112 protein-coding genes, 1 tRNA gene, 1 other RNA gene and 2 pseudogenes (1 of these 116 running past the window's edge) are annotated in these 111,146 nt (G+C 64.5%); 53 read left to right on the top strand and 63 right to left on the bottom strand.

Annotated features, from left to right (window positions below):
* The 5 genes from LB516_RS25460 to LB516_RS25480 all read left to right on the top strand — a co-directional run.
* The coding region (locus tag LB516_RS25460; protein ID WP_224720572.1) for a cobaltochelatase subunit CobN at positions 1-1,976 on the top strand (1,976 nt) is incomplete at its 5' end.
* A complete protein-coding gene (gene cobG / locus LB516_RS25465; protein ID WP_224720573.1) occupies positions 1,973-3,463 on the top strand; it encodes a precorrin-3B synthase in 1,491 nt (496 codons plus the stop codon). The genes LB516_RS25460 and cobG, both read left to right, overlap by 4 nt.
* A gap of 2 nt (positions 3,464-3,465) precedes the next feature.
* Positions 3,466-4,098 (top strand): precorrin-8X methylmutase, encoded by a 633-nt coding sequence (locus LB516_RS25470; RefSeq protein WP_224720574.1) that lies wholly within the window; start codon positions 3,466-3,468, stop codon positions 4,096-4,098.
* Entirely contained in the window at positions 4,095-4,853 is a 759-nt protein-coding gene (locus tag LB516_RS25475; protein ID WP_140822119.1) for a precorrin-2 C(20)-methyltransferase, read from the top strand. The genes LB516_RS25470 and LB516_RS25475 overlap by 4 nt, the downstream gene beginning before the upstream one ends.
* The gene (locus tag LB516_RS25480; protein WP_140822121.1) at positions 4,850-5,614 is read left to right on the top strand and encodes a precorrin-3B C(17)-methyltransferase; all 765 of its coding nucleotides are present in this window, start codon (positions 4,850-4,852) and stop codon (positions 5,612-5,614) included. Before LB516_RS25475 ends, LB516_RS25480 begins: the two co-directional genes overlap by 4 nt.
* Here LB516_RS25480 and LB516_RS25485 read toward each other — a convergent pair.
* A complete protein-coding gene (locus tag LB516_RS25485; RefSeq protein ID WP_224720575.1) occupies positions 5,578-6,345 on the bottom strand; it encodes a cobalt-precorrin-6A reductase in 768 nt (255 codons plus the stop codon). The two genes, LB516_RS25480 and LB516_RS25485, sit on opposite strands and share 37 nt — an antisense overlap.
* Before the next feature lies 1 nt (position 6,346).
* On the opposite strand from LB516_RS25485, the gene cbiE reads away from it, so the two are divergent.
* From cbiE to LB516_RS25525, 8 genes are all read left to right on the top strand, one after another.
* Complete coding sequence (gene cbiE, locus LB516_RS25490) at positions 6,347-7,588, top strand: precorrin-6y C5,15-methyltransferase (decarboxylating) subunit CbiE (protein WP_224720576.1); 1,242 nt, start codon at positions 6,347-6,349, stop codon at positions 7,586-7,588.
* On the top strand, positions 7,585-7,971 hold the full coding sequence (locus LB516_RS25495) for a cobalamin biosynthesis protein (protein WP_224720577.1): 387 nt from the start codon (positions 7,585-7,587) through the stop codon (positions 7,969-7,971). The genes cbiE and LB516_RS25495 overlap by 4 nt, the downstream gene beginning before the upstream one ends.
* Positions 7,968-8,732, top strand: coding sequence for a precorrin-4 C(11)-methyltransferase (gene cobM, locus LB516_RS25500; RefSeq protein WP_224720578.1), 765 nt, complete (start codon positions 7,968-7,970; stop codon positions 8,730-8,732). The genes LB516_RS25495 and cobM overlap by 4 nt, the downstream gene beginning before the upstream one ends.
* Positions 8,729-9,547, top strand: coding sequence for a uroporphyrinogen-III C-methyltransferase (gene cobA / locus LB516_RS25505; protein ID WP_140873428.1), 819 nt, complete (start codon positions 8,729-8,731; stop codon positions 9,545-9,547). Before cobM ends, cobA begins: the two co-directional genes overlap by 4 nt.
* Positions 9,544-10,857, top strand: a complete 1,314-nt coding sequence (locus LB516_RS25510; protein ID WP_224523245.1) for a cobyrinate a,c-diamide synthase — start codon at positions 9,544-9,546, stop codon at positions 10,855-10,857. The genes cobA and LB516_RS25510 overlap by 4 nt, the downstream gene beginning before the upstream one ends.
* A 4-nt stretch (positions 10,858-10,861) precedes the next feature.
* The gene (cobS, locus tag LB516_RS25515; RefSeq protein WP_140724064.1) at positions 10,862-11,638 is read left to right on the top strand and encodes an adenosylcobinamide-GDP ribazoletransferase; all 777 of its coding nucleotides are present in this window, start codon (positions 10,862-10,864) and stop codon (positions 11,636-11,638) included.
* Between the two features lie 38 nt (positions 11,639-11,676).
* The gene (cobT, locus tag LB516_RS25520) at positions 11,677-12,687 is read left to right on the top strand and encodes a nicotinate-nucleotide--dimethylbenzimidazole phosphoribosyltransferase (RefSeq protein WP_224623073.1); all 1,011 of its coding nucleotides are present in this window, start codon (positions 11,677-11,679) and stop codon (positions 12,685-12,687) included.
* A gap of 90 nt (positions 12,688-12,777) precedes the next feature.
* Positions 12,778-13,176, top strand: coding sequence for a hypothetical protein (locus LB516_RS25525; RefSeq protein WP_224720579.1), 399 nt, complete (start codon positions 12,778-12,780; stop codon positions 13,174-13,176).
* Positions 13,177-13,248: 72 nt separating this feature from the next.
* On the opposite strand, the gene LB516_RS25530 is transcribed toward LB516_RS25525, so the two are convergent.
* Positions 13,249-13,324 (bottom strand) — tRNA-Lys (locus LB516_RS25530).
* Positions 13,325-13,430: 106 nt separating this feature from the next.
* Positions 13,431-14,339, bottom strand: coding sequence for a PhzF family phenazine biosynthesis protein (locus tag LB516_RS25535; RefSeq protein ID WP_224720580.1), 909 nt, complete (start codon positions 14,337-14,339; stop codon positions 13,431-13,433).
* A 101-nt stretch (positions 14,340-14,440) separates the two neighbouring features.
* On the opposite strand from LB516_RS25535, the gene LB516_RS25540 reads away from it, so the two are divergent.
* From LB516_RS25540 to LB516_RS25550, 3 genes are read left to right on the top strand one after another with little or no spacing between them, the layout of a single operon-like run.
* Entirely contained in the window at positions 14,441-15,727 is a 1,287-nt protein-coding gene (locus LB516_RS25540) for an efflux RND transporter periplasmic adaptor subunit (protein ID WP_224720581.1), read from the top strand.
* A 4-nt stretch (positions 15,728-15,731) separates the two neighbouring features.
* Complete coding sequence (locus tag LB516_RS25545) at positions 15,732-16,439, top strand: ABC transporter ATP-binding protein (protein WP_015317319.1); 708 nt, start codon at positions 15,732-15,734, stop codon at positions 16,437-16,439.
* On the top strand, positions 16,436-17,653 hold the full coding sequence (locus LB516_RS25550; RefSeq protein WP_224720582.1) for an ABC transporter permease: 1,218 nt from the start codon (positions 16,436-16,438) through the stop codon (positions 17,651-17,653). The genes LB516_RS25545 and LB516_RS25550 overlap by 4 nt, the downstream gene beginning before the upstream one ends.
* Before the next feature lie 130 nt (positions 17,654-17,783).
* On the opposite strand, the gene LB516_RS25555 is transcribed toward LB516_RS25550, so the two are convergent.
* On the bottom strand, positions 17,784-18,500 hold the full coding sequence (locus LB516_RS25555; protein ID WP_224720583.1) for a hypothetical protein: 717 nt from the start codon (positions 18,498-18,500) through the stop codon (positions 17,784-17,786).
* Between the two features lie 6 nt (positions 18,501-18,506).
* Positions 18,507-19,619: an endonuclease/exonuclease/phosphatase family protein gene (locus tag LB516_RS25560; protein ID WP_015317313.1), complete on the bottom strand. Its 1,113-nt coding sequence runs from the start codon at positions 19,617-19,619 to the stop codon at positions 18,507-18,509.
* A gap of 189 nt (positions 19,620-19,808) precedes the next feature.
* On the opposite strand from LB516_RS25560, the gene LB516_RS25565 reads away from it, so the two are divergent.
* Positions 19,809-20,390, top strand: coding sequence for a BA14K family protein (locus LB516_RS25565; protein ID WP_224720584.1), 582 nt, complete (start codon positions 19,809-19,811; stop codon positions 20,388-20,390).
* A 73-nt stretch (positions 20,391-20,463) separates the two neighbouring features.
* Here the strand turns inward: LB516_RS25565 and ilvC are convergent, their stop codons facing one another.
* The 3 genes from ilvC to LB516_RS25580 all read right to left on the bottom strand — a co-directional run bounded on the left by ilvC (position 20,464) and on the right by LB516_RS25580 (position 22,770).
* Positions 20,464-21,483, bottom strand: a complete 1,020-nt coding sequence (ilvC, locus tag LB516_RS25570) for a ketol-acid reductoisomerase (RefSeq protein WP_140788742.1) — start codon at positions 21,481-21,483, stop codon at positions 20,464-20,466.
* 26 nt (positions 21,484-21,509) lie between these two features.
* Complete coding sequence (locus LB516_RS25575; protein WP_015317311.1) at positions 21,510-22,163, bottom strand: TetR/AcrR family transcriptional regulator; 654 nt, start codon at positions 22,161-22,163, stop codon at positions 21,510-21,512.
* 148 nt (positions 22,164-22,311) lie between these two features.
* The gene (locus tag LB516_RS25580; protein ID WP_224720585.1) at positions 22,312-22,770 is read right to left on the bottom strand and encodes a MarR family winged helix-turn-helix transcriptional regulator; all 459 of its coding nucleotides are present in this window, start codon (positions 22,768-22,770) and stop codon (positions 22,312-22,314) included.
* A gap of 100 nt (positions 22,771-22,870) precedes the next feature.
* Between LB516_RS25580 and LB516_RS25585 the strand changes: the two genes are divergently transcribed.
* Complete coding sequence (locus tag LB516_RS25585) at positions 22,871-23,605, top strand: glutathione S-transferase family protein (RefSeq protein WP_015317309.1); 735 nt, start codon at positions 22,871-22,873, stop codon at positions 23,603-23,605.
* On the opposite strand, the gene LB516_RS25590 is transcribed toward LB516_RS25585, so the two are convergent.
* The gene (locus LB516_RS25590) at positions 23,553-24,818 is read right to left on the bottom strand and encodes an FAD-dependent oxidoreductase (protein ID WP_015317308.1); all 1,266 of its coding nucleotides are present in this window, start codon (positions 24,816-24,818) and stop codon (positions 23,553-23,555) included. The genes LB516_RS25585 and LB516_RS25590 overlap by 53 nt on opposite strands.
* Before the next feature lie 53 nt (positions 24,819-24,871).
* Positions 24,872-25,282 carry a winged helix-turn-helix transcriptional regulator gene (locus LB516_RS25595; RefSeq protein ID WP_224720586.1) on the bottom strand — a complete coding sequence of 137 codons (411 nt, stop codon included), beginning with the start codon at positions 25,280-25,282 and terminating at the stop codon, positions 24,872-24,874.
* Positions 25,283-25,417: 135 nt separating this feature from the next.
* Between LB516_RS25595 and LB516_RS25600 the strand changes: the two genes are divergently transcribed.
* Positions 25,418-26,308, top strand: a complete 891-nt coding sequence (locus LB516_RS25600) for an SDR family oxidoreductase (protein WP_224720587.1) — start codon at positions 25,418-25,420, stop codon at positions 26,306-26,308.
* A 35-nt stretch (positions 26,309-26,343) separates the two neighbouring features.
* On the opposite strand, the gene LB516_RS25605 is transcribed toward LB516_RS25600, so the two are convergent.
* The 4 genes from LB516_RS25605 to LB516_RS25620 all read right to left on the bottom strand — a co-directional run bounded on the left by LB516_RS25605 (position 26,344) and on the right by LB516_RS25620 (position 32,282).
* Positions 26,344-27,384, bottom strand: a complete 1,041-nt coding sequence (locus tag LB516_RS25605) for an SDR family oxidoreductase (protein WP_140724100.1) — start codon at positions 27,382-27,384, stop codon at positions 26,344-26,346.
* A gap of 36 nt (positions 27,385-27,420) precedes the next feature.
* A complete protein-coding gene (locus LB516_RS25610; RefSeq protein WP_015317304.1) occupies positions 27,421-29,340 on the bottom strand; it encodes a potassium transporter Kup in 1,920 nt (639 codons plus the stop codon).
* A gap of 191 nt (positions 29,341-29,531) precedes the next feature.
* The gene (locus LB516_RS25615) at positions 29,532-31,445 is read right to left on the bottom strand and encodes a potassium transporter Kup (RefSeq protein ID WP_015317303.1); all 1,914 of its coding nucleotides are present in this window, start codon (positions 31,443-31,445) and stop codon (positions 29,532-29,534) included.
* Positions 31,446-31,541: 96 nt separating this feature from the next.
* A complete protein-coding gene (locus LB516_RS25620; RefSeq protein WP_140874422.1) occupies positions 31,542-32,282 on the bottom strand; it encodes a pyridoxine 5'-phosphate synthase in 741 nt (246 codons plus the stop codon).
* A gap of 160 nt (positions 32,283-32,442) precedes the next feature.
* Here LB516_RS25620 and LB516_RS25625 point away from each other — a divergent pair, with 160 nt between their 5' ends.
* Positions 32,443-32,871 carry an STAS/SEC14 domain-containing protein gene (locus LB516_RS25625; protein WP_015317301.1) on the top strand — a complete coding sequence of 143 codons (429 nt, stop codon included), beginning with the start codon at positions 32,443-32,445 and terminating at the stop codon, positions 32,869-32,871.
* Between the two features lie 30 nt (positions 32,872-32,901).
* Here the strand turns inward: LB516_RS25625 and LB516_RS25630 are convergent, their stop codons facing one another.
* The 9 genes from LB516_RS25630 to LB516_RS25670 all read right to left on the bottom strand — a co-directional run bounded on the left by LB516_RS25630 (position 32,902) and on the right by LB516_RS25670 (position 43,974).
* Positions 32,902-34,029 carry an ATP-dependent RecD-like DNA helicase gene (locus LB516_RS25630; RefSeq protein WP_224720588.1) on the bottom strand — a complete coding sequence of 376 codons (1,128 nt, stop codon included), beginning with the start codon at positions 34,027-34,029 and terminating at the stop codon, positions 32,902-32,904.
* A gap of 126 nt (positions 34,030-34,155) precedes the next feature.
* On the bottom strand, positions 34,156-34,521 hold the full coding sequence (locus LB516_RS25635) for a nitrile hydratase accessory protein (RefSeq protein WP_015317299.1): 366 nt from the start codon (positions 34,519-34,521) through the stop codon (positions 34,156-34,158).
* A complete protein-coding gene (gene nthB, locus LB516_RS25640) occupies positions 34,508-35,167 on the bottom strand; it encodes a nitrile hydratase subunit beta (protein WP_224720589.1) in 660 nt (219 codons plus the stop codon). The genes LB516_RS25635 and nthB overlap by 14 nt, the downstream gene beginning before the upstream one ends.
* Positions 35,164-35,769: a nitrile hydratase subunit alpha gene (nthA, locus tag LB516_RS25645; RefSeq protein ID WP_224720590.1), complete on the bottom strand. Its 606-nt coding sequence runs from the start codon at positions 35,767-35,769 to the stop codon at positions 35,164-35,166. The genes nthB and nthA overlap by 4 nt, the downstream gene beginning before the upstream one ends.
* 78 nt (positions 35,770-35,847) lie before the next feature.
* Positions 35,848-39,009, bottom strand: coding sequence for an efflux RND transporter permease subunit (locus LB516_RS25650; RefSeq protein WP_140660968.1), 3,162 nt, complete (start codon positions 39,007-39,009; stop codon positions 35,848-35,850).
* Positions 39,006-40,268: an efflux RND transporter periplasmic adaptor subunit gene (locus LB516_RS25655; RefSeq protein ID WP_140615751.1), complete on the bottom strand. Its 1,263-nt coding sequence runs from the start codon at positions 40,266-40,268 to the stop codon at positions 39,006-39,008. Before LB516_RS25655 ends, LB516_RS25650 begins: the two co-directional genes overlap by 4 nt.
* Before the next feature lie 235 nt (positions 40,269-40,503).
* The gene (locus LB516_RS25660) at positions 40,504-41,100 is read right to left on the bottom strand and encodes a LysE family translocator (protein ID WP_140615749.1); all 597 of its coding nucleotides are present in this window, start codon (positions 41,098-41,100) and stop codon (positions 40,504-40,506) included.
* Between the two features lie 424 nt (positions 41,101-41,524).
* On the bottom strand, positions 41,525-42,100 hold the full coding sequence (ilvN, locus tag LB516_RS25665) for an acetolactate synthase small subunit (protein WP_013894763.1): 576 nt from the start codon (positions 42,098-42,100) through the stop codon (positions 41,525-41,527).
* A gap of 77 nt (positions 42,101-42,177) precedes the next feature.
* The gene (locus LB516_RS25670) at positions 42,178-43,974 is read right to left on the bottom strand and encodes an acetolactate synthase 3 large subunit (protein ID WP_140615748.1); all 1,797 of its coding nucleotides are present in this window, start codon (positions 43,972-43,974) and stop codon (positions 42,178-42,180) included.
* Between the two features lie 444 nt (positions 43,975-44,418).
* Here LB516_RS25670 and LB516_RS25675 point away from each other — a divergent pair, with 444 nt between their 5' ends.
* Positions 44,419-46,227 (top strand): NAD(P)/FAD-dependent oxidoreductase, encoded by a 1,809-nt coding sequence (locus tag LB516_RS25675; protein ID WP_140615746.1) that lies wholly within the window; start codon positions 44,419-44,421, stop codon positions 46,225-46,227.
* On the opposite strand, the gene LB516_RS25680 is transcribed toward LB516_RS25675, so the two are convergent.
* Genes LB516_RS25680 through LB516_RS25690 form a run of 3 tightly spaced genes read right to left on the bottom strand, consistent with a single transcriptional unit; the run spans position 46,215 to position 48,170 of the window.
* Complete coding sequence (locus LB516_RS25680) at positions 46,215-46,409, bottom strand: hypothetical protein (RefSeq protein WP_140724120.1); 195 nt, start codon at positions 46,407-46,409, stop codon at positions 46,215-46,217. The genes LB516_RS25675 and LB516_RS25680 overlap by 13 nt on opposite strands.
* A 28-nt stretch (positions 46,410-46,437) precedes the next feature.
* Positions 46,438-47,022, bottom strand: a complete 585-nt coding sequence (locus LB516_RS25685) for an HD domain-containing protein (protein ID WP_015317289.1) — start codon at positions 47,020-47,022, stop codon at positions 46,438-46,440.
* Positions 47,019-48,170 (bottom strand): gamma-butyrobetaine dioxygenase, encoded by a 1,152-nt coding sequence (locus LB516_RS25690; protein WP_224720591.1) that lies wholly within the window; start codon positions 48,168-48,170, stop codon positions 47,019-47,021. Before LB516_RS25690 ends, LB516_RS25685 begins: the two co-directional genes overlap by 4 nt.
* Before the next feature lie 118 nt (positions 48,171-48,288).
* Between LB516_RS25690 and LB516_RS25695 the strand changes: the two genes are divergently transcribed.
* Positions 48,289-49,170, top strand: a complete 882-nt coding sequence (locus tag LB516_RS25695) for a LysR family transcriptional regulator (protein WP_224583584.1) — start codon at positions 48,289-48,291, stop codon at positions 49,168-49,170.
* A 10-nt stretch (positions 49,171-49,180) separates the two neighbouring features.
* Here the strand turns inward: LB516_RS25695 and LB516_RS25700 are convergent, their stop codons facing one another.
* Genes LB516_RS25700 through LB516_RS25710 form a run of 3 tightly spaced genes read right to left on the bottom strand, consistent with a single transcriptional unit; the run spans position 49,181 to position 50,630 of the window.
* On the bottom strand, positions 49,181-49,711 hold the full coding sequence (locus LB516_RS25700) for a GNAT family N-acetyltransferase (RefSeq protein ID WP_140822181.1): 531 nt from the start codon (positions 49,709-49,711) through the stop codon (positions 49,181-49,183).
* 42 nt (positions 49,712-49,753) lie between these two features.
* Positions 49,754-50,062, bottom strand: coding sequence for a hypothetical protein (locus LB516_RS25705; RefSeq protein WP_015317285.1), 309 nt, complete (start codon positions 50,060-50,062; stop codon positions 49,754-49,756).
* A gap of 4 nt (positions 50,063-50,066) precedes the next feature.
* Positions 50,067-50,630, bottom strand: a complete 564-nt coding sequence (locus LB516_RS25710) for a helix-turn-helix domain-containing protein (RefSeq protein ID WP_224643542.1) — start codon at positions 50,628-50,630, stop codon at positions 50,067-50,069.
* 154 nt (positions 50,631-50,784) lie between these two features.
* Between LB516_RS25710 and LB516_RS25715 the strand changes: the two genes are divergently transcribed.
* Entirely contained in the window at positions 50,785-52,617 is a 1,833-nt protein-coding gene (locus tag LB516_RS25715) for an ATP-binding protein (RefSeq protein ID WP_224720592.1), read from the top strand.
* Positions 52,618-52,870: 253 nt separating this feature from the next.
* Here the strand turns inward: LB516_RS25715 and LB516_RS25720 are convergent, their stop codons facing one another.
* Together LB516_RS25720 and miaA are read right to left on the bottom strand one after the other, a co-directional pair.
* Positions 52,871-53,665, bottom strand: a complete 795-nt coding sequence (locus tag LB516_RS25720; RefSeq protein WP_140660958.1) for a GGDEF domain-containing protein — start codon at positions 53,663-53,665, stop codon at positions 52,871-52,873.
* Positions 53,666-53,770: 105 nt separating this feature from the next.
* A complete protein-coding gene (gene miaA, locus LB516_RS25725; RefSeq protein ID WP_224720593.1) occupies positions 53,771-54,736 on the bottom strand; it encodes a tRNA (adenosine(37)-N6)-dimethylallyltransferase MiaA in 966 nt (321 codons plus the stop codon).
* On the opposite strand from miaA, the gene serB reads away from it, so the two are divergent.
* Both serB and LB516_RS25735 read left to right on the top strand, forming a co-directional pair.
* A complete protein-coding gene (gene serB, locus LB516_RS25730; protein WP_224720594.1) occupies positions 54,726-55,613 on the top strand; it encodes a phosphoserine phosphatase SerB in 888 nt (295 codons plus the stop codon). The genes miaA and serB overlap by 11 nt on opposite strands.
* Positions 55,610-56,182, top strand: a complete 573-nt coding sequence (locus LB516_RS25735; RefSeq protein ID WP_224720595.1) for a GNAT family N-acetyltransferase — start codon at positions 55,610-55,612, stop codon at positions 56,180-56,182. The genes serB and LB516_RS25735 overlap by 4 nt, the downstream gene beginning before the upstream one ends.
* Positions 56,183-56,223: 41 nt before the next feature.
* Here the strand turns inward: LB516_RS25735 and LB516_RS25740 are convergent, their stop codons facing one another.
* From LB516_RS25740 to LB516_RS25765, 6 genes are all read right to left on the bottom strand, one after another.
* Positions 56,224-57,741 (bottom strand): DegQ family serine endoprotease, encoded by a 1,518-nt coding sequence (locus LB516_RS25740; RefSeq protein ID WP_140724138.1) that lies wholly within the window; start codon positions 57,739-57,741, stop codon positions 56,224-56,226.
* A gap of 144 nt (positions 57,742-57,885) precedes the next feature.
* Positions 57,886-58,074, bottom strand: a complete 189-nt coding sequence (locus tag LB516_RS25745; protein ID WP_015317277.1) for a DUF2065 domain-containing protein — start codon at positions 58,072-58,074, stop codon at positions 57,886-57,888.
* Between the two features lie 6 nt (positions 58,075-58,080).
* On the bottom strand, positions 58,081-59,034 hold the full coding sequence (hflC, locus tag LB516_RS25750; RefSeq protein WP_140615721.1) for a protease modulator HflC: 954 nt from the start codon (positions 59,032-59,034) through the stop codon (positions 58,081-58,083).
* Positions 59,034-60,149 (bottom strand): FtsH protease activity modulator HflK, encoded by a 1,116-nt coding sequence (gene hflK, locus LB516_RS25755; RefSeq protein ID WP_140660953.1) that lies wholly within the window; start codon positions 60,147-60,149, stop codon positions 59,034-59,036. Before hflK ends, hflC begins: the two co-directional genes overlap by 1 nt.
* Positions 60,150-60,304: 155 nt before the next feature.
* A complete protein-coding gene (locus tag LB516_RS25760; protein ID WP_224523272.1) occupies positions 60,305-60,823 on the bottom strand; it encodes a dihydrofolate reductase in 519 nt (172 codons plus the stop codon).
* Entirely contained in the window at positions 60,823-61,836 is a 1,014-nt protein-coding gene (locus LB516_RS25765; protein ID WP_224720596.1) for a DUF4424 domain-containing protein, read from the bottom strand. Before LB516_RS25765 ends, LB516_RS25760 begins: the two co-directional genes overlap by 1 nt.
* A gap of 181 nt (positions 61,837-62,017) precedes the next feature.
* Between LB516_RS25765 and cobF the strand changes: the two genes are divergently transcribed.
* Positions 62,018-62,779: a precorrin-6A synthase (deacetylating) gene (cobF, locus tag LB516_RS25770; protein WP_224523274.1), complete on the top strand. Its 762-nt coding sequence runs from the start codon at positions 62,018-62,020 to the stop codon at positions 62,777-62,779.
* Positions 62,780-62,868: 89 nt separating this feature from the next.
* On the opposite strand, the gene LB516_RS25775 is transcribed toward cobF, so the two are convergent.
* From LB516_RS25775 to modA, 4 genes are all read right to left on the bottom strand, one after another.
* On the bottom strand, positions 62,869-63,210 hold the full coding sequence (locus tag LB516_RS25775) for a winged helix-turn-helix domain-containing protein (RefSeq protein ID WP_015317271.1): 342 nt from the start codon (positions 63,208-63,210) through the stop codon (positions 62,869-62,871).
* Between the two features lie 74 nt (positions 63,211-63,284).
* Entirely contained in the window at positions 63,285-64,397 is a 1,113-nt protein-coding gene (gene modC / locus LB516_RS25780) for a molybdenum ABC transporter ATP-binding protein (RefSeq protein ID WP_224720597.1), read from the bottom strand.
* Positions 64,394-65,098, bottom strand: a complete 705-nt coding sequence (gene modB, locus LB516_RS25785) for a molybdate ABC transporter permease subunit (protein WP_224720598.1) — start codon at positions 65,096-65,098, stop codon at positions 64,394-64,396. Before modB ends, modC begins: the two co-directional genes overlap by 4 nt.
* A 41-nt stretch (positions 65,099-65,139) precedes the next feature.
* On the bottom strand, positions 65,140-65,934 hold the full coding sequence (modA, locus tag LB516_RS25790) for a molybdate ABC transporter substrate-binding protein (RefSeq protein WP_224720599.1): 795 nt from the start codon (positions 65,932-65,934) through the stop codon (positions 65,140-65,142).
* A gap of 153 nt (positions 65,935-66,087) precedes the next feature.
* On the opposite strand from modA, the gene LB516_RS25795 reads away from it, so the two are divergent.
* Positions 66,088-66,297 (top strand): molybdopterin-binding protein, encoded by a 210-nt coding sequence (locus tag LB516_RS25795; RefSeq protein WP_224523279.1) that lies wholly within the window; start codon positions 66,088-66,090, stop codon positions 66,295-66,297.
* Positions 66,298-66,308: 11 nt separating this feature from the next.
* On the opposite strand, the gene LB516_RS25800 is transcribed toward LB516_RS25795, so the two are convergent.
* Complete coding sequence (locus LB516_RS25800; protein WP_224720647.1) at positions 66,309-67,103, bottom strand: thymidylate synthase; 795 nt, start codon at positions 67,101-67,103, stop codon at positions 66,309-66,311.
* A 173-nt stretch (positions 67,104-67,276) separates the two neighbouring features.
* Entirely contained in the window at positions 67,277-67,588 is a 312-nt protein-coding gene (locus tag LB516_RS25805; protein WP_015317265.1) for a DUF2853 family protein, read from the bottom strand.
* Positions 67,589-67,756: 168 nt separating this feature from the next.
* Between LB516_RS25805 and ssrA the strand changes: the two genes are divergently transcribed.
* From ssrA to LB516_RS25820, 3 genes are all read left to right on the top strand, one after another.
* Positions 67,757-68,117: a transfer-messenger RNA gene (ssrA, locus tag LB516_RS25810) on the top strand.
* A 106-nt stretch (positions 68,118-68,223) separates the two neighbouring features.
* Positions 68,224-68,790, top strand: coding sequence for an AAA family ATPase (locus LB516_RS25815; protein ID WP_224720600.1), 567 nt, complete (start codon positions 68,224-68,226; stop codon positions 68,788-68,790).
* An 88-nt stretch (positions 68,791-68,878) separates the two neighbouring features.
* Complete coding sequence (locus LB516_RS25820) at positions 68,879-69,316, top strand: VOC family protein (RefSeq protein ID WP_140822202.1); 438 nt, start codon at positions 68,879-68,881, stop codon at positions 69,314-69,316.
* Between the two features lie 102 nt (positions 69,317-69,418).
* Here LB516_RS25820 and LB516_RS25825 read toward each other — a convergent pair whose 3' ends face one another.
* On the bottom strand, positions 69,419-70,624 hold the full coding sequence (locus LB516_RS25825; RefSeq protein WP_224720601.1) for a multidrug effflux MFS transporter: 1,206 nt from the start codon (positions 70,622-70,624) through the stop codon (positions 69,419-69,421).
* A 183-nt stretch (positions 70,625-70,807) separates the two neighbouring features.
* Between LB516_RS25825 and LB516_RS25830 the strand changes: the two genes are divergently transcribed.
* The 4 genes from LB516_RS25830 (at position 70,808) to LB516_RS25845 (ending at position 72,610) form a co-directional block, all read left to right on the top strand.
* Positions 70,808-71,497 carry a TetR/AcrR family transcriptional regulator gene (locus tag LB516_RS25830; RefSeq protein ID WP_224720602.1) on the top strand — a complete coding sequence of 230 codons (690 nt, stop codon included), beginning with the start codon at positions 70,808-70,810 and terminating at the stop codon, positions 71,495-71,497.
* A gap of 146 nt (positions 71,498-71,643) precedes the next feature.
* The gene (locus tag LB516_RS25835) at positions 71,644-72,180 is read left to right on the top strand and encodes an SspB family protein (RefSeq protein ID WP_140615701.1); all 537 of its coding nucleotides are present in this window, start codon (positions 71,644-71,646) and stop codon (positions 72,178-72,180) included.
* Positions 72,181-72,191: 11 nt separating this feature from the next.
* On the top strand, positions 72,192-72,389 hold the full coding sequence (locus LB516_RS25840; RefSeq protein WP_224720603.1) for a DUF4169 family protein: 198 nt from the start codon (positions 72,192-72,194) through the stop codon (positions 72,387-72,389).
* Entirely contained in the window at positions 72,386-72,610 is a 225-nt protein-coding gene (locus tag LB516_RS25845) for a ribbon-helix-helix domain-containing protein (protein ID WP_224720604.1), read from the top strand. The genes LB516_RS25840 and LB516_RS25845 overlap by 4 nt, the downstream gene beginning before the upstream one ends.
* Before the next feature lie 2 nt (positions 72,611-72,612).
* Here the strand turns inward: LB516_RS25845 and LB516_RS25850 are convergent, their stop codons facing one another.
* On the bottom strand, positions 72,613-74,409 hold the full coding sequence (locus LB516_RS25850) for a chloride channel protein (protein WP_224583551.1): 1,797 nt from the start codon (positions 74,407-74,409) through the stop codon (positions 72,613-72,615).
* Between the two features lie 165 nt (positions 74,410-74,574).
* On the opposite strand from LB516_RS25850, the gene LB516_RS25855 reads away from it, so the two are divergent.
* From LB516_RS25855 to LB516_RS25865, 3 genes are all read left to right on the top strand, one after another.
* Entirely contained in the window at positions 74,575-75,003 is a 429-nt protein-coding gene (locus LB516_RS25855; protein ID WP_224720605.1) for a MarR family winged helix-turn-helix transcriptional regulator, read from the top strand.
* Positions 75,004-75,120: 117 nt separating this feature from the next.
* Positions 75,121-75,426, top strand: coding sequence for a hypothetical protein (locus LB516_RS25860; RefSeq protein ID WP_140660943.1), 306 nt, complete (start codon positions 75,121-75,123; stop codon positions 75,424-75,426).
* 33 nt (positions 75,427-75,459) lie between these two features.
* A complete protein-coding gene (locus LB516_RS25865) occupies positions 75,460-76,377 on the top strand; it encodes a sigma-70 family RNA polymerase sigma factor (RefSeq protein ID WP_224720606.1) in 918 nt (305 codons plus the stop codon).
* Positions 76,378-76,386: 9 nt separating this feature from the next.
* Here LB516_RS25865 and LB516_RS25870 read toward each other — a convergent pair whose 3' ends face one another.
* Positions 76,387-80,433: an AsmA family protein gene (locus LB516_RS25870; RefSeq protein ID WP_224720607.1), complete on the bottom strand. Its 4,047-nt coding sequence runs from the start codon at positions 80,431-80,433 to the stop codon at positions 76,387-76,389.
* 132 nt (positions 80,434-80,565) lie between these two features.
* Between LB516_RS25870 and LB516_RS25875 the strand changes: the two genes are divergently transcribed.
* Positions 80,566-81,552, top strand: a complete 987-nt coding sequence (locus LB516_RS25875; RefSeq protein ID WP_224720608.1) for a Dyp-type peroxidase — start codon at positions 80,566-80,568, stop codon at positions 81,550-81,552.
* Positions 81,553-81,581: 29 nt separating this feature from the next.
* On the opposite strand, the pseudogene LB516_RS25880 reads toward LB516_RS25875, so the two are convergent.
* Both LB516_RS25880 and LB516_RS25885 read right to left on the bottom strand, forming a co-directional pair.
* Positions 81,582-81,851: pseudogene (locus tag LB516_RS25880) on the bottom strand (hypothetical protein); the annotation flags it as partial.
* 47 nt (positions 81,852-81,898) lie between these two features.
* Positions 81,899-83,314, bottom strand: coding sequence for an FAD-binding oxidoreductase (locus tag LB516_RS25885; protein ID WP_224720609.1), 1,416 nt, complete (start codon positions 83,312-83,314; stop codon positions 81,899-81,901).
* Positions 83,315-83,474: 160 nt separating this feature from the next.
* Between LB516_RS25885 and LB516_RS25890 the strand changes: the two genes are divergently transcribed.
* Positions 83,475-83,954, top strand: a complete 480-nt coding sequence (locus LB516_RS25890; RefSeq protein ID WP_015317250.1) for a thioesterase family protein — start codon at positions 83,475-83,477, stop codon at positions 83,952-83,954.
* Between the two features lie 237 nt (positions 83,955-84,191).
* Positions 84,192-84,389 carry a hypothetical protein gene (locus tag LB516_RS25895; protein ID WP_015317249.1) on the top strand — a complete coding sequence of 66 codons (198 nt, stop codon included), beginning with the start codon at positions 84,192-84,194 and terminating at the stop codon, positions 84,387-84,389.
* On the opposite strand, the gene LB516_RS25900 is transcribed toward LB516_RS25895, so the two are convergent.
* Entirely contained in the window at positions 84,386-84,865 is a 480-nt protein-coding gene (locus tag LB516_RS25900) for an Lrp/AsnC family transcriptional regulator (RefSeq protein ID WP_140615683.1), read from the bottom strand. The genes LB516_RS25895 and LB516_RS25900 overlap by 4 nt on opposite strands.
* Before the next feature lie 89 nt (positions 84,866-84,954).
* On the opposite strand from LB516_RS25900, the gene LB516_RS25905 reads away from it, so the two are divergent.
* From LB516_RS25905 to LB516_RS25915, 3 genes are all read left to right on the top strand, one after another.
* Entirely contained in the window at positions 84,955-85,878 is a 924-nt protein-coding gene (locus tag LB516_RS25905) for an EamA family transporter (protein ID WP_224720610.1), read from the top strand.
* A 185-nt stretch (positions 85,879-86,063) separates the two neighbouring features.
* A complete protein-coding gene (locus tag LB516_RS25910) occupies positions 86,064-87,170 on the top strand; it encodes a sensor histidine kinase (protein WP_167331122.1) in 1,107 nt (368 codons plus the stop codon).
* Positions 87,167-87,613 carry a response regulator gene (locus LB516_RS25915; protein WP_015317245.1) on the top strand — a complete coding sequence of 149 codons (447 nt, stop codon included), beginning with the start codon at positions 87,167-87,169 and terminating at the stop codon, positions 87,611-87,613. Before LB516_RS25910 ends, LB516_RS25915 begins: the two co-directional genes overlap by 4 nt.
* Before the next feature lie 9 nt (positions 87,614-87,622).
* Here LB516_RS25915 and LB516_RS25920 read toward each other — a convergent pair whose 3' ends face one another.
* Positions 87,623-88,510 carry a dienelactone hydrolase family protein gene (locus tag LB516_RS25920; protein ID WP_224720611.1) on the bottom strand — a complete coding sequence of 296 codons (888 nt, stop codon included), beginning with the start codon at positions 88,508-88,510 and terminating at the stop codon, positions 87,623-87,625.
* 253 nt (positions 88,511-88,763) lie between these two features.
* On the opposite strand from LB516_RS25920, the gene LB516_RS25925 reads away from it, so the two are divergent.
* Both LB516_RS25925 and LB516_RS25930 read left to right on the top strand, forming a co-directional pair.
* Positions 88,764-88,910 (top strand): hypothetical protein, encoded by a 147-nt coding sequence (locus tag LB516_RS25925; protein ID WP_224720612.1) that lies wholly within the window; start codon positions 88,764-88,766, stop codon positions 88,908-88,910.
* Between the two features lie 9 nt (positions 88,911-88,919).
* Positions 88,920-89,354, top strand: a complete 435-nt coding sequence (locus LB516_RS25930) for a hypothetical protein (RefSeq protein WP_224720613.1) — start codon at positions 88,920-88,922, stop codon at positions 89,352-89,354.
* Positions 89,355-89,388: 34 nt separating this feature from the next.
* Here LB516_RS25930 and LB516_RS25935 read toward each other — a convergent pair whose 3' ends face one another.
* Positions 89,389-91,704, bottom strand: a complete 2,316-nt coding sequence (locus LB516_RS25935; protein ID WP_140789237.1) for a glucose/quinate/shikimate family membrane-bound PQQ-dependent dehydrogenase — start codon at positions 91,702-91,704, stop codon at positions 89,389-89,391.
* 257 nt (positions 91,705-91,961) lie between these two features.
* On the opposite strand from LB516_RS25935, the gene LB516_RS25940 reads away from it, so the two are divergent.
* Positions 91,962-94,730: an ATP-dependent helicase gene (locus LB516_RS25940; RefSeq protein ID WP_224720615.1), complete on the top strand. Its 2,769-nt coding sequence runs from the start codon at positions 91,962-91,964 to the stop codon at positions 94,728-94,730.
* 31 nt (positions 94,731-94,761) lie between these two features.
* Here LB516_RS25940 and LB516_RS25945 read toward each other — a convergent pair whose 3' ends face one another.
* The 3 genes from LB516_RS25945 to LB516_RS25955 form a co-directional block, all read right to left on the bottom strand.
* A complete protein-coding gene (locus tag LB516_RS25945; protein ID WP_140661187.1) occupies positions 94,762-95,076 on the bottom strand; it encodes a hypothetical protein in 315 nt (104 codons plus the stop codon).
* Between the two features lie 123 nt (positions 95,077-95,199).
* Complete coding sequence (locus LB516_RS25950; protein WP_224720616.1) at positions 95,200-96,753, bottom strand: trimethylamine methyltransferase family protein; 1,554 nt, start codon at positions 96,751-96,753, stop codon at positions 95,200-95,202.
* Positions 96,754-96,766: 13 nt separating this feature from the next.
* The gene (locus LB516_RS25955; protein WP_224720648.1) at positions 96,767-97,000 is read right to left on the bottom strand and encodes a glycine cleavage T C-terminal barrel domain-containing protein; all 234 of its coding nucleotides are present in this window, start codon (positions 96,998-97,000) and stop codon (positions 96,767-96,769) included.
* Between the two features lie 265 nt (positions 97,001-97,265).
* Between LB516_RS25955 and LB516_RS25960 the strand changes: the two genes are divergently transcribed.
* Complete coding sequence (locus LB516_RS25960; protein ID WP_224720617.1) at positions 97,266-98,735, top strand: esterase-like activity of phytase family protein; 1,470 nt, start codon at positions 97,266-97,268, stop codon at positions 98,733-98,735.
* A 175-nt stretch (positions 98,736-98,910) separates the two neighbouring features.
* On the opposite strand, the pseudogene LB516_RS29190 reads toward LB516_RS25960, so the two are convergent.
* Positions 98,911-98,990: pseudogene (locus LB516_RS29190) on the bottom strand (L,D-transpeptidase); the annotation flags it as partial.
* 98 nt (positions 98,991-99,088) lie between these two features.
* Here LB516_RS29190 and LB516_RS25965 point away from each other — a divergent pair.
* Positions 99,089-100,561: an MATE family efflux transporter gene (locus LB516_RS25965; RefSeq protein ID WP_411969435.1), complete on the top strand. Its 1,473-nt coding sequence runs from the start codon at positions 99,089-99,091 to the stop codon at positions 100,559-100,561.
* A gap of 60 nt (positions 100,562-100,621) precedes the next feature.
* Here the strand turns inward: LB516_RS25965 and LB516_RS25970 are convergent, their stop codons facing one another.
* Positions 100,622-101,830, bottom strand: coding sequence for an MFS transporter (locus LB516_RS25970; RefSeq protein WP_224720619.1), 1,209 nt, complete (start codon positions 101,828-101,830; stop codon positions 100,622-100,624).
* A 215-nt stretch (positions 101,831-102,045) separates the two neighbouring features.
* Positions 102,046-102,453, bottom strand: coding sequence for an SH3 domain-containing protein (locus tag LB516_RS25975; RefSeq protein ID WP_140873360.1), 408 nt, complete (start codon positions 102,451-102,453; stop codon positions 102,046-102,048).
* 238 nt (positions 102,454-102,691) lie between these two features.
* On the opposite strand from LB516_RS25975, the gene LB516_RS25980 reads away from it, so the two are divergent.
* Complete coding sequence (locus LB516_RS25980; protein ID WP_140615661.1) at positions 102,692-103,267, top strand: TMEM175 family protein; 576 nt, start codon at positions 102,692-102,694, stop codon at positions 103,265-103,267.
* 57 nt (positions 103,268-103,324) lie between these two features.
* Here the strand turns inward: LB516_RS25980 and LB516_RS25985 are convergent, their stop codons facing one another.
* On the bottom strand, positions 103,325-103,606 hold the full coding sequence (locus LB516_RS25985) for a hypothetical protein (protein ID WP_140615659.1): 282 nt from the start codon (positions 103,604-103,606) through the stop codon (positions 103,325-103,327).
* A 134-nt stretch (positions 103,607-103,740) separates the two neighbouring features.
* Here LB516_RS25985 and LB516_RS25990 point away from each other — a divergent pair, with 134 nt between their 5' ends.
* Positions 103,741-104,607 (top strand): SDR family NAD(P)-dependent oxidoreductase, encoded by an 867-nt coding sequence (locus LB516_RS25990; RefSeq protein WP_224720620.1) that lies wholly within the window; start codon positions 103,741-103,743, stop codon positions 104,605-104,607.
* A 76-nt stretch (positions 104,608-104,683) separates the two neighbouring features.
* Here LB516_RS25990 and LB516_RS25995 read toward each other — a convergent pair whose 3' ends face one another.
* From LB516_RS25995 to LB516_RS26005, 3 genes are all read right to left on the bottom strand, one after another.
* Positions 104,684-105,127, bottom strand: a complete 444-nt coding sequence (locus LB516_RS25995) for a low affinity iron permease family protein (RefSeq protein WP_181166289.1) — start codon at positions 105,125-105,127, stop codon at positions 104,684-104,686.
* Between the two features lie 258 nt (positions 105,128-105,385).
* The gene (locus LB516_RS26000) at positions 105,386-106,027 is read right to left on the bottom strand and encodes a DapH/DapD/GlmU-related protein (protein WP_224720621.1); all 642 of its coding nucleotides are present in this window, start codon (positions 106,025-106,027) and stop codon (positions 105,386-105,388) included.
* A gap of 84 nt (positions 106,028-106,111) precedes the next feature.
* Positions 106,112-106,606, bottom strand: coding sequence for a CreA family protein (locus tag LB516_RS26005; protein WP_015317228.1), 495 nt, complete (start codon positions 106,604-106,606; stop codon positions 106,112-106,114).
* Positions 106,607-106,861: 255 nt separating this feature from the next.
* On the opposite strand from LB516_RS26005, the gene LB516_RS26010 reads away from it, so the two are divergent.
* The 3 genes from LB516_RS26010 (at position 106,862) to LB516_RS26020 (ending at position 110,385) form a co-directional block, all read left to right on the top strand.
* Positions 106,862-107,440, top strand: a complete 579-nt coding sequence (locus LB516_RS26010; protein WP_140615653.1) for an SCO family protein — start codon at positions 106,862-106,864, stop codon at positions 107,438-107,440.
* A gap of 11 nt (positions 107,441-107,451) precedes the next feature.
* The gene (locus tag LB516_RS26015; RefSeq protein WP_140822244.1) at positions 107,452-108,324 is read left to right on the top strand and encodes a 50S ribosomal protein L11 methyltransferase; all 873 of its coding nucleotides are present in this window, start codon (positions 107,452-107,454) and stop codon (positions 108,322-108,324) included.
* 216 nt (positions 108,325-108,540) lie between these two features.
* The gene (locus LB516_RS26020; RefSeq protein ID WP_224720622.1) at positions 108,541-110,385 is read left to right on the top strand and encodes an aminopeptidase P family protein; all 1,845 of its coding nucleotides are present in this window, start codon (positions 108,541-108,543) and stop codon (positions 110,383-110,385) included.
* Between the two features lie 135 nt (positions 110,386-110,520).
* On the opposite strand, the gene LB516_RS26025 is transcribed toward LB516_RS26020, so the two are convergent.
* Both LB516_RS26025 and LB516_RS26030 read right to left on the bottom strand, forming a co-directional pair.
* Positions 110,521-110,817: an AzlD family protein gene (locus LB516_RS26025; RefSeq protein ID WP_023769676.1), complete on the bottom strand. Its 297-nt coding sequence runs from the start codon at positions 110,815-110,817 to the stop codon at positions 110,521-110,523.
* Positions 110,814-111,146, bottom strand: the 3' portion of a protein-coding gene (locus LB516_RS26030; protein ID WP_140726132.1) for an AzlC family ABC transporter permease. It continues 396 nt past the right edge of the window; the window shows 333 of its 729 coding nt (coding positions 397-729); the start codon falls outside the window, past its right edge; its stop codon occupies positions 110,814-110,816. Before LB516_RS26030 ends, LB516_RS26025 begins: the two co-directional genes overlap by 4 nt.

The following is a 111,146-nucleotide window of genomic DNA, read 5'->3' on the forward strand; positions in this document are numbered from 1 at the left end:
CAGAGGGGGGCGTGACAGAACGCCAGCCTCGCCATGCTATCGAAAAGAATTTCCCCTTCCGCGCCGCGCATTTCGGCAATATCACCGTGGCACTCGCCCCCGACCGGGGCCGCTCGGCCGACCGTCGCGCCGACTACCACGATCCGACCCTCCCGCCGCGCCATGCCCTGATCGCCTTTGGCCTGTGGCTGCGCAAATCGCTCGGCGTCGACGCTCTCGTCCATGTCGGCGCCCACGGCACGCTGGAATGGTTGCCCGGCAAGACCGTCGCGCTGTCGCAAACCTGCTTTCCCGAGATCGTCACCGGCGCATTACCAGTCATTTATCCCTTCATCGTCTCCAACCCAGGCGAAGCAGCGCAGGCCAAACGGCGCATCGCCGCCGTCACGCTTGGCCATTTGCCGCCGCCGCTGGCGGGCGCCGGACTGGACGAGGACCAGCACGAGCTCGAACGGCTGGTCGACGAATACGCCCAGGCCGACGGGCTCGACCGCCGTCGCCGCGACCGGCTCGCCAGGCTGATTGTCGAAACCGCGCAAAAGACCGGCCTTGCCTCGGAAGCCGGCGTCGCCCAGACCGACGCGCCCGACGAAGCGCTGCGCCGCATCGATGCCTGGCTCTGCGACCTCAAGGATTTCGCCATCAAGGATGGGCTGCACATCTACGGCCGCGTCCCCAACGACGAACCGGACTCCATGCGCCGGCAAAGCGCGGACGCCGAGAAAGCCTCCCTGCTCGCCGCGCTCGATGGCCGTCACGTCAAGGCGGGCCCGGCCGGCGCGCCCGCGCGCGGGCGCTCCGATGTTTTGCCCACCGGCCGCAACCTGTTCACCTCGGATCCGCGCACCATGCCGACGCCGACCGCCTATGATCTTGGCAAAGCCGCGGCGGAAGAAGTGGTGCGCGGCTACATGCAGTCGCATGGCGACTGGCCGCGTTCGCTGGTGATCGATCTCTGGGGCTCGGCTTCGCTGCGCACCGGCGGCGAGGAGATCGCGCAGGGCCTGGCCTTGATGGGCTGCCGGCCGCAATGGGACACTGCCACCGGCCGCGTCACCGGCATCGAGGTGCTGCCCCCGGCGGCGCTCGGCGGCCCGCGTGTCGACGTCACCTGGCGTATATCAGGTCTGTTCCGCGACATGTTCCCGACCCAGATCGCGCTGATCGACGCCGCCGCCAAGGCCGTTGCCGCGCGCGACGAGGACGATTCGGAAAACCCGCTCGCCGCCAAAACCCGCGCCGACGGCAAGGTCAGCCCACGGATCTTCGGCACTTCGCCCGGCACGTACGGCGCCGGCGTCGAAGACATGCTGTCGAGTGGCGACTGGACGGCGCGCGAAGAGATCGGCCGCGCCTATCTCGACGCGACCTCGCATGCCTATGGCGGTGCCGGCGGCGAAGGCGTCTCGGCACCTGGAGCGTTTGAAGACCGCATCGCCGAGGCCGATCTTCTCGTCCACACCGGCGACGACCCCGGCCGCGACATTCTCGAAGGCTCCGCCGACGTCGCCTTCATCGGCGGCTTCTCGGCCGCCTTGGCCACACTTGGCAGGAACGCCGACATCATCGTGCTCGACACCACGGATCCGCAGAGGCCAAAACCGCGATCGGTCGCCGAGGCGGTCTCGCGCGTGGTGCGCGCCCGTGCGGTCAATTCACGTTTCATATCGGGCCAGATGCGCCACGGCCCGCGCGGCGCCTCCGAATTCGCCGAAACCGTCGACCGGCTGGTCGGCTTCGCCGAGACCACCCATGCGATTTCAGGCGCGCTGATCCAGGCCGTGCACGATGCCTATCTTGGCGACGCCGACGTCCGCGCCTTTATCCTGCGCGAAAATCCCGCTGCCGCCAAAGTCATTGCCGAGCGCTTCCTGTCGGCGCGGCGGCGCGGCCTCTGGCATCCCTTGCGCAATTCCATCGACGACGATCTCGCCGCGCTGATCGCCGAGGCCAACGCGCTCGGGGTCGCGGCATGAACGCCTTCTCGCGCCGTGGCGCCTGCCCTGCTCTGTCCGCACCGATGCAGACAGGCGACGGCCTGCTGGTGCGGCTCAACCCGGTCGCTGGAGGCCCATCTTCCGGAGGGTTGTCCCCGAAGCTCTTGATCGCCCTGGCTGAGTCCGCCTCGCGGCACGGCAACGGCATCATGGAAGTGACGGCCCGCGGCAGCCTGCAGATCCGCGGCCTGACAACGGAAAGTGCCGCGTTGCTGGCGGCGGAGGTCGATGCGCTGGGCATCGCGGTGCGCACCGGCGTACCGGTCGAGACCGGCCCGCTGGCGGGTATCGACCCACACGAGATTGCGGATCCCCGGGCGATGGCTGAGCGGATCATGGCGGCGATCGAAGATGCCGGACTGGCACCAAGGCTGGGGCCGAAGGTTTCGGTGGTCGTCGACGGCGGCGGGCAGCTGACCCTGGATGCGGTGACGGCCGATGTCAGGCTGAAGGCGGTACGGAGTGGTGTCGGAGTTCAGTGGCAGGTGTCTGTTGCGGGTGATGGGCAGAGCGCAAGACTGCTGGTCGTGGCGGAAGAAGACACTGCGCGCGATATTGCGGTTGCGGTGCTCAGGATGGTTACCGAGAAGGGGCGGGAGTCTCATGCGCGGGATTTGTCGGAGCGGCAGTTGGTGTCTCTGGCGGGTTGGCTATGCTTGATGAGTTTGCGCGAGGCGCCCCCCTCTGTCCTGCCGGACATCTCCCCCTCAAGGGAGGAGATTACGATGTCACCGACGGTTTCGCCAATCTCCGGTGTTGTTAAGGAAAAGCCGGAGTCGAAGCTGCCGATCTCCCCCCCTGATGGGGAGATGTCCGGCAGGACAGAGGGGGGCGCCTCGCGCAAGCCTATCGGCTTTTTCTCCTTAGCCGGCGACATTTTCGCCTTCGGCATCGGCCTCCCCTACGGCAGCATGCCGGCGGACAAGATCATCGGCCTCGCGCAAAAAGCTCTTGCTCTCGGCACGTCAGAGATCCGCCTCGCCCCTGGCCGCGCCTTGCTTTTCCTCGGCCAGCCGACGGAAGCCAATCAATCCCTTCACCACACCGCCGCCACCCTCGGCTTCGTCACCTCTCCCACCGACCCGCGCACGCGCATCGCGGCCTGCCCCGGCGCCCCGGCCTGCGCTTCCGGCCGGATCGCGACCCGCGACATCGCCGAGGCGATCGCCACCGAAAACGCCGACATCCTCGATTTCACGCTGCACGTGTCGGGCTGCGCCAAGGGCTGCGCCAATCCCGGCCCGGCAGCGCTCACAATAGTCGGCGGCGAAAATGGAGCCGGACTTGTCGTGAACGCGACGGCAAAGGCTCTTCCTGCCGGCTACAGGCCGGGCTATGACGCCCCGCGCGGCTTCAGCCGCGTCGCGGCGATGATCCGCGGCGCACGATATCAGGGCGAAACCGCCGCCGCTTGCCTGACAAGGCTTGGCACGGCAGCAATCGCCGAAATGTACCAACAGGAATGAGCATGGCCGCCTACGACTATATCCACGACGGCACGGCGATCTACGAGCGCTCCTTCGCCATCATCCGCGCCGAGGCCGATCTCTCGCGCTTTTCCGAGGCCGAGGCCGATGTCGCCATCCGCATGATCCATGCCTGCGGCCAGGTCGAGGCGGCAAGTCATTTCGTTTTCTCCCCCGATTTCGTCAGCGCCGCGCGCAAAGCCCTTGCCGCCGGCGCGCCGATCTTCTGCGACGCCGAAATGGTCTCGCATGGCGTCACCCGCGCCCGGCTGCCGGCCGGCAATGAGGTGATCTGCACCTTGCGCGACCCGCGCACGCACGACATCGCGAGGCAGATCGGCAATACCCGCTCGGCGGCCGCCATCGACCTCTGGGGCGAGCGCATCGCCGGTTCGGTGGTCGCCATCGGCAACGCGCCGACCGCGCTCTTTTATCTCATGGAGAAGTTGCGCGATGGCGCGCCCAAGCCGGCAGCCATCATAGGCATGCCGGTCGGCTTCGTCGGCGCTGCCGAATCCAAGGACGCACTGGCCGAGAATTCCTATGGCGTGCCCCATGCCATCGTGCGCGGCAGGCTTGGCGGCAGCGCCATGACCGCCGCCGCGCTCAATTCACTGGCGAGGCCGGGCCTGTGAACGCGCTCCCCAAAGGCCGTCTCGTCGGTGTCGGCACAGGTCCCGGCGACCCAGAATTGTTGACGCTGAAGGCCGCGCGGGTGCTGGCCGAGGCCGATGTCGTGGCGTATTTCGCCAAGCGTGGCAACAACAGCAATGCGCGCGCCATCGTCGAGGCGCGCTTCCGGCCCGACATGCTGGAACTGCCGCTGCTCTATCCCGTGACCACCGAGATCGACAAGGACCACGACGATTACCGGTCGCAGATCACGGGTTTCTACGAGGAGTCGGCGGAACAGGTCGCCGAGCACCTCGACGCCGGCAGGGTGGTTGCCGTGCTGTCCGAAGGCGATCCCCTGTTCTACGGGTCCTACATGCATCTGCATGTCCGCCTTGCCCATCGTTTCCCCACCGAGGTCATTCCCGGCATCACCGCAATGTCCGGCTGCTGGTCGCAGACCGGTGTGCCGATCGTCCAGGGCGACGACGTGCTGACCGTGCTGCCCGGCACGATGAGCGAGTTCGAGCTGACGCGCCGCCTCGCCGACACCGACGCCGCCGTCATCATGAAGGTCGGCCGCAACCTGCCCAAGATCAGGCGCGCGCTTGAGGCGACCGGCAGGCTGACGCGCGCCGTCTATGTCGAGCGCGGCACGATGGCCGGGAGCGTCTCGATGAAACTTGCCGACAAGCCGGACGACAAGGCGCCCTACTTCGCCATCGTGCTGGTTGCCGGCTGGTCCGGTCGACCGGGCGCGGCTGGAGCCCAGATATGAGCGGCCGTCTCACCGTCATCGGCCTTGGGCCCGGCAATGCCGACCAGGTCACGCCGCAAGCCAGCCGCGCTATCGTCGAGGCAAAATTCTTCTACGGCTACAAGCCATATCTCGACCGGCTCGACCTGCGCCCGGACCAGACCCGTGTCGCTTCAGACAACCGCGAGGAACTCGCCCGCTCCAAGGATGCCTTGACCAAGGCCGCCGAGGGTCACGACGTCGCCGTGGTGTCGGGCGGCGATCCCGGCGTCTTCGCCATGGCCGCAGCGGTCTGCGAGGCCATCGAGGCCGGTCCGGCCGAATGGCGCGCGGTCGATGTCGCTGTCGTGCCCGGCGTCACCGCCATGCTCGCGGTCGCCGCCCGCATCGGCGCGCCGCTTGGCCACGACTTCTGCGCTATCTCGCTGTCCGACAATCTGAAGCCTTGGGATCTGATCGAACTGCGTCTTCTGGCGGCGGCCGGCGCCGGCTTCGTCATTGCGCTCTACAATCCGATCAGCAAGGCGCGTCCCTGGCAGCTTGGCCGCGCCTTCGAATGCCTGGCCGCCATCCTGCCCGGCACGACGCCGGTGATCTTCGGCCGCGCCGCCGGCCGGCCCGACGAGCGCATCGAGGTCTATCTGCTGGCCGATGTCGACGCAGAAAAGGCCGACATGGCGACCTGCATCATCATCGGCTCGCCGGAGACCCGGATCATCAAGCGCGGCGAAAAGCCGGCGCTGGTCTACACGCCGCGCTCGGCGTCGGGCTCGACGAAATGACGGACCATCGCGGCCAGCGCTTCGACTGTTTCAGCCGAGGGCACATCCGGCAGGACGGGCCTGCGCACCATGATCACCTCGATGCCGAGCGTTCGCGCCGCGGCAATCTTCCCGTATGTCGCCGTGCCGCCGCTGTTCTTCGACACCACGACATCGATGCGATGCTTTTCGAGCAGCACGCGCTCGTCGGTCTCGCCAAACGGCCCGCGCGCCAGCAGATAGTCGGCATCGGGCACAACCAGCTTCGGCTCGACCGGATCGACACTGCGGATGAGGTAGTGGTGTTGGGGTGCGGCCTCGAAGTCGGTGACCTCCTGCCGGCCCAGCGCCAGAAACACGCGGCGCGGCACATCGCCAAGCGCCCGCGCCGCCCCGGCAACGCTGTCGACCTCAAGCCAGCGGTCGCCCTGGACGACATCCCAGCCCGGACGCCGCAAGGCAAGGATCGGCACGCCAATGGCGCGTGCCGCTTGCGCGGCATTGACGGAGATACGCGCCGCGTAGGGATGCGTGGCATCGATCAGCAGACCAGTGCCTTTCTCCCTGAGGTAAGCGGCCAAACCGTCGGCACCCCCGAACCCTCCACTTCGCACGGGTACGCCCTGCGCGACGGGGTTTTCCGTACGGCCGGCCAGCGACAGCGTGACCGAGCAATCGGCGCGCGCCGCCAGTTTTCCGGCCAGTTGCCGGGCTTCGGTGGTGCCGCCGAGGATCAGAATGCGGTGGGTCATCATGCCTGCTGAGGGTCCCCGCGCCGCCAAGCCCAACCCGAGATGGCTCACAATCGTCGGCATCGGTGAGGACGGTTTAGCGGGTCTCGGCGACGAGGCCAAGCGGCGGATCGCCGAGGCGGAGTTCATCTTCGGCGGCAAGCGGCACTTGGCGCTCGTCGCTTCCTTCGCCAAGGGCAAGCCGCGTCCCTGGCCGGTTCCTTTCGATGCCGGGATGGCCGACGTCCTGGCGCTTGCCGGTAGGAACGTCTGCGTGCTCGCCTCCGGCGACCCGTTCTTCCACGGGGTCGGCGCCACCCTCGCCCGCAAGGTCAAGCCGCGCGAGATGCACGTCATACCAGCGCCGTCGGCGTTGTCGCTGGCCGCGGCGCGGCTTGGCTGGGCGCTACAGGATATCGAGACCGTCTCACTGCACGGCCACCCGATCGACCTGATCCGCCCACTGCTGCAGCCCAACGCCCGCATCCTGGCGTTGACATCCGATGGCTTCGCTCCGGCGGCGGTTGCCCGCCTGCTCGCCGAACTCGACTTCGGCACTTCGCGGCTGACGGTGCTGGAAGCGTTGGGCGGGCCGAAGGAGACATTGCGCTCGGTTCGCGCCGATGCCTTCGACCTCGAAAACATCAATCCGCTCAATGTCCTGGCCATCGAAATTGATTCGGCCCCGCAGGCGCGCGTGCTGTCGCTCACGGCAGGCCTCGCCGACCATCTGTTTGAGCATGACGGCCAGATCACCAAGCGCGAAATCCGCGCTATCACCCTGTCGGCGCTGGCGCCGAGGCGCGGCGAATTGCTGTGGGATGTCGGCGCCGGCTCGGGCTCGATCGGCATCGAATGGATGCTCGCCCACCCTTCGCTGAGCGCCATCGCCATCGAGGTCGACCCGTCCCGCGCCGCTCGCATCGCCCACAACGCCGTCGCTTGCGGCGTTCCCGGCCTCCTCATTGTGGAAGGCAGCGCGCCCAAGGCCCTGGCCAGACTGGAGACACCTGATGCCATCTTCATCGGCGGCGGCGGCAGCGACGCCGGCGTTATGAATGCCGCCATCAGAGCCTTGCGCGCCGGCGGCCGTCTTGTCGCCAACGCGGTGACGTTGGAAATGGAAGCCCTGCTCCTCGCCCAGCACACAAAGCGCGGCGGCGACCTCACCCGCATCGGCATCTCCCGCGCTTCGCCGGTCGGCTCCATGCAGGCATGGCGGCCGGCCATGCCCGTCACGCAATGGAGCTGGGTGAAGCCATGATGGTCGCGGGCATCGGCAGCCGAAGGGGCGTCACCGTCGAGGACGTGCTCGCGGCCGTAGAAACCGCACTCGAAACGCATGGCCTGGCGATGACAGCTCTTTCGGCACTGGCCACCGCGGCGCTCAAGAAGGATGAAGACGCCATCGCCGCCGCCGGTCGCAAGCTGAACCTTCCCGTCATTATCGTCGACGACGCAGCCCTTCAGGCCGCCTCGCCGGGTACGCTCAGCAGCTCCAGCCTCTCGCGGAAGCTGGTGGGCACGCCATCGGTCTCGGAAGTCTCCGCCCTTGCCGTCGCCGGCAAAGGCGCGACGCTGCTCGGTCCCCGCACGGTGCTCGGTCCGGTCACCTGCGCCATCGCCATCAGCGGAGACGCGCCATGACCGTCCATTTCATCGGCGCCGGCCCAGGTGCGGCCGACCTCATCACGCTGCGTGGCGCAAGGCTCCTGGCGAGTTGCCCGGTCTGCCTCCACGCCGGCTCCATCGTCGCGCCGGAACTGCTGCAGCATTGCGCGCCGGGAACGAAGCTGATCGATACCGCGCCGATGTCGCTCGACGAGATCGAGGCTGAATATGTGGCCGCCCACATGGCCGGCTATGATGTTGCCCGCCTGCATTCCGGCGACCTGTCGATGTGGAGTGCCGTCGCCGAGCAGATCCGCCGGTTGGAAAAGCATGACATCCCCTACACGCTGACGCCGGGTGTCCCTTCCTTCGCGGCCGCCGCCGCCGCACTTCGCCGCGAGCTGACCATCCCCGAAGTCGGGCAAAGCCTGGTGCTGACCCGCGTTTCCGGACGTGCGTCGAAAATGCCGCCCGGCGAAACGCTGGCCGGCTTCGGCCGCACCGGCGCCACGCTGGCCATCCACCTTGCCATCCACGCCATCGACCGCGTCGTCGCCGAGCTGACGCCGCACTATGGCGGCGATTGCCCGGTGGCGATCGTCTTCCGCGCCTCGTGGCCGGACGAACGCGTGCTGACCGGCACGCTGGAATCCATCGAGGCACAACTGGCGGCCGATCCGATGGAGCGCACAGCCATCATCTTCGTCGGCCGCTCGCTGGCGGCACAAGATTTCGGCGAGAGTTCATTGTACGACGCCCATTACCAGCGGCGTTTTCGCGGACGGGACGGATTGTGAGCGCCAGCACTGGAAATAACCGCGAAAACGCCACACTCGAACAGGCGCTCGCGCGGCTGAACTTCAAGCCGCGTTCGCTTGAGCCGGGGCATGTCTGGCTGGCCGGCGCCGGTCCCGGCGATCCCGGCTGCCTGACGCTGGAGGTGCTGGCGGCATTGGCCGAGGCGGATGCGCTGGTCTACGACGCGCTGGTATCGCCCGATGTGGTTGCTGTTGCCGGAAGTGCCGAGCTTTTCTTTGCGGGAAAACGCGGCGGCAAGCCCTCGATGAAGCAGGACGACATCACAGCCCTGCTGGTTCGACTGGCGCGCGAAGGCCGCCGCGTCATCAGGCTGAAGGGCGGCGACCCCTATATTTTCGGCCGTGGCGGCGAAGAGGCGCTGGCGCTGGCGCGTGAGAACATCCCGTTCCGCGTCCTGCCAGGCCTCACCTCGGGTCTCAGCGCGCTCGCCGCCACCGGCATTCCCGCCACCATGCGCGGCATCAACAAGGCTGTCATTCTGGCGACCGGCCACGCCGCCGGTACCGATGACGATCTCGACTGGGCGGCAATCGCCCGCACCGGCCAGCCGGTCGTCGTCTATATGGGCATGGCCAATCTGCCTCTCATAGCAGCCGCCCTGCTCGACGGCGGACTGGCGCCATCGACACCGGCGGCCGTGATCGTCGCCGCGACGACGCCGCAGGAAAGGACCGTCGTCGCCACGCTCGCCACCATTGCCGAGGCAGCGGCGGCGGCCGGGCTCGCCTCGCCGGCATTGATCGTCGTCGGCGGCATCGTCGCCATGCGCGCGGCATTGGCGGGCGGGGCATGACAGCCCGGGCGATCATCATCGGCGCGCCGCGCTCTGGTTCGGGCAAGACCAGCGTCACCATCGGCATCCTGCGCGCACTCACCCGGCGTGGCCTGAAAGTGCGCGGCGCCAAGTCCGGCCCCGACTATATCGACCCCGGCTTCCACACCGCCGCCACCGGCCTGTCCGGCGTCAATCTCGACAGCTGGGCGATGTCACCGTCGCTGCTCAATGCGCTCGCCGCGCAAGCGGCCGACGACACCGATTTCGTCATCCTCGAAAGCGCCATGGGCCTGTTCGACGGCATCCCGGCCTCGCCTGGCCGCACCGGTTCGGCTGCCGATCTGGCCCGGCTCTACGGTCTGCCGGTGCTGCTGGTGCTCGACGTGTCAGGCCAGTCGACGACGGCGGCGGCCGTCGCCAAGGGTTTTGCCACGTACGACCCGGATGTGCGCATGGCCGGCGTCGTGCTCAACCGGCTGGGCAGCGAGCGCCATCGGAAGCTGTCCGGCGACGCCATCGAGGCGATCGGCCTGCCCGTCGTCGGCGCTATTTTGCGCGACCCCTCGCTCAATTTGCCCGAGCGCCATCTCGGCCTCGTCCAGGCCGGCGAATATGACGACCTGATGGCGCATCTCGACCGGCTCGCCGACACGGCGGAGAAGTCGCTCGACCTCGACGCGGTCATGGCCCTGGCAACGCCCTTCGCCCCGGCAGCAGGTTCCTTCGCCGACGCGCTGCGGCCGCCCGGTCAACGCATCGCGCTTGCCGAGGATGCCGCCTTCACCTTCCTCTACCCGCATGTCGCCGCTTATTGGCGCAAGGCCGGCGCGGAAATCGTCCCGTTCTCGCCGCTCGCCGACGAAGCGCCGGACGAGGATTGCGATGTTTGCTGGCTGCCCGGCGGCTATCCCGAGCTTCATGCCGGCAAACTCACGGCCGCCGCGAATTTCCATGCGGGGATGGCACGTTTCGCCACGACAAAGCCGATCCATGGCGAATGCGGTGGCTTCATGGTGCTTGGTGAAGCGATGGAGGATGCATCAGGCGAAACGCATCGCATGCTCGGCCTGCTCGGCCATTCCACCAGCTTCGCCAGGCGCAAGATGAATCTTGGCTACCGCGAGGCTCGGCTGCGTGCCGATTGCCCGCTGGGTTCGCAGGGCGCGCTGATCCGGGGTCACGAATTCCACTATGCGCAGATGACGGCCACCGGCAATGACGAGCCGCTGGCTGACCTTGCCGATGGCCAGGGCAATCCGCTCGGCGCCTCAGGCTACCGGCGCGGCCATGTCAGCGGCACCTTCTTTCATGCGATTGCGAGGAGCTAGGGCCATGAAGCTCCCGAAAATCACCCTGTCGCCCCGGCAAGTCCTCGACGACATCGCGCTTTGCCTGGTCTTCTTCACCCGCCTGCCGCTGCCCGTGTTTGATTTTCGCGGCCGCAACCTCGCCGCCGCGATCTGGGCCGCCCCCATTGCCGGCCTTGTCGTCGGCCTGATCGGCGCCATCGTTTTTGCCACGGCGGAACGCTTTGGCCTTGCCATTGGGCCGGCGGCTGCCCTTGCCCTTGTTGCAACCGTGGCTACCACGGGCTGCCTGCACGAGGATGGATTGTCGGACGTTGCCGACGGCTTCGGTGGCGGCAAGTCGCGCGGCCGCAAGCTCGAGATCATGCGCGACAGCCGCATCGGCGCTTATGGCGCCATGGCGCTGGCGCTGGCGCTGCTGATCCGCTGGAGCGCGCTGTCGCAAGTGGTGGAACCCACACAGGCTCTGTTTGCGCTCGTGGCGGCGCACGCAGCCTCGCGTGGCGTGCTCGGCGCTTTCATGCATCTCTTGCCACCGGCGCGGTCCGACGGCCTGTCGGCTGGCGCCGGCACCGTTTCGCTCGAAACGGCAATAGCCGGAGCCGTGCTCGGCGCGATACCACTGCTCCTGCTCGGGCTTGGCGGCGCCATTGCCGCGCTCATCCTGCTCGGCCTGTTCTTTGCCGCCTTCCACGCCCTTTGCCTCAACCAGATCGAGGGCCAGACCGGCGACACGGTTGGCGCCTTGCAGCAGTTGAGCGAAATCGCGGTGCTTCTCGTCGCTTCCGTCGCCCTTTCCTGACCCCCTTGACCTGATTCCCTTCCGGAGACATTGCCCCCATGCCCTTCAAATCCCTCGCTGAACTGCGCGCCGCCTGCCTCGACCTGCCTGCCGGCAGCGAGGTGGCCGCCAGTGCCGTCGCTCGCCGCCAGGACACGCTGACCAAGCCGCAAGGCAGCCTCGGCAAACTCGAAGCGATCGCCGCCTGGCTGGCGCGCTGGCAAGGCCGCGACATGCCTAGGCTCGACCGCGTGAAAGTCTTCGTCTTCGCCGGCAACCATGGCGTCACCGCGCAGGGCGTGTCGGCCTATCCTTCCGAAGTCACCGTGCAGATGGTGGCGAATTTTGCCGGCGGCGGTGCCGCCATCAACCAGCTCGCCCGCATCGCCGGCGCGGAACTCGACGTCATCCCGCTTGATCTAGACCATCCCACCGGTGACTTCACGCAAGTGCCGGCAATGGATGAGAAGGCCTTCCTCGCCGCTGTTTCGGCCGGCTATGACGCCGTGACGAAAGACCTCGACCTGGTCTGCTTTGGCGAAATGGGCATCGGCAACACGACGCCCGCCGCCGCCATTTCGGCTGCCTTGTTCGGCGGCGGCGCCGAAAAATGGACCGGGCGCGGCACCGGCATCGACGATGCCGGCCTGAAGCGCAAGGTGGTCGCCATCGAAGCCGGCCTGAAGCGCCATGCCGCCGCCCTCGCAGACCCGTTGGGGGTCGCAGCCACGCTCGGGGGGCGCGAACTCGCCGCCATCTTCGGCGCCACGGTAGCCGCCCGTCATCTCGGCATACCCGTGCTGCTCGACGGCTTCGTCTGCACCGCCGCCGCCGCGCCGCTGGCGAAGCTGCACCCGACCGGCCTTGCCCATACGATCGCCGCCCATGTCTCAGCCGAATCGGGTCACCGCGGCCTGCTCGAAGCGCTCGCCCTGCCGCCGCTGCTCGATCTCGGCATGCGGCTCGGCGAAGGCTCCGGCGCGTGCCTCGCCGTCAACATCGTCCGCTCGGCGCTGGAGTGCCATGCGAGAATGGCAAGCTTTGCCGAGGCTGGGGTTTCGGAGAAATAATCCGTCAAACTTTTAACGTGATTGAGCCAAAATAATAACGTCGTTTTGATTGTTACGTGAGATCAGTAGATCTCATGTGGAGATCAGGCGATGTATTTGAAGGCGATAATTGTCATTGCACTGCTTTTCGGCACTGCTGCGCCAGCTTTTTCGCAGTATGTCGATGAGAACGGCCGCTTCCGGCACGCGGGCGACGACGGGCTGGCCAAGGTCCAGTCCAGCCTGACCATGACCCTTCCGGTCAAGGACGAAGAGGATGTCGCCACACAGCAGCAAGCCGCGCTGCGTTCGTTCTACAAGGTCGCTGCCGCCAGTTGCGCCATGGTGCTCGATACCGTCGCCGACACGTGCGAGGTAACCAGCGTGACCACGAACGTCAACGCCAGGGATCGCAGCATGGGAGGCGCTGCGGGATCGCAGATGACGGTGACCGGGCAGATCGCCATGAAGGTCAAGTTCAAGGCCAGTATTGGCAAACCGGCGCAGTGAACGGCCATTGCGGTACGAGACGCGCCAAACGCGTCTCGTCTCTAGGTCTTTCCACCAAGTCTTCTAGGAATTTGGTGGGTGCGCACAGGATTGAACTGTGGACCCGCTGATTAAGAGTCAGCTGCTCTACCAACTGAGCTACGCACCCACTCGGCCGGCAAAAACCGGCGTTGGCGGGCATATAGCCGCCGATACCGGTCCTGTCCAGCCCTGCTGGAATCATTTCCCGACAAATCGACCGGGGCTCTCTCCAATCAGGCGAAAAGCTTGCCTTCCGCCACCTTGATCGCATGCCCGCCAATGCGCGCGGACGCCAGTTTTCCGCCTTGCACGGTCAGTTCGAGGCGGATGCGCGACGGCCGGCCCATCTCCAGTCCCTGTTCGATCCATAGCTGCGAAACCCCGTCCGTCGGACCGTCGAAATGCATGATGGCGCCGGCGAAGGCCGCCGCTGCCGAACCGGTCGCCGGGTCCTCATAGGAAGGCGTGCCGGGAACGATCATGCGGACATGGAAAGCGCTTTCGTGATTCACCGTCTCGCGGCAATAGACGTACGGGCTGGCGAAGGCCCATTCGCTCTTGCGCGGCGCCAGTTCCGACCATGCCTGGTTGTCCAGCCGGATGCGGTCCGCCGCTTCGAGATTGGCGACAGGAATGGTCACATAGGGCACGCCGGCCGACCAGAAGGCGATGCGGTGATTCTCGAAGCCGATCTCGTGCGGCGCCAGGCCAAGGGCAGCGCCGATCGCCTCTGGATCGGCCTCCAGCTTCAGCGGCTCCGGCAATTTCGCCAGGTCGAACTCGGCGAAGGTGGCGCCATCATGCGTGCTGACCGCGCAACGCACCGGGCCGATGTTTTCTTCAAGCACGAAGATGCCGGCGCCGCCCTCGCCCGCCAGTTCGGCCAACGCGATGGCCGAGCCCACCGTCGGATGGCCGGCGAATGGCATTTCATAGTCGGGCGTGAAGATACGGATGCGGTTGCGGTGCTTGGGATTGTCCGGCGGCAACACGAAAACCGATTCGGACAGGTTGAACTCGCGCGCGATGGCCTGCATCGCTGCCGTGTCCAGACCTTTGCAATCCAACACCACCGCCAGCGGGTTGCCGGCCAGTCGCTCGGTCGTAAACACATCGTAAAGTAAGTAATTCCGGGTTTGCATCCCTGCCTCAATCCCAACATGGGCGAAATTTAATTTGATATTCGAACCGGTAAGCCTGATCTGTGCACAGACAGGGACATTACGCATCATAGGGGTCCGACGTGGACCAGATTGTCAATCTGCCAAAGACGGAATCGGATTCCGCCATCGAGACGGCGCTTGGGCTCGACCAGACCGGTCGACGCAGGACGCGCCGGCGTGGCTGGCTCTATGCGTTGCTGACCCTCATCGTGCTTGCCGCCGGCCTTGGCCTCTATCAATGGTATGCGGGCACGCCGGCCAGGATTGACTACACCACGGTGCCGGCCGCCAAGGCCGACCTCACCGTCCAGGTATCGGCGACAGGCACGCTGCAGCCGCTCACCCAGGTCGACATATCAAGCCAGCTCTCAGGCATCATACGCTCGGTCGCGGTCAACGAGAACCAGCAGGTGAAGAAGGGCGACGTGCTGGCGGCCCTCGACACCGCCAAGCTGCAGGTCCAGATCGAACGCGCCGAAGCGTCCGCTAAGGGAGCGGCCGCCAATGTGGAGGACGCCAGGGTGACGCTCGCCGAGAACGAGAGTGCGCTTGTCCGCGCCGCGGCCCTGACCAAGCGTGGCATGGCAACCGACCAGTCGCTCGAGGCGGCGACGGCGACGCGCGACCGTTCCAAGGCGGCACTCGATAGCGCCGAGGCCAATCTCGCCATCGCCAATGCCGATCTCAAGTCGCAGCAGACCGACCTTGCCAACAGCACCATCTACGCGCCGATCGACGGCATCGTGCTGACGCGTTCGGTCGACCCCGGCCAGACGGTCGCTTCCTCGCTGCAGGCGCCGGTGCTGTTCATCATCGCCGCCGATTTGAGGAACATGGAACTGGTGGCAGCGGTCGACGAAGCCGATATCGGCGCGGTCAAGTCGGGCCAGCATGCCCGTTTCACCGTCGACGCTTTCCCGGAGCGGCCGTTCGATGCCAAAATCCGCGACATCTCCTATGCCTCGGTCACGACGGACGGCGTCGTCACCTACAATGCGCGGCTCGAAGTCGACAACAACGAGTTGCTGCTGCGGCCCGGCATGACCGCCACCGTTTCTGTGGTCACGAGGGAAGCCAAGGGCGTGCTCACCGTGCCCTCGTCCGCTTTCCGCTATCGCCCGGCGCAGCAAGCGGCGCGCGGCTGGAGCCTGAGCGACCTGTTCACCGGCCGCATGGGCCGCGGCAATCGCCAGCGCCCGGTGGCGAAGGCCCCGACCGATGGTTCCCGCACGCTCTATGTGCTGGAGAACGGCCGCCCGCATCCGGTCAACGTCAAGATCGGTTCGACCGATGGCGAGCTGACCGAGATCACCTCCGGCCTGGAGGAAGGCGCGCAGATCATCACCGCTTCGCAGTCGCGGAGCTGAGGCAGTGGCCGCGGGCGCCCCCCTCATCACCTTTGACAAGGTCTGGAAGAGCTACGGCCAGGGCGAAGCCAAGGTGCATGCGCTGGCCGGAGTCGATCTTGCCATCCGGCGCGGTGAATTCGTCGCCATCATGGGCCCATCGGGCTCCGGCAAGTCGACGGCGATGAACATCATCGGTTGCCTCGACACGCCTACGGCCGGAACCTATTCCTTCATGGGCGTCGATGCCGGCCGGCTCGACCGCAACCGCCGCGCCATGCTGCGCAACCTCTATGTCGGCTTCGTCTTCCAGGGCTACAATCTCTTGGCCCGCACCACCGCGGCCGAAAATGTGGAACTGCCGCTGATCTATCGTGGTGTCGCCGCCCGCGAGCGCCGCGACCTTGCCATGCAGGCGCTGGCCGAGGTCGGCCTTGTCGGCCGCGAGCATCACACGCCGGCCGAACTCTCCGGCGGCCAGCAGCAGCGCGTGGCGATCGCACGCGCCATCGTCACCAGGCCGACGCTGCTCGTCGCCGACGAGCCGACCGGCAATCTCGACACCGCACGCACGCATGAGATCATGGAGCTGCTGACGCGGCTGAACAAAGAGCTTGGCCTGACCGTCACCATGGTCACCCACGAAGCCGATGTCGCCGAATATGCCGAGCGCACCATCCGCTTCCTCGACGGCCATGTCGCCTCCGACACCATGAATATGGAGATGGCATGATCTGGGAAACCGTCCGCCTCTCGATGCGCTCGATCCGCCGCAACGTGCTACGCTCGTTCCTGACCTTGCTCGGCATCGTCATCGGCGTCGCCGCCGTCATTGCCATGCTGACCATCGGCTCCGGCACCACGCAAAAGGTCAAGTCCGACATTTCCAAGCTCGGCAGCAATCTTCTGGTCGTCCGAGCCGGGCGCCCGGCCGGCCCCGGCGGTCCGGGCGGGCTCGACCAGGCGGTGCGGCCGCTGGCGGAAAAGGATCTGGCGGCGCTGGTTGCGCATCTCACCGGTGCGCGCGCCATCTCGCCGGCGGCGCAGAAGCAGGTGCGCGTCATCTTCGGCACCGAGAGCCTGACCTCTGGCGTCACCGGCACCGACAGCGCCTATCTCGACGCACGCGACTGGAAACTGGTGTCCGGCCGCCCGTTCAGCGATTCCGAAACCCGCTCCGGCACCGGTGTGTGCCTGATCGGCGAGACGGTGCGCCAGCAATTCTTCGGCGCCGGCGATCCCGAGGGCGAGATCATCCGCGTCAACCGCACCTCCTGCAGGATCGTCGGACTGCTCGAGCCGAAAGGCTACACCGGCTTCGGCCAGGACCAGGACAATGTCGTGCTGATGCCCCTCGCCGCCTATCAGCGCCGCATCGCCGGCAATCGCGACATCGACAACATCTACATCGCCGCCGACGACCGCACGCCGACCACCGAATTGCAGCCGCGCGTCGAGGACATCTTGCGCGATGCGCGCCGCATCACGCCCGATCGCGAGAGCGATTTCGGCATCCGCGACATGACCCAGATCGCCGACGCCATGGCCAGCGCCACCACGACGATGACCGGCATGCTGGGCGCGGTCGCCGGTGTCAGCCTGCTGGTCGGCGGCATCGGCATCATGAACATCATGCTGGTGTCGGTCACCGAACGCACGCGCGAGATCGGCATCAGGCTCGCCATCGGCGCGCATGAAAAGCACATCCTCATCCAGTTCCTGGTCGAGGCGACGGTGCTGTCGCTGCTTGGCGGCATCATCGGCATCCTGATTGGGCTGGCGCTGGCCGGCCTTGCCTCGGTGACGCTGACCATACCTTTCGCGCCAAGCCCGGCCGTCATTCTGCTTGCCGTCGGCTTCTCCGCGCTGATCGGCATGGTGTTCGGCTTCTTCCCGGCGCTGCGCGGCGCCAGGCTCGATCCGATCGACGCGTTGCGTCACGAGTAAAGGAGCAAGCTGCGAAGGCAGCCCGGCACTCCGGGCCGGTGTTACACAACCTTCTGCTCAAGAGGGTCATGGAGGATCGTGCGACGCTTGCCGGCAGGCATCGCCGCGATACAACCAGTACGCACCGATATTAGTCTGCGCGCGCGAAATGCCACTCGATCAGCGGCTTCATGTGCGGCGACAGGCCGTCCGGCAGGTCGCCGGCATGGCGGATGATCACCGGCCCCTCGATCTCCGGGTCGGCTTCGGTGGCGACGAAGGCCGAGATTCGGCGCGCGATCTCGTCGGCCGACGCGTCGACGTGATAGCGGCGGAAAATGACGGTGCCGCTTGCCGTCGACAGGGCGTGCCAGCGCACACCACGCCTGGCGTTCGACAGGTCGATGCCGGTCTCCTCGCGCACCTCGCGCATCATGTTGAAATCGACATCGACGAGACCGTCGCGGAAATCGATCGGCTCGAACGAACCGGCGGCGAAATAGACCCGGCCGGCACTGACGGTTCGCGGTCCCATGCGGATCGCCACCAGAGCGTTGTCCCCGGCCACCAGCACGGCATGGGCATAGGCGTGTTCGGCGCCGGAATTCTCGCGCCGCTTCCGCCACAGCATGAAGGTCGAGTAATTGACCGCATGGCAGCGGCCGATAAGGCTGCGGTCGCGATAGGCAAGCTCGGAAAGCAGCACCACAATGCCGTCGAACAGCGCCGGATTGGCCTCGATCTCGCCCCGCCAGTTCTCGGCAATCGCCGCGGCATTCTCCACCGCGAAGGGATGCGGGCCGGGATCGAGACGGACATCGATGGCATCGACCGGCAGGATGACGTTGCGCGGAAGATCAAAATTCATGTCGGCTCAGGCCATGTCCAGCGTGATCGCCACCGGGCAATGGTCCGAGGCCTTTGGCCGGTCCCAGCCGGCGCGCGGGAAGCGTTCGACTTCCTGGCCCGCGGGAAAGATCGTGCGCCAGGGTTGGCCATTGCGGATGATGTCGGGAACTGCGGTGGCGTTCTTCGCCGCCAGCCCCTTCGACAGCAGGATATAGTCGAGCTGGCACAGATGCCGCTCTTGCGGCCCGCGTGTGTGATAGAAGGTCCAGCGGTTCATTTCCGGCCGCCGCTCGACCACATTTTCACAGAAGCCGCCCGCCGTCAGCACATTGATGCAGGACAGGTTCTCGTCGACCACCTCGAAACGGTAGCCGTCGACCTCATCGCCGGCGATCTTCACCCGCTGGCGGTAATCGTTCATGTCGCCGCAGATCGCCCAGCGCTTGTCGGCCGCGTGCTCCGCCCCGAAACGCTCCTCGATGATGCGCCGCACGGCCTGCGCCTCCGCGATGCGCACCGGCATTGTCGCCTCGCGTCCGTCGAGCCCGTTGCGGGGAGAGCCCATGGACTTGAAGTGCACGAGATAGAGCGTCATCGGCGCGCCGCCCACCTTGATGTCGACCTCCAGGCAGTCGCGCCGGAAGATGCGTTCATTGGGCTGGTTGCCGAGGGCCGCCAGCTCGGGCGTATGCAACCCGAACTGCTCGTAGGTGACATAGGCGTGGCTGGTCATGCGCACGAATTCGATCGGCTGTCCCTGCGCGGTCTCGTTGCGCATCATCACCGCGACATCGATGCCGCGCGAATCATTGCCCGACGTGGTGTATTTCTGGCGGTAGCCCTGCCCCACCATCTTGAACAGATAGCCGTACTCGAAGGCCTTCAAGGCCTCGATGTTGTCGACCTCCTGCATGCAGATGATGTCGGCACGGGCGGCGGCAATCGCCAACGCCGTCAGCTGGCGCGTGTCGTCGGATTGCGCGATGGCGCGCGCCTGTTCCAGCATCTTGTATTCGGCCTCGCTCTGGATATCGAAGAGCGCCAACGTGCGATCCTCGTTGAGCTGGTTGCGAAAGCCGGAAAAATCGAACCTGTTCATCAGGTTCTCGACATTGAAGGTGGCAAGGCGCAGCGACATGCGCTGACCTTTGCCTGCAAGAGCGGCGGAAAACAAGATCGCAGGACCACAAGCAGGGACCCCTTGGTCCTGGTGGCCTTCGCGCCATGGTTGACGGAACCTTTCCGTTCATCCGCCGTTCAGACGCAAAGGTCCACGGTAAGCCCATTCCCAGGGTAGGCGTGGGGCCTGTTCTCTTGGAGAAGTGCAATGAACGCGCTCTTTTCTTCCACTGTCAAATCCGGGCTGATAGCGCTCGGTATTGTCTCCGGCATCACGGCGCCATCCGCTGCCGCGCCGATTCTGCAGCCGGATGTGTCGATCCCGGCCAGCACCGCCGCGCCGACGGTCATCCCGGTCCGCGAGGGCTGGGCTGGCGGCAACAACGGCGGCGATTGGAGATGGCGCCGGTCAGGCAATTGGAACGGCCGCCATTGGAATGGCGGAGGCAACTGGAGCGGCCACCACTGGAATGGTGGTGGCAACTGGAACCGCGGCGACAACTGGCGCTGGCGCCATGGCCGCCATCATTATCGTGGCGGACGCTACTACGATGATGGCGCTGCGGCGGTCCTCGGTCTCGGCCTGGGGCTCGGCCTCGGCAGCATGTACAACAACTACAACAACTACGATTACTATGCGCCGGCGCCGCGCCGCTATTATCGCGCCGGCCGGTTGTCGAACGCGCATGTGCAATGGTGCTATAACCGCTACCGCTCGTATCGCGCCTACGACAACACGTTCCAACCCTATAACGGCCCGCGCCAGCAGTGCTGGTCGCCCTATAGTTGAGTTGCCTGAGACTAGAAATGAAAACGGCGCCACGTGGCGCCGTTTTCATGATTGATAGTGGAGCGTGGTTCGCTCAGTTCTTGGCCTTGTCGACCAGCTTGTTCTTGGAAATCCATGGCATCATGGCGCGCAGCTTGGCGCCGACTTCCTCGATCTGGTGGCCGTCGTTGTTGCGGCGGATGCCCTTGAAGCGGGACATGCCGGCGCGGTATTCCTGCATCCATTCCGAGGTGAACTTTCCAGTCTGGATGTCCTTCAGCACGCGCTTCATCTCGGCCTTGGTCTCGGCGGTGATGATGCGCGGACCCGAGACATATTCGCCCCACTCGGCGGTGTTCGAGATCGAGTAGTTCATGTTGGCGATGCCGCCTTCATAGATCAGGTCGACGATCAGCTTGACCTCGTGAAGGCACTCGAAATAGGCCATTTCCGGCGCATAGCCGGCTTCCACCAGCGTCTCGAAGCCGGCGCGGATCAGTTCGACCAGGCCGCCGCACAGCACGACCTGCTCGCCGAACAGGTCGGTCTCGCATTCCTCGCGGAAATTGGTCTCGATGATGCCCGAACGGCCGCCGCCAACGCCGCAGGCGTAGGAAAGCGCGAGATCGAGCGCGTTGCCCGAGGCGTCCTGGTTGACGGCGACCAGGCACGGCACGCCGCCGCCCTTCTGGTATTCGCCGCGCACCGTGTGGCCCGGGCCCTTTGGCGCGATCATGACGACGTCGACGGTCGACTTCGGCTCGATGAGGCCGAAATGCACGTTGAGACCGTGCGCGAAGGCGATCGCGGCACCGTCGCGGATGTTCGGCGCGATTTCGTTCTTGTAGATGTCGGCCTGCAATTCGTCGGGCGTCGCCATCATCATCAGATCGGCCCATTTGGCGGCGTCGGCGACGCTCATCACCTTGAGCCCGTCGGCCTCGACCTTCTTGGCGGTCGCCGAGCCGGCCTTGAGACCGATGGCGATCTCCTTGGCGCCGGAATCCTTGAGGTTGAGCGCATGCGCCCTGCCCTGGCTGCCATAGCCGATGATGGCGACCTTCTTGCCCTTGATCAGGTTGAGATCGGCATCACGATCGTAATAGACACGCATTTTGTCTTCCTTCCCGTTTTTGAAGATCAGAGGCCTTGCGGCCCGGTTTTTGCTCCGAAAAGAGCGAGAAACTGCTGCGTCGCGCGGACGGCATCGCCGCCGATCGTCGCTTCAGTCAATTCCAGCCGGTCGCCGAGCAGCAGGCGGATCTGCACGTCCCGGCCAACCAGCCCGAAAAAGGTACGGAAGGCCATCTCGGCATCCCCGAATTCAAGGAGCCCGGCCTGCCGACCGGCTTCCAGCACGGGCTTCAGCCGCTTGGCCAGCGCAAAGCGCCCATTCTCCAGCACGACGGCGCCGAGATTGTCCTTCCCCGAACCGGCATGGCCGACCGCCACCCTATTGAGGGCGATCGACGTATCGCTGGAGATCACCTTCAACCAGTCGGAGCCAAAGCGCTCCAGGCTCGCCGTGAGCGAGGCAAGATCAAGCCCCTTGCCGCCGACCGAAGCCACCCGCACTTTCGAGGCCTGCCACTGCACGGTCGCCGTCAAGAGCCCGTCGCGATCGCCGAACCATTTGTAGAGTGTTTCCTTCGAGCAGCTCGCGCGACGCGCCACGGCGGTCATGGTCAGGTGATCGCCCTCCTCGACCAGCAGCCGCAAAGCCGCGTCCAGAACGGCCTGCTGCCGCTCCGTCAGCGCCTCGCTGTTGTCGATGTCGGGTACGCTGTGCAACACGCTCTTCCCTCGGAAGGACAAGGCAGGGCGTGAATTCGACCTGCCGTACCGTACGTTACGGTTCGGCATATTGCGCAATCCGGTGAGCGGCGCAAGGGCAAAGAAGAAAAAATCCGCTGATGTCCGCGCAGCCGCGCAGTCCGCATGCTCAGTCCCCGGTAGGCGGATGACGCAGGCGGCCCAGCAGTGCCGAGACCGTGCTCAGCTCATCCGACGACAGCTTCGCGCCAACCAACTCCTCGATCGTCCTGCCGTAGATTGCCCACATGCGGCGGCGCGTCTCCCGTCCCTTGGCCGTGACGCGGATGGTCTGGCCGCGGCCATCGTCGGCCACCGGCAGTTTCTCGACCAGCCCGTCGGCCTCGAGCCGGGCCAATAGACGCGAGATGTTGTACTGCGCGAACAGGGTGCGTTCGGTCAATTGAAACGGCCGCAAACCGCCCTCGCCCGCCTCGGCAAGCTCGTGCAGCACATCGTACCAGGCGAGCGGCGGCAGGCCGCCCTCCTTCAGCGCGTCTTCGGCCCGTTCCAGCAGTTGGCGCGAAACCCGCATCAGGCGGGCCCAGGCCTTGATGGCTTCAGGCGAAGGCTTGTCTTTTTCGGTCATGGCCCACCCTAGGCGATAGATGCAGATGCATCAAGCTTGACGCTCAATGCACATGCATCTACATAAATGCAATTGCATCGATATCGAAAGGCACATTCCTATGAAACCCGCCGACACCCTTGTTCTCGTCAGCCATCCGCTCTGCCCCTATGTCCAGCGCGCCGCGATTTCGCTGGCCGAGAAAGGCGCGCCGTTCGAGCGGATCGACATCGACCTTGCCGACAAACCGGACTGGTTCAAGGCCATCTCGCCGCTCGGCAAGGTGCCATTGCTGCGCGTACGGCAAAATGGCGACGAGACGATAATCTTCGAATCCGCGGTCATCCTCGAATTCCTCGAGGAAACGCAGGCCAATCCCCTCCACCCCGCCGACCCCTATGCACGCGCCCGGCACCGTGCCTGGATCGAGTATGGCTCAGCCATCCTCAACACCATCGGCCGGTTCTATTCAGCGCCGAGCGAGGCCGGCTTCCTCGCCGAAGCCAGCGCACTGTCGGCGATGTTCGACCGTGTTGAGGCTGAACTGCCGGGCGCCGTGCGGAGCGGGCCATGGTTCGCTGGCAGTCGCTTTTCCCTCGTCGATGCCGTTTACGGTCCGGTCTTCCGCTACCTCGACGCCTTCGATCGGATCGGCGATTTCGGTATTCTTGACGGCAAGCCGCTTGTCCAGGCTTGGCGCAGTGCGTCGAGTGACCGTCCGTCGATCAGGCAGGCCGTGGCGCCGGACTATCCGCAGCGCCTGCATGCCTTCCTGCGGGCGAAGGGATCATTTCTATCGAGCCTCATTCGGCAAGGCGATCCGGCCATAGCGCTTCGGCAAGCCCAGCCCGCCTGAACGGATCGGTCACCGTGCCGGCGACCATGGAGGCCAGCAACCGCGGCGCCGGCGGGATCTTGGCGATCGTCGCCACCAGCCTGTCGCGGATGAAGGGCAGTGCCACCGAATCCGACTGGTAGAAGGGCGTGAATGCCAGCGACAGTGCCTGAAAGACCCTGACATGCCGGCGCCGCGCTCGCGCATAGGCTTCCAGCGCTGTCTCCACGCCGTCCGTTCGCGCCAGCGCATAGCTAAGTGCCGCGGCGTCGAGCAGCGCCATGTTGGCGCCCTGGCCAAGCTGCGGGCTGGTCGAATGGGCGGCATCGCCGATCACGGCCAGCCGCCGGCCAACCGGAAACTTCATTGTGTGATGGCCGTAGCGGGCCAGCGAAAGCTGGTCGAAACTGTCGATCTGGCTGGTGAACGCCTCGGCCCGTGGCCACAGCCGCACCACCCGCTCCTTCCAGGTGTCGAGACCGCTGGCACGCACCGCGTCGGCATCGGCCGGCTTCAGGCTCCAGAAGAAGGCCGCCATCCTTTCGGCGCCCGGCTCGGGCCGCCCGATCGGCAGCACGCCGATCATCACGCTGGCCTTGTCGTAGCGCTGCAGAAGCGCGTGCTCGTCAAAGCCCTCGCCGCGCCAGCCGAGCGATGCCCAGAACGCGCCATAGGTGAGTGGCCGTGGCGCTTCGGCACTACCGGCGCACCGCCGCAGCTTCGAGCGCGCGCCGCTGGCGTCGACAATTAGATCGAACGGCCCTTCCCTTCGGCCGTTGCCCCGGATCAGCGTCGCCCGCTCGCCGGTCTCCAGGGCCTCGATTTCGACGCCGGTCTCAATGGGGATCGCCTCGCGCCGGGCAGCGCGAAAGAGTACGCCGAACAGGGCGGCCCTGTGTACCGCCAGGCCGAAACGGTTGCCGCGCTGGGCATCGTAGCGGACATCGAGCACGGTGCGGCCGCTCGACGCATCGACGCCATGCAGCCGGTCGATCCTGCTGCCCAGCGCCATGATGTCGTCGAGCAGGCCGAGATCGGCGAGCACCGTCAGCCCAGTCGGCTGCAGGATCAGCCCGGAGCCGACCGGCCTCGGTTCCTCGAAGCGCTCGAAGATGGTTACGCGGTGGCCGGCGCGCTTGAGATAGAGCGCCGCGGCGAGCCCGGCCGGACCAGCGCCGGCGATTGCGATACCGTAGGAAATGCCGCTGCCCCCAAGCCGAACTGGCCGGGACAATCCTTCAGCCGCCGGACGAAATCAAGTCGCGACGCCGAGCGCTAGCCTGCTGGTCAAGCCTGCGTCGAATCGAAGGCAGTCCGCGCGCCGCGCACTGCGTCATGGTTGTTTTCGGCCCACTGCAGCAGATACTGCAAAGCGTCGAACATCGATCGCCCAAGGTCGGTCAGGCTGTATTCGACACTGGGCGGCTTGGTCGGAAACACCTCGCGGCGCACATAGCCGTCGCGCTGCAGATCGTAGAGCGTCTGGGTCAACATGCGCTGCGAGATATCGGGAACCAGCCGCCGCAGCTCGCCGAAGCGATAAGACTGCTCGGCCAGCGCCGCCGTCAGCAGCGAACTCCATTTGCCATTGAGGCCCTGGATGACGTCGCGGACCGGGCAATCGGCAATGTTTCCGCCGTCGGTCATCGCTTTGTAGACTTCGAGTTTGGATTTCAGATTGACGGTCCGGCTGTCCATGGCTGGTTCCCTGCGTGTGCCTACCTCCCCAAAAACTGCCTTCTTTACGGCACCGGGTCAATTCCTATTTTAGTGCTGGTCTCTTTTTGAGACCACCACCCGAACCGCCCTTCCGGCGCAATGTCAGGATCCCCCATGACCGCAACTCTTCTCGTCACCGGCGCGTCCGGCCAGCTCGGCCGCAGCGTCATCAACCATCTGCTGGACACGTTCGAGGTGCCGGCGGCCCGCATCATCGCCACGACCCGCACGCCCGCCAATCTTGCCGACCTGTCGGCGCGCGGCGTCACCGTTCGCGAGGCTGATTTCGACGATCGGGCCTCGCTTGCCCAAGCCTTCGCAGGCGCCGACCGGGCGCTCATCATTTCGACCAACGAGCTGGCGATCCAGGGAAAGCGGCGCGAGCAGCAGCTTGCCGCCGTCGCGGCGGCCAGGCAGGCTGGCGTCGGCCACCTGCTCTACACCTCGTTGCCCAACACCGAACCCGGTTCCGCCGTGCTCTTTGCCCCCGATCACTACGACACCGAACAGGCGATCAAGGCCAGCGGCATTCCCTACACGATCTTCCGCAACGGCTGGTACGACGAGAACCTGTTCATGGCGATGCCGCAAATCCTCGCATCGGGCCAATGGTATACGTCGGCGGCCGACGGCGCGATTTCCTATGGCGCGCGTGACGACCTCGCCGCGGCCATAGCCGCGGGGCTGGCTTCGGATAACACCGAAAGCACGACTTACACGCTGACTGGCCCCGAGGCCTACACATCAGCCGAAGTCGCCGTGCTCGTCACCGAAGTCACAGGCAAGCCGATCCAGGTCGTCCAGCTCTCCGATGAAGCGCTGACCGAAGGCATGAAGGCAGCCGGGCTGCCCGAGCCGATCGCCAGGCTCCTGGTGTCCTTCGACGCCGCCACGCGCGCCGGCGACCTTGGCATGGTAACGGATTCGGTCGAGACACTTTCCGGTCGGAAATCGGTACCGCTGAAGCAGTTCCTCGAGGCCAACAAGGCCGCACTGGCGGGTTGATGTCAGCGCGGCGGGAAGTTCTTTCTCCCGCCGCGCTATTTCGGGGTCTTGACCAGCCCGAGCCGGACCAGGCTTTCGGCGGTGGCGGCCAGCGCGTCCTCGCGCGAGCGCGGCGCCCAGCCGAGCATGCGCACCGCCTTGGCGTTGGTGGCGTTCTTGACCTTGCCGAGTTCCGTCACGAGTTGCGCGGCTTCCGCGTTGAACAGCCCCACCACCCGCACCAACCAATCGGGAAGCTCCCGGGTCGTGACCCGCGAGGCGGCCGCGCCGAGCCGCGTTTTCACCGTCTGGGCGATCTCCCGCACGGTCATGAAATCGCCGGCAACGGCCAGGAAGCGCTCGCCACTGGCGGCGGGATTGGTCATTGCGCGCACATGCAGGTCCGCCACGTCGCGCGCGTCGACCACGCCGAACGACAGGCGCGGCAACCCAGGCATCGCACCGTTCATCATGCGCTGAACAAATTCGGTGGAGGTCGAATGGTCGGACCCGAGCACCGGTCCGAAAATGCCGACCGGATTGACGACGGCCAACTCCAGCTTGCCACCCTCGGCGGCGATGAAATCCCAAGCCGCGCGCTCGGCGAGCGTCTTCGATTTCACATAGGCGCTGACCTTGGCCGTCGGATCGGTCCAACTCTCCTCGGTGAAAGGCCGGCCGCCGGGCGGCATCTTGCCATAGCCGATGGCGGCGAAGGACGAGGTCAGCACGACGCGTTTGACGCCAGCGTCTCGCGCCGCCCTGAGCACGCGCAACGCGCCTTCGCGAGCCGGGATGATCAGGTCGTCCTCATGCTTCGGCGCGCCGGGCGGAAATGGTGACGCGACATGCAGGACATAGTCGCAGCCGGCGACAGCGTCGGGCCAGCCGGCATCGCTCATGAGGTCGGCGATGGCAAAGGAAAGCCTGTCGCCCGGCTCGCCGCCGCCGGCCTCGAGCATGGCGATAACGTCGGCTTCACGCCTGGCGGAGCGCACCGTCGTGCGCACGCGATAGCCCGCCTTCAACAGGGCAAGAATACAGTGCGCGCCGAGGAAACCCGATCCGCCGGTGACAAGCACCAATTCGCCGCCCATGGCCACCTCCCCGTCAGGCCGAGGCGATCGACCTCGTCAGATCGCCACCTGCGTGCCGATTTCTACCACACGCCCGGTCGGGATCTGGAAATATTCGGTCGCGTCGGCCGCCGTGCGCGCCAGGCCGATGAACAGCCTGTCCTGCCACACCGGCATGCCTGAATTGGGCGAGGCTTTCAGCGACCGCCGCGACAGGAAGAACGACGTCGTCATGATGTCGAATTTCCAGCCCTGCTTGCGGCAGATCGCCAGCGCGCGCGGGATGTTGGGCTGTTCCATGTAGCCGAAGGTCAGCGTCACCCGCATGAACAACTCGTTGACCGTCTCCATCTTGACGCGTTCGCTGTCGGGCACGACCGGCTGCGGCGCGGTCACCACCGAAAGGATGACGTTCTGCTCGTGCAGCACCTTGTAGTGCTTGAGGCTGTGCATCAGGGCGGTCGGCGCGCTCAAGGGATCGCTGGTCAGGAACACCGCGGTGCCGGACACCAGCTGCGGCTTCTTCTTCAGCAGATTGCCGGCGAGGAAATCGAGCGGGATTTCGTTGCGGCGGGTCTTGTCGAAGAGATAGCGGCTGCCACGCACCCAGGTCCACATGCCCAGCACGATGGTGAAGGCCACCACCAGCGACGCCCAGCCGCCTTCGAACACCTTGACGATGTTGGAGGCGAAGAAGCCGATATCGATGAAAGCGAACAGCACGGTCAGCGGGACCGCCACCGACAGCTTCCACTTCCAGATACGGGTCATAACCACATAAAGCAGCACCGTCGTCACCAGCATGTTGCCGGTCACCGAGATGCCGTAGGCGGAGGCCAGCTTGCTGGACTCGCCGAAGCCGACCACCAGCATCATCACCACCAGCGCCAGCAGCAGGTTGACGCGCGGCATGTAGATCTGGCCGGACTGCTTTTCCGACGTGTGCAGGATTTGGAGCCTGGGCAGCATGTTGAGCTGCACCGCCTGGCGGGTCAGCGAAAAAGCCCCTGAAATGACCGCCTGGCTGGCGATGACGGTCGCCGCCGTCGCCAGCACCACCATCGGGATCAGTGCCCAACCCTCGTTCATTTCGAAGAACGGATGGCCGACCACGCCGTTCTTCGCCAGCACGAAGGCGCCCTGCCCGGCATAATTCAACAGCAGGCAGGGGAACACGATCGAGAGCCAGGCGAGCACGATGGGTTTGCGGCCGAAATGGCCGAGATCGGCGTAAAGCGCTTCCGCGCCGGTGACGGCAAGGAAGATGGCGCCGATGGTGACGAAAGCCACATCGGGCGAATGGATCAGGAAAGCGACGATATAGTGCGGGCTGACCGCCCACAGGATCTCCGGATCGGCGATGATGTGCTTGAGACCGGAAAGGCCGATGGCCAGGAACCAGATCGCGGTGACCGGGCCGAAGACCAGCCCAACGCCACCGGTGCCGAAACGCTGAACCGCGAACACCATGGCGAGGATGACCAGCGTCAGTGGCACGACGTAAGGTTGGAAGGTGGGGGTGACGACATTCATGCCCTCGACCGCCGACAGCACCGAAATCGCCGGCGTGATGACGGCGTCGCCGAAAAACAGCGAGGCGCCGACGATGCCGATGCCGAGCATCAGCGCCGAACGCTTTGGAAAACTGCCGCGCGCCAGCGCCATCAGCGACAGCACGCCGCCCTCGCCGCGATTGTCGGCACGCAGCACGAACATGATGTATTTGATGGTGACGATGATCGTCAGCGACCAGATGATCAGCGACAAAACGCCAAGAATGTCGCCACGGTCGGCAACTTGCCCGCCCGACGACGCGACCAGCGCCTCGCGAAACGCATAGATCGGGCTGGTGCCGATATCGCCATAGACCACGCCGAGCGCGCCCAGCATCAACACCTTGGTGCTGTGCTGTTCGATTTCGGGATGGCTCGATTGGTCGACGGGTTCTGCCTCATTACCAGCACTGGCAAGGGCCATGTACGACACTCCGATAAACGCGCGGTGCTCTACGCTTGCTGCACTGCAATATCAAGTGCCGTAACGTTATGGCACTCATGTTGGCAGCGCGCGGCTTCTTGTGGGCGACTTCGAGCGAAGCCGGTCAATGCGACATTCGCGGCCTCATGTCCGGACCCATGGCAAAACCTGCGGGCCGGCGAGCACGTCTGTTAAATGGCGACCTGCGTGCCGATTTCAACGACGCGGCCGGTCGGGATCTGGAAATACTCCGTCGCGTCGGCCGCCGAGCGCGCCAGTCCGATGAACAGCCGGTCCTGCCACACCGGCATGCCTGAATTGGGCGAGGCTTTCAGCGACCGCCGCGACAGGAAGAACGACGTCGTCATGATGTCGAACTTCCAGCCCTGCTTGCGGCAGATCGCCAGCGCGCGCGGAATGTTGGGCTGTTCCATGTAGCCGAAGGTCAGCGTCACCCGCATGAACAACTCGTTGACCGTCTCCATCTTGACACGCTCGCTGTCGGGCACGACGGGCTGCGGCGCGGTCACCACCGAAAGGATGACGTTCTGCTCGTGCAGCACCTTGTAGTGCTTGAGGCTGTGCATCAGGGCGGTCGGCGCGCTCAAGGGATCGCTGGTCAGGAACACCGCGGTGCCGGACACCAGCTGCGGCTTCTTCTTCAGCAGATTGCCGGCGAGGAAATCGAGCGGGATTTCGTTGCGGCGGGTCTTGTCGAAGAGATAGCGGGTGCCGCGTATCCACGTCCACATGATCAGTCCCATCAGGCAGGCAACGGTGATCGAGACCCAGCCGCCTTCCACGATCTTCACGACATTGGCCAGGAAGAAGCCGCTGTCGATGACGCCGAACAGCAAGGTCAGCGCCAGGGCGAGCGCCAGCTTCCATTTCCACATCTTGCGCATCACCACGAACAGCAGGATCGTCGTCATCAGCATTTCGCCGGTCACCGAGATGCCGTAGGCGGACGCCAGCGAACTCGAACTGCCGAAACCGACCACCAGCAGCATCACACCCATTGCTATGAGCAGGTTGACGCGCGGCATGTAGATCTGCCCGGACTGCATTTCCGAGGTGTGCTGCACCTCGATGCGCGGCAGAAGATTGAGCTGCACCGCCTGGCGGGTCAGCGAAAAAGCTCCTGAAATGACCGCCTGGCTGGCAATGACAGTCGCGGCCGTTGCAAGTCCCACCATCGGCATCAGTGCCCAGTCAGGCAGCATCTGGAAGAACGGATTGGTCGGTTTTCCGTCATTGGCGAGCACAAAGGCGCCCTGCCCGAAATAGTTGAGCAGCAGGCAGGGGAAAACCACGGAAAACCATGCCAGCACGATCGGCTTGCGTCCGAAATGGCCGAGATCGACATAAAGCGCCTCGGCCCCGGTTACCGCCAGGAACACGGCGCCGACGGTGACAAAGGCGGCGGTCGGTGTGCTGGCCAGATAAATGACCGCGTAATAGGGATTGATGGCAAGCAGGATCGATGGATCGTCCATCAAGTGATAGATGCCGGCAACGCCGATGGCCAGGAACCACAGTGCCGTCACCGGCCCGAACACCGCCGCCACCTTTCCCGTGCCGAAGCGTTGCACGGAGAACAGGATGGCAAGGATGACCAGCGTGATCGGCACGACATAGGCGTCGAGCGTTGGGGTCACCACGGTGAGGCCTTCGACCGCCGACAGCACCGAGATGGCCGGCGTTATGATCGAATCGCCGAAAAACAGCGCCGCGCCGCAAAGACCGATCACCAGAATCAGTCGAGCGCCTTTGGGATAGGCGCTGCGTGCCAATGACATCAGCGACAGCGTGCCGCCTTCGCCCTTGTTGTCGGCACGAAGCACGAAGGCAACGTATTTGACGGTCACGATGATCGTCAGCGCCCAGACGATCAGCGACAGCACGCCAAGCACGTGAACGCGCGTATCGATGCCGGGCGAAGCGTGAAGCGCCTCGCGAAAGGCGTAGATCGGACTTGTGCCTATGTCGCCATAGACAACGCCGAGTGCGCCCAGCATGAGAACCTTGGTGCTGTGCTGCTCGACCCCGGCATGGCTCGATTGCTCGACGGTTTCAGCTTCGCTCCCGCTATTGGCAAGGGCCATCGACCACTCTCCGATAAGCGCGCGGTGCTTTATGCATGCTGCGATACGATATCAAATGCACGCGATGGCTGCCATACCAATACGAAGCACTACCCCCTACCAGCCGCAGGCCCTGAGGAAGCGACCCACCGTTCCGGCCATGCCATACTCCAACGCGTCGGCTGTCAACCCATGTCCGATCGACACTTCGGCCAGTGCCGGAATGCGCCTGGCCAGCGCGGGCAGATTGGCCACCGTCAGATCGTGCCCGGCATTGACCTGGAGACCGGCGGCAAATGCCGCGTCAGCGGTTTTGCCCAATCTTTCCAGTTCTTTGGCCGCCTTACCCGAATCGGAATGGTAGCTGCCATAAGGACCGGTATAGAGTTCGATACGATCGGCGCCCGTGTCGCGCGCGGCCGCCATGCCGGCGGGATCGGCATCGGAAAACAGCGAGACCCTGAAACCACCCTTCTTCAGGCGTCTGACGATCGGCGTCAGCAACGCCGCATCGGTGACGAAGTTCCAGCCATGGTCGGAGGTTGCCTGGGAGGGATCGTCGGGCACAAGCGTCACCTGTTCGGGCTGATGCTTCTCCACCAGCGCCAGGAAATCCTCGCTCGGGTAGCCCTCTATGTTGAATTCCGCCCGCGGGAACTCGTCGTCGATCAGCGCCCTGATCTCGGGCAGGTCGGAATGCCTTGTGTGACGTTCGTCGGGGCGCGGATGCACGGTCAGCCCATGCGCTCCGGCGGCAAGGGCGAGGCGTCCGACAGCGATCACATTGGGCCACGGCAGGTCGCGCCGGTTGCGCAGCATGGCGATGGCGTTGAGGTTGACGGAAAGCTTGGCTGGCATGGTTTGGCGTCCGTGAAACAGGCGATCGAGGCGCGCCACCCTCATTCGTTCCGGCACGGCGCATTTGAGACGGCGCATCTATAGCGTCTTTGACGGGAACAGATAGGGCCTTTCCGGTGTTCCAGAAGACCAACATACTCCACGAAAGGGAGGCACCATCTTGAATTTCCTCCAATCCGTGCCGGCGATCCGACGCATCGAGACCAGCCGCGACGACCTCTTTGCCATCGATGTGGTCGGCCATGTCTCGGCCGCCGATGCCGAAAACCTGTTCGGCCTGCTGGAGGCGGCCTATTTGCTCCATCAGAAAATCGACGTGGCCGTGCGCATAGTCGATCACGAGGGCGTCGACTGGGCCGACATCTCGGACGAGACCATCAAGAAGGGTGCCGTCCATGCATTGGAACATATTGGCCGTTGCGCAGCGATCGGCGCCCCTGACTGGACGCCGAACGCACGACACGCCTTGCCGGCTTCCTCGCCCGTCGAATTCAGGCATTTCAAGATCGAGGACGAAGCCGCTGCCTGGGAATGGCTCGGCGCGCGGCCGACGAGTGAGGAGGCGACCGCCGCTCCAGAAAGAGGATGAAACGGTTCTCCCGGCTACCCGCCGAGCTTTCTACCTGACGATGGTCAGGCGTTCGGCGGCCCGGGTGATAGCTGTGTAAAGCCAGCGCTGGCGCGTTTCCTTGAAGGCCCAGCTCTCGTCGAACAGCACGATCTCGTTCCACTGCGAGCCCTGCGCCTTGTGCACCGTCAGCGCATAGCCATAGTCGAAATCGTCGAAGCGCTTCTTCTGCTGCCAAGGGATTTCGGCGTCAGGATCCTCGAACGCCGCCTTCAGCAACTTGATTTTCGCGACGCCGCGATCCGGATCGTCCTCCTCGGGCGAAACCAGAAGATTGATCCCGGGCTTGACCGTCTCGCGCGACGAGGTCATCACCTTCCACAGCGAGCCGTTGAGCAAGCCCTTGGCGGGATCGTTGCGCAGGCACACCAGCTTGTCGCCGGCTTGCGGATAATCGGCATTGAAGCCCTTGAGCTCGCGCAGGCGCTGGTTGTAGCGCCGCCGCGTGCGGTTGGTGCCGACCAGCACCTGGTCCGCCCTCAGCACCAGTTCCTGATTGACGTCTTCCTTGCCGATCACCTTCGCGGTGCCGTAGTCGCCGCGCATGAATTCGCGGCCCTCGCGCACATCGAGCGCCAGCCGCAGGATCGGATTGTCGCGCGCCTGCCGGTGGATCTCGGTCAGCAGGAAGTCTGGCTTATGGTCGGTGAAGAAGCCGCCACCCGAGATCGGCGGCAACTGGCCGGGGTCGCCCAGCACCAGGATCGGCGTGCCGAAACTCATCAGGTCACGGCCAAGCTGCTCGTCGACCATCGAGCACTCGTCGATGACGACCAGTTTGGCGCGCGAGATCGGGCTCTGCCGGTTGAGTGAGAAGGTTGGCGACATCGAGGTCTTGCCGGTGACCTCGTCGGCCACCGATTCCTCGCCCTTGGGCCGGTAGATCAGCGAATGGATGGTGCGGGCGTTGACCGCGCCCTTGGAGCGCAGCACCTGGGCGGCCTTGCCGGTGAAGGCTGCGAACTGCACCTGGCCGTCGACATGTTCGGCGAAATAGCGCGCCAGCGTCGTCTTGCCGGTGCCGGCATAGCCAAACAGCCGGAACAGCTGCGGCGTGCCGGTCTTCAGCCAGCGGGCGACCGCTTGCAGCGCCTCATCTTGTTGGGGTGAAAATTCCATCTGATCGTGTGACCGGATTCGCGAGGCAAACACAAGATCGCCGCCACCACCATCGACACGCCGGTGGCGAACTTCCCTGCTGTTCAGGCTATCAGCCGCAAGCAAGAACGTAAAGGGAACGAAAATTCAGTTGGCAGCGTGCGGATCGTTCTCCAGCAGGATCGGCTTGCCGTGTGGCGTGGCGTGCGCGGCGCGCTCCCAGGCCCGCGCCATCGCATCGACGTCCGGCTTGGCAGCCAGCCCCTTGGAGGCGAGCAGCCCTTCCAGCGCCGCCAGCCAATGCTCGTAATAGTCATGGCCGTCCGCCGCGGCATCCGGCTTCTTCACCTCGGCTGACAGGGCATCAGCCCATTCGTTCCACGAAAACAGGCCCTTGTCGTGCAGCGCCACAGTCATGGCGAAGGCTTCGGCCTGCCATGGCTCGGCGAACACCGGTGCGTCGAAGCCGGCGGGCAAACTGGCGGCGGATCCCTTCGCTTCAGGCCGGCTCAAGATAGCTCTCCCAGGCGTCGATCGAGACGGTTAGTGTCGGGTCGGCGCCCTCGCCCCAGATTTCCGTGCCATCGAAAACCACGGTATAGACCCATTGCGGATTCTCGCCCTGCCCATGCGCGTTGCTGTCGGGAAAGACGAAGCCGTCGCGCACCGCCTCGATGGTGCCCTGCTTGTCGCGCGCATAGCGCGGCAGCCTGGTATGGCCGGTCGGGTTGAAGTTTTTCGTCCGCACCGAATCTCCGGCCTTGAATCGTGGCGCTGTCTCCACCGGCCGATCGCAAGGACCGCCCTTGGCCAGCACAGCGGGAACGTTTTCCGCCTTCAGCACTCTTTTGGGTGTCGCCGCCGGATCAATCGCCTCGCCCGCCCCGAGGTCGCGCTCGCTGACGAAACCATGCCGCTTGAGCAAGATCTCAAGCGCCTTGATCCATATCTGATAGTAGCTGGAGCCATAATAATCGGCCGGATGCAGCGATTCCCGTGCGTGCCGGCTCTCGTCGATGTTCCAGGCGCCTATGCCGCCGGCGCAGAGCGTCAAGCCGAGCGCCCGCCTCTCCCAGTCGGCATGGAAATACGGCTCGTCTCGTTCGGGCGCGACCGGCCCGAAACCCATCTGTCCGCCGAGATCCTGCGGCCCGTTCATGCCGGGTGAATCGCCAGAGCCGTGCCGATCATGGCATCGCGGCTCACCAGCTCGGCCAGCCGCTCCTCGCTCCAGCCTTCGGTTCCCTCCGGTCGCATCGGCACGACGAGATAGCGCAGTTCCGCCGTCGAATCCCAGACGCGTATCTTCGTCCCGGCCGGCAGCACCAGCCCGAACTCCTCGAGCACGCCGCGCGGATCGATCACCGCGCGCGACCTGTAGGGCGGCGCCTTGTACCACACCGGCGGCAGGCCAAGCACCGACCACGGATAACAGGAGCACAATGTGCAGACGACGAGGTTGTGGGTATTCCCGGTGTTGAACACCGCCTGCATATGCTCGCCTTGCCGACCGGTATAGCTCAGCGATTCGATCGCCGCCGTCGCGTCGCGCCTCAGCCACGCGGCAAAAGCGGGATCGCTCCAGGCCTTGGCCACCACCCGGGCGCCGTTGCGCGGACCGATCTTCGTCTCGTAGGTATCTACGATGACGTCGATCGCAGCCGGATCGATCAGCCCCTTGCGGGTCAGGATGGTTTCCAGCGCGCGCACACGCGCGGCAAACGGATCGAGTTCGTTGTCGTGGTCATGATCGTGGGACATGACGGCAAACTAAAGTTCCGATCCGCCGGCCGCAAGTATCACGGCTTGGGCCAGCGGAACTGGGTGCGTGGCGACCTGCTACTCGGCGGCGGTCTTCTGCGGCTCACCGGGGATGTCGTCATTGGTGCCGAACAGCGAGGGCTGGTCGCCCTCTTCGACCAGGTGCAACTCGGCCTTGCGCTTCGGCATGAGTCCGACCAGCCAGCCCGAGAAATTCTCCATGTAGACGTAGATCACCGGTGTCACGAACAGGGTCAGCGCCTGCGAGGCGAGCAGGCCGCCGACGACGGCAACGCCCAGCGGCTGGCGCAGTTCCGCGCTGGCGCCGGTGCCGAGCGCGATCGGGAACGTGCCCATCAGTGCCGCCAGCGTCGTCATCATGATCGGCCTGAACCGCATCAGGCAGGCTTTGTGGATGGAATCAGTGGCCGACATGCCCTCTCGTCGCAGTTCAAGCGCGACGTCGACCATCATGATGCCGTTCTTCTTGACGATGCCGATGAGCATCAGGATGCCGATCACCGCGATGACGGACAGATCCATGCCGGCGAAGCGCAAGGCAACAACCGCCCCGAGCACAGCCGACGGCAGGCCGGTCAGAATGGTGAGCGGGTGGATGAAGCTCTCATACAGAATGCCGAGCACGATATAGATGGTCAGGATGGCGCCGCCGACCAGCAGGCCCTGGTTGGCAAGCGAATCCTGGAAGGTCTTGGCGGTGCCGGCGAAGGTCGTGGAGATCGCCGTCGGCATGCCGATCTGCTCTTTCAGCGCGTCGATGCGTTTCACACTGTCGCCCAGCGCCACGCCCTGCGGCAGGTTGTAGGAGATCGTCACCGCCGGAAGCTGGCCGAGCTGGTTGACCGTCAAGGCTCCGGCCGTGCGGTCGACCCTGGCGAAGGCGCCGAGCGGCACCAGGCTGCCGCTCGCCGTCCGCATCTGGATGGCAAGCATCCGCTCCGGCGACCATTCGATCTTGGGATCGAGTTCGGCGATGACTTCGTAACTGTCGGCCGAGCCGAAGATCGTTGAAACCTGGTCGGTGCCGAACCCGCCATAAAGAGCCGAGCGCAGCGTGTCGGTGTCGATACCGAGTTGGGCGGCCTTGTCGCGGTCCACCACCAGCGTCGCCTGCAAGGCGTTGTTCTGCAGGTCGCTGGTGACGTCGGTGAAGGTCGTGTGGTCGGCCGCCATCGCGTCATTCAGTTTCTGCGCCCACTGATCCGTCAGGCCGGTATCGAGGCCCTGAACCACGAGCTGGTAGGCACTGGCCGACGAGCGCGAGCCGAGCCGCAGATTCTGCACCGGCTGCATGTAGGTCTCGATGCCCGCCACGCCGGCCAGTTGCTTGCGCAGATCCGCAAGCACCTTCTCGATATCGGGACGCTGGTCCTTGCCCTTGAGCTGGACGAAGAGCTGTCCCTGGTTCAGCGCATTGTTACCGCTGCCCGCCGACCACGCCACATGGTCGACATAGGGTGACTTCGAGAACACGCTGGCCACCTGCCCTTGCAGCTTGGCCATGGCGTCGAACGAAATGTCCTGGCGCGCGATGGTGGTCACCGAAATCTGGCCGATATCTTCTTGCGGGAAGAAACCCTTCGGCGAAACCTCGATCAGCCACACCGAGGCTGCCGCGGTGCCGACGAAGACGAGGAACACCAGGAAGGTGTGCCGCAGGCAGAAGCTCAGAATCCGATCGTAGCCGCGCGTGAGGAAATCGCGCTTGTGGCCAGCACCATGTGCCTCGCGGTCGGCCTTGGTCACCGACAGCAGCCGCGAGCACAACATCGGCGTCAGCGTCAGCGACACGAACATGGAGGCCAGGATGGCGACGGTCACCACGACGGCGAACTCGTTGAAGATGCGCCCGATCACGCCACCCATCAGAAGCACCGGGATGAACACCGCCACCAGCGAGATCGAGATCGAGATGATGGTGAAACCGATTTCGCGCGCGCCCTTCAGCGACGCGTCGAAGGCCGACAGCCCATCCTCTTCCATATGGCGGAAGATGTTTTCGAGCATCACGATGGCATCGTCGACGACAAGGCCGACGGCGAGCGTCAGGCCCATCAGCGATATGTTGTCGATGGAAAAGCCGAACAGGAACATCGCGCCGAGCGTGGCGATCAGCGAGATCGGCACCGCCACGGCCGGGATGATGGTCGCCGTGACGCGACGCAGGAACACGAAGATCACCATCACCACCAGCGCGATGGTCAAAAGCAGCGTGAACTGCACGTCGTCGACCGCCTGGCGGATCGAGCTCGAGCGGTCGTTGAGCAGCTTGATCTGGGCTGCGGCCGGCATCTGGTCCTGGAAGGACGGCAGCATCGCCTTGACCTTGTCGACGACGTCGACCGTGTTGGCGTCCGGCTGGCGCTGCACCGCCATGATGATCGCGCGGGTACCGTCATACCAGCTTGCGGTCGTGGTGGTCTGCACTGAATCGACGACACGGGTCACCTCGCCCAGCCGCACCGGGTGGCCGTTCTTGGTAGCGATGATGAGGTTTGAGAAACCGGCCGCGTCGGTAAGCTGCGTGTTGGCGGTGATGGTGAGCTGCTGCTTGTTGTTCTGCAGCACGCCGAGCGGCGTGTTGCTGTTGGCGGACGCGACCGCCGCCTGCAGCTGATCGATCGAGATGCCGCGCGCGGCAAGCGCGGTCGGATCGATCTGGATGCGCACCGCGTATTTCTGCTGGCCGAAGATCGAGACCTGCGCGACGCCGTCGATGGTCGACAGCGACGGCGAGATGACGTTTTCGGCGAAGGCATCGAGGTCGGTCAGCGGCACCGTGTCGCTAACCAGCGACATCAAGAGGATCGGCGCATCGGCCGGATTGACCTTGCGGTAGCTTGGCGGCGCCGTCATCTGCGGCGGTAGCGATTTCTGCGTGCGCGCGATCGCCGCCTGGACGTCGGCGGCGGCCGCGTCGATGTTGCGGTTGAGCACGAACTGGATGGCGATCGAGGTCTGGCCGAGCGAGTTGGTGGTCGAAATGGAATCGATGCCGGCGATCGTCGCGAACTGCTTGATCAGCGGCGTCGCCACCGACGTGGCCATGGTTTCCGGCGAAGCGCCGGGCAGGGAGGCCGAGACATTGACGACCGGGAATTCGGCGCTCGGCAGTGCCGCCACCGGCAGGAATTTGTAGGCGAACAGTCCGCCCAGCACGAGGGCGAACGACATCAGAAGGGTGGCGACCGGCCTGCGGATACAGAATTCGGAGATCATTGGGCCGCCTCGCCGGCGTTGGTCGCCTCGGCAACCTTCGGCGCGGCCGCCTTGCCTTCATGCACCGCGGCGCCGTTCTTCAGCCTTGTCTGGCCCTCGGTGACGACCTTCTCGCCGCTTTTCAGCCCCTGGCTGATGGCGCTGTTTGCGCCTTCGGTCAGCGCCACCTGCACCGGCCGCATCTCGACAGTGCTGTCCGGCTTGACCACGTAGACGAACGGCCCCTTCTGGCTGGGCTGCACCGCCACGGTCGGAACCGAGGTCATCCGCGGCATGATGCCGGCGTCGAGCACGACATTCACATACTGGCCCGGCCAAAGGGAAAGATCGGCATTCGGAATACTTGCCCGCGTCGCGATCGTGCCCGATGCGGTGTCGACGCTGGAATCGACGAAATCGAGCGTGCCCTTGCCGATCGGCGTCGGGTCGCCGTTCTGGATCAACGTCACCGCGTTCTGCTGCGGATTGGCAAGCGCCTTGTGAAGCAGCGCAAGGTTGCTTTCCGGCAGATTGAAGTTGACCTGCAGCGGGTCCATCTGGGTGATGGTCACCAGTGGCGTCGCCGTGCTGCTGTTGCCGTTGCTGACGGTGACGAGGTCGCCGACGGCGACATTCACGGCACCCAGCCTGCCGGCGATCGGCGCGGTGATGGTGGCAAAGCCAAGCTGGACATTGTCGGCGTCGATCGTCGCCTTGTCGGCATCGACGGTCGCCGCCGCCGCCTTCTGCGCGGCAACGGCCTGGTCGTAGGTCTGCTGCGTACCGGCCTGCTTGGCGACAAGGTCCTTGGCGCGCTGAAGGTCGGAGTTCGAGCTGGCGAGCAGCGCCTGGTCCTTGGCAAGCGCTGCCTGGTCCTTGGCGAGTTGCGCCTTCAGCGCCCGGTCGTCGAGCGAGAACAGGAGGTCGCCCGCCTTCACCATCTGCCCGTCCTTGACGTCGATCGACACGATCTGGCTGGAGACGCGCGCATTGATGTTGACCACGGCCGGAGAGGAGACGAAGCCGATGGCATAGCGGCGGATCGGGAAATCCGCGGTCGTAGCCGTCGCCGAAACGATTGACGCCGAACGGGCACCGTTGCCGCCACCCGCCGCCTTGTCCCCCGCCGCAGGCTTTTCGGTCGCTGGCTTGTCTGTCGCGGCGACCTGCTTTGCGCCGAGGAACTGCTGAGCCTTGTTCAGCGCGTCCGGCGACAGATAGAGCCAGGCCGCGCCGACACAGGCGACCGCCAGCAATGAAAGCATGACTTTTCCACGCATCGACAAAAGACCTCTCCGTCCTACACGCCATAGCCAGGTGGTCGTATTCTAGCGCAATTCCCGGCTCACTGCCGCGATTTCGCCGAATAGATAGGACGCGGGTTTGTCGGAAAAGGGCCAAAACACGGCATTACGAAGATTTAATGTGCACTGCACAATAGCTGTGCAGCCGGCTATCCTCAAAGCCGGAAGCCGGATGGGCTCCGAAAAATGCCCTCCGAGAGGGCAGCCTTATCTAGCGCAGCATCGGCCAAAGCGTCGCCGCCAGCAGCACGCCCATGGCGATGTTGAACCATTTCAACCGCACCGGGTCGGACAGGAAGCCGCGTAGTGCCGTGCCGAATCCGGCCCAGACCGAGACGCTGGGAAGATTGACCACGGTGAAGGCCACGCCGATCAGAATGATGGACAAGAATGGCCGTTCGGGATTGGTATAGACGGCCATCGCGGTGATTGCCATCACCCAAGCCTTGGGGTTGACCCACTGGAAGGCCGCCGCATCGATGAATCGCATCGGCCGCGCATCCGTCTCACCCTTGCCGCTGAGCGAGCGCGACATGGCAATCTTCCAGGCGAGGTAGAGCAGATAGACGGCGCCGGCGATCTTAAGCCCGGTGTGCAGCGCGGGGAACGCGGTCAGCACCGCCCCAAGCCCGAAGCCGACGGCAAGCAAAAGGACGAGAAATCCGATGCTGATGCCGAGCATATGCGGGATAGTCCGCACGATGCCGAAATTCACGCCCGACGCCAGCAGCATAAAGTTGTTCGGGCCCGGCGTGACCGAGGTCACCAGGGCGTAGAGCAGCAGGGCAAGGAAGGCGTCGAGGGTCATGACGGCTCAAGAGGTCAGCAATACTGACTTAAATCGACCGGGCGCCGGACGCAACGTCATTCGAGTGGTCCAATGCGCGCCGCAGTGATCCGCCTGTACGGCCAGCGGCGCGTTAGTTCCGACGGCGATACTTCAGAGCCCAGAGAAGCCAACTGAAGATGACAATGGACCCCGCGTGGAAGAAGATCAGGTCCCAGAATCTGGTTGGATTATCCGCATAGACAACCCATTCATTGCCTCGTAAGGCTGGGACTGTCATCGTCACCCAGCCGTGGGCAAGCACCCAGATCGAGTATGCGATCATTGCGTACATCATCACATGTATCACCAGATCTTGTCGTGGGGTCATGCGCCACCAAGTCTCAGTTCGCTTTTCGGATGCCTCGCCCGACCGTGATTGCTGAACTTTAATTTCGTATGACTGCTACATCCCCTGCGGGCCGCGGTTCATGGCTGCCACGCCGGTGCGGCAGATCTCGACCAGGCCTAGCGGCTTCATGATGGCGATGAACTGGTCGAGCTTGGAGCCCTTGCCGGTGATCTCGAAGATGAAATGCTCGGTGTTGGCGTCGATGACGCTGGCGCGGAACGCGTCGGCGAGCCTGAGCGCCTCGACCCGGGCCTCGCCGGTGCCGGCAACCTTGACCAGCGCCAGTTCCCGTTCCAGCGGCCGCTCCTGTCCGAACTCGTGCGAACGCACGGTGAGATCGACCACGCGATGCACCGGCACGATGCGCTCGAGCTGATGCTTGATCTGCTCCAGCACATGCGGCGTGCCGCGCGTCACGATGGTGATGCGCGACAGGTGTTTTTCATGCTCGGTCTCCGAGACGGTCAGGCTCTCGATATTGTAGCCGCGGCCGGAAAACAGGCCGATGACCCGGGCAAGCACGCCCGGTTCGTTGTCGACCAGCACGGAAAGCGTGTGGTTTTCCGGCCGTTCCGTCTCCTTGGCGATGAAGTAGGCGGAGCCGGTGGGTTGAAGGTGCTGTGCGTTCATGACATGAATCTCAAATTCTTGATCTAACTATCTGTTTCCGCACGGCTTATTTGACAAGCCCTGCCCCGGTCCGTCGTCTACACCAGTTCCCTGCCCTTGGCGTCGATTGCATTGGCCACGACCTCGTCGGTGGCCTCGTCCGGCAAGAGCATCTCGTTATGCGCCTTGCCTGACGGGATCATCGGGAAGCAGTTGGCGAGCGTCGCCACGCGGCAGTCGAACAGCACCGGCTTCCTGACCGAGATCATCTCCTTGATCGCGTCGTCCAGTTCGTCTGGCTTGTCGCAGCGAATGCCGTGGCCGCCATAGGCCTCGGCCAGCTTGACGAAATCGGGCATCGCTTCGGTGTAGGAATGCGACAACCGGTTGCCGTGCAGCAGCTGCTGCCACTGGCGCACCATGCCCATATACTGGTTGTTGAGGATGAAGATCTTGATCGGCGCGTCGTGCTGCACGGCGGCGCTCATCTCCTGCATGGTCATCTGCACCGAAGCATCGCCGGCAATATCGACGACCAGCGCATCGGGATGCGCGATCTGCACGCCGAGCGCGGCAGGCAGGCCGTAGCCCATCGTGCCCAGCCCGCCCGAGGTCATCCAGCGGTTCGGCTTCTCGAAATGATAATGCTGCGCCGCCCACATCTGGTGTTGGCCGACCTCGGTGGTGATGTAAGTGTCCATGTCCTTGGTCAGCTCGTACAGCCGCTGGATGGCGTATTGCGGCATGATCACGTCGTTGTTCATCTTGAAGGCGAGTGAATCGCGCCCGCGCCATTTGGCGATCTGCTCCCACCAGGGGTAGAGCGCCTTCTTGTCGGCCTTGGCGGTTGCCCGCCACAGCCGCACCATGTCTTCCAGCACGCGCCCGACATCGCCGATGATGGGCACTTCGGTGTGGACGTTCTTGTTGATCGAGGACGGATCGATATCGATGTGGATCTTGCGCGAGTTCGGCGAGAACGCATTCAGCCTGCCGGTGATACGGTCGTCGAAGCGCGCGCCGATGCAGAGCATGACGTCGCAGTCATGCATGGCCATGTTGGCTTCGTAGGTGCCGTGCATGCCGAGCATGCCGAGCCAGTTCTTGCCCGACGCCGGGTAGGCGCCGAGCCCCATCAGCGTCGAGGTGATCGGGAAACCGGTGAGGTCGACCAGTTCGCGCAAGAGATGGCTCGCTTCCGGGCCGGAATTGATGACACCGCCGCCCGAATAGATCACCGGTTTCCTGGCGCCGGCCATCAGTTCGACCGCCGCCTTGATCTTCTCCAGGTCGCCCTGGACCTTGGGCTGGTAGCTGGTGCGCGGCGCGATCTGCGGCGGCACATAAAAGCCCTTGGCGAACTGCACGTCCTTCGGGATGTCGACCACGACCGGACCGGGACGGCCGGTCGTCGCGACATGGAAGGCCTCGTGGATGGTCGCGGCGAGTTCGTTGACGTCCTTCACCAGCCAGTTGTGCTTGGTGCAGGGCCGCGTAATGCCGACCGTGTCGCATTCCTGGAACGCGTCGGAGCCGATGAGCGAGGTCGGCACCTGACCGGTCAGGCAGACCAGCGGGATCGAATCCATCAGCGCATCCTGCAGCGGCGTCACCGCATTGGTGGCGCCGGGACCCGATGTCACCAGCATGACGCCGGCCTTGCCGGTCGACCGCGCATATCCCTCTGCCGCATGGCCGGCGCCCTGCTCGTGCCGCACGAGGATGTGCTCGACCTCGTCCTGCTGGAAGATCTCGTCATAGATCGGGAGAACGGCGCCGCCGGGATAACCGAAGACATGCTTGACGCCATTGTCCTTCAGCGCCTGCACCACCATTTCGGCGCCGGTCATTTCCCTACCTGCCATCTCGCGCCGCTCGTTCTGTCCATTGCTCATCGGTCTGGTCCCGTACTGTCCGCCATTGGGCGTTGCTGGTCGTTTAGTCGTGTTTCAGGCAATAAAAAAGGCCCCCGAGGGAGCCTGTTTCTGCGCATGGGGGGATTTCGCCCGGCGGTTACACCGCCTTGCCCACGCGCCTTCCTACGAGAATGAGTGCCGTTTTCATGGTGGCGGACCATAAAGGCGAAGTCGCGGGGTCGTCAATGGGGTACCGCACGAATTCACTCAGCCGTGAGATCGGCTCCGCCGCGCGCTACCATAGTACAGTTGAGCCCATCCCATCGACGCACCACTATGCCGGGCTGACGACGTGCCTGGGAGGAGACGCGTTGCCGGCGAATGGGAGTCCCATTCCAGGCAGGGAGGTCCTGGCCGGCCGCTTGCTGTTCCAGTGGAAGCCCGAACAGGCGTTCTTGGAAACCGACAACCGGAGGAGAAACCATGCTCGAGAGAACACCCACCACGAAGGCGCAGGCCCTGCTCGACAAGCTTGGCAAGGCGCTGGAGACCGGCGACATCGACGCGGCGGTCAACTGTTTCCAGGCGGATTGCTACTGGCGCGACCTCGTCACCTTCACCTGGAATCTCCGGACGATGGAGGGCCAGGAGCAGGTCCGCGACATGCTGAAAGCAACCCTGGCTGGAACCCGGCCGAGCGACTGGAAGGTGGCCGACGGCGAGGAGGCGACCGAGGCGGACGGCGTCACCACCGCCTGGATCACCTTCGAGACCGAGGTGGCGCGCGGCTTCGGCCTGGTGCGGTTCAAGGGCGACCTGATCTGGACCTTGCTCACCACCATGGCCGAGCTCAAGGGCCATGAGGAGAAGGCCGGTTTCAATCGGCCGCTCGGCGCCAAGCACGGTCACGGCAAGGACAGGAAATCCTGGCGCGAGGAGCGTGATGACGAGATCGCCGAACTCGGCCGCGGCAAACAGCCTTATGTCGTGATCATCGGCGGTGGCCAGGGCGGCATTGCGCTCGGCGCGCGCCTGCGCCAGCTCGGCGTATCGGCCATCATCATCGAGAAGAACGAGCGTCCCGGCGATTCCTGGCGCAAGCGCTACAAGTCGCTCTGCCTGCACGATCCGGTCTGGTACGACCATCTGCCCTATATCGACTTCCCCAAGAACTGGCCGGTCTTCGCCCCGAAGGACAAGATCGGCGACTGGCTGGAGATGTACACGAAGGTGATGGAGCTGAACTACTGGTCCTCCACCTCGGCTAAATCCGCGAAATACGACGAGACGGCCAAGGAATGGACCGTCGTGGTCGAACGCGACGGCGAAGAGATCGTCCTCAAGCCCAAGCAGTTGGTGCTGGCCACCGGCATGTCCGGCAAGGCGAACTGGCCGAAATACAAGGGCCAGGACATCTTCAAGGGCGAGCAGCAGCATTCCTCGACCCATCCCGGCCCCGACAAATATCGCGGCAAGAAGGTCGTGGTCATCGGCTCCAACAACTCCGCCCACGACATCTGCGCGGCTCTCTGGGAGGGTGGCGCGGACGTCACCATGGTGCAGCGCTCCTCCACCCATATTGTCAAGTCCGACACGTTGATGGATATCGGGCTCAGCGCACTCTATTCCGAGCAGGCGGTGGAGAACGGCATGACGACGCGCAAGGCCGACCTGATCTTCGCCTCCCTGCCCTATCGCATCCTGCACGAGTTCCAGATCCCGCTTTACCAGCAGATGAAGGAACGCGACGCGAAGTTCTACGCGGACCTTGAGAAGGCCGGCTTCCTGCTCGACTGGGGCGATGACGGCTCAGGCCTGTTCATGAAATATCTGCGCCGGGGTTCGGGCTACTACATCGATGTCGGCGCCTGCGACCTGGTCATAGACGGCTCGATCAAGCTCAAGAGCGGACCAGGTGCGGCGGTGCGGGAATTGACGCAAACCGGCGTCAAATTCGCCGATGGCACCGAATTGCCGGCCGATCTCGTGATCTACGCCACAGGCTACGGCTCGATGAACGGATGGGCGGCGGACCTCATCTCGCAGGAGGTGGCCGACAAGGTCGGCAAGGTCTGGGGCCTTGGCTCCAACACCGCCAAGGATCCCGGCCCCTGGGAAGGCGAGCAGCGCAACATGTGGAAGCCGACCCAGCAGGAGGCGCTGTGGTTCCATGGCGGCAACCTCCATCAGTCACGCCACTATTCGCAATATCTGGCGCTGCAGCTCAAAGCCCGGCAGGTTGGCTTGCCAACACCTGTCTATGGATTGCAGCAGGTCCATCACAAGGGATAGGTCGCTTCTCCCGCATCGACACGGTGAACCTGTCCCGCGTCGGCGACGTCGAACAAGGCGGCAGCGGCGAGTTCGCCGCTGGGGCTGGTCGGCGATGGCGTGAAAACGCCCTCGTCAGCCAAACGCTCGCGGCAGGGCCGGTATGCCGCCACCGCGCTTTCGCCGTCGAAGCAGAAGCACATGGCTGTCTCCTCCTGATCATTGGTCTCGTCAGGGCCGATTGGCGAAGTCGTGCACGACGCGCTGCAGCAACGGCACATAGTCGCGAAACGCCCGCGTCCGCATGTTGGCGACCTTGCCGCCCTCGTCCCAGATGCGAACCCGCACCGCTTCCTCATGGAACGGGTTCTCGCGGAACGCAGCCACCTCGTCGGCACTCATCGGTCCGCCCTGCAGCGACAAGGTATGAACCGAAGCCGGCGACAGCCTGGAGAAATAGGTCGGGTCGGCGGCGCAGAGATAGCGCTTGGCGGCAACGTGCAGCCGGACGCACTCGACGATGACAGGCGGGAAGAACGGCGCCAGCACTTCGCCGCCGGCCTCGTCATGGTGCTTGTCCTCGACATCGTCAGGCGAATAGGTGCCGAACTCGCTGGTGTAATGGCCGATGTCGTGCAGCAGCGCGGCGGCCACCAGCACGTCTGGGGCTCCATCCTGTTCCGCCAGCCAAGCCCCTTGCAGCATATGCTCGGACATCGTCACCGGCTCGCCGAGATAGGATTCGGCGCCCCGGCGCTCAAAAATGTCGGCGATGAATTCGACGATGGTGTCCGCGTTCAGATCCTGGCCGATCATTCCGCAGCCTCCTTGAAGCCGTGTTCGATCGCCGCGAGCGTCGACAACAGGCCGTCCTTGTCGGCGTAGCATCCCTGCAGCCAGCGCTTGCCGGTGCCGGAAAACGCCTTGCGGGCATGCATGACGCGGGTGTTGTCGACGATGAAGGCCTGGCCGGGCTCAAGCTTGAAGGTGACTTCGAAGGATGGATCCTCGATCAGCTCGGCGAAGCGGCGGTAGGCGGCATAATAAGCGCCCATCTCGGCGAACGGCACGTCGACGGTCGGCGCCAGCGAACGGTTGTTGAAGCGGATGCAGATCAGTTCGCCGTCGGGTCCAAGCTCGATCATCGGGCGCTTCGCCTGCAGCCGCACGCCGGACGACCCCGCATATTCGAACCGCGCCGCATGGGAACTCAACAGCCGAAAACTTTCGGGATTTTCCGTTTGAAGAGCGGCCGCGACGGCAAAGCCGTCGACGACGCTGGATTCACCGCCCTCCACCGTGTTCTCGACGCAGGACAGGATCTGCAGCGTCGGCACCGGATCGCGATAGGGATTGTCGGTATGCGCCTGCAGGCCCAGATTGGTGTAGGCGAGATTGTTCGGGTTGACCTCGGCGCGCACTTCGAACCAGCGCCCGTAATTGGTCTCCCTGACATAGCCGAACAGGTCGGACACCTTGCACAGCGCCCCGGATTCGGCCGGCAGCCCGTCCATCACCGCAAAACCATAAGTCCTCACCGCCGAAAGCCATTCGCGCAGGACACCGCGGCCATGCAAGGCCGCCGGATAGCTGGCGCGCGGCACCGCGTTCTGCATCGTCGCCCTGGTCCAGCGCTGGATGACATCGCCTGTCCAACCAGGCTGGCGTGTCTCGTCGCGATCATAGGCGTTCGCACGCAGCCATTGGGCGGGAAAGCTGACCGTTTTTCCCTCCGGCTCGAAGCTGATCTCCAGCGCTCCGGCCTTGATGGCGGCAGCGCCAATTCTCGTCTTCGCCGGAATGTCGAGGATGGTGATCAGGCGTTGGCCATTGCCGGCGCTGCGCGTCTTGTCGTCAAGCGCGTTGTCGCGCAGCCAGACGGCGTGGAAGCGGGTACGCTTGCCGTCTGTCCAACCAAGTTCGATTGTTCTGCCTTCATCGCCAACCAGCACGTGGGTGAGCATGGAAATCCGTCCTGTCGCCTTGTTGCCCACGGTTCGTACCGTGGTTTGGATTGCATGTTGACCTCCCGAAAGGCATAATTCCAATTATCATTTTTTGGCCAATGGCAGCGATTTGGTAATGGCTCGGCGAACCGCTCCTACCCTCCCTCCACTCGACTGGCTGCGCAGTTTCGAGGCTGCGGCACGGCTGTCGAACTTCACCGCGGCGGCAGCCGAACTCGGCCTGACCCAGGCGGCCGTCAGCCAGCACATCCGGCTGCTCGAGGAAAGGCTGAAGACGCGTCTGTTCTCGCGGCTGGCGCGTGGGGTCGCGCTTTCGCCGGAAGGTGCCGCCTACCTGCCCCACATCCAGTCGGCCTTCGCCACCATTGGCAGCAGCACCACGGAACTGTTCGAACCGCGCGCCGTCCAGACCGTCTCGCTCCGGGTGCCGATCTCGTTTGCGCTGCTGGCGCTGGGTCCGGCGCTGCCCGACCTCGCCGAGGCGCTGCCGCGCATCCAGCTTGATCTGGTGACGATCCATCGCCCGACCGACTACGATTTGCCAGGCTCGGCGCTCGACATCCGTTTCGGCAACGGATCCTTTCCCGGACGCGAGGCCGAGAGGCTGACCGCCGAGCGGCTTGTGCCGGTGGCAAGCCCGGCCTTGGCCAGTGCCGCCGACTGGACATCGCTGCCGCTGCTTCTGGTGGCCGGCGCACGCGAGATGTGGGCCGAATGGTTCGCGGCGGCCGGATTGGCCGGCCATCCCCGGCGCTCGCATCGCTTCGACAGTTTCGTTGCCGCCATGCATGCGGCGAGCGCCGGTGCCGGCGTCCTCCTTGGGTCGCGGCCCCTAATCGACGCGGCGCTCGACGGCGGAGCGCTGGTCCGGCTTTCCGTTTTTGAGCTGCCCAGCACGTCAGGGCATTTCCTGACGAGGCCGTCGACCGCGCACCTGACCAGCGCCGAGCAGGATTTCCGCCATTGGCTGCTGAAGCGCCTCGCCGGGAAGGCATGAGTGACTGGCGTTACCGCGACGCTGTGCCGATGCGCTTCCAGTAGATCAGCGTGCCCGTCAGCCCGCCATGCGGCTTCAGCGCATAGTCCGGAACTTCGCCGGCCAAGGTGAAGCCGAGCTTCTCATAAAGTCCCGACGCACCCTCTTCGCTCGCCGTATCCAGAACCAGCAGCGTGCGTCCCTTCTCCGCCGCGAGGCGTTCGGCGGCTCGCATCAGGCGCGTCCCGACACCCCTGCCCCGCTGCCCGACCGATGTCATCAGCTTGGCGATCTCGGCCCGATGCGGCTGATTGGGCGGACAGTCGAGCAGCAGGGTGACGGTGCCGACCAGAGCGCCGCCGTCCCATGCCCCAAGCACCATTCTTTGCCCTCGTGCCGCCGCGGCCAGCGACGTCTCCCAGAACGCGCTGGCAACATCCAACGCCAGCGGATGCATGAAGCTGACCGATCCGCCGGCGGCAGCCGTTTCGACCAGCAGATCGGTCAGCTGTGCGAGTGTTTCCCGGCTTGCGGTCAACGGCCCGATTTCTATGACGTTCATATCTGGTCCTCTGGAAACGATTGATGGGTCGACAGCGCCGCTTCAGTCGAGATGGCGCACACGCCGCCGCTTGCGCGCGGCCTTGATGGCGCCGATGCGTTCGGTGTCTTCTTCCTTGAGATGCCGACCGCGCTCCAGGATCTCGAGCGTGTACTCCTCATAGGTCAGGCCCAGCCGTTCGGCCTTGTCCATCCGCATCAGCATGACTTCGCGGCTCGGCGCCTTCCATGCATTGGCGTGCGCGGCCTGCCAGGCCAGGAAGATGTATGGATCGCCCTTGCCCCATGGCGGCCCCTTGTAGTCGTCAAGAGGCGGCCCCCCATTGTGGGAGCGCTTTGGCCGTCGTGCCATGACGTCAGCTCCTGACCAGGGCGACGAGATAATCGGCGCCCGGCTCCAGCGCATGAAAGGTGCAATCCGACGGCGCTCCGAGCGCCAGGCAGTCGCCCGGTTCGAGCCTGTGCACCTGGTCACCCTCGGTGAATTCGAGTTTTCCCGAGATCAGCCAGATCTGCTGCTTGATGAAGGCGTAGGAAGCCGCCGGCAAGCTGACCTTCGCGCCCGCCGGCAGATGGACCTTGATCAGTTCGAGCGGCATGTCGCAGGCCGGCGACAAATGCCGCCTGACATAGCCTGTGTCGGGGTCGCGCCACACTGGTTGGCCGGCCGCGCGCAGCAGCCCGCCGCCCTGCAATTCCGCCCGCGCGATGAGGGTCGAGAGCGTCATGCCGAAGGCAGCCGCTATGCGCACCAGAAGTGCCGCCGTCGGGCTGGTCATGCCACGCTCGATCGTGCTCAGCATTGCCTTGGAAACACCGGACTGTTCGGCGAGCTCGGCCAGCGACCAGTCCCGCATGGTCCTTTCGGTATGGATACGCCTGCCGATGGTCGAGGAAATGTCGTTCGCTATATCATCCATTCGTCCATTATAACGAAACAGACAAGCGCGTGAAGAGCCATTTCAAAGCAATTTTCACCAGGACCTTAATCCTCTCTACACCATCCGACCTCATCCGACCTTAACCCCGTTCCTGTAGGGTACGGCCTCAAGGGAAATGGGGATTGGCCTGTCCATGTATGTCGAACGCGAAGCTTCAGTCGGAGAACCGACATCGCAGGAGCGCCGCACAGCCGACCAAAACGACAAGCGCATCCTGGGCAATGTCGTGCAATGCGACGGTGCGCGCGCCACCATCAGCGCCTATGCCGACGACGCCGACGGCGCGATCACCGGCCTGTGGACGGTCGGCAAGATGATCTCGATCAACCTTGGCACGACACGAACCGTCGGCCTGGTCTACGCGATCGGCAAGTCGGATCTGGCCTGGAACAATGACGGCCAGAACGCCATCGAGGTCAGCATCGAGCTGATCGGCGAAGTCCGTGACGGCGCCGAACCCGGGGCCAGGCCGATCTTCGACCGCGGCATCACCATCTATCCGCATATCGGCGCCGTCGCGCACCGCATCCGCACCCGCGACCTGCAGGCGGTCTATGACCTAGCCGGCCGCCATTCCATCACCATCGGCTCGCTGGCCCAGGACGAGGCGATCGCCGCCAACATCGCCATCGATGACACGCTGGCGCGCCACTTCGCCATTGTCGGCACGACCGGCGTCGGAAAGTCGACAGCGGTGTCGCTGCTGCTGCGCAAGTCGATCGCGGCGCGACCGGACCTGCGCATCCTGATCCTCGATCCGCACAACGAGTTCGCGGCTTCGCTGCCAGAATATTGCGTCAGGGTCGATTCCAAGACGCTCGACCTGCCGTTCTGGATGTTCACGCTGGAGGAATTCGCCGAAGTGCTGTTTCGCGGACGCGAGACGGTGCCGGAAGAGATCGATGCCCTTCGCGACCTCATTCCGCTCGCCAAGAATCTCTATCGCAACCCCGGTTCAGGCACCTACCTCAGGCGCGGCAGCGATGCGCTGACCGCCGATACGCCGGTGCCCTACCGTATCGCCGACCTGCTCAAGCAGATCGACGAGCGCATGGGCATGCTCGAAAGCAAGACCGATCGTCCGACCCTCAAATCGCTGAAGACACGCATCGAATCGGCGGCGGCCGATCCGCGCTACCGCTTCATGTTCAATTCGCGCCTGATCGAGGACACCATCCACGAGACGATCGGCAACATCTTCCGCGTGCCGCATCATGGCCGTCCGGTGACCTGCTTCGAGATGGCCGGCATGCCGTCGGAAGTGGTCAATTCCGTCTGCTCGGTGCTGGCGCGTCTGGCCTTCGACCTTGCTCTGTGGAGCGAAGGCAAGCTGCAGCTGTTGTTCCTATGCGAGGAAGCGCACCGCTACATGCCCGCCGATGCGCGTCTCGGCTTCGCGCCGACGCGGCACGCGCTGTCGCGCATCGCCAAGGAAGGCCGCAAATATGGCTGCTATCTCGGCGTCGTCACCCAGCGCCCCGGCGAGCTCGACCCGACTATCCTGTCGCAGTGCTCGACCTTCTTCGCCATGCGGCTCGCCAACGAGCAGGACCAGGCGATCATCCGCTCGGCAATCGCAGACTCTTCCGCATCCACGCTCGCTTTCCTGTCCTCCATGGGCCAGCGCGAAGCGATCGCCTTCGGCGAAGGCGTAGCGACGACCATGCGGCTGAAATTCGAAAGATTGCCCGCTCACCTGCTTCCGGGCACGGCCAAGCGCGAGGAAGACGTGACGTCCAAGGCCGGCGAGGTCGACCTTGTGGCGATCGTGGAGCGGCTGCGCAACGTGCCGAAACCGCAGAGCCAGGCGATGGCTTTCGCCGAGGTGGTCGATTCCGGCCGGCAGGCCGGCGACCCCGACTACCGCAAAGCGCCGGCGGCGGCGCGCGTGCAGTCGGACGAAGATTTCGACACACGCTACGGCCTCAAACCCGCGACCTTCGGCCTGCGCCCGCAGAACGATTGAGCTGAGCGTCACGCCTCTACGAATAGTCCCGAGAATCCGCGCAAGCGGCCTATCCCGTCTTCGTCGGAAAGCTTGGGCGAAGCCCGTCAGGGAGTTGGTCAGGCTGAGCCGATCGGTGTTTTGGTCCGTGAGCACCGGCCTTCGCCGGCCGCAGCCTTAAAGCGCAACGTCTCATAAGTGCTTCGGCCGGCGAAGGCCGGAAGCGCAGAAGCCGGCATCAAGCGGCCAGCATCACGAATTCAGTGATGGGATCTTAGGCGCAGACGCGGTTGCGGCCTTGCCTTTTGGCTTCGTAGAGCTGGCGGTCGGCGCGGCGATAAAATTCCTCCGCCGTTTCCTTGCGATCCCAGACGGCAAGCCCGACGCTGGTGGTGATCTTGAGCCGGACATTGTTGCCGGAGAGGATCGACATGTTGGCGATCGCCTTGCGGATGCGCTCGGCGAATTTGGCCAGAAGGTCCGCCTCCATGTTGGGCGTGACCACGGCGAACTCCTCACCACCCAGGCGCGCGACCACATCGTGGAAACGTGTCATGTCCCTGAGGCATCTGGCGACAGCCTTGAGCACCTCGTCGCCGACATCGTGGCCGTGCGTGTCGTTGACCTGCTTGAAATGGTCGAGATCGAGGATCATCAGCCCGACCGGCTTTTCGATGCGCCGGAACTCCTCGAGATATTCCTTCAGCGCGTCGTCGAAATAGCGCCGGTTCTGCATGCCGGTCAGGCCGTCGGTCAGGGCGGCATGCTCGAGCGTTTCGGAGCGGGCGCTGAGCGACACCGTCATGGCGCGCAGCTTGCCCTCTTCGGTCGCCTGCTTGCGGATCAGCGGATAGATGAAGAAGATGCCGAAAAACAGCGCGGTGGCGAGCAGTACGCCGGTCGCGAACAGAAGCTTGTTGAGGTAGATGACCTTGTCCAGGCCGGAGGCCGTATGGAGCTCCGTGGCGAAGGATTGCAGTTGCCCATAGGCGTGCAGGGTCACCAGGCCAGCAGCCAGGATCACGAAGATAAAGACGAAAAAAGCGGATTCCGCTTTGTGGAAACGCATCTGCTCCCCGATGGAAAAATACCCCATGACCTTATCGCAGGGACCGACTTACGGAGCGTTAATTCCGACAACTTCGGCGAGAACCCTTCCCTCAGGGGCAACTTTTTAAGTTGCATTAGCAACAAGTGTTTGGATCGTGGTTTCGAGATCGTCACCGGGGCGAAGTCTCTGCCATTCCGGCCCCAACTGATGGCGAAACCAGGTAGCCTGCCGCTTGGCATATTGCCTTGTCGCGATCTTGGCGCGCTCGATCGCCTCGGGAAAGCTCGACTGCCCTGAGATCGCGGCCTGGAGCTCGCGGACCCCGATCGCCTTCATCGCCGGCAGGTCTGGATCCAGACGAAGGGCCGCAAGCTGCTTGACTTCCTCCAGCGCGCCCTTGTCCAGCATCTGGTCGAAACGCCTTTCGATGCGATCAACCAATGCTGCCCGATCCGGCTCGACAACCAGGAAATGCGCGCTCGGCCTGTCGATGAGCGGCAGGCCGCGCTCTGCCTGCCAGTCCAGGATCGACCGGCCGGAAGCGTCGAGCACCTCGAGTGCCCGCACGATGCGCTGGCTGTCGGTTGGCTTCAACTGCATGGCGACGCTCGAATCCTCGCGCAGCAGCAAGGCATGCAGCTTGACCGCGCCTTGCTCCTTCAATTCGTAGCGCCAGCGGTCGCGTATCCGTTGCGGAATATCAGGCATTTCCGAAATCCCTTCCGCCAGCGCACGAAAGTACAGGCCGGTGCCGCCGACAAAGATTGGCCGCCGCGAGAGCGTCCCGTCATCAATGAGTTTCATGACGTCGCGCAGCCAGGCGCCGGTCGAGTAGGCGGTGCCGGGATGGACATGCCCATAGAGAAAATGCGGCGCTCGTGCGAGCTCGGCCGCCTGCGGCCGGGCCGTCAGCACGTCGAGAACCGCATAGCCCTGCATGGAATCGGTGTTGACGATGAAGCCGCCTGTGCGTTCGGCCAGTTCAAGCGCCAGCGCCGACTTGCCGCTGGCGGTCGGCCCGGCTATCAGGATCGTGTTCTTCACGCGGCCTTCGCCCGCATCCGTGCCGGAATTCTCGATGCCGCTCATTGCCACGCTTGTTTCCCGTCCCGCCGATCGCGCTCTGTCGCCATCGCTTGCGAATATGGCCTCACGGTCGGTGGGCGCAAGCGCTGTCGTATGGCTGGCCGAAGGCATTGCCTGTGACATTGCCCTGCCGCCAGCGGCGCAGGCTGATGAAACGACCGCGAGCCTTCGTACCGCACTGGCCGCTGAGCCCGTCGACGTGATCGTCCAGCAGGCTGAAACACGCCGCAAGAAAATCCTTCTCGCCGACATGGATTCGACCATGATCGACCAGGAGTGCATCGACGAGCTGGCCGACGAGATCGGCGTCAAGGATCATGTCGCGGCGATCACCGCACGGTCGATGAACGGCGAGATCGCCTTCGAGCCGGCGCTGCGCGAGCGCGTGGCACTGCTCAAGGGGCTCGATGCCGCCGTCGTCGACCATATCGTCGCCAATCGGCTGACCTTGGCCTCGGGTGGCCGTGCGCTGGTCCAGACCATGCGCGCCAACGGCGCCTGGACGGCGCTCGTCTCGGGCGGTTTCGAGGTTTTCACCACGCGCATCGCTGCGATGCTTGGCTTTCAGGAAGACCGCGCCAACCGCCTTCTCGACCAGGACGGACGCTTCACCGGGCTGGTCGGCGAGCCGATCCTCGGCCGCGCCGCCAAGGCCGAGGCGCTGCTTGAAATCTGTGCGCGTCTTGGCCTGACGCCGGCCGATGCCATCGCCGTCGGCGACGGCGCCAACGATCTCGACATGATCCGCCTGGCCGGAACCGGTGTCGCGCTGCATGCCAAGCCTTCCGTCGCGGCTCAGGCAAAAGTCCGGATCGACCATTCCGACCTCACCGCATTGCTCTATCTGCAGGGCTACCGGCAGGAAGAATTCGTCCAATGAAGCCAATCCGCACCGAACGCCTGATCCTGCGCAATTGGGAGGATCGCGACCGCGAATTGTTCCATCGCATCAATTCCGATGATCGCGTGATGGAGTTCTTCCCGTTTCGCCGCGACCGTGCCGCCGCCGACGCCAAGATGGATGAGTTCCGCGCCTGGGTCGATGAGGACGGCTACGGCTTCGCCGCGGCCGAGATTGCCGCGACCGGCGAATGCATCGGTTTCGTCGGCCTCCTCGCGACTGATGATGTACCATCGCTGCCGGCCGACACAATCGAGATCGGCTGGCGGTTGGCTCCCGAATTCTGGGGCAAGGGCTATGTCACCGAGGCCTCGGAGGCATGGCTGGCCTACGGCTTCGAGACATTGGCCGTCGACGAGATCGTTTCCTTCGCCGTGGCGGAAAACCACCGCTCGACCGCCGTTATGAAACGCCTCGGCATGACAGCCGACCCATCGAACGATTTCGACCACCCCAGCATTCCAGACAGCCATCCCGCACTCAAGTGGCATGTGCTCTACCGGCTGTCGCGCGAGGACTGGCAGGCAAGAAAAAGGGCGGCTCTCTAACCGCCCTTCCATCAAAATCAGATTTCTGCCGGCGTACTGGATCAATCCATCCGGATCGTAACGAAGCGCAACTCACCGGTCTTCGACGCCAGCATCAAGAGCGCGTTCTTGCGGCCCTGCTCCTTCAGCGCGCCGATCCGGTCCATGACGTCCTTGGGCGTGGCGACCGACTCCTGCGCGATCTCGGTGATCACCTCGCCCGGCTGGATACCGCGTTCCGCGGCGGCGGAGTCCTTGGCCACGTCGGTGATGACAACGCCGGAAACATCGCCGGCGATGCTGAACTTCTTGCGCGTCTCGTCGTTGAGTTCGCCGACCGTCATGCCAAGCACCGAGGCGGTCGAGACGGCCGGAGCCTTGTCAGCGCCCTTGTTCTGGTCGGTATTGCCATTCTCGCCGCTCGCCAGCTTCTCGCCATCCTCGAGCCGGCCGAGCGTCACCTTCACCGTCTGCTCGACACCCTTGCGCACGATCAACACGTCGACGGCCTTGCCCACCGGGCTTTCGGCGACGACGCGCGGCAGGTCGCGCATTTCATGGATGTCCTTGCCGTCGAACTTGATGATGACGTCGCCGGCCTGGATGGTGCCGTTGTCGACTGGTCCGCCCTTGATGACGCCGGCCACCAGCGCGCCCTTGGCGGTCGCCATGCCGAGGCTTTCCGCGATGTCGTCCGTCACCGGCTGGATGCGCACGCCGAGCCAGCCGCGCCGCGTCTCGCCATATTGGCGCAACTGCTCGACGACGCCAGAGGCGAGCTGCGAGGGAATGGAGAAGCCGATGCCGATCGAACCGCCGGACGGCGAAATGATCGCCGTGTTCATGCCGATGACCTCACCGGCGCTGTTGAACAGCGGTCCGCCCGAATTGCCGCGGTTGATCGCGGCGTCGGTCTGGATGAAGTCGTCATAGGGGCCTGAATTGATGTCGCGGTTGCGCGCCGAGACGATGCCGACCGTGACCGTGCCGCCGAGGCCGAACGGATTGCCGACCGCCATCACCCAGTCGCCGACGCGCATCTTGGTGGAATCGCCGAATTTCACCGCTGTCAGCTTGTGGCCTTTCGGATCGACCTTCAGCACCGCGACGTCGGTCTTGGTGTCGGTGCCGACCAGCGTCGCCTTCAAGGTCACGCCATCGGAGAAATTGACCTCGATGTCGTCGGCATCGGCGATCACGTGGTTGTTGGTGACGACGATGCCTTGTTCGGCGTCGATGACGAAACCCGAACCGAGCGACTGCACCTTCTGCGAGCCGCCATCCTTTTCGCCACCGCGGTTCTTGAAGAAATCGTCGAAGAAATCCTGGAACGGCGAGCCTTCGGGCAGTTGCGGCATCGGCACCGCGCCCGGCCCTTCCGTGCCCTTCACCGTCTGCGAGGTCGAGATGTTGACCACCGCGCCAAGCACGCCTTGCGCCAGGTCGGCGACCGAGGCCGGTCCGTCGGCGGCGAATGTCGGGGCCACGAAGGACGGAACGGCGACGGCGCCCAGGACCAGCGCTGCCGCGCCGGCGACCAATGTCCGTCGAGCGGCGTCCAAAAGGGTGTTGGATGTCATCGAGAAGCCTCCCGGCATTTCTAAAAGAGAAAAGCGCTTCGACGAAAACGCCGTGTCGCGCCATGATGGCAAGAAATACGGCACGTTTGCGGCTATGACTATCGGTGGAGTGTAAATCGAGCGTTATTCCGCAAACCGCCGCCTCTACACGCCCCGCACCAGCCAGACGACGCCAACACCAATGGCGATCGCCGCCAGCCCGCCGATCCGCAACGCATTCTCCGGCATCGACAGCACTTCGCCCGCGAGCTTCTTCGCAAGGCGGGGAAAGCCGCCATAGACCAGGCCCTCTATGACGAGGACCAGGCCTATCGCCGCGAAGAAATCCTGCACCGGCCGTTACTGGCCGGTGCTGGGTTGTGTCGTCGGCGCGGCAGGTGCCGCAGCCGGCGCCGTCGGTTTCGCCGGTCCTTCCTTGCCGTCGGGATCGCGGAAGTAGCGGAAGAACTCCGAACTCGGCGACAGCACCATGGTCGTCCCGGTGTTGTCCAGCGCGGTGCCATAGGCATTCATCGACCGGTAGAAGTCGAAGAAGGCGGGATCGCGCTTGTAGGCATCGGCGAAGGTGGCGCTGCGCTGCGCCTCGCCCTCACCGCGCAGGATCTCGGACTCCTTCTGCGCTTCGGCAACGATCTCGACCACTTCACGATCGGCGCGCGCCGTGATGCGCTGTGCCGCTTCGTTGCCGCGTGCCCGCAGCCGCGCAGCCTCCGCCAGGCGTTCCGCCTTCATGCGGTCGTAGGTCTGCTGTGAAACTTCGGCCGTTAGGTCGGTGCGGCGGATGCGAACATCCTCGATCTGCAAGCCGAGCGACGTGGCGTCGGGCCTGAGCTGATCGCGCACTTCGCGCATCATCACGGCACGCTCTTCGGAAAGCGCGGCCTCGAAATCGCGCAGACCGTAGACGCGGCGCAGGGCAGCGTCGAGACGCGTCCTGAGCCGCGCTTCAGCCAGTTCGATCTGACCGGACACGGCGGCCCGGAAGACGCGCGGATCCGAGATGCGATAGGCGATGAAGGCATCGACTTCATAGAATTTGCCGCCCGAGACCTGGACGCGGATGTTGTCAAGGTCGAAGCGCAGCACCCTGTTTTCGATCAGTTGCACCGTATCGGCGTCGAAGAACGAGAACGGCGCCTTGAAGTAGATGCCGGGCTCGCTCTTGACGTCGACGATCTCACCGAAGCGGAGCACCAGCGCCTGCTGGCGCGCATTGACCACGAAGACCGAGGAATAGATCAGGAACAGGACGACCGCCGCCACGGCGACGACGATGGGAAGACGGTTGGCCATCACTTGGTACCTCCCGTGTTCGCGGCGGGCGCGGCCGGTGCTGGCGGTTTCGGCTGCAATGCGGGCAGCGGCAGATAAGGCACGACACCCTGTCCGTTGCCCTGCTCGACGATGACCTTGCTCGAGTCCTTCAGAACCCTCTCCATGGTTTCCAGATAAAGGCGTTTGCGCGTGACATCGGGGGCTTTGGCATATTCGTCGTAGACCGAGATGAAGCGCTGCGCCTCACCTTCGGCTTCCTGCACCACACGGTTTTTGTAGGCGGCCGCGTCTTCGCGGACCTGGGCTGCCTCGCCGCGTGCCTGGCCGAGTTTCTGGTTGGAATACTGATTGGCCTGCTCGACGAACTTGTCCTCGTCCTGCTCGGCGCGCTGCACCTCGTCGAACGCATCTGCCACCTCGCGTGGCGGTGCCGCATCCTCGATGGAGACGGCGTTAACGTTGAGACCGGCCTTGTAGCCGTCCAGCGTCGTCTGGATGATCTCGCGCACCGAGGCCGCGATGCCCTGGCGATCGTCGCGGAAAATGTCCTGCGCCGGCCGGCGGCCGACGGCTTCGCGCATGGCGCTCTCGGCAACCTGCCGCAGCATGCCGTCCGGGTCGGAGACGTCGAACAGGTAAGCGCGGGGATCGGAGACCTGGTAGGCCACCGAAAACTGCACATTGACGATATTCTGGTCGCCCGAGAGCATCAGCCCGTTGCCGCTGGTATTGCCGCCGCCAATGTCGACAAGCTGCTCTGAAATCTTCGCCGTCTCGACGGTCTCGAGAGGCCACCAGTGGAAATGCAGGCCTGGCTGGGAAAGCTCGGCCTTCGGCTTGCCGAAGCGCAGTTCGACCGCGACCTCGTCGGGCTGCACGGTATAGACCGCCTGGAAGGCCCACAGAACAACCAGCACCGCGGCGATCAGGCCGAACACCGCCGGACTGGCGCCACCGCCGCCGGGCAGCGCGCGCCGCAGCCGATCCTGGCCACGGCGAATGATGTCTTCGAGGTCGGGAGGCGACCCCTGCGGGCCGCTTGGCCCCTTCGGTCCCTGCCCCCAGGGTCCCTGATTGTTACCGCCGCCACCCCACGGGCCGCCGCCTCCGCCACCTTTGTCGTTCCAGGGCATGAATGTCCTTTCGCTTGGAATTCCCTCAAGCACCGCGGTTACGGCGCAAATCCAGTGTCGTTCTTCTATAGGGACGCCACGGCGCGCTTTCAACGCGATGCGCCGCCGACTTCATCCGTTTTGGGCCGGTAGCGACCCTTTGTCGTCCTTTATCTTCAAACTATCTCGCGGCGGCGCTCATAAACCGTATAGCGCGTCGCATGGCTGTCCTTTTCTCCTGACGCAATCTCCCGCGAACTGACCACTTGCCATGCATCAGGGTCGATCGGCGGGAAATGCGCGTCGCCATCGACGGCGGCCAGCACATGGGTCACGTGCAGGCGCTCGGCCAGCGGCAGCGCCTGGGCATAGATTTCGCCGCCGCCGATGATGCAGACCTCGTCGACGCCCGTCATGCGGCGTCCGCGCACGGTTGCCAGCTGGATCGCGGCTTCGAGCGTATGCGCCACCTCGACGCCCTCGGCACGCCAGGCCTTGTCGCGGGTGACGACGATGTTCAGCCTGCCCGGCAGCGGCCGGCCGATGCCTTCATAGGTCTTGCGGCCCATGATGATGGGCTTGCCCATCGTGTCGGCCTTGAACCGCTTGAGGTCGGTGGAGAGCCGCCAGGGCAACCCGCCGTCCCGCCCGATCACGCCGTTCTCGGCAATGGCGACATAGATCGCGACATGCATCAGTTTGCATCCCCGCCATTGCTGTCCGACGGGACAAGCAGGAGGATGTCGATGTCGTGCTCGGGATAGAAATCGTTCGCCTTCATCTCGAAACGCGTCGGCCCGACCTTTTTGACGTTGTCGCCGCAGAACGAGACCAGGGCTTTCGGGTTGCCCTTGTCAATGGTCAGCTTGAACTTGCCGATGGTGCCCGCCGCCCAGTTGCCGCCGGTGGTCAGGATATAGGCGATGCGGCTTTCGTAGAATTTGGGATAGCCGTCCGGATTGTCCTTCGCCGCCTTGCGCACCGCATTCTCGAATGTGTCGTCCATGCAGTAGCGGCTCTTGTAGGCCGCGTATGAGTTCTGGAACTGGCCTTCATTGAAGAAACTGACCGAGGATGTGCCGCCCACGCTGGGCTTGTAGCGGTGCGAGACGTGAACGTCCTTGTTGGCCGGAAAGGCCGCGCGCCACCAATAGGTCGAGCGCAATTGCCAGAACGGCGAATAGACCGGTTTTTGGCCACTGTCGGCTGTGGAATCCCCGATGATGATGCCGCGGTCGACCCAGTCGTCAGCCACCCCTTGCGGCAGCTTCACCAGCGCCGCCTTGGCCGCGTCGCCGAACGGGTTGAAGGGCACGTTTTGCGCCTTGAGGTCGGCGCCGATGTCGATGCCGAGCGCGAGCACCTTCTGCTCGAGTTGGGGCTTGGCCGCGACGCCGTCGATCGTCACCTCGAAGCCGAGGAAATTATCGCTCTGGTTTTCCGGGATCGCCGGCATCTCTTCGGGATCGCCCGAAATGTCGGGCATCGGGAAGGCGACTATCGCCTCGACATCCTTGTCGGTGTTGTTGTGGAAGACGTAGTCCACCGTCACCTTTTCGGGCGAGATGAAAAGATCCTCGCTTTGCATCGCCACGGCATCGCTGCGCGACAGGATCAGGCCGCCGGTGCCAAGCTCGGCAACCGAATCATTGGCCATTGCAGGCGCGACCGAAAGCGCCAACGCTAAAGCCAGAACAGATCGCAACATCGAAGCCCCCTCGGCTGGAATGCCTGGATGACCCTAGCCGTTTCGATGCGGCGTTTCAAAGCCCTTCCGCTTGCTGGGCGTGCGTGACCGGTCTGGACACGCGGGCGGTCTGGACACGCACGCGGTCTGGACACGCAGGCGGTCTGGACTAACAGGTTCCGATGGGGCAGGAGTTCGCGCCATGCGCAAGCTTCTCGTCATCGGCATCGGCGCCGGCAATCCCGACCACATGACTGTCCAGGCCATAGCAGGGCTGAACAGGGCGGACGTCCTGTTTATTCCCGACAAGGGCACCGACAAGACCGACCTTGCCAACCTGCGGCGCGGCATCTGCGACCGCTTCGTCACCAACCCGGCCTCACGCCGGGTCGAGTTCGACGTGCCGGTGCGTGCCGAACCAACCTCTTCCTATCGTTCGACCGTCGACGACTGGCATGAAGCCATCGCCGCCATCTACGAGGCACTGATCCGCGACGAGATCTCCGGTGATGGCTGCGGCGCCTTCCTGATTTGGGGCGATCCTTCGCTCTATGACAGCGCTCTGCGCATCCTCGAGCGCGTGCGCCTGAGGGGCAATGTTGCATTCGACCTGGAAGTCATCCCCGGTATAACGGCCGTCCAGGCGCTGGCAGCCAGCCACAAAACGGCGCTGAACCGCATCGGCGATCCCGTGCTGATCACCACCGGCCGCCGCCTGACCGAGGAAGGCATGCCGGACAATGCCGGCAGCGCCGTCGTCATGCTCGACGGCAAATGCGCCTTCAACACGCTGGCTGACCAGGACCTTTTCATCCAATGGGGCGCCTACCTAGGCACGCCCGACGAGATCATCATCTCCGGCCGCCTTGGCGATGTCGGCGCCGACATCGAAAAGCGCCGCGACGAAGCCCGCCGGAAGAAAGGCTGGATCATGGATACGTATTTGCTGCGAAAGCCGGAGTAGTGGAATAGTGAGTAGTAAATAGTGAGTAGTCAGTAGTCAGTAGTCAGTGAGGACTAGGCTGTACTCACTACTCACTACTCACTACTCCCCTATCCCGCCTCAATCTCCGACTGCAACGCGTCCATATGCGTCGCCGCGGCCGCACTCGCCGCGCGCTCGATGGCGCGAAAACGGCTGACCACGGCCAGGCCGACGGTCGTCAGTTGCGCGCCGCCGCCCTTGCGGCCGCCGGTCTGCGCCGCCACCAGCGGCTTGCCGAACACCCGGTTCATGTCCTCGACCAGGTCCCATGCGTGCTTGTAGGACATCTCCATGCCGCGCGCGGCGGCCGAGATCGAACCGAAGGTGGCGATGTGCTCCAGAAGCTCAATCTTGCCAGGACCGATCCGTCCGTCCGGATCGAGATTTATCCGCAAGCTCAGCGACGGCATTGTTGCTCCTCCGCGACCGCTTCAGCTTCGGCGACCGTTATTCCAAAACAATATAGCGCCGATCACCGCCGCTGTCAGCCATCGACGTCGAGCGGCAGACCGGCGCCGGTATTTCCCCGATCGAAGCTCACGGTCTTGACCACCGCGAAAACCTTGCCGCCGAGCCGCAGCTTCAGCGCCTGCCGCGACTGTTCCGTGATGCGGGCGAGCACCGTTGCCCCATTGCAGTCGATGCCGATTTCGACCGTCGGCCCCTCGCCGGGACTGATCGCGACGATCGTGCCGGGCAGGATGTTGAGGGCACTGAGGCCCGTCGGTTCCTCCGCGGCGATCATCACGTCGCGAGCGCGAATGCGGATACGCACGGGAGCCCCGGCCTTCATCCCAAGACGCGGCACGCGGATCTCGCCGGCGGCCGAGCCGAGCACGGTCATCCCAAAAGCCTCCTCGTGACGCAGCACCTTCGTGTCCAGCACGGCGCCGCCCTCGCCGCGCTCTTCCACCGGCAACAGGTCGAGCCTTTGCATGACAGCGTCGGTCGGGCCGCTGGCCGTGACCTTGCCCCGCGCCAGCATCACGACGTGGCTCGCCAGCCGCGCCACCTCGGCGACCGAATGGCTGACATAGACGATCGGGATCTTCGTTTCGTCGCGCAGCCGCTCGATATAGGGCAGGATCTCGGCCTTGCGCGCTTCGTCGAGCCAGGCCAGCGGCTCGTCCATGAGCAGCAGTCTGGGGCTGGCCAGCAGCGCCCTGCCGATCGCCACGCGCTGCTTCTCGCCGCCCGAGAGTTTTGCCGGTCGTCGCCCAAGCAGCGGGCCGATGCCCAGCAATTCTACAACGGCGTCCATGTCCGCATAGCGTTCCGTCGCCGGCGTGAACCAGCGACCGTAGCACAGATTGCTCATCACGCTCATATGCGGAAACAGGCGCGCATCCTGGAACACCATGCCGATGCGGCGTTTGTGCCTTGGCACGAAAATGCCGGCACCCGCGTCGACCAGCACGCGGCCATCGACCTCGATGCGCCCCTTGTCCGGCCGGATCAGCCCGGCAATCATGTTGATCAGCGTCGTCTTGCCGGAACCGGACGGCCCGAACAGCGCCGTCAGCCGTCCGGCGCTCTCGAAGCGGGCATCGATGGCGAAATCGCCAAGCCGGTGGCCGATGTCGACAAGGACGCTCATTCGATGTCCATCCGCCGCCCGACCCGCCGCGCCAGCACTTCCGATGCGACCAATGCCGCCATCGAGATGACGATCGAAATCAGCGTCAGTCGCAGCGCCCCTTCGTCGCCGCCCGGCACCTGGGTAAAAGTGTAGATCGCCGACGGCAGCGTCTGCGTCTCGCCAGGAACGTTGGAGACGAAAGTGATCGTCGCGCCGAACTCGCCCATCGCCTTGGCGAAGGACAGGATGGCGCCGGCGATCAGCCCGGGCAGGATCAGCGGCAGCGTGATGGTGCCGAACACCCACAGCGGGTTGGCGCCGAGCGTTCCCGCCGCCGCCTCCATCTTGCGATCCACCGCCTCGATCGACAGCCGGATCGCCCGCACCATCAGGGGAAAGCCCATGACACCGCAAGCAAGGGCGGCACCCGTCCAGCGAAACGAGAAGACGATGCCGAAATGCTCGGCCAAGAAGGCACCGGCCGGGCCGCGCTTGCCGAACGTCAAAAGCAGGAGATAACCGGTCACCACGGGCGGCAGGATCAGCGGCAGGTGCACCACCCCGTTGAGCAGCGTCTTGCCCCAGAATTGCCCCCGGGCAAGCAGCAGCGCGATCGCTATGCCCGGCGGCAGGCTGGCGAGCATCGCCACCGTCGCCACCTTGATGGACAGCCGGACCGCATTCCATTCGTCGGGAGTGAGGTCCAGCAGCCAGCTCATAGTGCGGTATCGGGCCTTTTCGAACTCAGTTGCTCGCCGACTCAGTTGCTGGGCGTGAGCACGGTAAAACCCTGTTCCCTAAAGAGCGCGCCAGCCTTGGCGGACTGCAGGCACTTCAGGAAGGCCAGCGTATCCTTGTCCTTCGAATCGGCGGTCTGGGCAACCGGATAGATGATCGGCGGATGTGAATCCTCGGGGAAGGTGCCGACCACCTTGACGCCCTTTTCGGCGTGCGCGTCGGTGGCATAGACGATGCCGAGGGCGGCCTCACCAGTTGAAACCAGCTTCAGCGCCGCACGGACATTCTCGGCCTGTGCCACCTTGCCCTCGACCGAGGACCAGACGCCGAGCGATTCCAATGCCGCCTTGCCGTACTTGCCGGCCGGCACGGCCTTGAAGTCGCCCATGGCAAGCTTGCCATCGCCGACGAGCTTGGCGAGGTCAAAGCCTTTCTCGATCTTGGTTTCGACCGTCGAATCCTTCGGCGCCACCAGCACGATCTCGTTGCCCAGCAGCTTCACTTCCGTGTCGGACTTGGTCAGCTTCTTGTCGGAGAGATATTTCATCCAGTCGAGATCGGCGGAGATGAAGACGTCGGCCGGCGCCCCACCCTCGATCTGCTTGGCCAATGCCGAACTCGCGGCATAGGAAACGGTCGCGGCCTCGCCGACATCGGCTTCGCAGGCCTTGTTCACCGCATCGAGCGCGTCCTTGAGACTGGCCGCCGCGAACACCACGACCTTGTCTTCCGCGTGCGCTGCCGGCATTGCCGCCATCAATGTCGCCGCAAAGCCGCCAATGGCGATCATCCTCAACCCGAAACCTTTGCGTGTCATCGAAAACTCTCCCTGGGTTCAAACTCCGGTTGGCTCGAAGCCTGTAGACCGATATATCCGCATGGATATAACAAGGGAAGGCCCGGCCGGCTGAAACTCGATCCGGCGCTGCATGATTGTTCTGATAAGACCGCCGCCGCGAAAGGAACTGCAATGAAGATCAGCGCCCGCAACGTGCTCGAGGGAACGATCACCGAAATCGTCAAGGGAGCCACCACCTCGCATGTCCGCATCGACATCGGCGGCGGCATCATCGTCACCGCCTCGATCACCAATGAAGCTGCCGCCGACCTCAAGCTCGAAAAGGGCAAGCAGGCCTACGACGTGGTCAAGGCCTCGGACGTGATGGTCGGCATCGACTGAAAAGCCGCGACTCAGACCGCGATGGGCGCCTTGATCGACGCATCGGCGACGTAGTTTTCCAGCCGGAAATCCTCGAAGTGGAAGGCGAAAAGGTCCTTCACCTCAGGATTGATCCACATCGTCGGCAGGGTCCTTGGCGTGCGCCGCAACTGTTCGCGCGCTTGCTCGAAATGGTTCGAGTAGAGATGCGCGTCGCCAAGCGTGTGGACGAAATCGCCCGGCTTCAGCCCGGTCACCTGCGCCACCATCAGCGTCAGCAGCGCGTAGGACGCGATGTTGAACGGCACGCCGAGGAAGATGTCGGCGGAGCGCTGGTAGAGCTGGCAGGAAAGCCGGCCCTCGGACACGTAGAACTGGAAAAGGCAGTGGCAAGGCGGCAGCGCCATGGCTTCCACCTCGGCGGGATTCCAGGCCGAGACGATCAGCCGCCGCGATTGAGGATTGCGGCGGATCTCCTTGAGAAGATTGGCGATCTGGTCGATCGAGCCGCCATGGCCGTCTGGCCAGGATCGCCACTGCCTGCCGTAGACCGGGCCGAGATCGCCATTCTCGTCGGCCCATTCATCCCAGATTGAAACGCCGTGGTCGGTCAGGTACTTGATGTTGGTGTCGCCGGCCATGAACCAGAGGAGTTCATGGATGATCGACTTCAGATGCAGCTTCTTGGTGGTGGTGACCGGAAAGCCGCGCGCCAGATCGAAGCGCATCTGGTAGCCGAAGACGGAGCGCGTGCCGGTGCCAGTGCGGTCGCCGCGATCGGCGCCGTTGTCCAGCACGTGCTGCAGGAGGTCGAGATACTGGCGCATCGGTTCCGGGCTCGATTCGGGAATTCGTCGATCATAGCGCATATAGGCGCCGACGCCACGCTTGTCTGAGATCGTCCCCACTTAGCAGGGACGAAGCCCGCCCAGAATCCTCACCGGCGAACCGGAAGCGCGGAAATCGCCAACCGGCCGCCAGGATGAAGTAACCAAAGGTCTCAGAGAGAGCCGAGCTTGCCCAGGTCCTTGGCCACCAGATAGTAGAAGGTCACGCGGTTCTTGGTGTTGTCGGCGTGCATCGCCTTGCAAGTCTTCTCGATCGCGGCGTCGGCTTTCGCCCCGTCGCTGACGCCGAGCTTCTTGGCCACCCAGCTCTCCTTGACCCGCGCCAATTCCTTCGGATCCGTGCAGGACACCAGCGAGGAATCGCGGTTCCTCAGCGCAATGCCCAGGTGCTTGACGATTTTTTCGACCGCATCGGCGCTTGCCGCGGCGTCATATTTCTTCACATCCGCAAGATAGTCGGCCATCAGAATTCCCCTCGTCGGCGCCACGGATCCGATCGATGAGGGCTGTGGCGCGCTTCGCAACTTGTGCGCTAGGTCGGTAACTCCTCACCGCCCGCAAAGCTTCGGTTGAGACCGCGCCCAAGTCAACCCTTCGCGTCGCGATTTGACACAGGGACAAAGCACCATTGCGGCCTTTCATTTCCGCGCAAGCCCCCCTATATTCGTTTTGTCGGCTTGACCGACTATGGCGATAAATGGGCGATGAAATAAGCCGTTCGGACCCGGGGGCGGTACCCGGCGCCTCCACCAAAAGCCGCTGTTGAAGACAGAGCGGTTTTTGCTGGGGGCGAAATAGGATCGACGAAGGTGTAAAGATCGTACTTTTGCCCGGCATTGTACCACCGTCATCGGGCTAAACTTATAGTTGCCAACGACAACTATGCGGAAGCACGTCTCGCTGCTTAATGCAGTGCGATAGCTTCAAATCAAGCCCTAGGGGTTCGCACTTCTAGGCGGGGTTCGGAGGTACCTGGCAACAGAAACCTCCACTTCTCCCCCTTTCATTTTGCGTGACGCACAACGGTTCCTGCCGTCAAGACTTCGCACGTCCACGGCTGCGAAGCCGCTGCGTTGCGTGCCCTTTCTCCATGGACAAAATGCAAAACGATTCCGATCGATTCTTCGTGCTGACCGGCGGCCCCGGTTCCGGCAAGACCACCTTGATCGAAGCCTTGCGGCAGGCGGGCTTTGCGACATCCGCCGAGGCCGGGCGCGGCATCATCCGCGACCAATCCGCCATTGGTGGAACCGCCCTGCCCTGGAGCGATCGCGCATTGTTCGCCGAACTGATGCTGTCGTGGGAAATGCGCTCGTACCGTGCGGTCCGCGAGCTGGCCGGTCCGGTCTTCTTTGATCGCGGCGTGCCGGACACGATCGGCTATCTCAGGCTCTGCGGCCTGCCGGTGCCGGATCACCTCACCAGTGCCACCACGGAATTCCGCTATGCGCGTCGCGTCTTCGTCGCCCCGCCATGGCCGGAGATCTTCATCCAGGACGAAGAACGCAAGCAAACCCTCGACGAGGCCGAGCGCACTTGCCAATCGGTGGCCAATGTCTATGCCGAACTCGGCTACGAATTGGTGACCTTGCCGCTTGCGCCAGTCGAGGAGCGCGTGCGCTTCCTCCTCGACGCTGCTGGATTGCCGCTGACATCGCGGACATAAAGAAGTCGGACGGGTCCGGCCTTTCCTGTGCGTTGTTGGACCAGGCGATACCTTGTAAACTGAAACCACCCCCCTGGAGATCGGAAACATGGCGCTCAAGCGGATGGACAATGTAGGGATCGTCGTCGAAGACCTCGGAGTGACGATCGATTTCTTTCGCGAACTCGGCCTTGAGCTCGAAGGGCGGGCCACGGTCGAAGGAGAATGGGCCGGACGCGTCACCGGACTGGGCGACCAGCATGTCGAGATTGCCATGATGCGCACGCCGGACGGCCACAGCCGGCTGGAGCTCTCCCGCTTCCTCGCGCCGCCTGTCGTTGCGGATCACCGGACCGCCCCGGTCAACGCCCTGGGCTACCTCCGCGTCATGTTCACCGTGGACGACATCGACGACACGCTTGAAAGGCTCCGCACGCGCGGCGCGCAACTCGTAGGCGAAGTGGTCGAGTACAAGGACGTGTATCGGCTCTGCTACATCCGTGGGCCTGAAGGGCTTCTCATCGGCCTCGCCCAGGAACTCAGCTGAGCGTCAGCAGCCAGAGCGCGGTCGTCAACCCGGGGGCAAACGCCGGCTTCAACACAAAAAAGCCGGGATCGACCCGGCCTCCCCTGGTTTATTGAGGATTTCCTATTCCGCCGGCGCTTCGACCGCTTCGCGCGAACGGCCAAGAGTGACCTTCGCCAGTGCGAACGAGATCACGGCGCAGAGCGTGATGCCAGCGACCATCGGCAGCGGCGTGCCGTCGAAGAACACACCGGCGACGCCCATGGCGAGCGCGCCGATGGCGAAGTGCAGCGTGCCCATCAGCGCCGACGCCGTGCCGGCGATCTCGCCATGCTCTTCCATGGCCAGCACCGATGTGGTCGGGATGACCAAGCCGAGGAAGCCGTAGCCGACGAACAGCAGGGCCGCCGTCACGTCAAGCCGATCGACGCCAGTCGCTATGATCGCGAATAGCACAACCATCGTCGTCGCGTAGCCGGTCACCGCCACCCACACCACGCGCTTCAGTCCGAACCGTTCGGAAAGCAGGCCCGTCAACTGCGACATGCCGATGAAGGCAACCGCGTTGATCGAGAAGAAGACGCTGTAGACCGAAGGCGACAGCCCGTAATGGTCGATCAGGATGAAGGACGAACTCGACAGATAGACGAAGAAGCTCGCAATGCCGAAGCCGGCGATCGCCACCAGGCCGAGGAAATTACGGTCGCCCATCAGGAAGCGGTAGCCGGCAAGGGCGGTACCGAAGGAGGACCCGACGCGTTCTTCCGCCGGCCGTGTCTCCTTGAGCGAGGTCGCGAGCAGGATGGTGGCAAGCACCGCCGCGCCGGTCACGGTCCAGAACACGGCGCGCCAGCCGAAATTCTCGATGATCTGGCTGCCGGTCAGCGGCGCCAGGATCGGTGACACCGAAAACACCAGCATCAGCAGCGACATCAGCTTGGCGGCCTCATTGCCGGTGTGCAGGTCGCGCACGATGGCGCGCGGAATGGCCATTCCGGCACTGGCGCCAAGCCCCTGCAGGAAGCGGAAGGCGATCAGCCACTCGATGGTCGGCGCCATTGCCGAGCCGATGCCGCCGGCCATGAACAGCGCCAAGCCGCCATAGAGCGGCAGCTTGCGGCCGACCATGTCGGAGATCGGCCCGACGACGATCTGGCCGAAGCCCATCGACAGGAAGAAGATCAAAAGGCTCATCTGCACGGCGGCGGTGCCAGCATGCAGATCGGTGCCGATCGACGGCAAAGCGGGCAGATACATGTCGATGGCGAACGGGCCGATGGCGGACAACAGGCCGAGCACGACCGCGATGCGGAGGAATTTGGGGCTCATGATATTGGCTTCTTTCGAATCTGGTTGCCGCCGCCGGCGACGTCTGACCCTAGGACGTTCCATCCCGTGGGTTTCCTACTCCTGGAGCAAATTTATTCGTCTCCGGAGCGAAATCCCCTTATATCGTGTCCACAAATTTAGACAGTCTTGTCTAAATCGTCAATCACCTCTATATAGATTTTCATGAGACTGGGCGTTTCTCCTGACACTTTCCCGCCACGCGGGCACGAGGCCAAGCGCCTGTCGATCGTCGACGCCGCTGCCGGCGTGTTCTGCCGCGAAGGCTTCTCCGGCGCCAATATCGACCTGATCGCGGTTGAGGCCGGGGTGTCGCGCCAGACGGTCTACAACCACCATGGCGACAAGGAAAAACTGTTCATCGCGGTGGTGCGCGACCTGACCGAGCGCTGCAACGCCGGCATTTTCGCCACCATCGCCACCTTCCCCGATCAGCCTGGGGATCTCGAGGCCGACCTGATCGGTTTTGCCGTGCGCCTGAACCAGAACTGCATCTGCAACCGGGACGGAAAATTCCTGCGCAAGCTGATCCAGACCGAGGGCGAGCGCTATCCCGAGCTCTTTGCCGAATGGCGCGAACAGGGACCCGGCAGGACGTGGCCGGCGATCGCCGCCCGCTTCGCCCGCCTCGCCTATGGCGGCTATCTCACGATCGACGATCCCGACGTCGCGGCGCGCCAGTTCCTCGGCCTCGTCAATGCCGAATTGCAGACCACCTTCATGCTTGGCGGCACGCCAGGCGAGGACGAGGTGGTGCAATCGGCGACAAACGGCGTGCGCACCTTCCTGCGCGCTTTCGGCAAGCGCCCTTCCCCGACCAGCCTCAAAAGACACGCTGCGCTGGCTAACGCATAACATTTGGCGTTGCCGCCAAGCCGCCTTGCCGATCAAATCGTTTGCAATAGTCCTCGCTTCGGCGCGGCGGCGGTCTATATCAGGTTTACGCCGCGCCCAAGCTTGATTACAGCTATGCGGACGATTCAACGGAACCCGACCACCTCATGGCCGACGACCATATCCGCTACGACATTCTGGCCCAGGAGGCGTTGCGCGGCGTCATGCGCAAGGTCCTGGCAGAGGTCGCGCGCACCGGCCTCCCCGGCAACCATCATTTCTTCATCACCTTCCTGACCGGCGCGCCGGGCGTGCGCGTCTCATCGCGGCTGCGCGAGCGCTATCCCGAGCAGATGACCATCGTCATCCAGTTCCAGTATTGGGACCTGAAGGTGACCGACACCGGGTTCGAGGTCGGTCTCTCCTTCTCCGACGTGCCGGAGAAACTGGAAATCCCGTTCTCGGCCGTGCGCGGCTTCTACGACCCGTCGGTCAATTTCGAGCTCGAATTCGACGTCAAGACCGATGCGCAGCCCGACGAGGAACCGGCAGCACCGGTGCCCGAGCCGCTGACCATCGTCTCCGAGAAGAAGCCGAAGGCCGAGAAGAAGGCCGCCGCCGAAGCGGAGAAGAAGGCAACCGCCGCGGATGCCGGCGCCAAGGGCGCCGAAGTGGTCTCGCTCGACGCCTTCCGCAAGAAGTAGGCTCGCGGTCCGTGGCCGACATCGTCAATCTCCGCCAGGCTCGCAAGCAGAAGGCGCGGGACGACAAGGCACAAACGGCCAGCCGGAATCGCGCCTTGCACGGTCGCACCAAGGCCGAAAAGGAACGCGACCGTCTGATCGCCGACAAGAGTGAAAGGTTTGTCGCGGGCCATCACCGCGAAAAGCCCACTCGGCCTGACGATCGATGAGCGCTGTCGAAAAGCGCTCGGTGACCATTCGCGGCCATCGCACCAGCTATTCCCTCGAAAAGCCCTTCCATGACGATCTCGTCGCCATCGCGGCGACCAGAAAGCTGACGCTCGCCGCCCTTGTCGCCGAAATCGACGAGACCCGGCCCCGTGACACCAACCTGTCCTCGGCGCTCAGACTGCATGTCCTGGAGTGGGCGAAGCGCGTGACAAGCGCCTGAAGTTACGCACCCTCGACCGGGTCAGCCTTTTTCCCGCGCCCGAAGCCGAGCAAGGTGGAGCGCTCACGCTCCTCGGCCTGCTTGCGCGAGCGCACGCGCATCAGATCCTTCCAGCCGACATAGCCGACCAGCCTTCCATCCTCACGCGCCACGACCGGCAGATGCGAGACATTGGCGGTCAGCAGCTTGTCCGACAAGCCTTCCAGATATTCGTCGGGATGGGCCAGTGTCACCTTGCTTCCCGCCAGCAGCTCGCCGAGCGTCGTCGTCCGGTGCTTGCCGGCACGGCGCCAGCGCAGGATCGCCGGCGGATCGATGAGGCCGAGCACCTGCCTGTTTTCATCGACCACGGGAAAACTCGGATGCCGGGTTTCCGGCGCGGTCAGGAAGGCGGCCGCACCATGCAGCGTCATCGTCGCCGGCACGCTCTCGACCTGCGCCGTCATCACCTCGCGCACCCTGGTCAGCGCGAAGGGGTCGACGCGATATTCGCGAACCAGATGGTGCCCCCGCCTGGCGATCTTCTCGGTCAGGATCGAACGCTTCATCAGCAGCACGGTGACCGCGTGCGCCGCGGCACAAGCCGCGATCAGCGGCACCAGCACATGCGTGTTGCCGGTCAGCTCGACGGCGAAGAACGTGGCTGTCAGCGGCGCGCGCATCGTGCCGCCCATGGTGGCGGCCATGGCCAGCAGTGCCCAGAAGCCCGGGTCCGCCGCCGGCAGGATGCCGGCAAGCACCGCCCCCATCGCGCCACCCATGATCAACAGCGGCGCCAGCACGCCGCCCGAAGTTCCCGAGCCGAGCGCAACCGACCAGATGATGGCCTTGACCACCAGCAGCAGCAGCGCCGCGGTGGCGATCGTGCGGCCGTCCAGCATGTCGGCGATGTTGTCATAGCCGACGCCGAGCGCTCGTGGGTCGATCAAGCCGCCTATGCCGACCACCAGGCCGCCGAGCATCGGCCACCACATCCAGTGGATCGGCAGCTTCTGGAAGCCGTCCTCGCAGGCATAGACCATCTGCGTCAGCAGCCCGGACAACAGGCCGGCGCAGATGCCGACCAGCACCCAGCCGCCAAGGCCGACGAACGAAACCGCCATGTTGCCCGCGAACGGAAAGATCGGCCCTGGCATGTGCAGCATGGTGCGCTCCACCTCGGCCACGATGGCCGCAACCGCGACGGGGATGAAGCTGCGTGGCGTCCATTCGAACAGCAGCAATTCGACCGCCAGCATGATGGCAGCGATCGGCGTGCCGAACACGGTGGTCATGCCGGCCGCCGCTCCCGCCACCAGCAATGTCTTGCGCTCGTTGTCCGAGACCGGCAGCATCTGCGCGATCAGCGAGCCGATGGCGCCGCCAGTCATAATGATCGGACCCTCGGCGCCGAACGGCCCGCCGGAGCCGATCGAGATCGCCGACGACAGCGGTTTCAGGATCGCCACCTTGGCGTCGAGCTTGGAGCGCCCAAGCAGGATCGCTTCGATGGCCTCGGGAATGCCGTGGCCGCGGATCTTCTCGCTGCCGTAGCGCGCCATCAGGCCGATGATCAGCGCGCCGATGACCGGAACGATGACGGCGGCAAGCCCGAGCGGCGTATCCTGCAGCTTCAGCTCGGCAAGCGAGAACTGGCCGAAATAGGCGATGTTGGTGGCGAGCCGGATCAGCTTCAGAAGCGCGATGCCGGCAAACAGCCCGGCGGTCGCCACCACCACCGCTATCGCGGCGACGAGCAGCACTCGGGCATCCGTGGTGAAATCCCGGAGATGATCGGGATTGGAGTTATGGGTCTTCATGGTGGCTTTGCTTCCTGCCGGCGGCCGTGTCTGGGTTCTGCGGCACGGTCGAAGTGGCCAGCCGGTTGTCGGCGGGGTATGTATCGTAACACGATATATCTGTTCAAGCGGCTTTCGCTCGAAATTTCGTTTGAGCTTTCACCGGAAAACGAAGACATCTCCGACATGACGCAGCCCAAGACACCACGCCCCGCCATCAGGCAATCCGACTACCAGCGGCTGTCCGAGTTCCGCTACCTCATCCGCCGCTTCCTCGAATTCAGCCAGGTGCAGGCCGAGGACGCCGGCCTGACCCCGCGCCAGCACCAGGCGCTGCTGGCGATCAAGGGATATCCCGGCGGCGGGCCGGTGACGGTCGGCGACCTGGCGGAACGCCTGCGCATCCGTCACCACAGCGCCGTCGAACTGGTCAACCGTCTCGGCGAGGCAGGACTGGTCGCACGCGACCAGGACAAGGACGACCACCGCCGCGTGCTGCTGCGGCTGACCCAACGCGCCGACGATTGCCTGGCCGAACTGTCGGCCGCGCATCTCGACGAGCTCTCGCGCATCGAACCCATGCTGCGGCGCCTGCTCGACCGGAGCCAGGACTGACGTCCAGCATCGGGCCGATACCGAACTATTTTTTTCACCGGACTATTTTTCCGGAATCCGAATCCTTTGGCCTGGCCGCGGCGTCTTGGACAGGCGACAGCCAAGGGAGCCAATGCGATGAAACGCCATTTGATACGCTACAAGACGAAGCCGGACCGGGCCGACGAGAACGAGCGCCTTGTCAAGGCAGTGTTCGAGGAACTGCGCGGCAAATCGCCGGAAGGCGTTCGCTACATGACCTGGCGCTCCGGCAATGGCACTTTCGTCCATCTCGTCGAGACCGAAACCGACGGGCATGCCGACCTCATCACAGGGCTTGCCGCCTTCCAGGCTTTTCAGAGTGGCATCAGGGATCGCTGCGTCGACCCTCCGCATCGTGACGTGATGACAGTGGTGGGCCATTATCGGATGCTGGACGAGTAGCCTGAATAGAACCATGTCAAGAACGGCCGGTGCATGAACAATCCAGGCGAGATCCCAGAGCCTTTCGACCGCTTGTTCGGCGAATTGCGCCCCAAACTGCATCGCTACTGCGCCCGGATGACCGGCTCGGTCGTCGATGGCGAGGACGTCGTGCAGGAGGCGCTGGCCAGGGCGTTCGAGGCCTTGGCCGGCACCGTCCCGATCGCCAATCCCGAAGGCTGGCTGTTTCGCATCGCCCACAATGCGGCGCTCGACTTCCTGCGCCGCCGCGCCCGTGAGAAGACTTTCTCCGAGGAGGAGCCGGACATGATCGCCGACCCGGCAAATTCCATCGCCGATCGGCAGGCCGCGGCAGCCGGATTGCACAGTTTCATGCGCCTTCCCGTCGCGCAGCGAAGCAGCGTCATCATGATGGATGTGCTGGGCTATTCGCTGCGGGAAATCAGCACCATGCTCGACACCAGCATCCCCGCGATCAAGGCAGCGCTGCATCGTGGCCGTGGCCGGCTGCGTGAGCTCGCCGACGAACAGGACGATCGTCCTGTTCCCAGGCTGAGTGCGTCGGAGCGCCTGTTGCTCGACGCCTATGTCGATCGCTTCAACGCCCGCGACTTCGACGCCGTGCGAGACATGCTGGCCGACGAAGTGCGGCTGGAACTGGTGGCCAGGGCAAGGCTCAACGGCCGCAAGGAGGTGGCCACCTATTTCGGCAATTATTCCCGGGTGCGGGACTGGCATTTCCAGTCCGGTTTCGTCGAGGACCGTCCGGCAATCCTCGTGCGCGATCCCAACGACCCGACGGCAGCGCCGGCATACTTCATCCTGCTGGGTTGGCAGGGCGGCAAGCTTGCCGCCATCCGCGATTTCCGCCACGCCAGATACGTCGCCGACGGCGCCGAAACGTTCGTTCTTGAGACGATTGCCCGGCGGGTGACCAACCGGAAAGCCTAGCCCTGCTGCCTACTGCAGTGACTTCAACAGATTGTCGACCGTGAATGGATTGGCTTTCGGCTTGGCTGGAGGCGGATTGTCGTTGGCGGGCACCTGCTCGGCCTTGGGTGCCTGTTGCGCCGCCTTGCGCTCGGCTTCGAGCCTGGCTTTTTCCTGGGAGGCAATGCGCATCGCCTCCTCCGCCTTCTGGCGCTCCTGCTCGGCCTGCGCCTTGGCCGCCTCGTCCGCTGCCTGCTGTTCCGCCGCCGCCTTGGCCTCGGCATCCGCCTTGGCTTTTGCTTCCGCGTCGGCCTTTGCCTTGGCATCCGCTTCGGCCTTGGCCTGAGCGTCGGCCTCCGCTTTCGCCTTGGCGTCGGCCTCGGCTTTCAGGCGCGCCGCTTCCTCTTGTTGGCGCAGCTCCTCGGCGGCCTTGTCGCGGGCATCCTGAAGGGCCGCGTAATAGCGCACTTCGCGTCGCAGCCGCTGTTTCTCCAGCAGCGCGGCCTGCATCGCCTCGACGCGCTGCTGTTCTTTTTCCAGCGCACGCTGGGTCAGGAATTGCGCCAGCGGCTCGCTGTCGAACTGCCGTTTCACGGCGCCGAACCGCCCCTCGGCGGTGAAATTCACGGCCGGCTCGGAGCCGACCAGCGCTTCGTCGCCAGGCCGATAGGTGATCGCGCCCTTGGTGGAAACCGTGCTGGCGTTGAGGTCCGCCGTGATGTCGGCCGACAAGGTCGCCGCCGGGTTTTCAAGACTGATCGGCGGCGCCCTGAGCGTGCCGCCGGCAATCGTGAAGGCGACCTCGGCATTCCCGGCGGCGAAGCTGCCGTCGGCGGCGATGTCAGGCGCGAAGCCAGCCGTCTTGGCGGCGTCGATATCGCGTCCGATCGCATCCGCCTTGGCCAGGAATGCGCCGAACGCGTCAGGATTGACGCCGGCGATCCGCAAGCCCTTCAGCGTCGCCGTGCCGGATCCCGATAGAGCGGCAATCATCGCGTCGACGGATTTGCCGCTGGTCGACAGCGTCGTCGAGAAATCGCCGCTGCCGCCGATGCCCGCATCCGGCAAGACATCAGCCAGATCGGCACCCGCCAGTTTCATCTGACCGGTGAAAAGCCCGGTACCGTCATTGTTCTTCAGCTCGAACAGGCCGGAGAGCGCCCCGCCGAGGAATTTGGCCTTGAGATCGGTGACCCGAATGCCTTCCGGGTCGAGCTTGAGCGAGAGGGCCGCGTCATAGGCGGTGGCGAGCGGGCCGACGGTCAGCGAAGCCGTGGTCAGGTCGAGATCGGCCGTGAATGGCAGGCTGGACTTCTGGCTGAACGGCGCCGACGGCCACGCGCCGGATTTGTCATTCTTGTCGGCCCTGTCATTCTTGTCGGCCCTGTCATTCTTGTCGGCCCTGTCATTCTTGTCGGCCCTGTTATTCTTGTCGGCATTGTCGCTCTTGCCGGACCCGTTCTTGTCCACGAGAAAAGCGGAATCGCCAAACAGCGCCACCGCCATCGGATCGAGGTCGAGTTCGTCGAGCGCCAGCGCCCCAGCCAGATGCGGCACGCCGTCCTTGCCGTCGACCCCCTGCTTGACATCGAGGTTGATGTCGCCGGACACAGCCGCCTCGTTGATGGCGCCGCTGAGCCCGGAGAGCACCAGCAGGCCATTGCCGTAATCGGCCTGCGCGGCCAGCGATGTCGACATGCCGGCGCCCATGCCGGGCAGGCCGATGCCCGTCGTCATCAGCCACGGCTCGATGTCGGAGGCGTCGAGGTTGATCTTGCCCTTGGCCGTCGGGCCTTGCGGCGTGTCGGCGACCACCCCCTCGAAGCCGGCCTTGAAGTCATTGCCGGCAAGGCTGAAGCTCGTCGCCAGGCCGCCGGAAAGCGTACCCTTGGCCCGGATGTCGGTGCTTGCTTCACCCAGCATGCCGAGCGGCAGCGCCGGCAGGCCGTAGAGCGCGAGCAAGGCGGTTGCGTCCGGGTTCCTGGCGTTGAAAGTCAGTGTCACTGGCGCGTCGGCAAGCCTGTCCACCGCGCCCTTTCCCGACAGCGACGCCGAAAAGGACGAGCCGCCGGCCTTGCCTTGCCCGCTCACCGCCAGGCCCGTGGTGCCGTCGCCATTGTCGGCGGCACTGGCCACGAGGTCGACGCGCGCGTCCTGGAACAAGTCGGGATAGGCCGCGGCGCGGTCTGCGAGCCCCTTCAGCACGGCATTGTCCGGATAGTGCCGTGCTGCGACATCGATCAGCGGTTTGAGGTCGACTGCCACCACCGAGGCGTCGAGCTTGCCGGTCGGGCTCGCAGGAAAATCCTTGATGCGGCCGGTGGCGCTGATCGAGGAACCGGCCAGTCCACCGACAGACAGCCGGTCGATTTCGAGCAGCCCGTCGCGCAGCCTGAGCGCGGTATCGACCGTGTCGGCGGTCAAGCCGCCGGCGCTGACAGGGCCGGCCTTGATCTGGAAATCGAGGTCGCTGTCGGCAAAACGATTGGCTCCCTTGTCGCTGACGAAGATCGAGGCGAAGGCCGCCAGCCCATCGACATCGAGATCGCCGCCCTCGAGCCGCATCAGCACCGATGGCTTTGCGTCTTCGGGCTGGCTGGAATCAATGCGGCCGGAAAACTTCGCCTTGCCGAGGATCAGTTCGAGATCACTGAAGGATTGATGATTTTGCGAGAGATCGACCTTGGCCTTGAAACCGGCGGCAGGCAGACGGCGGATCGCCTCGTCGACATCCTTCGACAGCCAGGCGGCAAAACCCGAGGGTTGCGCCACGGCCAGCAGCAACGAGCCGGTGAAGCCGAAATGGCCCTGCACGTTGAGCATGACCTTGCCATCGGCTTCCAGCTTGGTGCGGCCGGGCAAGGTCGCGGCCAGCGATTTCACCGACCACCCGTCACCGACCGGCTCGGCCGAAAGATGAACATCGCGCACCGTCGTGTCGCCGGCCACCACCGCCGGCAACTTGACCTCGACCGTGCCGGGAATGGTCGGCTTCGGCAGATCGAGCAGCGCCTGCTCCAGCCCGGCGATGCGCTGATCCAGCGTCAGGCCCGTACCCGCCTGGGCACCCACCGCCTCGTCGAACTGAACCTGCGCGCCATTGGCCTCGATGGCGAAGCTCGGTTTCTGGCCAAGATCGACCGAGGCCTTGCCATCGGCGGTGTAGGGATTGTCGAGCGGACCGGTCTCGAAACGGAATTCGTCGACGCCAAGCTTCTGGTGATCGAGCGAGAACTTGCCGTTAAGCCGGAAGCCCGGATCGGACTTGCCGGTGCTGACTTTCACCGTCTCGCCGTCCGTGCCGCGCAACTCGGCTGAATTCTTGCCCGCGCTATCCTTGTCCGCGCCCGAAATCTTGAACTGGCCGGAATAGACGGCGGCACCGTTGACGATGCCGGCATTGCCGTCGGTCTCGATGACCAGCGGATAGGCGTCGGGATCCGCCTTCACCCGTAACCGCATCTGCCCGGAGGGTTCGGCCTTGCCGGTCGACGCCGCGACCGTGGTCCGCAACCCGTCCAGCCGCAACGTGCCATCCATGCGCCACGGACCGGCCAGCGACTTGGCCGAAATGGTCGAGTTGATCTCCGAAAAGATGTGGCTGCGGCCGCCGGCGGCGTGGCGCAGTTCAATCTGCCCTTCCGTCACAGTCAGTTTCTCGATCGAGACCTGGCCGGGGTCGAAGGGCGAGGACGGGCGCATGGCCCAATCGACGGTTCCGTCGGCGGCGATGTCGATGGTCGCCTTCGGCCGCACCAGCCGCATGTCGAAGATCAGCACCTCGCCGCGCAGGAAGGGTGCCAGTTCCGCGTCCATCGAAAACGTCTCGACGGTCATGGCCGGCTGACCGTCGGGGCCACCGGCGACGGCGACTTTGGAAAAGGTCACCGAGGGAAACGGCAGCAGCCTTGCCGTGGCGTCGCCCTGCACGGTTACCTTGCGGCCGAGGATGGCGCTTGCCTCGCGCTCGAACTCGGCGCGGTAGCCAGTCCAGTCGATAAAATGCGGCACCACCAGCGCCGCAAGCAGCACCAGCACGAACAGGCCACCGAAGATCACGAACAGGCGTGCGAGCATCAGCTCCGAACAGGTTGATTGCAATTCCGCCGCACTCTACCCGCATCCGCGTGTCGATAAAGAGGCAATTCATCCCGTGTTGCGTCATGTCGGACGATCTGAAACAAATCCGGGAAAAGCGGAGATTCTCGGATGTCGGGCAAGAACTGGGATCGCGTGCCGATCGATGCGCAGAGTGTCGATGCCCCGCTATCGCAGTCGGCGATTTTCCTTGTCGGCATCGTCGCCGGCGATCAGCCGGCTCTGGCCAGGGTTTGTTCCGTGCTCGGCGAACTCGACGATCTGGTCAAGACTGTCGGATTCCGCGATCTCGGCGGGCGCCTGTCCTGCATCGCCGGCATCGGCCGCGATCTCTGGGACCGGCTCAGCCCCGGCCGGCGGCCGCTGGAACTGAAGCCGTTCGCGCCGATCAAGGGCGCGGTCCATTCGGCGCCAACGACACCGGGCGACCTGCTCTTTCACATCCGCGCCGAGCGGCCCGACATGTGCTTCGAATTCGAGCGTATCCTGCTCGACAGGCTTGGTCCCGGCGTCAGCGTCGTCGACGAAGTGATCGGCTTTCGCTATTTCGACGCCCGCGACCTGCTCGGCTTCGTCGACGGCACCGCCAACCCGGCCGGCCTCGATTTGCCCGCCTCGGCGCTGGTCGGTGACGAGGATGCCGATTTCGCCGGTGGCAGCTATGTCGTGGTCCAGAAATATCTGCACGACATGCAGGCCTGGGCGCGCATTCCCACGCCCGAGCAGGAGGCGATCATCGGCCGCACCAAGATCGACAACATCGAAATCGATGATGACGACGCGCTGCGCAAATCGCACAAGGCGCTGGCCACCGTGGTCGATGCCGACGGCAACGAACACGACATATTGCGCGACAACATGCCGTTCGGCAGGCCCGGGCAGAACGAATTCGGCACCTACTTCATCGGCTACAGCAGATATCTTTGGGTCACCGAGAAAATGCTGCAGCGCATGTATGTCGGCGACCCGCCGGGCGCCTACGACCGGCTGCTCGATGTCTCCACGCCGCACACCGGCACGACCTTCTTCGCCCCGACCCGCCCCATGCTGCAGACGCTTGTGCAGGACGCCCGGGAGCAGCTTCCCACTGCAGGATAGAGCGGCGGTTGGCGGGCCTAACCGCTCCCTTAGCGTGCGTCGCGTTTCGCCTGCGCCACCTTGGCCGCCTTGCGCTGGCGGCCGAGTTCGGCCGGCCGAACAAGACTTGGAACCTTCTGGTTGGCCACGGCCCGCATGCCCTCGTGGGCGGTGCGCGAATTGTGCGTGGGACCGTCCGGAGCTTTCTGCTTCAAGGCCAGCGCCTTGCGCGCATTGTCGACCAGCGAAGTGCGAGCCGCCAGTTGGCGGCGCCGTTCGGCCTCGCCGTTCAGCCGCCGCATCGCCATGGCCAGCACCGCCTCGACCCGAATGGCGGCGCGGTCAAGACGCGCTGTTCGCGATGCGCTTAGCCCGCGTCAGGCAGGATCTTGCCCGGATTCATGATGTTTTGCGGATCGAGCGCCTGCTTGATCGTGCGCATGATGTCGACGCCATGGCCGAGTTCGTGGCGCAGGAACCCGATCTTGCCTTGCCCGATGCCGTGCTCGCCGGTGCAGGTGCCCTCCATGGCGATCGCCCGCATGTTGAGCCGTGCCACGAATTTTTCCGACAGCGCGATTTCCTTGGGATCATTGACATCCATCAGCACCAGGACGTGGAAATTGCCGTCTCCGGCATGGCCGACGATGGGCGCGATAAGTCCCATCTCGGCAATGTCGGCCTCGGTTTCCATGACGCATTCGGCAAAGCGCGAGATCGGTACGCAGACATCGGTCGACAGGCCCTTGGCGCCCGGGCGCAAGGTCAGCGACGCCCAGTAGGCGTCGTGCCTGGCCTTCCACAATTTGGTGCGTTCCTCGGCAACGCTGGTCCACAGGAACGGCCCGCCGCCATTGTCTTCCGCGATCGCCCCGAAGGTCTCGGCCTGTTCGGCAACGCCGGCTTCGCTGCCATGAAACTCGACGAACAGGCACGGGCCCTCGGGATAATCGAGCTTGGAATAGGTCTTCATCGCCCGCATCTGCAGGGCGTTGACCAGTTCGATGCGCGCCACCGGAATGCCCATCTGGATCGTCGCGATGACGGCGTTGCAGGCAGCTTCGACGCTCGGGAAGGGACAGACGCCGCCCGAGATCGCCTGCGGAATGCCTTGCAGCTTCAAGGTCAGTGCTGTGATGATGCCAAGCGTGCCCTCGGAGCCGACCAGCAGCCGGGTCAGGTCGTAGCCGGCCGAACTCTTCTTCGCCCGCTTGCCGGTCGTCACCGTCTCGCCGTCGGCCATGACGGCGGTCAGCGACAGCACGTTCTCGCGCATCGTGCCGTAGCGCACCGCATTGGTGCCGGACGCCCGCGTCGCCGCCATGCCGCCGAGCGAGGCATTGGCGCCCGGATCGATCGGAAAGAACAGGCCGGTGTCGCGCAGATGCCGGTTCAAATCCTCGCGCGTGACGCCGGGCTCCACCGTGCAGTCGAGATCCTGCGGATTGACCGAAAGAATGCGGTTCATCCGCGACGTATCGACCGAAATGCCTCCACCCGGCGCATTGGTGTGGCCTTCGAGCGACGAGCCGACGCCGAACGCGATCACCGGCACACGGTGTGCGGCACAGGCACGCACGATTTCCTGCACCTCGGCCGTCGTCTCCGGGAAAGCGACGCCGTCGGGCGCCTGCGTCGGAATATAGGTGGTCGTATGCGCGTGCTGCGAGCGGATGGCCTGTCCGGTCTGGAAGCGCTCGCCCAGCCGCTGCTTGAGGATGCCGAGCACCGCCGCGATGCCTTCCTCGTTGCGTTCGACCGGATTGAGGTCGCTCAGAGCCATGAATTCCTCCGCGAATGGACCAGCGCCCACGCTTGTTATGCGAGTATGGATGCCTAAAGCAATTTCAGGAAAAGTGTGAAGCGGTTTCCATCCGAAATTGCGTCAGAATGTAAAGACACTCACCGGCTACTCTGTCCAGCACCAGAACAAGGAAGTTTCGATGTCCATTCCCGCCCCCTTCGTCTCCAGGCCCATGGGCATCGAGAAGGACTGGATCGACTATAACGGCCATCTCAACATGGCCTATTACAACGTGCTGTTCGACCGCTGCTCGGACGAGGCCTTCGAGGCGATGGGCATGGGTCTGGACTATGTGAAAGAGCGGCGGCTCACCATCTACACCGCCGAAGCCCATGTCTGCTACGTCAGGGAACTGCATCTCGACCACAAGGTCGCGGTCTCCTTCCAGCTCATCGACCATGACGAGAAGCGGCTGCGAGCCTATCAGGAAATCCGACATGTCGACGGCTGGCTCGCCGCCACGTCCGAGACCTTGTCGCTGCATGTCGACATGTCGGGGCCGAAGGTGGCGCCCTTTCCCGCCGATGTACTGGCCAGGATCGAAGCCATGCGCGCCGCCCACTCCGTGCTCCCGATGCCCGAGCGCGCCGGCCGTTCGATCGGCATCAAGCGCAAATAGGGCGAAGCCCAGGCGACCGGGTCTGGCCTCAAAGCCACACCCGCGATCCAAAATCGCCGGGTTCCTAAAATCGGCTGGCACGCGTGCTTGAAGCCACCTCGCACCCGCATTAACCTTACTGAGGATTTAACGGGAACAAGCCATCTGAGCCGTTGAACGACTCAGCGGAGCGGTCGAAAACGTCCGCACAGGGTTGTTTTAGCGGGCGGCGCGGCGAAGCCGGTTCGAGGAACGTGCATGAAAACCGACATCAAGGTCGAGGTGGACAGGCTGGCGGCCGATCCGCGCATATCGGACTACGATTTCTGGCGTTCGCTCAAGAATGTCGACAACGAGATCTTTCACATCGCCAACAACAACGAACCGATCCCGTTCGACATGATCCGCTGGCGCAGCATCCTGAAGCGCGCCCGCCTGAAGCGCGGCCACGCTTAGCGCCGTTGCCTGATCGCCGCCAGCGGCGAGCGCGCGATCACCGGCGACGACTGGATGATCGCCGTGTTGGTCATCGCATAGGGGATGATGCGGTCGATCACCCGTTCGAGTTCGGCGACCGAGCCGACATGCGCCAGCGCGATGAAACAGTCCTCTCCGGTCACCCGGTCGCATTGTGCGATCTCCGGCAACTCACGGATGATCTCGGCCACGACTGACAATTGCCCAGGCACCGGCCGGATGCGCAGCCACGCCGACAGTTTCAGGCCAAGCGCCGCCGGGTTGATCCTGACGCAATAGGCCTCGATCACGCCGTTCTCCTGCAGCCGCTTGATGCGCTCCGCCACGCTCGGCGCAGACAGGCCGACGGAACGGGCCAGCTCCGCGGTGCTGATGCGCGCGTCCTCTTCCAGCAGGCGCAGGATCTTCATGTCGGCCGCGTCGATGTCGGCATTTTCGTTTCGAAGGCGTTTCATGGAAAACTCCTTGCCTCCGGGAAAGGAATGATTGGTCAAGCTGGTCATCATCCATATGAATAGGGAGGATTGGCTACGATACTGATCCCATGGATGACCAGAGGCAAGCCCCGCATGCCAGCCCTGCCGCTGCCACCCCGGCCTTTGCCGGCCCTGCGCTCGCCGGGCTCGCGACAAGATTGCCGCCTCATATCTGGTTCGCTGTCAGCGCTGTCTTTCATTATCTCGGCCCGGCCTTCGCCGTGCTGCTTTTTGCGCAAGTCGGCGTGCTCGGCATGGCCTGGCTGCGCGTAGCCACCGCGGCGCTGGTCTTCGCGCCATTGACCCGCGCATGGCGAACCTTCGCCAGCGCCGATCCTCCGACGCGGCTCCTGCTCGTTGCCTTCGGTGCTTGCCTGGCGGTGATGAACTGTTCGTTCTACCTGGCGCTCGACCGCCTGCCGATCTCGCTGGTGGCGGCGATCGAATTCGCCGGCACCATCGGCGTCGCGCTCGCCGGCCTCAGAAGCGCCCGCAATCTGGCCGCTCTTGCCGTCGCTGTCACCGGCACCTTGCTGCTGATCCACGTCAAATGGTCAACCGACCCGGTCGGGCTGGTCTGGGCTTTCCTCAACGGCGCGCTCTTTGTCGGCTACATCGTGCTTGGACACCGTGTCGCCCGCGCGGGCGCCGGCGACGGCATCGCCGGCCTGGGTGCGGCCATGGCGGTCGCTTTCGTCGTCGTGCTGCCCGTTGGCTTCGCCGACGCCCTGTCCGCCTTTTTGTCGCCGCCGCTGCTCGTCGCCGCCATCGGCGTCGGCATCTGCTCGTCGGTCATTCCATACGTATGCGACCAGCTCGCCATGGCGCGGTTGCCGCGCGCGAGTTTCGCGCTGATGCTGTCGCTGCTGCCGGTCACCGCAACGCTGATCGGCGTCGTCGTGCTGCGCCAGGTACCCGGTCCGTCCGATTGCCTCGGCATCGCGCTGGTCGTGGCCGGCGTCGCGCTTCACAGGCCGGCCTCGGCTGGCTAGCCGGGAAACCCCTTCCTCGCGGTCGGTTGCGGAAAGCCTCCATCGGTTCCCGCTTGCGACGAACTGCGACAGGCCAGCCGAGATTGAAACCAAATTCTACTTTGAGCCGTTGTCTCCCGCGAAAAATGGCTTGGAGCGACGCTATGGAACGGAAACGGACCAGGGAGCCGGCGGACGCATGGCACATGACCGACGACCTTCATGTCGAGCACGGCAAGGGCGACCCCTTCGCGGCGGCCATCCGCGCCACGCGCATGTCGATGATCATTACCGATCCGCGCCGGCAGGACAATCCGATCGTCTTTGCGAACGACGCCTTTCTGCGCCTGACGGGTTATGAGCGCGACGAGGTTCTCGGCAGGAACTGCCGCTTCCTGCAGGGGCCGGAGAGCGACAAGGAAGCGATCGCTCAGATACGCGCCGCGATCGCCGATGAAACCGACATCAGTGTCGATATCCTGAATTACCGCAAGGACGGGTCGACCTTCTGGAACGCGCTCTACATAAGCCCCGTCTCCAACGACAAAGGCGAAATGCAGTTCTTCTTCGCCTCGCAACTCGATGTTTCCGACCGGAAGCTCTGGGAAAATCGCATCACCGCGGACAAGGAGCGTTTCGAAAAGGCCGTCAAGGAACGCACGGCTGAGCTCGAAGCGGCGCTTGAGGCGCAGACCACGCTGCTGCATGAGGTCGATCATCGGGTGAAGAACAATCTGCAGATGATCTCCTCGCTTATCCTCATGCAGAGCCGCACCGTCTCCGACGCGAACCTCAAGCGCTCGCTTGGCACGATGTTGGAGCGCATAGAGGCGCTCAGCACCGTGCACCGCCGGCTCTATCAGTCCAAGGATGTCAGCAAGTTCGATGTTTCCGACTTCGCCAAGGATCTCATCTCCGACCTGCTGACTGCTTCGGGACGTTCGGAAATCAACCCGACACTCGATCTCGAGCCCGTCGTCGTCCCGGCCGAGAAGGCGACGCCGGTGGCGCTGATGGTCAACGAACTCGTCACCAACGCGCTCAAGCATGCCTTCAAGGAAAGGCCCGACGGCACGAGATCGGGCAGCATCGGCATCAAGATGAGCCAGCCGGACGGCCATTTGAACATCGAGGTCTCGGATGACGGCGTCGGCATGGCGGGCGCCAATGGCGACGCCTCCTTCGGCATGCGGCTGATCAAGTCGCTTGCCCGCCAATTGCGTGCCGACATCGAGTGGCGCGATGCCGGTCCCGGCACTCGCGTTGTCATCTCGATGCCCAATGGACCACAGCACAAAGGGAACCTGTCATGATTGAACCGCTCAAGGTCCTGATCGTCGAGGACGAGGCGCTGCTGGCCATGGAGTTGGAGAGCCTGGTCGAGGACGCCGGGCACAGCGTCGTCGGCTGGGCAACATCGCTCGCCGAAGCAAAGGACATGGTCGATACCACGCAGGCCGATATCGCCTTTGTCGACATCCATCTCACCGACGGCCCGACCGGCATCGACGTCGCCGAATATATTGGCGACAGAAAGAACTCGATGGTCATTTTCATGACCGCCAACCCGAAGCGCATCCCCGACCACTTCGCCGGTGCGATCGGCGTCATCGCCAAGCCCTACACGATGAACGGGCTGACCTCTGCCCTGCGCTATTTGCAGGAAGGCGTGCGGCGCCCGCCGCCGAAATCGGAGCGCCCGGCGGGCTTCACCCTGTCGCCGGCCTTCAAGACGATCTGGGCGCCGGCGGCCTGAAGTCGATGGTCATGCCAGCTTCTGCTTGAGGAAGGCGATTGTCCTGCCCCAGGCGAGGTCGGCCGCCTTCTTGTCGTAGCGCGCCGCCGAGGTGTCGTTGTTGAAGGCATGGTTGGCGCCTTCATAGACATAGACCGTGTATTCGACATGGGCGGCGTCGAGTTCCTTCGTGAACGCATCGATGCCGGCATTGGTGCGCTCGTCGAGGCCGGCATAGTGCAGCAGCAACGCGGCCTTGATCTTCGAGACGTCGGCGGCCTTCGGCTGCATGCCGTAATAGGCGACGCTCGCCGCAAGGTCGGGCGCGTTGACGGCCAGCATGTTGGCCGCGCCGCCGCCCCAGCAGAAGCCGATGGCGCCGACCTTGCCGTTGCCGTCCTTGTCGCCCTTGAGGAAGGCGACCGTCGCCACGCCATTGGCCACGGTCTGCGCCGGGTCGAGCTTCCCGAACATGTCGCGCGCCTTGTCCTCGTCAGTGGGCGTGCCGCCGAGCGGCGACAGGAAATCCGGCGCGAGCGCCACGAATCCTTCCAGCGCCACGCGCCGGGCGACGTCGCGGATATGCGGGTTGAGCCCCCTGTTTTCATGGATGACGACGACCGTGCCGAGCTTGCCGGCCTGGTCCGCAGGCCTGACCAGATAGCCCTTCACCTCGCCGCCGCTGCCGGGATAGGTGATGTCCTCGCCCTTCACGCGGGCATCGTTGTCGGCGACGATCGCCGCCTGGGCCGAGTTCGCCGCCAGCATCGGCGCGATCGCGGCGGCCGCCGCGCCCGATCCGGCAAGCCTGGTCAGTTGCTCCATGAAGCGGCGGCGATCCAGCGTCAGATGCGTGTATTCATCATAGGCATCGATCATCGCCTGGGTGATGACGGGTTTGGTGGTGACGTCGGCCATGGGCTTCCCCGATCTCGCCGCGACTGCGGTGTCCTTGCCGGTCGCAAGATAGGGGCGAGCCTCTCATCGTCCAGTCACCGGAGCGTGACATCTCGCTGCCTTGGCGGCCGCCGGTCAGTCGGCTGAAGATCATCACGTTTTTGTCATCGGTGACAAATCTTGATGGCGCTGCCACAATAGTGGGGGAAACTGGCTGGCCGGCCGCCCTTGGCGGTCACGGTCCTATAGGCCCGATCTGAAAGGAACAATGCCGATGACCATGCCCTCGCCGATCCTGGCAACCGCCTTCGTGGCGGCCGTTCTGGCGATGCGCGCGGCTGTTGTCGCGGCAAGCCGCAAGTCCATGGTCAGGGTCCGCAGCCGCAAGCGCCAGCCCGCGAACACGAAAACCCAAGGTTGAGGTGAAGTCATGAACGTCCAGGACATCGTGAACACCGTCTCGCAGAAGGCCGGTCTCGACCAGGCCACGACCGAAAAGGTCGTCGGCACCATTTTCTCGGTGCTCGAGCACGAGGCCGAAGGCACCAGCGCCTCCTCCTTCTTCGCCAAGATTCCGGGCGCCGATGCGCTGGCGCAGAAATATGACGTCATGGCCGCCCCGGCCGGCGGCGGTGGCGGCTTCCTGTCGTCGCTGCAGGGCGCGCTTGGCGGCGTTCTCGGCGAAAAGGCCGGCGCGTTGGTCAACGGCCTCGCGGCGCTCAAGGCCTCCGGCCTCGACTTGGCGCAGATCCAGAAGGCTGGCGAGACGCTTGTCCAGCAGGCCGAGGCGGCCGCAGGCCCCGATCTGACCAACCAAGTGCTTGGCTCGGTGCCGAGCCTAAAGAGCCATCTGGGGCTCGGCTGATCGTCGGCTCGCCGGACCCGGTAACCCCGCCTGCCTACTTCGGCAGCGCGTAGGCCATCACGTAATCGCCCGGCTTGGTGCCCACCGAGCCGTGGCCGCCGGCGACGATGACCACGAACTGGCGTCCGTCCGCGACGGTGTAGGTCATCGGCGTCGATTGCCCTCCGGCCGGCAGCCGCGCCTGCCAGAGCTGCTTGCCTGACGTCAGCTCGTAGGCGCGCAGATAGTCGTCGACCGCGGCACCCAGGAAGGCGACACCGCCGGCGGTGATCATCGGCCCGCCAATGCCGGGCACCCCGACCTTGAACGGCAACGGCAGCGGCGTCATGTCGTAGACGGTGCCGTTGCGGTGCTTGTAGGCAATCGCGCCGGTGCGAAGATCGACGCCCGCGACGTAGCCCCAGGGCGGCGCCTGGCACGGAATGCCGAGTGGCGACAGGAACGGTCCCATCACCACCGCATAGGGCGCTCCGTCATTGCGGTTCAGCCCCTGCTCGCTGCCCTTGGTGTCGCCCGGCGGCGGCACGTCGGCGCGCGGCACCAGCCGCGACGTGAAGGCAAGATAGGTCGGCATCCCGAACATCACTTGCCGCACCGGATCGACCGCCACGCCGCCCCAGTTGAACGTGCCGAAATTGCCGGGATAAACCAGCGATCCCTGCAGCGAAGGCGGCGTGTAGCGGCCTTCATAGCGCAATTTGTGAAGCGCGATGCGGCACGCCAGCTGGTCGAACATGGTGATGCCCCACATATCGTGCTCGGTCAGCGGCGGCGGGTTGAAGGAAAGGTCGGACGCCGGCTGCGTCGGCGATGTGTGGTCGCCCTCGATGGCGCCGCCGGGCGCCGGCACTTCCTTGACCGCAATCACCGGCTCGCCGGTGCGCCGGTCGAGCACATAGAGGTCCCCTTGCTTGGTCGGCCCGACCAGCGCGGGCACCACGGAGCCGTCGGCCTTGGTGATGTCGATCAGGCTCGGCTGCGCCGGCACGTCCATGTCCCAGAGGTCATGGTGCACGGTCTGGCGCACCCATTTCAACTGCCCGGTGTTGAGGTCCAGCGCGGTGATCGAGGAGGAGAATTTCTCGACATTGGCGCTGCGGCCCATGCCGAGCTGGTCCGGCGTCTGGTTGCCGAGCGGCACGTAGAGCAGGCCGAGCTTCTCGTCGGCGCTCGGCGTCGACCACATGTTGGGCGAGTTGGCGGTGTAGGTCTGGCCGGCCGGCAACGGCGTCGTCTGGTCCGGATTGCCGGAATCCCAGTTCCACAGCAATTTGCCGCTGCTCGCATCATAGGCGCGGATGACGCCGGACGGCTCCTGCGTCGAATAATTGTCATTGACCGCCCCGCCGACGATGATCTTGCCGCCGGCAATCAGCGGCGCCGAGGTCGAGTAGTAATAGCCCGACTTCGGATACGGCATGCCGGTCAACAGATTGAGCGTGCCGCCCTCGGCGAAGGCCGGGCAAACCTGCCCGTTGGCGGCATCGAGCGCGATCAGCCGCGCATCCGAGGTCGGCAGGTAGACGCGCGCCGCGCAGGGCTGGCCGGCGGCGCCCGCCGCATCGGCATAATAGGAAACGCCCCGGCAGGTCTGGTGCTGGCGGTCCTTGTCGAGCTTGATCTTGGGATCGTAGCGCCACTTCTCCTTGCCGGTCGCCGCATCGACGGCGATGGCGAAGTTGTGCGGCGTGCAGATATAGAGCGTGTCGCCCACTTTGAGCGGTGTCACCTGATAAGTGGTCTCGCCGACATCGTCGGGGCCTTTGACGTCGCCGGTGCGATAGGTCCAGGCCGGCTTCAGGTTGGCGACGTTTTCCGGCGTGATCTGGTCGAGCGGCGAATAGCGCTGGCCGAACTGCGTGCGCCCGTAATAGTGCCATTCGCCCGCAGGCACATCGCCGCCGAGATTGGCGTTGGGGATCACCTTGTCGGTGTCGAGGGCGCCGCCGATGTCCTTCGGGTCCGTGGTCATCGAATAGCCGGCCACCGCCAGCGATGCCAGCACGGCAAGGATCAAAGGGGCTCGCCCGTCCGGACCGGCAAGGCCGCGCCGCGCCCACGGCGTCAGCAGCCACAACGCCACCAGCACGATGATGCCGCCGCGCGGGCCGAGCTCCCACCAGTCGAAGCCGGTTTCCCAGACCGCCCAGGCCAGCGTGCCGAGCACGATCGCCGCGTAGAGCCAGAGCGCCGTGGAACGGCGCCGGTAGAGCAGCCAGGCGGCGACCAGGAAGGCGAGACCGACGATGATGTAGTACCAACTGCCGCCCAGCGAAGCCAACCAGATGCCGCCGGCGCCAAGCGCCAGGCCTATGAGGAAGAGAATGAGGGAGGTGATGGTGACAGCCAAGATGATACTCCTTCGACTGTTGCGCGCGTGGGGCGGGCTAGGGCAACCCGGCATTGCGCGTTTCCCGTGCAACTTTCTCCCGACGGCGGCGCCTGTCAAGCGTAGGTCGCGGACCCGCGGGCAGCAACCTCGTTCCGCCTGGGATTGTTCCACAACGGCGGTTCCCATATCGGTGAAGCCGCCGTATCGGGCACTTTACCGGAACAAAACGTAGACAGTTCTGGTCTTTCCCTCCCGAATCACTACATTCGGGGGAGATGTCCGGCTTTTCCGAAGACATGCCCTTTTTCGACGAACCCAATGCGCGGCCCACGGCCCCGTCGGGCATTGCCGCGCGCGCCATGGCTGCCCGCGGCGGCCAAAACAATGCGCCCGACTATCTCAGGGGCTTGAATCCCGAGCAGCGGCTGGCCGTGGAGACCACCGAAGGCCCGGTTCTGGTGCTGGCCGGCGCCGGCACGGGCAAGACGCGCGTGCTGACCACCCGCATCGCCCACATCCTTGCCACCGGCAGGGCCTTCCCCTCGCAGATCCTGGCCGTCACCTTCACCAACAAGGCCGCGCGCGAGATGAAACAGCGCATCGGCATCCTGATCGGCGAAGGCAATGTCGAGGGCATGCCGTGGCTCGGCACCTTCCACTCGATCGGCGTGAAGCTGCTGCGCCGCCACGCCGAGCTTGCCGGCCTGAGGTCCGGCTTCACCATCCTCGACACCGACGACGTCGTGCGCTTGATCAAGCAGCTGATCCAGGCCGAGGGCCTGGACGACAAACGCTGGCCCGCGAAACAGTTCGCCCAGATGATCGACGGCTGGAAGAACAAGGGCCAGGGTCCGGCCGATATCGCCGAGGGCGATGCGCGCAGCTTCGCCAACGGCAAGGGCCGCGAGCTCTACAAGGCCTATCAGGAGCGGCTGCAGACGCTGAACGCCTGCGATTTCGGCGATCTGCTCTGCCACCCGATCCGCATCTTCCGCGCCAATCCCGATGTGCTGAAGGACTATCACCGGCGGTTCAAATACATCCTCGTCGACGAGTACCAGGACACCAACACCGCCCAATACATGTGGCTGCGGCTCTTGGCGCAGAGGCCGAGCGGATCACAACCAGCGCGAAGTGTTTCTCCGGGTGGGCGCGTTCCAAGTTTTTCCGGTGTTTCGGATAGAACGGAAGCGGGTAGCTATAGACCCGCAACTCCAGAGGACGAATCAGCAGTTTCGGCCGAAGGCCGCAAGCCCGACCGGGCGTCCGAGCCGTTGCGAGGCCCCCGCGGAGGGCCCGCGCCGGCAGGCGCGGAACAGCCCGTGAGCGAAAACAAAGTCAATATCTGCTGCGTCGGCGATGACGACCAGTCGATCTACGGCTGGCGCGGCGCCGAGGTCGACAACATCCTGCGCTTCGACAAGGATTTTCCGGGCGCCACCATCATCCGGCTGGAGCGCAACTACCGCTCGACCGCGCACATACTGGGGGCCGCCTCCCATCTCATCGCCTACAATGAGGGCCGTTTCGGCAAGACGCTGTTCACCGACCGCAACGATCCGGAGGACGGCAAGGTCAACGTCCACGCCGCCTGGGATTCGGAGGAGGAAGCCCGCGCCATCGGCGAGACCATCGAGGCCTACCAGCGCCAGAAGCACAATTTGAACGACATGGCGATCCTGGTCCGCGCGTCCTTCCAGATGCGCGCCTTCGAGGACCGCTTCATCACGCTCGGCCTTAACTACCGCGTCATCGGCGGTCCGCGTTTTTACGAGCGCATGGAAATCCGCGACGCGCTGGCCTTCTTCCGCGTCGTCGCCAACAGCACCGACGACCTCGCCTTCGAGCGCATCGTCAATGTGCCCAAGCGCGGCTTGGGCGAAGCGACCATCCGCCAGATCCACGACACCGCGCGCGCCTTGCGCATCCCGATGCTGGAGGCGGCGGGTACACTGGCGGAAAGCGACGAGCTGAAGCCGAAACCGCGCGCCGCGCTGCGCGAGGTCGCGGCCAATTTCGAACGCTGGCAAAAGGCGCTGGAAACCACGCCGCACACCGAACTCGCCGAGACCATTCTCGAGGAGAGCGGCTACACCGACATGTGGAAGAACGACCGCTCGGCGGAAGCCCCCGGGCGGCTTGAGAACCTGAAGGAACTGATCCGTTCGATGGAGGAGTACGAATCGCTGCGCTCCTTCCTCGAACATGTCGCGCTGGTCATGGATGCCGAGCAGAATGCCGGGCTCGATGCCGTCTCCATCATGACGCTGCATTCGGCCAAGGGCCTCGAATTCGAGACCGTCTTCCTGCCCGGCTGGGAAGAAGGCCTCTTTCCCCATCAGCGCGCACTCGACGAAGGCGGCCGCTCCGGGCTCGAGGAAGAGCGGCGGCTCGCCTATGTCGGGCTGACGCGGGCCAAGAAGAACCTGCATATCTGGTTCGTCTCCAACCGCCTGATCCACGGGCTCTGGCAATCGACCATCCCGTCGCGCTTTCTCGAGGAACTGCCGGAAGCCCATGTCGAGGTCGCCGAAGCCGGCAACTCCTATGGCGGCTACGGCAATCCCTATGGCGGCGGCTCGTTCGCATCCGGCCGCGGCGGCGGCCAGGGGGCAGGAAGACAGAACCCCTATGGCGCCTCGCGCTTCGACAATATCGGCGGCACTTCGGGCGGGGAAAAATCCGGCGCCTTCTCCAACACCTATTCGACGCCGGGTTGGCAGCGTGCGCAGGCCAACCGCACCGAGGCGACCGACCGCAACTGGGGCACGCGTTCGGGCCATCAGGTCGAACGCATCGGCTATGGTGAAACAGACTCCGGCTACGGCGCCGGCCGCACCAGCGTCAAGGGCCGCACCATCGACGGTGAACTGGTCGCCAAGTCCGTCTCCGACACGCCGTCCACCTTTAGCGTCGGCGACCGCGTCTTCCACCAGAAATTCGGCAACGGCAACATTTCAGCCATCGAGGGCAACAAGCTGACCATCGACTTCGACAAGGCCGGCCAGAAGCGCGTACTGGACGGGTTTGTGCTGCCAGTGTGAGGCTGCCAGCCTCGAAGGCTGACGTCCGGCCTCAATCCACCTTCTTCTCGCCCTTCTCCCCGGCCTTCACGATATCCCCCGTCGTAAACAGGATTTCCTTCAGTTCCACGCGCCAATCCGTCTTCTGGCGCAGCAGGAATTCGAGGTCCATGCCGAAATGCTTGAACTCCTCGCTCTGCGCGTTCTTCATGATCGCCTTGGCCTGCGGGTTCTTCTCGACCGACATGCGCTGTTCGTACCAGCTGATCGCTTCCGCCTCCTCGATCAGCGAGGTGATCATGCGGGCAAAGGTCCGCACTTCCTGCGACAATTCTTCCGGCGGTTCGTGGTACTGGTCGAAACCCATGTCGTCCTCCCTCAACGGCTCACGGATGGAGCCAGGCATTGGCCCGCATCCATGAATGCGCGGGACGCGCCGCGGGTTCCGGGATCACGGCCACAATTCGGGATGATGGATCCGCGAACTATCTCACGACACTGGCGCAGCGCCGCCCTCTTCCGTGCGCCGCGCGATGAACGCGTCGAGCACGCCTGACGTGGCGGCCGCCGCGGCCGGCGGCTCAAAATCGGCAAGGGTGCGCTTCCAGATGCCGGTGGCGCGTTCGGTCGCGGTCTTCGAGCCGCTTTGCGTCCAGTTGCCGAAATTCGACCAGTCGGCCACCAGCGGCTCGTAGAAGGCGGTGCGATAGCGCGCCATGGTGTGGCCGGCCGAGAAGAAGTGGCCGCCCGGCTGCACTTCGGCGATCGCCTCGAAGCCTATTGCGTCGTCGTCGCCGGGGGTCGCCGCACAAAGTTCCGCGACCGTCTGCAGCGCCTCGATGTCGGTGACCAGCTTTTCCAGGGAAACGCTCAAGCCCCCTTCCAGCCAGCCGGCCGCGTGGATGCAGACGGTGGCGCCCGCCAGCACCGAGCCCCACAGCGCGAACTGCGTCTCGTGCGCGGCCTGCGCGTCTGAAATGTTGGCCGCGCTGCCGCCGCCCGAGCGCCAGGGCAGACCGGTGAAGCGCGCCAGCTGGCCTGCGCCCAGCGTGGCTTTGACGTGCTCCGGCGTGCCGAAAGCCGGTGCGCCCGATTTCATGTCAACATTGGAGGAGAAGGAACCATAGACCACCGGCGCGCCCGGCCGCACGATCTGCGCCAGCGTCAGCCCGGCCAGCGCTTCGGCATGCTGCAAGGTCAGCGCGCCGGCCACGGTGATCGGCGCCATCGCACCGGCCAGGCAGAACGGCGTGATGATCAGGACCTGGCCCGCCTTGGCGAAATCGATGATGCCTTGCGCCATCGGAATGTCGAGCTGGCGCGGCGAGTTGGTGTTGATGACGGTGTAGCAATGCGCGCCCGAGCGGAACTCGTCCTCGGACAGCCCGCGCGCCAGCCTGATCATCTCGAAACTGTCATCGACCTGCGGCGTGCCACGCGCGAACACGAACGGAAATTTGTCCGACAGAGTCAGCTGCGCCCGGTTGACGGCATAGTGGCGGAAACGATTGTCGATGTCCTGCGGTTCGATGCACGGCCCCAGCATGTGCAAGACGTCGAAATGCTGCACCAGCTTGATCAACTCCTCGAAGGCGACCAGCGTCCCGGGCCGCCGGCCGCGCTCGAGATCGGTGACATTGGGCGCGCCGGAGCCCGCCAGGAATGTCATCGAGCCCAGTTCGAGCGACAGGTCGCGATCGCGCGCTCCGGCATAAGCGTGGATCGATCGCGGCGCCGAGGCTAAGGCTGCCGCCACCATGTCGCGACCGATGCGCACCATATCGGTGTCGGGGTCGACCAGGGCGCCGGCGCGGGCGAGCACCTCGCGCGCCTCGGGCAGCAGCACCTTGATGCCCAATTCTTCCAGCACGCGCAGCGCCGTGTCGTGGATCGACGCCACCTGGTCGTCGGAAAAGATCGGCTGCGGCAGGAATGGATTCTTCAGCGACCGGTAATTGGGCTTGCGGCTCGATTCGCTGCCTGCCTCGCCCATGCGTCCGCGCCGGCGTTCGCGCCTGGTATCCCGTGCAGCGTCATCGACCATCAGAAACTCCTCCTCATTGCCGCATCGCCCTGCCCTGGGGACCGTAGGGCGAGGCCGCGATGACCCGCGCCGTCCGTTCGACGCCGACAATGTGCACGCAAAGCGCCATCCCCTCCCCAGCGAAACCGTCGTCCACCAACGCCAGCGCGACGCTCTTGCCGATCGTGTAGCCAAATCCGTCCGAGGCGCCGACAACGCCGCCCCGATGACCACGGCGCGACAGTGCGGCTTCATCCCTCCCGGTCAGTTCGAAGCCGGCATCATATCCGTACTAGACATAAGTGCCTATTATGCCAGGGACGCTCCATGGGAGGTCACCAATTCCCGCTCTCCAGCGTTTTTTATCAGCACATGGAGATACCGGCTGACCCGTGTCGCCCTCTGTCACGCAAGCATCATGTTGACGCCTTAGATCGCTTTCGGGGAGGCACGCGCGGCATCATCGATGCGGCACCTCTTTTTCATTTTTCCTTCGGCCGCTCCGGCGTGCTTCGTCACAAAGAGGATTGTCCATGAAACACCTGCACCGAACCGCCTCGCTCGGCGTCGCGCTGGCCTTGTTCACCGCCCTCACCCCGGCGCTTGCCGATGGCGTGGCCTACATCAACAAGGGCCTCGTCGGCGTCGGCCGCATCCCGGCCGACCAGCGCGACAAGTTCGGCGAGACCTTCGGCTCGGGCTCGGGCATGGCGATCGACATTTCGGGCTGGACGCATGATGCCGGCACCTACAAGGGATCGCTCTGGCTACTGCCCGACCGTGGCTACAATGTCGCCGGCACCACCGACTACCGGCCGCGCCTCAACACCATCGCCATCGAGTTCACGCCTGTCGCGCCGGGCGCTGCTCCCGCCGCCGGCCAGGAGCAGACGGGCGTCAAGGCGACGCTTGCCGACACCATGCTTCTCACAGACGACAAGGGCGCCGATGCCACCGGCCTCGATCCGCTGTCGGACGTACGCGCCGCGGCCGGCGACATGCCGATGCTGCCCGTCGCCACCAATGGCAAGCTCGCGCTCGACAATGAAGCCATCGTACGGCTGCCGGACGGCTCGATGTTCATCTCCGACGAGTACGGCCCCAACATCTACAGGTTCTCCGCGCAAGGCCGCCTGATGTCGGCGACCCAGCCGCCTGCGGCCCTCGTGCCGATGCGCAAGGGAGCGCCGAACTTCTCCTCCGACAATCCCGGGCCGGGCGCCGCCGACCCTGATCCGAAGGATCCCGAAACCGGGCGCCAGAACAATCAGGGCCTCGAAGGCATGGGGATCACGCCGGACGGCAAGTTCCTGATCGCTGTGCTGCAGTCGGCTCCGAGGCAGGATGGCGGCGATTCACCCTCGACACGGCAGAACACGCGGGCGCTGGTCTATGATGCCTCCGACCTCGCCCATCTGAAGCTCGCGCATGAATATGTCGTGCCGCTGCCGGTGTTCAAGGATGCCAAGGGCAAGACCAAAATCGCCGCGCAGAGCGAGATCGTGGCGCTTTCGGCCACGTCCTTCCTGATGCTGGCGCGCGACAGCGGCAACGGCCAGGGCCTGAAGAAGGGTGACGCTTCGCTCTACCGCCAGATCAACATCGTCGACGTCTCCGGCGCGACCGACATCGCGGGCGGCGCCTTCGATGCGGCCGACAAGCCGGTCGCGCCCAAGGGCGTGCTTGATCCCTCGGTGACGCCGGCCAAGCTGACGCCGTTCATAGACATCAACGACGCCACCGCGCTTGGCCACTTCGGCCTGCACAATGGCGGCGCGAAGGACCACAACGAGCTTTCGGAGAAGTGGGAAGCGATGTCGTTGGTCAGCGTCCTCGATCCCAAGCTGCCCGACGACTATTTCCTGTTCGTCGGCAACGACAATGACTTCCTCGCCCAGGACGGCTTCCAGGTCGGCGCGCCTTACAAGGCCGACGACGGCGCCGATGTCGACACCATGTTCCTGGTCTATCAGGTCACGCTGCCAGGTCTCGGCAAGAAGTAACGACCACTGCTCAAGCGGGCGCGCCTGGCGCGTCCGCTTGAGCAGGTCGCGAAGCCCTACTTCAGGAATTCCGCGTCCTTCGGCACGCCGGCATCGATCGGCTCGGCCGTCCTGCTCGACACGGCCATGATCTTGCCGGCTGCCGACAGGTTGGGCCGCACGAAGACCTGAGCGGGAGGTCGATGATGTCCTGGTTCATAAGCGCACGCAGCCGGACGACGCGTTCTTGCCGATCGAATTCCATTCCGGCGAGCCCGGCCGATCGACGGTCACTGCGCCTCGGCGCAGGGTGCATCTCGGTCCGGCCTGCGGTATCGTCGCGGGCCAGAGTCACATTTGCCAGGTTCGCCGCCATGGACGAAAAAATGCCCGCACGCCGGCGTACCGGCGACCTGACCAGCGGCCCGATCCCGCGCACGCTGCTGCTCTTCGCCCTGCCGGTGCTCGGCTCCAACGTGCTGCAATCACTGAACGGCTCGGTCAACGCCGTCTGGGTGGGCCGCTTCCTCGGCGAGTCGGCGCTGACCGCGACGTCCAACGCCAACCTCGTTCTGTTCCTGATCCTCGGCACGGTGTTCGGCATCGGCATGGCGGCCACAATCCTGGTGGCGCAGTCGGTCGGCGCCCGCGACCTGCCCGAGGCGCGCCGCATCGTCGGCACCAGCGCCACCTTCTTCTTCCTCGTCTCGGTGGTGTTCGCGGTCTGCGGCTGGATCTGGGTCGATGCCATCCTGGGCGCGCTCGGCACGCCGGCCGACGCCTTGCCGCTCGCACGCTCCTACCTGCGCATCATCTTCGTCGCCGTGCCGATGATGAACCTTCTGTCCTTCGTCATGACCGTGCTGCGCGGTGCGGGCGATTCACGCACCCCCTTCATCTTCATGGCATTGGCGGTCGTGCTCGACATCGTGCTCAATCCCCTGCTCATCCGCGGCATCGGCCCGTTTCCTGAACTCGGCATCGCCGGTTCCGCCACCTCGACCCTGATCGGCCAGACCGTGAGCGTCGTCGCCATCCTCGTCGTGCTCTACGTGCGCAAGCATCCGTTGCGGCTGGCCGGCGCCAATCTCGTCCTGCTGCGCCCGGATGCGGCGCTGCTGCGCATCGTCGTCTTCAAGGGCGTGCCGATGGGCCTGCAGATGATCGTCATCTCGGCGGCGGCCCTGACGGTGATGGGCATCGTCAATTCCTACGGTTCGCAGGTCGCCGCCGCCTACGGTATCGCCGCGCAGCTCTGGACCTACATCCAGATGCCGGCGCTCGCCATCGGCGCCGCGGTCTCTTCCATGGCGGCGCAGAATGTCGGCGCCGGTCGCTGGGACCGGATCGGCCGCATCGCCGCCTCCGGCGTCGGTTTCAACCTTGTCCTGACCGGCGCCCTCGTCGCGCTGCTATGGGTCTTCGACCGTTCGATCCTGAGCCTGTTCCTGAGCAGCGACAGCGCGGCGATCGATATCGCCGCCCATATCAACACGGCCGCGTCCTGGTCGTTCATCCTGTTCGGCATCACCATCGTGCTGTTCGCCACGGTGCGCGCCACGGGTGCCGTGATGCCGCCGCTGATCATCCTGGTGATCTCGGTGCTCGTCGTGCGCACCGGCTTTGCCTATTACATGCGCGGCGTGATCGGCGAGGAAGCGCTGTGGTGGAGTTTTCCGGCCGGTTCGATCACCTCTCTGATCCTGGCCGCGATCTACTACCGCTTCGGCGGCTGGCGCAGCTTGCACATGATCGAGAACAGGCCGGCTGCCGGCGAACCGCCCGACACCGGCCTTGGCATGCCGCGCCAGCGCGCGAACATGGCGCCTGAAACGCCGAACGGCTGATGCCGGGCCGCCTTGCCGAGGTGCCTTGCCGGCGTGCCTTGCCGGGCTGGCGCGGCGGTCTCAGCGCCTCTGTCCGAGCCCGAAGGCGAGCGCCACCAGCGCGAACGCGATGATCATGGCCGCGAAGGCCAGGCTCGCGACGACAGCACTGGCATAAGTCGACACGACGCCGATGCCGATGACAGGCAAGGCGTTGCCGACAAAGCAGCAGACGAAGAAACTGGACACGACCTCGGCGCGGCGATCCCGCGGCGCGATCTCATTCACCACTTGCAGGCCGCCGCGATAGCCGAGCGCTGCCGCCACGCCGCAGCAGGCCGTCGCCGCGATCATCAGCGCCATCGAGGCCAGCATCTGCGCCGCCACCACAAGCACGGCGCTTGGGATCATCAGGGCCAGCGCGGCCAGCATCGCCTTGCTGCTCCCCATCCGCGCCAGCGCCACGATGCTGATCGCCGCGACCATCGCCAGTTCGAAGAACAGCGCACCGGCCACGGCGTGGTTGGCCTCATGCAGTTGCTGCGCCAAGATACTCGGCGCCACCGCCGCATAGAAGCCGACCAGCGCCATCGCGCCAAAGCCGGTCACCGCCGGCGCCACGAAGCGCGAGCGGATCTGCGCCGGCACGGAAAGCCGCGGCCGCATGGAGACCTTGCCAAGGCCGCCTGGCTTCATCACCGTTTCGCGCGTGCGCCAGACCATGATCGTCACCACCGCGAGCGTCGCCAGGTAGACAATGAAGACCAGACGCAATGGCCACGGCTCGTATTGGGCCAGCAGCCCCGAAACAAGCGCCCCGAAACCGAGGCCGAGAAAGTTGGTGCTGGTGGCGATGACGCTGGCGCGCGACCTGCCGGCCTCTGGAAGAAGCTCGGCGATCCACGCGGTTCCCGTCCCAGCGCCCACGCCGATGCCAAGTCCGCTCAGGATCCGCGCAACCTCGAGCGACGCGACATTGCCGGCAAACAGGAACACAACCGCGCTGATGACGGCGACGATCATGGCTGCAAGCGCCGCCGGCCGGCGCCCGACGACATCCGAAACGCTGCCGAACACCAGCAGGGCGCCGAGATTGCCGACGACATAGACCGCGTAGATCAGCGTCAAGGTGATCTGCGAAAAGCCGAATTGCTGCTTGTAGACGATATAGAGAGGCGTCAGCACCGTGCTGCCGGCAAACAGCACCGCGATCATCGCCGCGACGGTCGGAATCGCGAGGACGTCGCTGCCGGCTTCGTTGTGAGTTTGCGCCAGATCGCGAAAGGCCATGGCCAACCTCCTCACCAGGTTCAGGGGTCGCGACGTTAACGCGTCCTCACCGCCGACGTTCCGGTGGACGGCCAGGCTCCTGACACCACGGTGGGCATTGCCCGGCCAGGCAAGCCGATGATCGTAAAAACGTGGATCGGGGCCAGCGGCCCCGATCCATCACGGCACCCTTTACCGTTAGACGTAATCAGTCCTGTTTGCAGAAAAAGCCGGGCCTACTTGCAGGAGAAACCAGGTGCGATCTTGCACTTGCCGGGACGCGGCTTGTGCGGCGGGCGGTGGTGGGGAGGACGGTGATGGGGCCGATGATGCCAGTGCGGCGGCCGATGCGGCGGGCGCACGATGATAACCGGCGGATGCACGACTTGGGCCCGCGAGAGATAGCCGGAACTGGCCCAGCCGCTGACACCGCCGCCATGGATCCTGCACCAGCCCGGCTGACAGCCGGTCACGTCGACCCTGAGACCGGCCGGCAACGTCCCGACCTTGGCGTATCCCGCGCCAGGTCCGGTACGCACGTTGAGGCTCGTCGTGGTGTGGGCGCCGTAGGCGAAGGCCGCGGCGGACGTCCCGAAGACGGCGGCCAGAATGGTCGCTATCGCAAGCAGAAATCGAAATCTCATCAGTCCCTCCATCGAGCGCCGGCCGTTCGACTGCTTCGGCCGGGACTGCATCGCAAGGGGAGAGGCTGGGCAGGGAAAAGTCAACAAGTTACCAAGGCCAATCACCACGATCACCGATCCGGGTGGAAGTTTCCCCTGATATAGTTGAGGAATTTTGCGTACGCCGTTTATCGGCATGCCAACATCCGCTAACGATTTACTATCTTTCGGCAATTCGTCGCGGACCGAGGTGGTGATCATGGGCAAGGGCAGGGTCGAGGCATTCACCGACGGCGTGGTGGCGATCATCATCACCATCATGGTGCTGGACTTGAAGGTACCGGAAGGCGAGGATTTTTCGGCGCTGCTGCCGCAGTGGCCGGTCTTCCTGTGCTACGTGCTTTCGTTCATCAATGTCGGCATCTACTGGAACAATCTGCACAACATGTTCCATACCGTGCAGCGTGTCGACGGCCGCGTGCTGTGGGCGAACCTGCATCTGCTGTTCTGGTTGTCCCTGATGCCGGTGACGACCGCCTTCATGGGCGAGAACCATTTCGCCGCGGTTCCGGTCGCGGTCTATGGTTTTGACCTTGTAATGTGTGCGACCGCCTACAGCATCCTGGTCATTGCGCTGCATCGGCTGCATGGGCCGGACACCGCATTCGCCAAGGCAATCGGCCGCGATCGCAAGGGAAGGATTTCGCTCGCCGTCTACATAGCGGCCGTTGGGCTGACCTTCCTCGACCGGTGGATCGGCGTGGCGCTCTATGTCGCCGTCGCCCTGATCTGGCTGGTGCCGGACACGCGCTTTGCGCGGGTGATCGAAAAATAGCGATCTGCCTGACGCAATCCGAGAGGGCAAACCGCTTCACACGTTTCGTGGAATTGCCTAACCGCGCATCGCCTTCAGCTTTTCCGCCACCGAAGCGGCCAGATCGGCGTAGCGCTCTTCCAGCCGCTCCGCCACCTTGATGATCGAGAAATCATGGCCGAACTTTTCCAGCGCCATGCGCAGTTTCTCGACGAACTCGGCCTGTTGCTCGAGCGCCGAAAACAGAGTCTTCACCTGGGCTTCGCTGATATCGGGGTTGGCCAGCATCTGCGGCACCTCGCGCCCCATCCGGTCGCCGGTGGCGGTCTGTTCCTTCAGAATTGCAACCCAATCCGTCAATCGGAAATCTCCTTTTTGGCGTCGTAGCATGCGCAGCCCCGACCGGGCCGGTCAACCCGACAAGCCCGACGGAGGCTTGCGCAGGCCCGTTCCGGCGCTAAGTTCGGCGCCATCAAAAAAGGAAACCATCGCCGATGATCGCCGACACCGAGATCCAGACCGCCCTGCCAGCGCTTGCCCCTGGCAACACCGCCGTCATCACCGGCGCCGCCAGCGGCATCGGCCTTGCCGCGGCCAAACGGCTGGCGCTGATGGGCATGAAGATCGTGCTGGCCGACATTGGCGGGCCGCGCCTCGACGATGCCGCGCGGGCCGTCTCCGCGATTGCCGGTGACGACGCCGTGCTTGCCGTCGCGTCGAACGTTTCGAAGGCCGATGAGGTCGATCGCCTCGCCGACCGGGCATTCGGCGCCTTCGGCGAGGTCTCGCTGCTGATGAACAATGCCGGCGTCGGCGACAACCCCGGAAAGCCCTGGGAAAACCGCGACGGCTGGAAGCGGCTGCTCGACATCAATTTCTGGGGCGTCGTGCACGGCGTCGAAGCTTTCGCGCCGCGCATGCTGGCGTCGGCCAAGCCGGGCCTGATCGTCAACACCGGCTCCAAACAAGGCATCACCACACCGCCCGGCAACCTCGCCTACAACGTTTCCAAGGCTGGCGTGAAGACCTTTACCGAGGGCCTGGCGCATGCGCTGCGCAATGAGCCCGGCGCCCGCCTGTCGGCGCATCTGCTCATCCCCGGCTTCACCTATACCGGCCTGACCGAGGGCGCGACCGAAAAGCCGGCTGGAGCGTGGACGGGCGAACAGGTGATCGATTTCATGCTGGAATCGCTGGTCGGGGGCGACTTCTATATCCTGTGTCCCGACAATGAGACGGCGCGACCCATGGACGAAAAGCGCATGGCCTGGGCGATCGGCGACATGATCGAAAACCGCCCTGCCCTGTCGCGCTGGCACCCCGGCCACAAGGATGCATTCGCGGCGTTCATGAAGCGATGAGCATGTCCCGAACATGGCCGCTGTGCGGATCACATAACTCGAACACCGGCGGAACTCTCGAAAATTGACCGCGGGTTCAGCCGCCGGCGCTTCGTGCCACCTCTTTTTTCGGTTTGCGTTTTGCCGCCACGACTTTCTTTGCGGCCATGGTCGCGACTTTGTCGTCATGCCGCTTCGCCGCGACCTCGCATTTGGCGCGGATTTCCTGGACCTCGGCTTCAGTCAGGTGCTCGATGCCGATGAAGGTGTTTTTGGCCTCGCTCACCCGTATCAATTCGTCGAGCTTGGCCTGGATCGCGGCGCCGTCCCGATTCTGGGTGTTTTGGATGAGAAACACCATCAGGAAGGTGATGATCGTGGTTCCGGTGTTGATCACCAACTGCCAAGTGTCGGAAAAATTGAAGAACGGCCCGCTCACCGCCCAGACGATAACGATCAGGCAACACACCGCAAATGTCAGCGGCAGTCCGGTGAGATGGGCGATCTGGTTGGCGAATTTGGTGAAAAGCTTCTCGATCATGTGGTCCCTCAAAACAGCGCCGCGTCATGCGGTCCGCCGGAAGAAACAACCAGCAGCCATTTCGGGTTCCCGCCGATAAAAAATACGACCCACGCAATCGAATGCACGCAAAGCGCGCATCTGGAACAAAACACACCTTATCGGTTTAAGGTCATTGTAGCCGTGCAGGCAAAGAGCCTGTTCCTTCCGCTTCACAGCGGTTTACCTCCAGCCCCTTCCGCTGCGCCACCCCCGCATGGCGGAAGGGGTCTCATTCCGTCAGACGGCGTCGTTTTCCCAGCGGTCGAGGAAAGCCTCGATCGGCATTGCCTGCATGTCGGGAACCGCCCTGGCGAGTTTCTCGACGGGCCAGTCCCACCAGGCGAGAGCTTCGATGCGTGCCGCTATTTCAGGGGCAAAGCGCTGCTTGAGCGGCTTCGCCGGCACGCCGGCAACGATCGTGTAGGACGGCACGTCCCGCGTCACCACCGCATTGGCGCCGACGACGGCGCCATTGCCGATGGCGATCCCAGGCAAGATGACCGCGCCATGGCCGATCCACACATCATGGCCGATGGTCACGGCCTTCGACCGCCGCCGCTCGCGGAACGCGGCATCGACGCCCAGCCAGCGGAAATACTCGTTCGGCCGATAGCTGACCTTGTGCTGGGTCAGCCGCTCGATCGGATGCTCCAGCGCATTGATGCGGCTGCTGGCGGCGATCGAGCAGAATTTGCCGATCGTCGTGTAGATCGCCTCGGCATGGCGTTCGAAATAGGAGAAATCGCCGACGATGACCTCGCGCAGCACGACGCGTTCGCCGATCGCGGCGTAGCGGCCAAGCTTGCAGCCCTTCATCTCAGCGGTTGGATGAATGCGCGGCTCGGGATCTTTCGCAACGAGATCTTCAGAACGGTCCATGCCGGCGGCTTTACGTCAGACCGATTGGTCCCGCAAGCGGGGCCAATCGCCAGCCAGAACAGGACAGGGTAGAGTTCGACCCGCCTATTTCGGCTTGCCGTTGCTCCACACCACGTTCTGGCCATAGAGCGGCACCGTCGTAACCGACATCTTGGCCGAGCCGTTCTGGACTTGGCGCGAATGCGACAGATAGATCAAGGTCTCGTTGGCCTTGTCGTAGATGCGGTTCACCACCTGCTTCTTCCAGATCAGGCTGATGCCTTGTTTGAAAACCTCCTCGCCGCCTTCGCTCGTATCAATATCCCCGATGGTGATCGGACCGGTCTGACGGCACGAGATCGAGGAATCGCTGGGATCCTCGAACCAGTTGCCCTTGTGCAAGCGGTCGATGACACTGCGATCGAAATAGGAAACGTGGCAGGTCACGCCCTCCACTTTCGGATCCTTGATCGCCTCGACGATGATGTCGTTGCCGATCCAGTCGACGCCGACCTTGCCGACTTCCTCGGCGATGGCGCTACCGGCGGCAAGCACGACACACGCGGCCAAGGCACCGCCGATCAGTTTTCGCCCAATCAAGCCTCGTCCGATAAATTCTGGCCCAGTCAATCCCGGCAAAGAATCCTCCTGCGGTTCGGGTTGCCGGGGTCTCAGGTGGGGCCAAGGCTGACACATTGCAAGCCGGAAGGTCGGATCAAACCGCAGGCATCCGCCATAGCCGGTTGCGTCAACGCGGCATCTTTGCGTGTACCCCGTCGAACCGCTAAGACTGTGGCCTACAACGGGTGCATGGTTCTGGCCGGCGCGCCGTGACATTACGGACGGACTTTTTTGATGATGCGTTCTATCCTGGTCGGCATTCTCATTCTGATGGCGGCCGGCATCGGCTGGCTGACTTTCGACTGGTATCGCGGTCACTATGGCGGCGAACCGTTCGGCGCGCCCTTTACCCTGGTCGACCAGAAAGGCGCACCGATCACCGAAGCCGCTTTCCGGGGCCAGCCCAGCGTCGTCTTTTTCGGCTTCACCCACTGCCCCGAAGTTTGCCCGACCACGCTGTTCGAACTCTCCGGCTGGCTGAAGACGCTCGGCGACGACGGCAAGAACCTGCATGCCTATTTCGTCTCGGTCGATCCGGAGCGCGATACGCCGCCGGTGATGGACGCCTATGTCAGCAATTTCTCCGACCGCATCACCGGCATTACCGGCGATCCGGACAAGGTCCATGCCATGGCCAAGGCGTTCGGCATCTATTGGAAGAAGGTCGATACCGGCGACGGCGACTACACCATGGACCACACCGCCTCGGTGCTGCTGCTCAACGCCAAGGGCGACTTCGCGGGCACGATCGCCTATGGCGAGAATGCCAGCACCGCCGTGGAGAAGCTGAAGCGCCTCGCCGCGAAGGGCTGACAAGAATTCACATGACCCAGACGCGGCTCCATTTCACCACCGGAAAGATCGAGGCCGAGCGCATCTTCGCGGCGCTCGAAACGGCCTTCGAGGATGAGGGCCTGCCGATCGCCGTGCTGGAGGTCGACGAAGACGCCGACATTCACGAGGTCTCGCTCTACGCCGATGGCGACGTCGAAGCGGTCGAGGCGCGGCTGAAGGATGTTCTCGCAAGCCTGGCTTTGTCGAGACCGGTCGAGCGCGAGGCGTTGCCCGACATCGACTGGGTGGCACGGTCCCTGGAAGGGTTGAAGCCGGTGCGCGCCGGCCGTTTCTTCGTCCACGGCGCGCATGACAGCAGGAAGCGCCACAGCGGCGAACTCGCCATTGAGATCGAAGCGGGCCTTGCCTTCGGCACCGGCCACCACGGCACCACCGCGGGCTGCCTCGAAATGCTGGAGAAAGTCGTGCGGCGCGAGCACCCGCGCAACGCGCTCGACCTCGGTACCGGCAGTGCGGTGCTGGCGATCGCCGTCGCCAAGCTGGCACATATTCCGGTGCTGGCCACCGACATCGATCCGGTCGCGGTCAAGGTCGCCGCCGCCAATGCGCGTCTGAATCACGTCAAAGGCCTGATCGAGACGGTGACCGCGCCTGGCTTTCACCACCCGATCTTTGCCAGGCGCGCGCCCTTCGACCTCATCGTCGCCAACATATTGGCGCGGCCGCTGATGCGGCTGGCACCGCAAATGGCAGGGCATGTCACGCTTGGCGGCTCGATCGTGCTGTCAGGCATTCTCGACCGCCAGCGCGACGCTGTGATCTCGGCCTATGTCGGCCAGAATTTCCGCCACGTCAGTACTTTGCACCGCGAAGGCTGGGTGACGATCCATCTCAAGCACTGAGGCCGGCAAGGCGGTTGCCGGCCCTCAACGGTCCCGGTTGCTGGACTTCGATGCGTGTCGGCAAGAGAATGCCGCCGCCGCCCCTTTATCCATGGCTGGACCAGCCTCATTTGGTTGTCACCCGGAGGACGCTGTAGCAATTTGCACCAGCCGGAAAATCGATTCCGCTTTCCAGGCCCATAGGTTACGGTCGAGCGGATACCAAGGAGGCCCATCATGTTCCAGAGCTTCGATTCCGCGGGCGATCCGGCGGTCGGCAAGCCGCGCGTGGCGCTGCTGCGCCAGTGGCTGACCGCGAACGGCCTCGACGGCTTCATCGTTCCGCGCGCTGACGAGCACCAGGGCGAATACGTCGCCGACCGGTCGGCACGGCTGAAATGGCTGACCGGCTTCAGCGGCTCGGCCGGCGTCGCCATCGTGCTGCGCGACCGCGCCTTTGTCTTTGTCGACGGTCGCTACACGCTGCAGGTGCGCAATGAGGTCGATCTCGGCATCTTTTCGATCGAAAGCCTGGTCGACAATCCGCCCGCCGTCTGGCTCAAGGACAACATCGGCAAGGGGGCGCGGCTGGGCTTCGATCCCTGGCTGCACACCATCGGCGAGGTCAAGGCGCTGCAGGCCTCCGCCGACAAGACCGGCGCGGTGCTGGTGCCGCTCGACAGGAACCCGATCGACATCATCTGGAAGGATCAGCCCGCCGCACCCGTGACCCCGATCGAGCTTCATCCGATCGGCTTTGCCGGCGAACTCGCCAAGGACAAGCTGGCGCGGCTGGCGACGGCGATCGGCAAGGACGGCGCCACCCATGCGGTGCTGACCGACCCATCATCCATCGCCTGGGCCTTCAACATCCGTGGCGGTGACGTGCCGCACACGCCGCTGGCGCTCGGCTTCGCCATACTCGCCGCCGATGGGTCGCACCAGCTTTTCATGGATCGGCGCAAGTTCTCGCGCCAGGTGGCGGCCTACCTCACCCAGCTCGCCGATCCGCATGAGCCCGGCGAATTCGAAGCGGCGATCGCCGCACTTGCGAAAAGCGGCGCGAAAATCGCGCTCGATCCGGTGCTGGCCGCCGACCGGCTGCGCATGCTGGTCGAGGACAATGGCGGCACGGTGGTTGCCGCGCCCGACCCTGCCCGCATTCCGCGCGCCACCAAGAACCAGGCCGAGATCAACGGCTCGCGCGCCGCGCATCGCCGCGACGGCGCGGCGGTGGCCAAGCTGTTGTGCTGGCTGGAGCGCCAGAAACCCGGCTCACTCGACGAAATCGCGGTTGTCACCAGGCTCGAAGAAACCCGCCGGCAGACCGGCGAGGAAACGCAGATGCCGCTGCGCGACGTCTCTTTCGACACCATTTCGGGCGCCGGCCCGAACGGCGCCATCATGCATTACCGCGTCTCGCGCGCCACCAGCCGCAAGCTCCAGGCCGGTGAGCTGTTCCTGCTCGATTCCGGCGCGCAATACCAGGACGGCACGACAGACATCACCCGCACCGTGCCGATCGGCCAGCCGACCGAAGAGATGCGCGAGCGCTTCACGCTGGTGCTCAAAGGCATGATCGGCATTTCCACGCTGCGCTTCCCCGCCGGCACGCGCGGCTCGGAGATCGACGCCGTCGCCCGCATGGCGCTGTGGAGGCATGGCTGCGACTTCGCCCATGGCACCGGCCACGGTGTCGGCTCATACCTGGCCGTCCATGAGGGTCCGCAGCGTATCGCCCGCACCGGCACCGAAAAGCTGCTCGAAGGCATGATGCTGTCGAACGAGCCCGGCTACTACAAGGAAGGCGCCTACGGCATCCGCATCGAGAACCTCATCCTGGTGACGCCGGCCGAACAGATCGAGGGCGGCGACATCGCCATGCACGGTTTCGAGACGCTGACGCTGGCCCCGATCGACGTCAGGCTGGTGCGATCGGATCTGCTGACGCGAGACGAATTGCACTGGCTCGACTCTTACCACGCCCGCGTGCTGGCCGAGATCGGTCCGATGCTCGACGGCGAAACGCTGGCCTGGCTCGAAAAGGCAACGGCACCGCTGCCGCACGATGCGAAGATTTGATTTTCTGAAGCGCTGAAGGGCTCGAGGTTCAGGCCAGACCGGTTCGAAAACGGTTGATACGGAGAACCGGATTGGAGCACCGAAGCGCAGCTATCAGCCGTCTGCGGGCCGGAATCACCTGGATATCGATACGCCCTACCCGACGAACTGCCGCGCTACGATCAACACCGCCGCGCCCGCCAGAAACATCGCCATCAGCCCGCCACGCAGCGCCACCAGCGCGGAGACGACCAGCGCTGCCCACTCCGCCGGGCCTGCGCCGAGCGCCGCCGGCGCCACCAGCGTCGTCAGCACCGCCGCAGGCACGGCGTTGAGCCCGGCCTCGACCCGCGGATGGATGTGATCGAAACGCGAGATGACCAGATGCCCGCCAATACGGGTGAGATAGGTGGCGATGGCGCCGGCGATGATGATCCAGAAGGTCGTGCTCATGGCCTTGTCTCCACACCGCTGTGATGCGGCGGCAGGACGACGGCGAGCAACACACCGGCGATGGCGCCGATCGAAACGTGCCAGGGCGAACCCACTGTCTTGTAGGCGATGATCGAGGCGCAGGCACTGGCGACGACCACCGGCAGCCACAGCGGCCGCTTGCGGAAGCCCATCACGAGGCCAAGGAAATAGATCGGCAGCAGGAAATCGATGCCCAGGGCATGGGGATCGGGAATGAGCTTTCCAAACAGCGCGCCGAGCGCGCTTTCGATGGTCCAGAATACATAGACCGGCAGCCCAAGTCCCAGATACCAGGCAAAGCCGACGGT

This window comes from Mesorhizobium sp. CO1-1-7 (assembly GCF_020164885.1).
Classification (GTDB): Bacteria; Pseudomonadota; Alphaproteobacteria; order Rhizobiales; family Rhizobiaceae; genus Mesorhizobium; species Mesorhizobium australicum.

What these genes read in the sequence shown, in the direction of transcription:
- cobG (WP_224720573.1), top strand. Translation starts at nt 1,973, where the DNA reads ATGAACGCCTTCTCGCGCCGTGGCGCCTGCCCTGCTCTGTCCGCACCG.
- LB516_RS25470 (WP_224720574.1), top strand. Translation starts at nt 3,466, where the DNA reads ATGGCCGCCTACGACTATATCCACGACGGCACGGCGATCTACGAGCGC.
- LB516_RS25480 (WP_140822121.1), top strand. Translation starts at nt 4,850, where the DNA reads ATGAGCGGCCGTCTCACCGTCATCGGCCTTGGGCCCGGCAATGCCGAC.
- LB516_RS25485 (WP_224720575.1), bottom strand. Translation starts at nt 6,345, where the DNA reads ATGACCCACCGCATTCTGATCCTCGGCGGCACCACCGAAGCCCGGCAA.
- cbiE (WP_224720576.1), top strand. Translation starts at nt 6,347, where the DNA reads ATGCCTGCTGAGGGTCCCCGCGCCGCCAAGCCCAACCCGAGATGGCTC.
- LB516_RS25495 (WP_224720577.1), top strand. Translation starts at nt 7,585, where the DNA reads ATGATGGTCGCGGGCATCGGCAGCCGAAGGGGCGTCACCGTCGAGGAC.
- cobM (WP_224720578.1), top strand. Translation starts at nt 7,968, where the DNA reads ATGACCGTCCATTTCATCGGCGCCGGCCCAGGTGCGGCCGACCTCATC.
- LB516_RS25510 (WP_224523245.1), top strand. Translation starts at nt 9,544, where the DNA reads ATGACAGCCCGGGCGATCATCATCGGCGCGCCGCGCTCTGGTTCGGGC.
- cobS (WP_140724064.1), top strand. Translation starts at nt 10,862, where the DNA reads ATGAAGCTCCCGAAAATCACCCTGTCGCCCCGGCAAGTCCTCGACGAC.
- cobT (WP_224623073.1), top strand. Translation starts at nt 11,677, where the DNA reads ATGCCCTTCAAATCCCTCGCTGAACTGCGCGCCGCCTGCCTCGACCTG.
- LB516_RS25525 (WP_224720579.1), top strand. Translation starts at nt 12,778, where the DNA reads ATGTATTTGAAGGCGATAATTGTCATTGCACTGCTTTTCGGCACTGCT.
- LB516_RS25535 (WP_224720580.1), bottom strand. Translation starts at nt 14,339, where the DNA reads ATGCAAACCCGGAATTACTTACTTTACGATGTGTTTACGACCGAGCGA.
- LB516_RS25550 (WP_224720582.1), top strand. Translation starts at nt 16,436, where the DNA reads ATGATCTGGGAAACCGTCCGCCTCTCGATGCGCTCGATCCGCCGCAAC.
- LB516_RS25555 (WP_224720583.1), bottom strand. Translation starts at nt 18,500, where the DNA reads ATGAATTTTGATCTTCCGCGCAACGTCATCCTGCCGGTCGATGCCATC.
- LB516_RS25560 (WP_015317313.1), bottom strand. Translation starts at nt 19,619, where the DNA reads ATGTCGCTGCGCCTTGCCACCTTCAATGTCGAGAACCTGATGAACAGG.
- LB516_RS25565 (WP_224720584.1), top strand. Translation starts at nt 19,809, where the DNA reads ATGAACGCGCTCTTTTCTTCCACTGTCAAATCCGGGCTGATAGCGCTC.
- ilvC (WP_140788742.1), bottom strand. Translation starts at nt 21,483, where the DNA reads ATGCGTGTCTATTACGATCGTGATGCCGATCTCAACCTGATCAAGGGC.
- LB516_RS25580 (WP_224720585.1), bottom strand. Translation starts at nt 22,770, where the DNA reads ATGACCGAAAAAGACAAGCCTTCGCCTGAAGCCATCAAGGCCTGGGCC.
- LB516_RS25585 (WP_015317309.1), top strand. Translation starts at nt 22,871, where the DNA reads ATGAAACCCGCCGACACCCTTGTTCTCGTCAGCCATCCGCTCTGCCCC.
- LB516_RS25595 (WP_224720586.1), bottom strand. Translation starts at nt 25,282, where the DNA reads ATGGACAGCCGGACCGTCAATCTGAAATCCAAACTCGAAGTCTACAAA.
- LB516_RS25600 (WP_224720587.1), top strand. Translation starts at nt 25,418, where the DNA reads ATGACCGCAACTCTTCTCGTCACCGGCGCGTCCGGCCAGCTCGGCCGC.
- LB516_RS25605 (WP_140724100.1), bottom strand. Translation starts at nt 27,384, where the DNA reads ATGGGCGGCGAATTGGTGCTTGTCACCGGCGGATCGGGTTTCCTCGGC.
- LB516_RS25610 (WP_015317304.1), bottom strand. Translation starts at nt 29,340, where the DNA reads ATGGCCCTTGCCAGTGCTGGTAATGAGGCAGAACCCGTCGACCAATCG.
- LB516_RS25615 (WP_015317303.1), bottom strand. Translation starts at nt 31,445, where the DNA reads ATGGCCCTTGCCAATAGCGGGAGCGAAGCTGAAACCGTCGAGCAATCG.
- LB516_RS25620 (WP_140874422.1), bottom strand. Translation starts at nt 32,282, where the DNA reads ATGCCAGCCAAGCTTTCCGTCAACCTCAACGCCATCGCCATGCTGCGC.
- LB516_RS25630 (WP_224720588.1), bottom strand. Translation starts at nt 34,029, where the DNA reads ATGGAATTTTCACCCCAACAAGATGAGGCGCTGCAAGCGGTCGCCCGC.
- nthB (WP_224720589.1), bottom strand. Translation starts at nt 35,167, where the DNA reads ATGAACGGGCCGCAGGATCTCGGCGGACAGATGGGTTTCGGGCCGGTC.
- nthA (WP_224720590.1), bottom strand. Translation starts at nt 35,769, where the DNA reads ATGTCCCACGATCATGACCACGACAACGAACTCGATCCGTTTGCCGCG.
- LB516_RS25650 (WP_140660968.1), bottom strand. Translation starts at nt 39,009, where the DNA reads ATGATCTCCGAATTCTGTATCCGCAGGCCGGTCGCCACCCTTCTGATG.
- LB516_RS25655 (WP_140615751.1), bottom strand. Translation starts at nt 40,268, where the DNA reads ATGCGTGGAAAAGTCATGCTTTCATTGCTGGCGGTCGCCTGTGTCGGC.
- LB516_RS25660 (WP_140615749.1), bottom strand. Translation starts at nt 41,100, where the DNA reads ATGACCCTCGACGCCTTCCTTGCCCTGCTGCTCTACGCCCTGGTGACC.
- ilvN (WP_013894763.1), bottom strand. Translation starts at nt 42,100, where the DNA reads ATGAACGCACAGCACCTTCAACCCACCGGCTCCGCCTACTTCATCGCC.
- LB516_RS25670 (WP_140615748.1), bottom strand. Translation starts at nt 43,974, where the DNA reads ATGAGCAATGGACAGAACGAGCGGCGCGAGATGGCAGGTAGGGAAATG.
- LB516_RS25675 (WP_140615746.1), top strand. Translation starts at nt 44,419, where the DNA reads ATGCTCGAGAGAACACCCACCACGAAGGCGCAGGCCCTGCTCGACAAG.
- LB516_RS25680 (WP_140724120.1), bottom strand. Translation starts at nt 46,409, where the DNA reads ATGTGCTTCTGCTTCGACGGCGAAAGCGCGGTGGCGGCATACCGGCCC.
- LB516_RS25685 (WP_015317289.1), bottom strand. Translation starts at nt 47,022, where the DNA reads ATGATCGGCCAGGATCTGAACGCGGACACCATCGTCGAATTCATCGCC.
- LB516_RS25690 (WP_224720591.1), bottom strand. Translation starts at nt 48,170, where the DNA reads ATGCTCACCCACGTGCTGGTTGGCGATGAAGGCAGAACAATCGAACTT.
- LB516_RS25695 (WP_224583584.1), top strand. Translation starts at nt 48,289, where the DNA reads ATGGCTCGGCGAACCGCTCCTACCCTCCCTCCACTCGACTGGCTGCGC.
- LB516_RS25700 (WP_140822181.1), bottom strand. Translation starts at nt 49,711, where the DNA reads ATGAACGTCATAGAAATCGGGCCGTTGACCGCAAGCCGGGAAACACTC.
- LB516_RS25705 (WP_015317285.1), bottom strand. Translation starts at nt 50,062, where the DNA reads ATGGCACGACGGCCAAAGCGCTCCCACAATGGGGGGCCGCCTCTTGAC.
- LB516_RS25710 (WP_224643542.1), bottom strand. Translation starts at nt 50,630, where the DNA reads ATGGATGATATAGCGAACGACATTTCCTCGACCATCGGCAGGCGTATC.
- LB516_RS25715 (WP_224720592.1), top strand. Translation starts at nt 50,785, where the DNA reads ATGTATGTCGAACGCGAAGCTTCAGTCGGAGAACCGACATCGCAGGAG.
- LB516_RS25720 (WP_140660958.1), bottom strand. Translation starts at nt 53,665, where the DNA reads ATGCGTTTCCACAAAGCGGAATCCGCTTTTTTCGTCTTTATCTTCGTG.
- serB (WP_224720594.1), top strand. Translation starts at nt 54,726, where the DNA reads ATGCCGCTCATTGCCACGCTTGTTTCCCGTCCCGCCGATCGCGCTCTG.
- miaA (WP_224720593.1), bottom strand. Translation starts at nt 54,736, where the DNA reads ATGAGCGGCATCGAGAATTCCGGCACGGATGCGGGCGAAGGCCGCGTG.
- LB516_RS25735 (WP_224720595.1), top strand. Translation starts at nt 55,610, where the DNA reads ATGAAGCCAATCCGCACCGAACGCCTGATCCTGCGCAATTGGGAGGAT.
- LB516_RS25740 (WP_140724138.1), bottom strand. Translation starts at nt 57,741, where the DNA reads ATGACATCCAACACCCTTTTGGACGCCGCTCGACGGACATTGGTCGCC.
- hflC (WP_140615721.1), bottom strand. Translation starts at nt 59,034, where the DNA reads ATGGCCAACCGTCTTCCCATCGTCGTCGCCGTGGCGGCGGTCGTCCTG.
- hflK (WP_140660953.1), bottom strand. Translation starts at nt 60,149, where the DNA reads ATGCCCTGGAACGACAAAGGTGGCGGAGGCGGCGGCCCGTGGGGTGGC.
- LB516_RS25760 (WP_224523272.1), bottom strand. Translation starts at nt 60,823, where the DNA reads ATGCATGTCGCGATCTATGTCGCCATTGCCGAGAACGGCGTGATCGGG.
- LB516_RS25765 (WP_224720596.1), bottom strand. Translation starts at nt 61,836, where the DNA reads ATGTTGCGATCTGTTCTGGCTTTAGCGTTGGCGCTTTCGGTCGCGCCT.
- cobF (WP_224523274.1), top strand. Translation starts at nt 62,018, where the DNA reads ATGCGCAAGCTTCTCGTCATCGGCATCGGCGCCGGCAATCCCGACCAC.
- LB516_RS25775 (WP_015317271.1), bottom strand. Translation starts at nt 63,210, where the DNA reads ATGCCGTCGCTGAGCTTGCGGATAAATCTCGATCCGGACGGACGGATC.
- modC (WP_224720597.1), bottom strand. Translation starts at nt 64,397, where the DNA reads ATGAGCGTCCTTGTCGACATCGGCCACCGGCTTGGCGATTTCGCCATC.
- modB (WP_224720598.1), bottom strand. Translation starts at nt 65,098, where the DNA reads ATGAGCTGGCTGCTGGACCTCACTCCCGACGAATGGAATGCGGTCCGG.
- modA (WP_224720599.1), bottom strand. Translation starts at nt 65,934, where the DNA reads ATGACACGCAAAGGTTTCGGGTTGAGGATGATCGCCATTGGCGGCTTT.
- LB516_RS25795 (WP_224523279.1), top strand. Translation starts at nt 66,088, where the DNA reads ATGAAGATCAGCGCCCGCAACGTGCTCGAGGGAACGATCACCGAAATC.
- LB516_RS25800 (WP_224720647.1), bottom strand. Translation starts at nt 67,103, where the DNA reads ATGCGCCAGTATCTCGACCTCCTGCAGCACGTGCTGGACAACGGCGCC.
- LB516_RS25805 (WP_015317265.1), bottom strand. Translation starts at nt 67,588, where the DNA reads ATGGCCGACTATCTTGCGGATGTGAAGAAATATGACGCCGCGGCAAGC.
- LB516_RS25815 (WP_224720600.1), top strand. Translation starts at nt 68,224, where the DNA reads ATGCAAAACGATTCCGATCGATTCTTCGTGCTGACCGGCGGCCCCGGT.
- LB516_RS25820 (WP_140822202.1), top strand. Translation starts at nt 68,879, where the DNA reads ATGGCGCTCAAGCGGATGGACAATGTAGGGATCGTCGTCGAAGACCTC.
- LB516_RS25825 (WP_224720601.1), bottom strand. Translation starts at nt 70,624, where the DNA reads ATGAGCCCCAAATTCCTCCGCATCGCGGTCGTGCTCGGCCTGTTGTCC.
- LB516_RS25830 (WP_224720602.1), top strand. Translation starts at nt 70,808, where the DNA reads ATGAGACTGGGCGTTTCTCCTGACACTTTCCCGCCACGCGGGCACGAG.
- LB516_RS25835 (WP_140615701.1), top strand. Translation starts at nt 71,644, where the DNA reads ATGGCCGACGACCATATCCGCTACGACATTCTGGCCCAGGAGGCGTTG.
- LB516_RS25845 (WP_224720604.1), top strand. Translation starts at nt 72,386, where the DNA reads ATGAGCGCTGTCGAAAAGCGCTCGGTGACCATTCGCGGCCATCGCACC.
- LB516_RS25850 (WP_224583551.1), bottom strand. Translation starts at nt 74,409, where the DNA reads ATGAAGACCCATAACTCCAATCCCGATCATCTCCGGGATTTCACCACG.
- LB516_RS25855 (WP_224720605.1), top strand. Translation starts at nt 74,575, where the DNA reads ATGACGCAGCCCAAGACACCACGCCCCGCCATCAGGCAATCCGACTAC.
- LB516_RS25860 (WP_140660943.1), top strand. Translation starts at nt 75,121, where the DNA reads ATGAAACGCCATTTGATACGCTACAAGACGAAGCCGGACCGGGCCGAC.
- LB516_RS25865 (WP_224720606.1), top strand. Translation starts at nt 75,460, where the DNA reads ATGAACAATCCAGGCGAGATCCCAGAGCCTTTCGACCGCTTGTTCGGC.
- LB516_RS25870 (WP_224720607.1), bottom strand. Translation starts at nt 80,433, where the DNA reads ATGCTCGCACGCCTGTTCGTGATCTTCGGTGGCCTGTTCGTGCTGGTG.
- LB516_RS25875 (WP_224720608.1), top strand. Translation starts at nt 80,566, where the DNA reads ATGTCGGGCAAGAACTGGGATCGCGTGCCGATCGATGCGCAGAGTGTC.
- LB516_RS25885 (WP_224720609.1), bottom strand. Translation starts at nt 83,314, where the DNA reads ATGGCTCTGAGCGACCTCAATCCGGTCGAACGCAACGAGGAAGGCATC.
- LB516_RS25890 (WP_015317250.1), top strand. Translation starts at nt 83,475, where the DNA reads ATGTCCATTCCCGCCCCCTTCGTCTCCAGGCCCATGGGCATCGAGAAG.
- LB516_RS25895 (WP_015317249.1), top strand. Translation starts at nt 84,192, where the DNA reads ATGAAAACCGACATCAAGGTCGAGGTGGACAGGCTGGCGGCCGATCCG.
- LB516_RS25900 (WP_140615683.1), bottom strand. Translation starts at nt 84,865, where the DNA reads ATGAAACGCCTTCGAAACGAAAATGCCGACATCGACGCGGCCGACATG.
- LB516_RS25905 (WP_224720610.1), top strand. Translation starts at nt 84,955, where the DNA reads ATGGATGACCAGAGGCAAGCCCCGCATGCCAGCCCTGCCGCTGCCACC.
- LB516_RS25910 (WP_167331122.1), top strand. Translation starts at nt 86,064, where the DNA reads ATGACCGACGACCTTCATGTCGAGCACGGCAAGGGCGACCCCTTCGCG.
- LB516_RS25915 (WP_015317245.1), top strand. Translation starts at nt 87,167, where the DNA reads ATGATTGAACCGCTCAAGGTCCTGATCGTCGAGGACGAGGCGCTGCTG.
- LB516_RS25920 (WP_224720611.1), bottom strand. Translation starts at nt 88,510, where the DNA reads ATGGCCGACGTCACCACCAAACCCGTCATCACCCAGGCGATGATCGAT.
- LB516_RS25925 (WP_224720612.1), top strand. Translation starts at nt 88,764, where the DNA reads ATGACCATGCCCTCGCCGATCCTGGCAACCGCCTTCGTGGCGGCCGTT.
- LB516_RS25930 (WP_224720613.1), top strand. Translation starts at nt 88,920, where the DNA reads ATGAACGTCCAGGACATCGTGAACACCGTCTCGCAGAAGGCCGGTCTC.
- LB516_RS25940 (WP_224720615.1), top strand. Translation starts at nt 91,962, where the DNA reads ATGTCCGGCTTTTCCGAAGACATGCCCTTTTTCGACGAACCCAATGCG.
- LB516_RS25945 (WP_140661187.1), bottom strand. Translation starts at nt 95,076, where the DNA reads ATGGGTTTCGACCAGTACCACGAACCGCCGGAAGAATTGTCGCAGGAA.
- LB516_RS25950 (WP_224720616.1), bottom strand. Translation starts at nt 96,753, where the DNA reads ATGGTCGATGACGCTGCACGGGATACCAGGCGCGAACGCCGGCGCGGA.
- LB516_RS25960 (WP_224720617.1), top strand. Translation starts at nt 97,266, where the DNA reads ATGAAACACCTGCACCGAACCGCCTCGCTCGGCGTCGCGCTGGCCTTG.
- LB516_RS25965 (WP_411969435.1), top strand. Translation starts at nt 99,089, where the DNA reads ATGGACGAAAAAATGCCCGCACGCCGGCGTACCGGCGACCTGACCAGC.
- LB516_RS25970 (WP_224720619.1), bottom strand. Translation starts at nt 101,830, where the DNA reads ATGGCCTTTCGCGATCTGGCGCAAACTCACAACGAAGCCGGCAGCGAC.
- LB516_RS25975 (WP_140873360.1), bottom strand. Translation starts at nt 102,453, where the DNA reads ATGAGATTTCGATTTCTGCTTGCGATAGCGACCATTCTGGCCGCCGTC.
- LB516_RS25980 (WP_140615661.1), top strand. Translation starts at nt 102,692, where the DNA reads ATGGGCAAGGGCAGGGTCGAGGCATTCACCGACGGCGTGGTGGCGATC.
- LB516_RS25990 (WP_224720620.1), top strand. Translation starts at nt 103,741, where the DNA reads ATGATCGCCGACACCGAGATCCAGACCGCCCTGCCAGCGCTTGCCCCT.
- LB516_RS25995 (WP_181166289.1), bottom strand. Translation starts at nt 105,127, where the DNA reads ATGATCGAGAAGCTTTTCACCAAATTCGCCAACCAGATCGCCCATCTC.
- LB516_RS26000 (WP_224720621.1), bottom strand. Translation starts at nt 106,027, where the DNA reads ATGGACCGTTCTGAAGATCTCGTTGCGAAAGATCCCGAGCCGCGCATT.
- LB516_RS26010 (WP_140615653.1), top strand. Translation starts at nt 106,862, where the DNA reads ATGATGCGTTCTATCCTGGTCGGCATTCTCATTCTGATGGCGGCCGGC.
- LB516_RS26015 (WP_140822244.1), top strand. Translation starts at nt 107,452, where the DNA reads ATGACCCAGACGCGGCTCCATTTCACCACCGGAAAGATCGAGGCCGAG.
- LB516_RS26020 (WP_224720622.1), top strand. Translation starts at nt 108,541, where the DNA reads ATGTTCCAGAGCTTCGATTCCGCGGGCGATCCGGCGGTCGGCAAGCCG.
- LB516_RS26025 (WP_023769676.1), bottom strand. Translation starts at nt 110,817, where the DNA reads ATGAGCACGACCTTCTGGATCATCATCGCCGGCGCCATCGCCACCTAT.